We start from the raw sequence: 115,343 nt of genomic DNA on the forward strand, positions 1-115,343 counted from the left end.
TCTTCGGTTTCGGCGCTGCACGGGCCGGATATCAGGAGGGCTTTCTTGTGAATGTTAGCCGTTTTCGGGGCAAGCTCGGTCTGGTTCATATGAGGAGTTGATGAGGTTACGAAGTGGTGAAGTATAGGCCTGAGTAAGGTCGTCATGCTGAGCTTGCCGAAGCATCTCTACCGCCAAACTATTCTTGACGTGAGGGCGAAGCGGTAGAGATGCTTCGGCAAGCTCAGCATGACGTACCGCGCGGCTGAAGTTCTAGGAAATGATTTTGCGAATGTGGTTGGCTTGCTCGATGGAGTTGCGCAGGCCGTCGTAGTCTTCGTCGGCCAGCAGGCGGCGCAGCTCCTGCAATTGGCGCAGGTGTTCGTCGAGCACATCAAGGACGTTGGTGCGGTTCTGGCGGAAGATGGGCACCCACATGGCCGGCGAGCTTTTGGCCAGTCGCACCGTCGATTCAAAACCGCCGCTGGCTAAGTCGAAGATGCGCTGTTCTTCCTTTTCTTTCTCCAACACCGTGAGAGCCAGCGCAAACGAGGTGATGTGCGAAATGTGCGATACGTAGGCCGCGTGCAAGTCGTGGTCGGCGGCATCGAGGTAGAGCAGGCGCATAGGCAGGGCCCGGAACAGGTTTTCCACGGTTTGCACGGCATCGGGGTCGGAGCGGTGCGCGTCGCACACCACCAGGGTTTTGCCGGCAAACAGGTGCTGCACCGCCGCCTCCGGGCCCGAGTACTCGGTGCCCGCCATTGGGTGGATGGCCACGAACCGGCCCCGGTTGGGGTGGTCGGCCACGGCGGCCAGCAACTGCCCTTTGGTGGAGCCCACGTCCACCACTACCTGGCGGGCCGTGGCGGCATCGAGTACCTGCGGCAGCACGGCCAGCATGGCATCCATCGGCACGGCTACTATCACCAGGTCGGCGGCGGCCACGGCGGCGGGCAGATCGGTTTCAATACGGTCAACCAGCCCTAACTCCAAAGCCCGGCGGGCGTTTTCCGGGTTGGCTTCCACCCCTACAAAGCGGGTAGCCAGGCCTTGTTGCCGCAAGCTCAGCGCCAGGGAGCCCCCAATCAACCCAATTCCAATTACAACTACTGTGTTCATGGCAAGCAACAATGATTCAAATAGAAAGACCGTCATGCTGAGCAGCGCGAAGCATCTCGCGTGCTGAAGTCAGATTACTATTCTTGTGTCAGCACGCGAGATGCTTCGCGCTGCTCAGCATGACGTGCTTTTACACTGGATGCCATTATCCGCTCCGTGGCCTTGCGCAGCAAGGCTTCCGGCTGGCACAAGCTCACGCGGATGTAGCCGTTGCCGTTGCTGCCGAAGATGCCGCCGGGCGTAATGAACACGCGGGCTTCGTGCAGCAATTCGTCGCTGAGGGCGTAACCGTCAGAGTACCCGGCAGGCACGGCGGCCCACACAAACAGACCGGTTTGGCTGGGGTCGGGCTGGCAGCCCAGTGCGTGTAGCAATTCAAACACCACGGCTCGGCGCGCCTGGTAGGTGGCATTCAGCTCACTGAACCACTCGGGGCCGAGGGCCAGGGCCGCCACGGCCGCCTGCTGCACCGGCAGGAACATTCCCGAATCCATGTTGCTCTTGAAGCGCAGCACTTCCTTCAGCCAGTCGGCGCGGCCGGCCAGCAACCCCACGCGCCACCCGGCCATGTTGTGCGACTTACTGAGCGAGTTCAGTTCCAAGGCCACTTCGCGCGCACCCGGCACGGAGAGTAGGCTGGTGGGGTTGTCGTTGAGGATGAAGCTGTACGGGTTGTCGTGGACCAGCATAATCTGGTGCTCTTGCGCAAAGGCCACCAAGCGGGTCAGGAACGCCACGTCGGCGCGGGTGCCGGTAGGCATGTGCGGGTAGTTAACCAGCATCATCTTCACGCCCTGCAAGTCCGACTCGGCCAAGGCTTCCAGGTCGGGCAGCCAGCCGCCGGCTTCGGTGAGGTTGTACTCCCGGATGGTGGCCCCGCAGATTTCGGCCACGGCGCGGTAGGTCGGGTAGCCGGGGTTTGGAATCAGCACCGTGTCGCCGGCTTCCAAAAACGTCATACCAATGTGCATCAGCCCTTCCTTGGAGCCCAGCAGCGGCAGTATTTCCGTGGCGGGGTCCAGGGTCACACCGTAAGCGCGGCCGTACCACTCGGCAATGGCTGCCCGCAGCGCCGGAATGCCCTGGTAGCTTTGGTAGCCGTGCGCGGAAGGCAAAGCCGCCGAGGTTGTGAGGGCCGCCGTTACGGTAGGGTGCGGGGGCAAATCGGGGCTACCAATACCCAGGCTGATGATGTCGGCGCCCGCCTGGTTGAGGGCGGCAATTTCGCGCAGCTTTTGCGAGAAGTAGTATTCGCCGGTATTGGCTAAGCGCTGAGCAGTGGAAACGTTCATTTTATTCGCTTTTCGTTGTTGGCTTTTTGTTTTTCGCTGTCTGGGTTTCTGTTTGAATGTGCCGTGCTGGTACTCTCGTCGAAAAACGAAAAACCAACAACGAAAAACGAAATCAATAGTACTCTCCCCGTTGGTAGGCGCCCAGTACTTGCAGGTCGTCGGTGAGCAGGGTGAGTTCTTGCAGCAGCGCCGGGAGCTGGCCGGCTTCCTCGAACTCCACATCGGCGTGGAAGTAGTACTGCCAGGTGCGGCCCGGCCGGGGGCAGGATTGGAGCTTGGAGAGGTTGAAGCCGTGGCCGGCAATGCAGGTCAGCACCCGGGCCAGGCTGCCGCGCTGGTGGTCGGTGTGAAAGTAGAGCGAGGCTTTGGTGGCCGGGCCGGTAGGCCGCTCGGGGTCTTGGCGCTCCAGCACCAGAAAGCGGGTGTAGTTTTCGGGGTCGGCGTGGATGTTGGGGGCCAGCACTTCCAGGTTGTAGAGTTGGGCCGCCGCTTCGCCAGCTACGGCCGCAATGCCGTGCTGGGCCCGCTCGCGCAGGTGCCGGGCACTCAGGGCCGTATCCACCGTCTCGACTAGCTGCCAGGGGTGCAAGGCCAGAAAATCAGCGCATTGCAACAAGGCCACCGGGTGCGAGTGCACCTCCCGAATATCAGTTAACGCCTGCCCCGGTAGGGCCAGCAAGTGCTGCCGGATGTGCAAATACACCTCACCGGTTACCTGCACGGCCGAGCGTTGCAGCAGGCTGTAGTTCGGCAGGATGCTACCGGCAATGGAATTCTCGATGGCCATCAATCCTGCTCCGGCCGTTCCGTTGGTTACTTGCCGTACCACGTCTCCAAAGGTTGCGCAGGGCACAATGGCCGGCTCGGAACCGAAGTAGTGGCGGGCGGCTAGCTCATGAAAGCTGCCCGCGTAACCCTGAATGGCAATAGAGGAAGGAAGCATGGGTACTGGCAAGTGAGAAGTGAAATGGTACTGGATGGCAATAAAAAAGGCCTCCGGAGTGCGGGGGCCTGGGTTTGCGGAGTGCGGAGCGGTTGGTCAGCAGCGGCAAAAACGGGCCCGGTTCTTTAGATAAAAGAACGGGTAATAGAAAAAAGTAAAAAAGAAGCTGAAGGAGCGCATGAGGGTAAAGACGTAAAAAAAGCGCCTCTCGGGGTCGAGAGGCGCTGGAGTTTTCAAGTTGAAAAGGCTACACGGCGGCTACTCGACTACGCGGCGGCGTAGAAGTAATAAAAGCCAAAAAAGTAGCGGTGCTGGTGCATGGGTTGGTGCCTTAACGCTGGCAAGGTGGGGAAAGATTTTCGGAATGTCAATAAAAACAGCTTCTACTTGCGCAAACTAGTACCACCCAGCCCGCCGTATACAACCCTACCTATGCTCCAACGTCGTCTCCTTTTTCTGCTTCTGCCGCTGAGTTTGTCGCTGCCCGCTCTGGCCCAAACCAAACCTGCCGCCCCCAAACCCGCTGCTACCAAAGCTGCCCCCAGCAAGAGCGCTGGCACCAAGCCCACCACCAAAAAAACCACGGCCAGCAAGCCCGTTCCGGCCAAGCCCCTCACCGAGGCGCAGGTGTTGCAGCAGGCCTCAGACCTGATGCTGGAGCGCAAATACGAGTCGGCTTTCAAGCTGCTCAACCAGTTCGACCCCAGGCACCGCCGGCCGGCCATTGCCCTCAAACAAACCGAACTGGCGCTGAACTACTATCTGCGCAGCCGAGAGCTGGAAGGCTTCGGTTTCCGCGACTTGGCACCAATGGAACGCCTAGATTCGTTGCGCGCCAAGTACACCCGGGCCGCTATTCCCTATCCGTTTGCAGTGGAGCCCATTCTGCTGAATCTGAAAAAGCGCTACCCCACCAACTACAAGCTCGACCGGGCCTTGGCCGATTATTATTACCAGGTGTTGCAGTGCGAATGCGCCGAAGCTGAAAAGTCGCCGAAGGCGCTGATGGCGCTGATTAGCCGCTACTACACCACTGCGCACAAGCACGGCCTCGGCGACTTCCTCTCCTATTACGCTATGGGCTACGTGCGCATGAGCCAGGGCCGTTTCGCTGAGAGTGTGCCGCTGTTCAAACGCTCGATTGCGCTGCGTTCCACCTACCCATTGGCGCATTTCAACCTGGCGTACAGCTACAACGAGCTCAAGAAATTGCCCGAGGCTCGGGAAGAGGTGCTCACGGCAGCCAAACTGTTTGCCGACGAAAACTCGCCGCTGAAAGACGACGCCGAATTTATGGTGCAAGACATTGACCGGCGGCTTGGCGCGGTAACGGTTCCCAATAAGTCGGAGGTAAAACAATAGCCGTATCGTAGCCCCTAGAGCGGTTTTGGCGGTGGGGGCTGGCCCCCGCCCATCATCGAACGGACTCGGTGAAATGGCGCCAGCGTAGGGGCGGGGGCCAGCCCCGCCCCTACTGCGTGCAACCTGTACGGAAACCGCGCTAGGGGCTTTGGCTGACGAAGTTTAAAAGTTTGGCACGGTTTTGTAATTACCCTTTGCAACACCGGCTGCCCCACGTTGCGCATCGTGGCCCGGCCCCCAAACTCAACACTTTTTCAGCTATGAATACGAAGCGACTTTTCGGCCGCCTGGCCGCGGCTACCCTTTTGTTTTCTGCGTTTTCTCTCTCGGCCGAAGCCCAGGTGCAAACCCACCGGGTACCCGCCTACAGCGGCCGGCCCCAGGCCCGCCCCGTGTATTCCACCCGGTCCACTAGCCCGGCGCTAACCCCCAAAATTGGTATTCGGGCCGGCGTAAACGTGTCGGACTGGTCGGGGGATGCGGTGCAGAGCGTGATGGATGTAGCCAGCTTCGCCAACGGCGCCGTGACCAAGGAAATGAAGCCTGGTTTCCACGTGGGCATGTACGCCACGCTGCCTATTAGCGCCGGTTTTGCCATCGAGCCCGGCATCAGCTACTCCGAAAAAGGCGCGAAACTGGTGGGTACCGTGCCCTTTCCAGCTCTCGACTTCCTAAATGCCCGCGTGACGGCCACTTCGCGCATGGCTTACATTGATGTGCCTGTACTAGCGAAGGCCTACCTCACGCCTGGTTTCTACATCTACGCCGGCCCGCAGGCTTCGTTCCTGGTGAGCAACAAGGCCCGTGTAGAGGCGGGTGCCCTCGGCTTCTCGGCCTACAAGCATGATTTCGACGTCAAAAACCAGTTCCGCACCGTCGATTTCGGCGTGGTGGGCGGCCTGGGCTACCAGTTTGATAGCGGCTTCGGCCTCAGCGCCGGCTACGACTACGGCCTCTCGTCGCTGGATAAAAACAACCGTTTCGATGCGCAAAACCGCGTGATTAAAGCCTCCTTGAACTACTCGTTCTAAGCGCCCTGCACTTTTCGTTTAGTGTAAACCAAGAAAGCCCCACCGACTTCGGTGGGGCCTTCTTTTTTGGTACCAAAGGTCAGGCTGGGTACAACGGGTAACGCTGTATCGGACGGTCTGCAACCCGCCGGCACGCCCGCTGCAATAGGTGAGTGAAGCCCCAGCCTGACCAACAACCTAACGCTCTCTTAACGAGAGCCATATGTACCTGCCGGAGGTTGCAAGCCCTCCGCTGCTTTCATCAACCGCACTAACTCGGCCCGGTACCCCTCGGGGTCTTTGCCACGAGCTTCTTCGGCCAGCTTCGCCGTAGCCGCCCACGTGGCGTCGCCGCGGTATTCGGAAGCGCGCAACAACATGCCAAACTGGGCCACAGCAGCTGCGAAACGCAGGTTTTCAGAAGCGCGTTCCAACGAAACGGCCGACCCGCGCAATGTGCGCTCAAACAGTTTGCTGGTTTTGTCCTGGGGCTCTTTGTAGCGCAGCTTCACGGTCATCAGGTCGGCGGAGGCGGGGGCAGGGGTTTCGGCGGGGTTCTGCTGGTACTTCAGCTTGTCGATGGCGGCGGGGGCACCCACGGGCACCACTTCGTAGAGGGCCGTTACGGTGTGGCCGGCGCCCATTTCGCCGGCGTCTTTGCGGTCATTGTTGAAGTCTTCGGCGGCTAGGGTGCGGTTTTCGTAGCCAATGAGGCGGTACTCGCGCACCCGCGCTGGGTTGAACTCCACTTGCAGCTTCACGTCTTTGGCCAGCGTGAAGAGGGTGCCCCCGAACTGCCGCACCAGCACCCGCCGGGCCTCATCAAGGTTGTCGAGGTAGGCGTAGTTGCCATTGCCTTTATCCGCTAGCAGCTCCATTTTCTTGTCTTGGTAATTACCCTGGCCCACGCCCAGCACCGTCAGAAACACCCCCGATTCCCGTTCCTGTACAATCAGATGTTCTATGGCATCGTCGCTTTGCTCGCCCACATTGAAGTCGCCGTCGGTAGCCAGAATTACGCGGTTGTTGCCGTCTTTCTGAAAATTGTCGCGCGCCACTTGGTAAGCCAGCCGCAAACCCGCCCCGCCAGCCGTAGAGCCCCCAGCCCGTAGGTTGTCGATGGCGCGCATAATCTCGCTGCGTTTATTGCCGGCGGTAGGCGGCAGCACCAGCCCGGCCGCGCCGGCGTACACCACCAGCGCCACCTTGTCTTGTGGGCGCAACTCCTTCACCAGCAGCCGCAAGCCAGCCTGCACCAGCGGCAGCCGGTCGTCGCCCATCATCGAGCCCGACACGTCTACGAGGAATACCAGATTGGCCGGCGGCAGCTTGTCGGTGGCAACGGTTTTGCCTTGCAAACCCACGTTCACCAGTTGGTGCGTTGGGTTCCAGGGGCAGGCAGCCAGCTCGGTCGTAACGGAAAACGGCTCGGGACCAGTGGGCTGGGGGTAGTCGTACTGGAAGTAGTTCAGCATTTCCTCGATGCGCACGGCATCGGGTGGCGGGAGTTGGCCCTGATTGAGGAAGCGGCGCACGTTGGAGTAGCTGGCCGCATCCACATCAATGCTGAACGTGCTCAGCGGGTCTTTGGTAGCACTCCGAAAACCACCTTCCTGAGTGTGGGCATAGGTTTCGCCGACGCCGGGGGCGGGGCGCGGGGCAGCAACGTAGTCATTGCCCGACCACCCACTGACTTTACTCTTGCGGGCGGGTGCAGCGGCGTCTCGAGCCTCGCCCCGGCCTGTGATTTGCACACCGGCTGCCTTTCCAGCCAACCCATCAGTAACTACTACCTCGTTCAGTGTTCTGGAGTCGGGTTGCAGTGCAACGTTCAGCACTCGGTACTCCTTGCTGATTGTATGCTCTTGTGTCACATAGCCTACAGAACTGATAATCAGCACCCGATGACCGGTAGGCATTACCAGCCGGTACCCACCGTCAGGAGCAGTGGAAACTCCAGTAGTGGTACCTTTCACTAGCACCGTTACGCCCGGAAGCCCTTGCCCAGTGGTACGGTCGGTGATGCGCCCACGCACCGTGAGCGTGTCGGGAGTGGGCGCGAGGCGGAACGTGGCGGCTAGCTTGGCGGGGCTACTTGTAGTGGCAGCTCCGACGGCCAAACTGCCCGCGGCAACCAGGAGCGGCAGAAGCAGAAAGTTTTTCATAACAGGCGGGGGTTAGTGAACCGGATACCTGTCTGATGCTCACGCCTTCTGGATTCCACACCGCTTGGAAAAAGTTTTTGCCGCCCCCGCAAACAGCTACTAGCCGGAGTCGGCGGCTCTGCCTGAGTTGGGTGCTTACAAGCAGCTTGGCAGTTCCCGGCGGTGCGTGTACCTTTGAACCTATGGAAACGCAAGCCCCGACCCTCGCCCAAGACACTGCCATCTTCAACCTGATTCAGCGCGAAAAAGAGCGGCAAACGCACGGTATTGAACTGATTGCCTCCGAGAACTACGTTTCGGAGCAAGTGATGCGGGCGCAGGGCTCCATCCTGACCAACAAATACGCCGAGGGCCTGCCCGGCAAGCGCTACTACGGTGGCTGCGAAATCGTGGACCAGATCGAGCAGCTAGCCATTGACCGGGCCAAGGAGCTGTTTGGGGTGGAATGGGTGAACGTGCAGCCGCACTCCGGCGCGCAGGCCAACGCCGCCGTGATGCTGGCTGTTCTCAACCCCGGCGACAAAATTCTGGGCTTCGACCTCAGCCACGGTGGGCACCTCACCCACGGTTCGCCGGTGAACTTCTCGGGCAAGCTCTACAAGCCCACGTTCTATGGCGTGGAGCCTGAAACCGGCCTCATCGACTGGGAAAAGGTGAAGGCTACGGCTCGCCAGGAGCAGCCCAAGCTCATCATTTGCGGGGCCTCGGCCTACTCCCGCGACTGGGACTACAAAGCCCTGCGCGAAGCCGCCGACGAAGTAGGCGCCCTGCTGCTGGCCGATATTTCGCACCCCAGCGGCCTGATTGCCAAAGGCTTGTTGAACAACCCGTTCGATTATTGCCACATCGTTACCACGACCACGCACAAGACTTTGCGCGGTCCGCGTGGTGGCCTCATCATGCTGGGCAAAGACTTTGAAAACCCCTTTGGGCTGAAGACGCCGAAAGGCGAGCTGCGCATGATGTCGGCGCTGCTGGACTCGGGCGTATTCCCTGGCACTCAGGGCGGCCCGCTGGAGCACGTTATTGGTGCGAAGGCCGTGGCGTTTGGTGAGGCCCTGAGCGACACGTACACCGAATACACGCAGCAGGTAATCCGCAACGCGCAGGCGCTGGCCAAGGGCTTCACCGACCGGGGCTACCAGATTATTTCGGGCGGCACCGACAACCACCTCATGCTGATTGACTTGCGCAGCAAGGGCCTCAGCGGTAAGCTCGCCGAAAACACCCTCATCAAGGCCGACATCACCATCAACAAGAACATGGTGCCCTTTGATGACAAGTCGCCCTTCGTGACCAGCGGCATGCGCATCGGCTCGGCGGCCGTTACCACCCGCGGCCTGCGCGAAACCGACATGGCCCGCATCGTGGACCTGATTGACGACGTGCTGATGCACAACGACGACGACGCCTACCTGCTGCGCGTGCGCGGCCAGGTAAACGAGTGGATGCAGCAGTTTCCGCTCTTCGCTTAATTAACGAGTAACTGAGTAGCGGAGTAACTGAGTATTCGTGCTTGTATGTTGACGGCAACATCTTATTAGCCGCCAATTTCGTTTGTGCTTTACTTCTCTTGCCTTTCGGCTTACTCAGTTACTCCGCTACTCAGTTACTCTCCCCCGTGGATCAACAACACCTTTCTTCCGGGCACCCCGTAACGGGGCAACAGCCGGAAATGTCTTTTATCGACCACCTGGAGGCGTTGCGGTGGCACATCATCCGCTCAGCCATTGCCATTGTCGTCTTTACCACCGCCGCATTTCTGGCCAAGGATTTCCTGTTTCACGACCTGATTCTGGGGCCTTCCCGGGGTGACTTCTGGACTTACCGCGCCTTTTGCAAGTTCGGTGAGTGGATTCACGCCGAGGGCTTGTGTATCGGGGAGCCCACGTTTGATTTGCAGAACCGCCAGATGAGCGGGCAGCTGACCATGCACATCAGCTCGTCGTTTGTGGTGGGGCTGGCCCTGGCGTTTCCGTACACGTTCTGGGAAATCTGGCGCTTTATTAAGCCGGGGCTTTACCCGCACGAGCAAGCCAACTCGCGCGGTGCGGTGTTTTTCGTGTCGGTGCTGTTTATTATCGGGTTGCTGTTCGGGTACTTCATTGCCGCGCCGCTTAGTATCAACTTCCTGGCGTCGTATCAGCTGGATTCGACCATCGAAAACCAGATTGACTTGCAGAGCTACATCAGCACGCTAACCACCATGAGCTTGTCGTGCGCCGGGGTGTTTGAGCTGCCCATGATTGTGTTCTTCCTGGCCAAGGCCGGCATCGTGACGCCCGAAATCATGCGCCTGTACCGCAAGCACGCCATTGTGGTTATCCTGGTTATTGCGGCCGTTATTACCCCACCCGACATTTCAGCCCAAATCATCGTCACGATTCCAATTGTGCTGCTCTATGAGCTGAGTATCAACATTGCCCGTGTGGTAACCCGCAACCGCACCAAGATGCTCAACGACCGGCTGGCTGAAAACGGCGGCGTTTCCTGATATGCTGATTGATAAGCTGTTTACGAAACCGTTTATCCTATTTCAGTAACCCAACAGAAAGCAGCGCTTCAACCAGTAGCACCTTGTCAATCAGTATATTACTTCATGAGTACACCAACTAACCAAGCCATTGCCATCGGCTCCGACCACGCCGGCTTCGAATACAAGCAGATGCTGGCCCACTGGCTGCGCGACAACGGCTACGAAGTGCGCGACTTCGGCACTCACTCCCCCGACTCAGTGGATTACCCCGACTTTGTGCACCCGCTGGCCGAGGCCATTACGGGTGGCGAGTTGGAGCGGGGAATTTTGGTTTGCGGCTCAGCCAACGGCGTATGCATCACCGCCAACAAGCACCGGGGTATTCGGGCCGCCATTGCCTGGGAGCCGGAGCTGGCCGAGTTGGCCCGCCAGCACAACGATGCCAACATTATCTGCGTGCCGGCTCGTTTTATCAGCGAGGAAAACGCCCGCGCCATTGTAAGCCAGTTTCTGAACACCGCCTTTGAGGGGGGCCGCCACCAAACTCGGGTAAACAAGATTAATTGCTAATTGCTGAAGGGCTGCTTGTTGAATTGTTGGCGATACTTCGAGTATTGTGCCTAACCATTTAACAAGCAGCCCTTCAGCAATTAACACTTAACCCTCATTTCAACTCATACACCCGCGGAGTAGCGGTTGGCTGGTAACGTCCGAAGATGGCGGGCACTTTGTATTGCAATTCAGTCCAGCGGTTGGTTTGGTCGATTACCATGGTAGGCGGGACGGTGGAGAGGTTGCGGGAAAGCCGATAGACGCCGGCATATTCACTGAGGTGGCCAAAGTCGGCCTGCGCCAGCCGCCAATCCAGGTAAGGCGACCCCACAGAATTGTTGAGGTAGGGCCGCATATCATCGCCAAGTACCAGCAGGCGTTGGCCTTGCACTTTGGCGTAGCGGGCGCTGGGCTGCACGGCGTAGCGCGCTTCGGCAGGGAAACGCAATAGGCCTTCCAGGTGTAGCACCTCACGGTAGCGCACACTTACCACGCACCCGAGCACCGCCAGAAACAGCATTTCCATTACCCACATCCGGGGAGCCTTCTGCCACAGATACAGGCTGAAATACGTAATGGGAGGCAGCAGCAACCCCACGGAGCCCGGTGCCGTGCCCCGGCCAACGGCCATCATCAGCACTGCCACCAGCAGCCATACCAGCATCAGTTGTTGGAACTTCACCTGGAAAACCAGCCCTAGCGCGGTAGTGAACGAGCGGGCCAGCGCCAGCAGCAGCACCGCTCCCGGTAGCACCAGCAGCTTCCATTGCAGCGGCAGCGGCAGGCCGTCGGCCCCCATTACCAGACCACTCAGTGTGGGAGCCAAGTGAAACTGCCGGAAAGCTGGTATTGCGTCGCTATACAGAAAGAACGTGGCAGCCACCGCATACGGGAACCCGAAGCCGCACAGCAGCAGCAAAAAGCTCCGGAACGAATTGGCAGCGAATACAATAACGGCAAACAAGCCCACCAGCAGAAACAGCGCCAGCGGCAGGTAGCACAGCGCCGCCACGCCCACCAGAAACCCCGCCCGAAACAGCCGGCGGTTGTCGTAGCCCTCCCGCGAGGTAGGCAACATGGCGCTGAGCCCCAGGATAATAAACGTGTGCCCCAGCAGCAGCGGCGACAAAGTGTCGAGGTCGGTGGTGGCGCTGGCAAGTACCAGGTAGGTGAGGGCAGCTACGTAACCCCGCTCGGGGTGTACGTCGGCGCGGTTGAGCACGAAGTTGAGGCGCAACGCCTGAACGAGCAGCAGCGCAAAGGCTAGCACGCGGTACAGCCACAGCGGGCGGGAGGCCACCACATCCAGGGCGGCAAACAGCACGGCCGCCAACGGGGCAGTGGCATCGTACAGGTCGCGGTAGGGCAGCGCGCCGGCGTGCAGCCGCTCACCTACCAGCATGGCTCGCAGCTCAGCCATGGTAAGTGGTACCCCCAGCCACAGCAGCGGCAGGCGCACGGCCAATACCACCAATAACAGCACAATCAGGCGCGTGGGTAGCGGACTCTTAAAAAATTGAAGCAAGTGAAGGCAGGTGGCTTAGGATCTGGAGGAAGCTTGGAAAGGCGGGGCCTTTGCTGGGTAAAGGTACGTTCAACAGGGTAGTGGTTTCCAGTGGGCCAGCCGGCACCAGGTGCACTTCCTAGTTACCGGCCCAGTTGTGAGCTGCAAAAAACCACGTACCCAAGACCCTAAGCCCCTAAGTTCCTATCTTTGTCAACTCTTATGGAAAGCAAACGACAGCAAAAAGTATCGAGCCTGTTACAGCAGGAACTGGCCACCGTGTTTCAGCGCGACCTGCCGCACCTGTTTCCGGGCCTTGCACCAGGTATTGTGGGCGTGCGGGTTTCGCCCGACCTGGGCGTGGCCCGCGTGTACCTGAGCCAGCTGCTGATGCGTGAAGGTAGCGGCCAGGAAATGCTGGACATGGTGCACGACAACCAGAAACTCATCCGGCAGGCCCTCGCCAAGCGCGTCCGCCAGACCCTGCGTATCGTGCCGGATCTGGTGTTCTTCCTCGACGATTCGGCGGCATATGCGGCCAAGATGGATGAGGTATTTGGCAAGCTCGACATTCCGAACGCCGAGCCCGACGCCAACGAACAGCCCGACGCCGAAGCCCCCAAACGCCCCCGGCTTTTCAAAGACGATAGTGAGTCGTGAGATAGTGAAATGGTGAAATAGTGAGCTTTCGTGCTGACTATTACGCCATCAGAACATCCAACTCACCATTTCACCATTTCACTAGTTCACCTCCTTGCATTACGACCCGATAAAACGCTCTTTGGGCGAGGTCTTCAACCGCACCCCGCTGCTGCGGCGCCTGTTCTATCACCTGCTCGACTTGCTGCTGCTGCGCACCTGGCACGTACACCGGGAGCTGCGCCAATGGGCCAAGGGCCGCACCAATGAGCCGCTGAACATTCTGGATGCTGGTTCCGGCTACGGGCAGTACACCTACTGGCTGTCGGGGCTGAGTGAGAAGTGGCACATTCTGGCCGTGGATGTGAAAGACGAGCAGATTGCCGATTCCAATAAGTTCTTCCGCGAAATCGGACGGACCAACGTGCAGTTTGCCGTGCAAGACCTGGTGCTGTATCAGGAGCCCAACACCTTTGATATGGCCTTGTCGGTGGACGTAATGGAGCACATTCTGGAAGACGTGGAAGTGTTCCGCAACGTGCACGCCTCCCTCAAGGACGGCGGTATGCTGCTCATTTCCACCCCCTCCGACCAAGGCGGCTCCGACGTGCATTCCGACGGGGAAACCAGCTTTATCGAAGAGCACGTGCGCGACGGCTACAACATTCACGAGATTCAGCAGAAGCTGCGCACCGCCGGCTTCGAGCGGATTGAGGCGCAGTACAGCTACGGCGAGCCGGGCCAGATTTCGTGGCGCCTGAGCATGAAGTACCCGATTCTGATGCTCGGTAAGTCGAAGCTGTTTTTCCTGCTGCTGCCGTTCTATTACCTCATCACGTTCCCGTTCTGCTTGCTACTAAACTGGCTCGACGCCAACACCAAGCACGACTCCGGCACCGGCCTGATTGTGAAAGCCTGGAAGTAGACCTTTTGCGCCCGGCGGCGTATCTTGGAGCAATTCGTGCTGTTTTCAATCCTCTTACTCTCCCTGTTTTCTGTGCAATGGCGGACAAGAACGATTTTTCGGAATTATTAGCAGAGATGCTGATTCGGATGGATCGGCAGCAAGAGGAAATCCACCAGACCAATACCATCCTGCGCACTGTAGCCGACGTGCAAACGCGGATGCTCACCCAGATGGAGCTGATTTACACCAATCAGCAGCAGTCCAACGACCGACAAGAGCAGTTCAATGAGCGCCAGGAAAAGCTGAACACCGAGGTGCTTGCCGAACTGCGCGAAATCAAAACTGATTTACGCGAGATAAAAGAGGTGATTCTCAACAACCATGAGGAGCGCCTGCGCCGGCTGGAAGAATTTATGCGTCGCGCCAGCTAGAATAGTATTCTCTCACAACCAATCTGTTAAGCCCACCCCGCACGCCCCGCATGGACGTACCCTTGCTCATTGCCCGGCGTTATTTTCTCTCGAAGAAGAAGCGCAACATCATCAGCATCATTTCCAACATCTCCATGATTGGCGTGGCGGTGGGAACGATGGCGCTGGTTATTGTGCTGTCGGTTTTCAACGGGCTCGAAGACTTGGTGCGCACCCTCTACGGCAAGTCGGACCCCGATTTGCTGGTGACGGCCGTGGAAGGCAAATCCTTCCCGGTGAACACGCTGATGCTCGATGGCTTGCGCCGCCTGCAAGGCGTGGGGCTACTCACCGAGGTAATTGAAGACAACGCCCTGCTGCAATACCACGACCGCCAGATGGTGGTGAAGATGAAGGGCGTGTCGGAAAACTACTACACCCAAAGCCGTATCGACTCGGCCATTGTGGAAGGCGACCATCGGCTGCTGCGCGGCGGCAACGAGCCGTACGCGCTGCTGGGGGCCGGGGTGCAGCATGAGTTGAGCATTGCCCTCAACAACCGCTTTGCGCCGCTGCACCTGCTGTATCCGCGCAACACCGGCCGTAAAACGCTGTCGATGAACCCCGAAACGGCCTTTAATGAGCAGAGCATTCTGGCGGGCGGCGTGTTTCTGATTGAGCAGCACATGGACGACAGCTACGTGTTTGTGCCGCTGGAATTTGCTGAAAGCCTGCTCAACTACGGCAACCGCCGCACCGCGCTGGAGGTGAACGTAGGCGACGAGCACGACATTCAGGAAGTGAAAGCTGCCGTGAAAAAGCAGCTCGGCGCCAAGTTCAAAGTCCTCGACTCCGACGAACAGCACGTTAGCTTGCTCAAGGCCATCAAGGTGGAGAAGATGTTCGTGTTTATCACCTTCGCTTTTATTCTGCTGATTGCCTCGCTCAACATTTTCTTCTCCTTGTCGATGCTGGTTATCGACAAGCGCAAGGACGTGGCTATCCTGCTGGCTATGGGAGCCACGCCGCGCAACATCCGGCGCATTTTCCTGCTCGAAGGAGCTATTGTGGCCTTTGTGGGGGCCTTTACGGGGCTGGCCTTGGGCATTGCCATCTGCTGGGCTCAGCAAACCTTCCACATCGTGAGCATGGGCATGGCCACTAGCGTAGTGGATTCATACCCGGTGAAAATGCAGTTCTCCGACATTGTGCTGACGGGGCTGGCCATCATCGTCATCACGCTTATCGTGTCCGTCCGGCCTGCTCTCAACGCGGCCACCATCGACGTGCGCGAGAACCTCTAGAACCTCTTCTGACACAACAATAAGCACTCCTGCTTGGGCAGGGGCGCAAACCTGTATCTTCTTTTCACCGAAATAGTTATATCATTTCGGCATTTGATTTTATTCCTGACTTTAAACCATAATATTTAGTAGCAGTACTTACTTTTAACGTTTGAATTGAGTCTATCTGAGTTTTTATGAAGGTTTCTACTTCTCAGCCTTTCCAGATTGTTTATTCGCTGCTGGAGCACGAGTACTTAGGCTATCTGTTTGAATCATACGTAGTTCAGCGCAATGCCAAGGGCCAGCTGACGCTTCAGCACCAAACGGTTTCCGTCAAAAATGCTCCGGAATTTGCCGACGGCCTCGATACCACCGACTTCGAGCTGATTACCCTTACCGACCAGATCCAGCAGGACGCGGTTATCAAGGAGTTTTCGGCCAAGAAAACTACACCCGCTGATTTCTTCTTTAAGACCTACGACCCCGACAAGGGCGACAAAGGATTGCAGGACGAAATCTGCCGCTACGTGCAGGAGCGCATGGGCCAGATTTTGAGCCGGTTGCATGGCAAGCAGGTATTCATCATGGGCAAAGACGGGGAGCCCACCTGGCACGAAATCGGGCTGGCCACCGAAGCCGCGTCCATCCTGTTCCACTTCCGGCGCAACGACGATAATACCCACTATTTCCCCACTATCCAGTATCAGGGCCAGAAGCTCGACTTTCAGTACAAAAACGCGGTAATTGTGTGCGAGCAACCCGCTTGGCTGCTCCTCAACGACGTGCTGTACTACTTCCGGCACGATGTAGACGGCAAGAAGCTGCGGCCGTTTCTCAACAAGAAGTTCATTGTGATTCCGCGGCAGGTAGAGGAAAGCTACTTCCAGCGCTTTGTGGCGCCGCTTGTGGAATCGTTTGATGTGCATGCCCGCGGCTTCGATATCCGCTCGGAGCGCTACGTGGCCCGGCCCCAGCTTACCTTCTCTGATGCGCCTACTGCAACGGTGGTAGTAGAGGAAGAGCGCCGCCGCCCCACGCCGGGCCGGCCCCGCACCACGGCTGCAGTAGGCGCGGCCGTGGCTACCCTACCCGCCATATCCGACCACATTCACTTCGACCTCTCGTTCCGCTACGGCAACTACACCGTGCACAACGGCCACGACAAGCGCGTGTGGGTGCAGCTGGAAAAGAAGGAAGACAACTACATTTTTCACCGGCTGGTGCGCAACCTCGACCGGGAGCAGGAAATCATTCGGGAGCTGGCCGACCGGGCGCTGGAAGTGCGCAACGGCCGCGCCGTGCTGGAAAAAGCCACCGCCTTCCGCTGGCTGCACCACCACTCCGACGAGCTGGCTCGGCTGGGTTTTACGGTGCAGCAGGGCAGTACCTCGGGCAAAGACTACTTTATTGGCGCGGTAACCGTGCAGGTAGGCATTTCGGAAGCCAACGACTGGTTTGACGTGCGCGGCACCGTTCGTTTCGGCGAGTTCGAAATTCCGTTCATCAAGCTACGGCCCTATATCCTGCAGCGCCGCCACGAGTACCGCCTGCCCAATGGCCAGATTGCCATCATTCCGGAGGAGTGGTTCACGCAGTACCTCGAGCTGTTTGCCTTTGCCGAGGAGCACGAGCAGGAGCTGAAGCTGCGCAAACACCACTTAGCGCTGGTTTCAGACCTGCAAAACGGCAACCTGGCTACGGTGGTGATGAGCCATAAGCTGGAAAAGCTGCGCGGTTTCGAGACGGTGGAGGACCAGCCGATGCCGGCCGGATTCCGGGGTGAATTGCGGCCCTACCAGAAGGCTGGCTACAACTGGCTGCACTTTGTGAAGGACTACCATTTCGGGGGCTGCCTCGCCGACGACATGGGCCTGGGCAAGACGATTCAGACGCTGGCGCTGCTGCTGCACCGCAAGGAAAGCGGCGAAGCCGGCGGCGCGGCCTCGTTGCTGGCTATGCCTACCTCCCTGGTTTATAACTGGTTGAGTGAGGCCCAGAAGTTCACACCGGGCTTGCGCATCCTCACGTACACGGGCACCTACCGCGACAAAAACGTAGAGCAGTTTGCCGACTACGATGTGATTCTGACCAGCTACGGGATTGTGCGGCTTGATGCCGAGCTGCTGAAAACCTACAAGTTCGACTACGTGATTCTGGACGAGTCGCAGGCCATCAAGAACCCCAGTTCCACCACCTCGCACGCGGTGCGGGGGCTGGTTTCGCGCTACCGCCTCATCCTGACGGGTACGCCGGTGGAGAATAGCACTATGGATTTATGGTCGCAGATGTCGTTCATAAATCCGGGGCTTTTGGGTACGCAGGCGTTTTTCCGCAAGGAGTTCCTCAAGCCAATTGAGAAAGGCAAGGATGAAGGCAAAACTCGCAAGCTACACGCCCTCATCAAGCCATTCATTCTGCGCCGCCACAAGGCCCAGGTTGCTCGTGAGCTGCCCGACAAAATCGAGCATCTCAGCTACTGCCCCATGACCGAGGAGCAACAGCAGTGCTACGAGGAAACCAAGAGCTACTACCGCAACAAGATTCTGCAAAACATCGAAGAGCACGGTACGGCCAGCACCCAGTTTATGCTGCTGCAAGGCCTCACCAAGCTCCGTCAGATTGCCAACCACCCGCGCATGGCCCACGAGGACTATGAGCATGAGTCGGGCAAGCTGCGCGAGATAATCCGGATGATTAAGAGCGTGGTATCCGAAGGACACAAGGTATTGGTATTCAGTCAGTTTGTAAAGCACCTGGACATCGTGCGGGCCTCCCTGGATGAGCGGCAGATTGAGTACGCCTACCTCGACGGCAACACCCGTGACCGGCACAAAGTGGTGAGCCACTTTCAGGAAACCGAGGACTTGCGGGTGTTCCTCATCAGCCTGAAAGCCGGGGGCGTGGGCCTCAACCTCACCGCCGCCGACTACGTGTTCATTCTGGACCCGTGGTGGAACCCGGCCGTGGAAGCCCAAGCCGTTGACCGCGCCCACCGCATCGGGCAGGAGCGTACGGTGTTCACCTACAAGTTCATCACGAAAGGCACCGTGGAAGAGAAAATTCTGGCGCTACAGCACAAGAAAATTCAGCTCGTCACCGACCTCATTACCACCGACGAAGCCATCATCAAGAGCCTCACCAAGGAGGATATTGAGGAGCTGCTAAAGTAAGCTGTATCTATTTTATCGTCCGCCGCTCCGGTAGACGAACAACACTTCCTATTCATGGGTTTATTTGACGCGCCAGAGCCTGTCAACGTAGAAGTGAAGGGTAACATCTTGCAGTGCCTGGTATGCCGCCATCAGAAATTCTGGCGGCGTGAGGCCCAGCTACACACTGCGACGGCTACGTTCTTCCAGATGGAATGGACCAACCCGACGGCCCTCTGCTACGTGTGCGACAACTGCGGCTACCTGCACTGGTTTTTGCCTCAGTAGCGCTTCAATACCTCGTAATTTACAGCGGCAGTTGCATCACAAACTCGGTGTATTCACCCTCTTTGGTTTCAAATGTGAGCGTGCCACCGTGCCCTTGCGTTACGATATCATAGCTGATAGACAGGCCCAAGCCGGTGCCTTCGCCGGTAGGCTTGGTGGTGAAGAAGGGCTGGTATACTTTTTCCTGAGCCAGCACCGGAATGCCAATGCCGTTGTCCCACACCCGTAGCTCAAATTGCTGGCTGCTTAGCTTAGTTGTAACCCGTAACTCCGGCTGATAGCCCGCCAGCTGTTGCTGCTGTTTTTTTTGCAGCGCATAAAACGCATTGTTGAAGAGGTTGAGTAACACCCGCCCGATGTCCTGCGTGGCAATATTGACAAGGCCCAGATGGGGAGCAAAGTGTGTGGTAATGGTTGTGTTGAACTCTTTATTGCTTGCCCGAACACCTTGGTAAGACAGGCGTAGATATTGATCCACCAGGGCGTTTAAATCGGTAGGCTGCCGCTCACTGGTGGTATTGCGCGCATGTAGCAGCATCCCGGTCACGATAGAGCCAGCCCGACGGCCGTGTTGCAGTATTCTTTCCAGGTTTTCTTCAAGGCTGTCCAGCAGTTCGGTGGCGGCGGCCTTTTCTGCTTCCGGAAAAACACTGAGCACCTCCTCTTTCACTTCCTGCACCAGCTCTACGCTGACCTCGGAAAAATTCATGACGAAGTTGAGCGGATTCTGAATTTCGTGCGCCACCCCGGCCGTTAACTCGCCCAATGAAGCCAACTTCTCTCTCTGAATCAGCTGCCGCTGCGTAGCCTGCAAGCGTAGCAACGACTGTTGCAGGTCGGTGGTGCGCTCTTTCACCTGCTGCTCCAGCAACTCGTTCTGCTGGGCAAGTAATTCGTGCTTTTCCCGCTCTTGGTGTAGCCGCCGCCGCTGTTCCCGCACCAGAATAATGATGATACCCGCCACTAGCAGTAACACAACAGGACCAATCAGCAGGAACGGCAGCAGAGCGTTAGGCATGTGAGAGGGAGCTACCGAATATTAAGCAACGGTCAGGTGGTGAAGCGCAATCGAACTATGGCCCAGCACCTTATAGGAGCGATGATGCCACCGGCTGTAATGCAGCCAGCGTGGCAATGCCTGCAACGGGTTGATGCTTAGTGGAAAGAAGCTGAACATCCAGGCCAGTAAGCCCATATGAACGGCGTAAAGAACAGCATCAGGGGCGCTGATAATTCTATCGAACCTGATTCTGGTTACCGAATCATATCCTGAATTATAGATGACGTTGGTAGCTACGTAGGTAACTATAGCATAAGAAAAGTAAATCAAAACAGACATACTGAAAAAGAATTCTGGTTGTTTCAGTATGTCTATACTAGTACGACTTATTTGAACAATGTGTAATAATGCCAATGATACCAGTAAAATACTCCCGAAAGCTTGAGAATAACTATTGAGGTCGACGAATATACCGTTGATAAAAACCGCGTCTAGAAAAGCAGTAAACAAGAATAATAGAGTTGCAGACAGTATAAGTTTTGATGATTTTCTTGAATGAAAGAACTTTAAATAAACCTTAATTAGCAATAATACTGCAAATACAGTTGATAAATGAAAGAGGTATATATCATTTCTAAACAGCAGCCTGCTAGGTAATTTAAGGATATATAAAAGCAACTCCACTATTATGTAGTAGTATATGGGCCTAAACTTCACTGGCAGCCGGCATTTGCATACCCACAGAAGAATGAATGGAAGTAATGGCGCAACTTCCAATATCCTACTGTTAAGATGAAGAAGTTCGGCCCAGTCTTTCATTGCCCCACGCACTACTTTCCCGTTAGCAACATTTGTTATTTCTAACTTCAGTCTTCAACCGTAGGATCATAAAGGCCGCTTGTTTTATCACAGTTGTCAGGACATCTGTCGTAGCTTGCAAAAGCTTTGGCAGCTGCCAAGGTTGATTTATCTTTCGTAATATCTTTATTATCTTGTCCCACTCCAACAATTATAATCCCTATTTTTCCTACTTCCTCAAATCCTCCATCTTGGTTTATTGAACCATATATTCTAATCCCTTTACAATCTGAACCAAGTGAATTTATAAATTCTGTTAACTTATTCTTATCAATATACACTGCACGATTTTTATTCTTTTTAAATTCTTTTTGATATTTTTTTGCTCCATTTTTTGTATTGTCCTCTACAGTAATTTCTTTACCTCCAGGATTTTTCACCTTTCCACTAGGCAGGTACAGGTTTTTTTCGTTGCAACTAGTCACGACACTTAACACGCTTGCTAAAAGCAGGAAAGCAGGAAGAGAATACTTATTGCGTTTCATAGTGTGGTTTGATTTGGCAGTTGCTGGCAGTATCCATCGTGAGGTCATCATGCAGTAGACCCACAGGAACCAAAGCATATTACAAAAATTTATACGAAAATTAAAAATATAGTATTCATAATCTACAGCTGGAATACTTGCGTTGTTGCGCTGCTAAATAGGGCCTGAATGGTTGAGCAGAACCGAACAAACCTTATCAGCAAATGGTAGTAGAAGTATGCACCTCTACCTCCGTACGCACGTAGCCGCTTCGCCCGCCCAAGTATCCGCCGGCTTCACGCGGGAGCTATTTCTGGCCCTGGCACCACCGTTTCCACCGTTTCAGCTGCTGCGGTTTGATGGCTGCCAGCGCGGCGACGAGGTGCACATTCAGATGGGAGTGGGGCCGCTAAGCACCCGCTGGAACTCGCTTATCACCGACCATGGCATTACCGCCGACGGCACATATTACTTTGTGGATGAGGGCCAGCTACTGCCCGCACCGCTGCGCTACTGGCAGCACCGCCACCTGATGCAGCCTGCGCCTGATGGAGGCTGTTACATTGTGGAAGACATTGAATACCGCACCGCATCCACCGTGTTGGACCGGCTGTTGTGGCCCGTTATGTGGGCGCAGTTTGTGTGGCGGCGGCCTATTTACCAACGCTGGTTTGGTACGGCGGCAGCGCAATAACTGGTTAGGACGAAGCTGTTGGGCAGCGCGAAGCCAGTGACTCTCGTATATGCCCGCAACAAGCCTGTATCTTGCCGCCTCTCCCTGGTTCTGCCCATGCGTATTTCGCCTGCTCCTGTCCGCCTGCTGCGGCATCTCACCCGCCTTTCGCTTGCTGCAATGGTCCTGCTGCTGGCCGCTAGTTGCCATAGCACCCAGGTAGCCTACCAGTTTCGGCCGGCAACCTCGCCCGCCGCGGCCACTATGGCTTCTACCGATTCGGTGCAGGTAGTGGCCCCGGTAGTGGCAACAGCGGCTACTCCGGCAGTACTAGCAGCGGTTCCTGCTAAGGCGGCTCGACCAGCGCTGCGGCCAGCCCGCCAGATGCGGCAGTTGCGCCGCGTGGTGGCACAGGCCTTGGCGCAGCAGCGCGTAAAACCCACTACCCATTATGGCGCCGCTCAAAGCATTCGGCACGTAGCCCGTCGTCCTCATCAAACGGCGGAAGTTGGGTTAGGAACTACTGTATTTGGCGTGCTGGGCCTGATTGTACTGCCTATTTCCCTGCTTGGCTTGTTGATTTGGGGCGGACCAGTCTGGGCGATACTGGCCGGCCTGGCGGCGCTGGCTATCCTCATTGCTTATCTCGACCCATTCGGTTAAGCAATACGCTGGCTTGTGTGGCTACGAAGCGTGTGGTTGGCAAACGACTGCAATGCATTGCAGCTTAACCCCGTACTTAGCAGACACTTGCTACAGGTCAAGCATCATTTTCACGTCGGTACGCTGGTAGGGGCTGGCGGGGACTGGCACGTGCCGAAAGCCCAACTTGTGATACAGTGCCAGCGCCGGCTCCAAGCGAGAATTCGACAGCAGCTCTAGCTGATGGGCGCCAAGTTGCCGGGCTTTGCTGATGGCAGCCTGCCCCAGCGCAAAGCCGATACCCAGCCCCTGCGCTTTCGGCGACACGGCCATTTTAGCCAGCTCGAACACTCCGTGGCCTTCGGGCAGCAGGGCACAAGTGCCAACTAGTTGGCCCTGATATTCGGCCATGAGAATAGCGCCGCCGGGCTCCAGAATGTACCGCTCTGGCTCATCAAGCATTTGATAATCGGGCGCTTCCATCACAAAATACTGCGTTATCCACTCTTCATTGAGCGCGCGAAAGACCGGTTGATGGGCCGGCGTATAGTCGAGGATGCGGGTAACGGACATGGGGCAATTAGTAAGCTCGTACTGATTGTAAGCCAAGCACAGCAACCGTGCGGCTGGCAATGCAAAGGAAACACACCCGCCGGTACCGTGCGGTTGAACAAGGAAAACCGGAAGTGGAAGCCTGCCAAATGGCTATGCCGTACCTTTGCGCTTTCTTGTTTCGTTTGAATTTTCGCTGCTATGAGTTCCGCCACCATCACGCTTAAACCCGGTAAAGACCAGTCCCTTCGTCGTCGTCACCCGTGGGTGTTTTCGGGGGCCATTGCCCGGATGCAGGGCGAAGTGGTAGAGGGGGAAGTGGTGATGGTGCAGGCCGCCAACGGCGAGGTGCTGGGCATGGGCCACTACGCTCCCGGTTCCATTGCCGTGCGCATGCTCGATTTTGGCCCCGTCGTACAGCTACCAGACGCTAGCTTCTGGGAAAGCCGCCTGCGCAACGCCTACCAGCTCCGGCAGGGCCTGGGCCTGACCGGCACGGGCAGCACCAATGTGTACCGTCTCACGCACGCCGAAGGCGACGGTTTGCCCGGCCTCATTATCGACGTGTACGGCGACGTGGCCGTGGTGCAGGCCCACAGTGCCGGCATGTACAAAGCCCGCCCACTAATTGCCGCCGCCTTGCAAGCCGTAGTTCCCGGTTTGCGCGCCATCTATGATAAAAGCGCCGAAACGGTACCTGCCAAAGCTGCGCCGGGCGCTCAAAACGGCTACCTGTTCGGGGAAAGCAGTGGCCAGGAGCACATTGTGCAGGAAAACGGCCACCCGTTTGCCGTGGATTGGGAAACGGGCCAGAAAACCGGCTTCTTCATCGACCAGCGCGACAACCGCAGCCTGCTGGCCCGGTACGCGCCCGGCCGCCGGGTGCTCAACACGTTCTGCTACACCGGCGGCTTCAGCTCCTACGCTCTGCAAGCCGGCGCCGAGCTGGTGCATTCCGTTGATTCCAGCAAGAAGGCCATTGAGCTAACCGAGCGCAACGCCGCCCTCACCGGCCTGGAAAGCAAGCACGCCGCCTACGCCGAAGACGTGTTCAGCTTCTTCAAGTCCAGCCAGGAGCAGTACGACCTGATTGTGCTCGACCCACCGGCGTTTGCCAAACACCTCTCGGCCCGCCACAATGCTCTGATGGGCTACAAGCGCCTGAACGCCGCCGGCATCAAGCAGATTGCGCCGGGCGGGTTGCTGTTCACGTTCAGCTGCTCCCAGGTAGTATCGGCCGAGCTATTTGAAGGCGCAGTGCTGGCGGCAGCCATTGAAGCCGGCCGGCCGGCCCGCATCCTGCACCGCCTCACCCAGCCCGCCGACCACCCCGTCAGCCTGTTCCACCCCGAAGGCGAGTACCTGAAAGGCCTAGTGCTGGCGGTGGAGTAACGCCAAGCCCGAGTTTGGCTTACTTCCCGGCACCCGGCGCGGGCATCTGCATCAGGAACTGGCTGCCGCCGGCACCCGAGGTATAGGTGGGCACGTTGCTGCCGCCTTTCTCCCAGGCCTCAATCCAGCGCATCTGCACCAGCAGCGGCGTGAGCGACTGTTGTTGTTTTTCGTTGGCGTAGGCCTGGGCATCAGCGGCAATGCGGATGGCCTTGGCCCGGCCCTCGGCTTCGGCAATGTTGATGCGGGCCTGGGCTTCGGCCTGCCGGATGCGGTTTTCGGTTTGCAGGCCGGTTTGCACGGCGGTATTCTTGGCGTCGATGGCGGCTTTGAGGCTGGCCGGCGGCTCCAGCTTGGTGGTAATCTGCTGCACCACGAAGCCCATGGCTTGCAGCTGGGTTACGAGGTTGGCTTTCACCCGCGCCTCGTAGCTGCCACGGTTGCTGATGAGGCTGTCGGCGGTGTAGCGGTTGGTGGCCACGCGGTAGGCTTCGTATACGGCGGTTTTCAGGAAGCCGTCTTCAATGGCGGCCAGCGGGCGGCGGTACTGCCGGAAGATGTCGTCGACCTTGTCGGACTGCACGTAGTAGTTGAGGCTGGGGGCTACCCCGAAGCTGGAACCATCCCGACTCTGCACCTCAAACTCCTCGTACTCTTTGTGTTGGGTATACACCGGAAACTCATACACGGCCGTACTCAGGGGGCTATAGAACACCCAGCCGGTGGCGTACGTAATGTCATCAACACCGCGGCCCGCACCGGCCAGGTTCACCTTGATACCTACGTTGCCAGCATCAATGCGCTCCACCTTAATGAGGCTGCACCCGGCCACCAGCGCCAGTAGCAGCAAGCCAACGAAGATGATGGGTTTCAGCCAACTACGATCCGGATTTAGTTGATATTGGGCCATTTAGAGTTGGAAGAGGAAGGAGAGGAAGTGGAATGCAGGAAGTAAGCGGTAAGAGCCCGGCCGGCCTGATACAACGACAAGGCCACGCCCGCTGCCAAGGCCAGAAAGCCCAGAATACCGCAGCTCAGCCACCAATTGGAGGAGCGGCTCAACCAGTCGAGGCAGGCGGGCACGGCATACGGCAGCCCTACAGCGTAGAACAGCAGCCAGAAAACGAGGCGCAGGTAGAAGGTGCGTTGAGTGGCCATAAGCAAGTAGTCAAATCTACTATATCTAAACGGCAGCATGTACATCGGAGAACATCAGTTACTGCTACGTCCTCATGAATCGTGAAAACGTGCCGGGCATTACAGGCAAACCCCTATTTATGCTGAAAATTTACGGTAGCCTCATCATTGGCTGTTGGTGTGGCCAAAAGCAGGGCGTAGCTTCGTTTTCTCGTCTACTTCAGCGGTATCTACCTCCTAACCATGCAGAACCACTCACTGACACCATGGAACTTTGTAAACGATGAACAACAGCTGTACTCGCCAGACGCGTCACAGTCACTTAAATATGAAAGCTTGCAGGAAATGAATCAGGGCGGTCCTCTACACGGTTCCTGCTTTTGGGTTACTTCTGGCAATAAGCAGTACAGGTTACCGGGCACCTATGGCGGCCCCCCCGTTTGGGATGCAAAAAGTCGTTGTGTGGCGCTACCTCTCTGGCAGACAGCTTTAATTAGTAGCACTGGCCAACGCATTGCCCTATTGAATACGCGCTTACGCAAGCTGGTAGTATTTCAGCAGAAATTTCGCGTTCTGCATCTGCAAGCCCTTGAAGGATGGGTTGTTACTGGCCTCGACAGTCCCATCTATACCCCAAGTCCACTGTTTTTTAATTTTGAAACGGCAGCCATAAAGCACGTTTTCGAGTTATAGCTACCGGCATACCTTTTTGCTTGATCTGTGGCGCGCAATCAACCTTACGTTTCTCCTGCTTCTCAACCCGTGGCCGTTGTAGGAGCCGGTATTGGCGGTATTGCCACGGCCGTGCGGCTGGCCGTACGTGGGCACCGCGTCACGGTATTTGAGGCGCAGGAAAGCTTCGGGGGCAAGATGCACCAGCTAGAGTTGCCGGGCGGCTACCGGTTCGATGGGGGCCCGTCGTTGTTTACGCTGCCGCACCTCGTGGACGAGTTGTTCGAGCTGGCTGGCCGCAACCCCCACGACTACTTCCGCTACCAGCGCCTCGACCCCATTACGCAATACTTCTTCGCTGATGGTACCCGCCTCACCGCCTGGGCCGACGAGGCAAAGTTTGCCGCCGAAGTGGAAGCCAAGCTGCGCGTACCGGCCGCCGATGTGCTGGCCTTTCTACAACGCAGTGGCCGCGCCTACTCCGCCACCGCCGATACGTTCCTGCAAAAGTCGCTGCACAAAGCCCGCACTTACCTCAGTGCCGACGTGCTGAAAGCCGTGGCCGCCACGCCGCAGCTGGGCTTGCTGGAAACCATGCACCAGCGCCACCAAGCCGCCTTCCCCGATGATGAGCGCCTAGTACAACTCTTCGACCGGTTTGCCACCTACAACGGCTCCGACCCCTATCAGGCCCCGGCCACGCTCAGCATGATTCCGCACCTGGAGCACGGCCTGGGCGCTTTTTACCCCGAAGGCGGCATTTATGCCATTGCGCAAAGCCTGGTACGGCTGGCCGAAGAGCTGGGCGTAGAGTTTCGCTACCAGGAGCCGGTACTGGAAATCCTGACGGCAGCGGGCCAGGTAACCGGCGTACGAACGGCGCAGGATGTGTACGACTTCGGGCTGGTAGTCAGCAACATGGACGTGGTGCCCACCTACCGCAAGCTACTGCCCAGCCAGCCCGCGCCGGAACGTACGCTCAGCCAGCCCCGCTCGTCGTCGGCCCTAATTTTCTATTGGGGGGTGGCTCACCGGTTTTCGGAGTTGGGCGTGCACAACATCTTCTTCTCCCAGGACTACAAGCAGGAGTTCGAGGCCATTTTCCAGCAGAAAACCATCAGCCCCGACCCCACGGTGTACGTCAACATCACCAGCGGCCACACGCCCACCGATGCCCCCGCTGGCCACGAAAACTGGTTTGTAATGGTGAACGTGCCCCACGACCAAGGCCAGGACTGGCCGGCCCTCATCAACCAAACCCGCGCCGCCGTGCTGGCGCGCGTAAGCAAGGCACTGGGGCAGGATGTGGCGCCGCTCATCCGGGCCGAGCACGTGTGGGACCCGCCGGGCATTGCCGCGCGCACCTCGTCGTTTGGGGGCGCGCTGTACGGCAGCTCCAGCAACAACATGCTGGCGGCTTTTCTGCGGCACCCAAATTTTTCGCGGAAGCTGGAAGGACTGTACTTTTGCGGTGGTTCGGTGCATCCCGGCGGCGGTATTCCGCTTTGCCTGCTCTCCGCCCGCATCGTGTCCGGTTTAATCAATTAAAAATCTAGAATTAAAAATTAAAAGAGTGAGACCTACATCACAATGGCTTAAGCCCCGCATACGGTCTTTTCATTCTTAATTTTTAATTTTTAATTCCTCTCCATGCCCGATCCAACTCAACAATATTCGGCTCCGGCAACGGAGCAGGCAGCTGCACAAAAAAAGCGGCTGCGCATTGCGCAGGGCATTCTGCTGCTGTTTCATGTGACGGGTTTCGTGGGCTTAGGCTTTGCCGAAGACCCCAGTTTCTATCTGCAATTCGTGCCGCTGAATCTGTTGCTCACGGTTGGGCTGTTGCTGTCTTTTCAGAAGGAACGGACGCCTAGCTTTGTGTGGTTTTGCCTGGTCACAATGGCAGTAGGATTCTTCGTAGAGGTAATCGGGGTCAGAACTGGGTTATTGTTCGGATTCTACAAATACGGACCCACGCTGGGCGTACAGTGGCTGGGCGTACCTCTGATGATTGGGGTGAATTGGCTGATGCTAACGTACACTACCGGCGTCTTAGCGCAGTACCTGCCAATTCCCAATTTCGGACGAGCGTTGGTTGCCGCGCTGCTCATGGTCGGGCTCGATGCGTGCTTGGAACCGATGGCGGTACGCTATGATTTTTGGCAATGGCGCTTCGATGTTATTCCTTTTCAGAACTTTAAGGGTTGGTTTATAGTGTCGCTGATTCTGCAAGTGTTCTTTAACCGCTCCGATTTTGTGAAGCGCAACGACCTAGCGCCGTTCGTGTACATGCTCCAACTTATTTTCTTTTTTGGACTTGGACTTCTCCGCTAAAAAATAATGCTATTCCGGAATACTATTTGCTAGGGATATTAGCGTTGTATGCACGATCTTTTCTTTACCAAACTGCCCTATTCTTATGGAGCAAGTCTTACTCCATCAACTACTTGATAAAGCCAATTTACTGTTCCGTTCCGTTGGGATTGGGATAGTGCACGAAGAGCAGCTAGCCGCAGCTCTCGACCTAAGCAATTATGAGTTCCGTAATCAGTTCGGTTCCAAGCAAGAGTTGGTAGTGCAGGTAATTCGCCGCAACCTAACCCGGCAAAAACACGAGCATGCCGAGCTGTTTGCCAACCTGGGCACTCCTATTGAGTGCTTGCTGGCCTTGCTACACCATAGCCTGCACGAGCTACGCCGCTCTCCGCACTACGATTACCACGTGATGCGCGAGCAGTATGCGCAGGCCTGGAATGCCATGCAGGAGTACCTAGAACAGTACTCGTATCCGCTGCTCACGCGCCTGTTGCAGGAAGGTATCATTGAGGGGCAGCTTCGGGCCGACCTCAATGCGCCGTTCATTGCCCGTATCATACTGGCCCAGTTCAGCCTTATTCTCAACGAAGAAATGTTTCCGCCTGATTACACCAACCAGGCCGACGTGTACCGCAACATCTTCTTCTACTACGTGCGCGGCCTCTGCACCGAGGAAGGTGCCCGGATAGCAACCAGCCACTTCGCCCGCATGTAAGCAACTGGCTATCTGACAGTTCAAATAACAACTACGGGCCTGGCTTCCTTGCGAAGTCAGGCCCGTAGTTGTTGCTGTGAACAGATAAAAACAGGAACCAGCTATGCTTTCTGGCCGTTTGCTTCAGTAAGTAATGCCTGACTGTTTGTAGTGTGCAGGTGTTTCCTATGCCGGCTTTGCACCGCTTCACTTCCAGTAATTCGGGCTTATAATCGTCTTACTGAGGAAGTTCTTTGGCCGTTGCTCCCACGCTGGCTTTTCCACCGTTTTCCTCTGTAATGCAGAACATTCTCTTTTTTGGTGACAGCCTCACGGCCGGCTACCAGTTGCCCGCTAGTGCGGCGTTTCCCTCGTTGCTTCAGCAGCGCATCGACGCGCTTAACCTACCCTACAAGACCTTCAACTACGGCGTGAGTGGCGAAACCAGTGCCGGCGGCCGGCTCCGGCTAGCCAGCGTGCTGAACCGCCAACCCGTGGACGTATTTGTGCTGGCCCTAGGCGCCAACGACGGTCTGCGCGGCATACCGGTCCGGGAAACCACCCAGAACTTGCAAGACATTATCAACCAAGTGAAACTGAAACACCCGGCGGCCCGCCTGGTGCTGGTGGGTTTGGAGTTTCCGTTTGACTTAGGCCCATTAGGCGGGCACCAGATGGCCCGCTACGCCCAGGACTTCAAGGCCCTATTCCGCGACCTGGCCGACCGCAACAGCGTGCCTTTCGTACCCTTCCTGCTGCAAGGTGTACTGGGCCAGCGCCACCTCAACCTCCCCGACGGCGTGCACCCCAACGCCGCCGGCCAAAAGCTGCTAGCCGATAACGTGTGGGCGGTGCTGGAAGGCGTACTCGCGGTTAAAAGCTAAAAAGAGCGAGTTCCCCTCCTTTTTCAAGGAGGGGTGCCCGAAGGGTGGGGTGGTTAACTAGAACTAGAAAACTAGAGCTAGTTGTCGTTCAATTAAACAACGACTTTACCACCCCGGCCTGCGGCCACCCCTCCTTAAAAAAAGGAGGGGAACTCGCTCATTTTAGCTTTTAACTGCCTATTTGGCGTTGTAGAGGTTCTGGTAGTACTCGGTGGCCATGCGGTGCGACTCGAACTCGGGCTCGACTTCGCGCATGGCGGCTTTCACCACTTCCAGGTACTTGTCCGGCTGGTCGTAGTACAGCGGCACGATTTCGTTTTCAAGCACATCGAGCAGGCTGGTAGCCTCGATGTCGTCTTTCACGTTGTCGGGCTGGTAGGGGTCGGTGTGCGGGATGATGAAGCTGTTCTCGCCGGGCCGGGCAAACTCGGGCACCCAACCATCGGCGATGCTCAGGCTGACGGAGCCGTTCATGGCGGCTGTCATGCCGCTGGTACCGGAAGCTTCGCGCGGGTAGCGGGGCGTGTTCAACCAAATATCGGAGCCGCGCTTCATGTAGCCCGACAACGACAGCTCGTAGCCCGTTAGTACGGCGCAGTTGCTAAGCGGCTTCACCTTCCGGATGATGTCGTTGAAGAGGCCGATGGCACCGTAGTCTTTCGGGTAGGGCTTGCCGGCCCAGATAACCTGCACGGGCCGCTCGGAGTTGTTGATGATGCTCAGGAACCGCTCGAAGTGGCGTAGAATCAGGTCGGCGCGCTTGTAGCCGGCGAAACGGCGGGCCCACACCACGGTTAGCACCTCGGGGTCGAGGAGGGTACCCGTCTGATCAGCCACGATGTCGAAGAGTTGCTTCTTCAGCTTACGCTTGCGCGCCAGCAGTGCCTTGTCGTCGTTGGCTTCGAGGGCAGCGTGCAACTGCTGGTCGCGCCAGTAAGTGCCGTTTTGGGCGTTGGTAATGGCAATAATGGGGCAGATGCCTTTGTTGCTACCCCACATTTCGTTGGCCACGGTGCCGTGCACCTTGCTCACGCCGTTGGAGAGGCGCGCGAAGCGCAAGGCCGTGAGTGTGTAGTTCATTCGGTCGTTTTCCACACCGGCCACTCGCGTAATTTCCTCGGCCGGCACCTTCCCGAAGAACGACATCTTGGCAAGCAGGTCCATGGGGTGCTCCTCGTTGCCGGCCAGCTCAGGCGTATGGGTGGTGAATACCAGGCGCTTGCGTACTTCTTCCAGCTGACGGCCGTGCTTTTCGTAGAGGTAAAACGCCAGTGGCAGGCCGTGGCCTTCGTTGAGGTGATACACATCTACGGGCACGTTCAGCAAATCGAGCAGCTTGCCGCCACCCACGCCCAGCAGGATGCTTTGCGCCACGCGGGCCGCCGTGTCGGCGTCGTAGAGGTGGTGCGAGATGGTGCGCGAAATGAAGTCGTTTTCGGGAATGTCGGTGGTCAGGAAGAACATCGGGGCCGTGCCGAACGTGTTGGGGGCCAGGTACAGGGCCTTCACGTACACGTTGGCATCGTGGATGGTGATGGGGAAAACCAGGCCGGTGTCTTCGAGGAAGGAATAGGTTTTCTGGGTGAATTCGGCGCGCATGGTCTGGTCCTCGTTGCGGCCCTGGTCGTAGTAGCCGAAGCTCCACAGGATGCCGATGCCCAGCAGGTTTTGCTTCAGCTCGTAGGCCGAGCGCATGTGCGAGCCGGCCAGGAAGCCGAGGCCGCCGGAGTAGGTTTTAAGCGCCTGATCCAGCGCAAATTCCATGGAGAAGTAAGCCGCCTGCGTCGTGAATTCGGCGGCGGGAGTGTAGGGTTTGAACTCGAAAGCCATAGAAAGGATAAGTCAGAGAAAAAGGCAGCCCAATCAGGCTACCTACCGCCCGGCATACGGCCTGCCAGGCAATACGTTCGGGGCAAGTGCCGGCCAAGGTGCCAACATTTCGGGGCAAAACCAAAGTATGGCTCTGCTTGAATGCTTCCCCCATTACAAGCCAGAAGCATCTGTCCTTCCGACGCCAGAGGAATCCGGGTGAAGTCGTGCAACCGTTTCCCTCAGATTCCTCCGGCGTTGGAAGGACACCCTACAGACAGCCGCACCCCAGCGCCATAAGTTGACATAACCGTAACTTACCCGTTGCGGTAACCGCCTGACCGGCTGGTTATTTTTGCATTTCTGTTCTTTTCCAACCCAACCACAACCAACCTTTCTATGAAATTCAACTTCGTTTTCGCCGGTGCCCTGCTGGCATTGTCGGCGGCCTGCACCAAGCTGGAGCCTACGCCCAGTGCCACTCCGGCGGCCACTAGCAGCACAGCCGATGTAAGTGCCACCGGCTTTCCCGAAACCTTCGAAACGGGTACCAAAACCGCCTACACCACCGGCTCCGTCACGCTCGGTTCCGGCTCCTGGACCCTTAACGACGCCCTGCTCGGCAACACCACCGCCGACGCTAAAACTGGCAGTCAGTCGGTGCGGGTGCGTAACGTGGGCTCGGTAGGCATGAACTTCAATACCACAGCCGGCGCGGGTGTGGTTACGGTGGGGCACGCCGTATACGGCACCGACGGCAGCTCGCAGTGGGAGCTGTGGGTTAGCCAGAACAGCGGCAGCTCCTACGCGAAAGTGGGCAGCACCATCACCAGCAGCAGCGCCACCCTGAGCACGGCCTCGTTCACAGTGAATTTGAGTGGCACCGTGCGCCTGCAAATCCGCAAAACCAGCGGCGGCACCAACCGCATCAACCTTGATAACGTGACGGTGGAGCAGTACGGCGGCGGTACCACGCCGCCCCCCACCACTGGCGCCAAGAAGTTTCTCTTTGATGGTTCGCACGGAGAGCTGGCCGGCAACGCCGACTGGGTGCTCGACGTGAACAGTGGCGTGGCCTCGCGCTACCCCACGCCGGCGCAAAGCGGCATCACCAGCAGCACTCCGGAAACCTACTGGACCGGCGCTATTTCGGCCTGGGGCGTGGCGCTGGCCAAGCAGGGCCACACGGTGGAGCAGTTGCCGGCCGGCTCAACTATCAGCTACGGCAACACCAGCAACCCGCAGGACTTGAGCTACTACAACGTGTTTGTGGTCGATGAGCCGAACATCATCTTCACGGCGGCCGAGAAAACGGCCATCCTGCAATTCGTGCAGAACGGCGGCGGCCTATTCATGATTTCCGACCACGACATTTCCGACCGTAACAACGACGGCTACGACTCGCCCGACATCTGGAACGACTTGATGCAGAATAACTCGGTGAAAGCCAACCCCTTCGGCTTCTCGGTGAACCTCGACAACATTGTGGAGAACAGCAGCAACGTGCGCACCGGCAGCAACCCCATCCTGAATGGTTCGCAGGGCGCGGTGTCGCAGCTTTCCTTCCACAATGGCGCCACCATGACCCTCAACCCCACCGCCAACAGCACGGTGCAGGGCCTAATCTGGCGCACCTCGGCCACCGCACAGGGCAATAATTTGGCTATGGCCGCCAGCAGCACGTTCGGCTCGGGCCGGGTGGTGATTATCGGTGACTCTTCGCCTGCCGACGACGGTACCGGCTCGCCCGGCAACACCGTGTACGACGGCTGGGGCGAAAACGTAAGCCACCCCCGCCTGCACCTCAACGCCTCGCTCTGGCTAGCCAAGCTGCAATAGGTTTTTAGTGCCTCGTGCTTGGTGCCTAGTGCTTAGGTTCCGTTTGGTTTTCTGGAAGCCTCGCCCTGCGGCGGGGCTTCTTGCGTTTGCACGAATTGCGGATGCCAGCACACTGCGAACCTCTGCGTTTTTCCTCTGCGGACCTCTGCGAGAAACCACGTTTGAGCCGCTAATGGACTATTGAATTGTTACCTTAGCTGCCCCCATTCTAATATTCCCACATTTCCATGAAGCTTTCCCGTTTCCTGCTGCCAGCCCTGGCAACTTGCCTACTGACTGTTCCTACTGTGCAGGTTCACGCGCATCCGTCCGCGGCCACGGCGGCGCCCGCCAAAAAGCCCGCTGGCATCCAGCGCATCGACCCAACGTTTTGGTGGGTGGGCATGAAAAACCCCAAGCTCCAGCTGCTGGTGCACAACCCCGGTATTGCCGACAGCAAGCTGACGATGGCCGCTTACCCCGGCGTAACGCTGGAGGGCACCCAGAAGCTGGAAAGCCCGAACTACCTGCTGGTCAACCTGAACATTGCGCCCGATGCCAAGCCAGGCAAGCTGAAACTGGAATTCGTGGGTGGCAAGAACAAGCTGAAGTACGATTACGAACTGCGCGCCCGAAACACCGACAAAAGCCGGGTACAGGGCATCAACAGTTCCGACTTCATCTACTTTCTGATGCCGGACCGTTTCGCCAACGGTGACCCGAAAAACGACATCATCAAAACTGCCCGCGCCCGCACCGTGGCCCGCGACTCGATGTACGCCCGCCACGGCGGCGACTACAAAGGCATCGAGCAGCATTTCGATTACCTCAAGAGCCTGGGCGTCACGGCCATCTGGCCCACGCCGGTAACCGAAAACGACATGCCCAAAGCGAGCTACCACGGCTACGCCGTAACCGACTACTACAACTCCGACACGCGCTACGGCACCACCGAGGAGTACGCCCAGTTTGTGCAGAAGGCCCACCAGAATGGCCTCAAAGTAATTCACGACGTGGTGCTCAACCACATGGGCAGCTACAACTACCTGTTCATAGACCAACCGGCCAAAGACTGGTTCAACCAGTGGCCCGCCTTCACGCGCAGCAACTACAACTCCCTGGCCCTCAACGACCCCTACGGCTCCGCCCGGGACCGGGACCTGTACAACAAAGGCTGGTTCGACACCACCATGCCCGACGTCAACCAGAGCAACCCGCTGGTATCTACCTACCTGATTCAGAACTTCTTGTGGTGGGTGGAATATACTGGCCTCGACGGCTACCGCATCGACACCTACCCGTATTCCGACCCCAAGTTCCTGATGGACTGGGGCAAAGCGCTACTCGATGAGTACCCGCAGCTGGGCATGTTCGGGGAAGCCTGGGTGGGCAGCACGGCCCAGCAGGCCTTCTTCGCCCGCAACATTCTGCCGCCCGTGGATGGGTTCAAGAGCAACCTGCCCGGCGTGCTCGATTTTCAGTCGCAGAACGCTGCCTGGGACGCGCTAAAGGAAAAGGGCAACGTGTACAAGTTCTACGAAGCCCTGCAAGGCGACTGGCTGTACGAAGACGCTAGCCGCAACGTGGTGTTCCTGGACAACCACGACATGAGCCGGGTGTACTCGGTGATTGGGGAGAGTTTGCCGCGCCTGAAAATGGGCTTTGCCTGGCTGCTGACCACCCGCGGCATTCCGCAGCTCTACTACGGCACCGAAATTCTGATGAAGAACTTCTCCAACCCCGACGGCTTGGTGCGCTCCGACTTCCCCGGCGGCTTCTCGGGCGACAAGCAGAACAAGTTTACGGCCGCCGGCCGCACGCCGCAGGAGCAGGAAGCCTTTGCCTACGTGAGCAAGCTGGGCACGTACCGCAAGTCCCACCCAGTGCTGCAAACCGGTAAGCTGATGCAGTTTATCCCGCAGGATGGCATCTACACCTACTTCCGCTACAACGAGCAGGGCGAAACCGTCATGGTGATGCTCAACTCCAACCAGGAAGAGAAAACCGTGGACGGTTCGCGCTTCTCGGAGCGGCTTAACGGGTTTACTTCCGGTACCGAGGTAGTGTCGGGAGCAGCCGTTACCGATTTGAAATCGTTCAAGGTGCCGGGTTGGTCGGCGCTGGTGGTGGAGCTTAGGAAATAACTATGGTTCTTACGTTTTTAGCCCGCAGAAGACGCTGAGGTTTACGCAGATGACGCAGAAGCACGAGAACGATATATCCTATTTGATCCGGCAAGCGGCTTATGAGATTCATATGACGTTAGGGCCAGGGCTTCTGGAATCGGTGTATGAAACGCTGATGTGTCACGAACTGCGGAAGCGTGGGCTTGCTGTACAGACGCAGGTAGCATTGCCAGTGGTATACGACGGGCTCCGGTTGGAAAATAGCTTCCGTATGGACTTAGTAGTGGAAAACAAAGTAGTGGTTGAGTTGAAGTCGGTGGAAGTGCTGCTTGAAGTTCATCATATGCAGCTACTTACCTACCTGAAGCTTTCCGGTTACAAGCTTGGTTTACTAATTAATTTCAACGTGCCGCTCATTAAAGCCGGTATCTTCCGCAAAGTCAACGGCCTGCCAGAACAATCTGCGTCCTCTGCGCAATCTTCCGCGTCCTCTGCGGGCTAAAAAATACCCGCCCCCGTATGAAGAAACTTCTTTTTCCAGCTCTACTCGCGCTACTCGCCTTCACTGCCGTGCCTGAACCAATCATCCTAGCGGACCCCAATACCACCGACGAGGTGCCTCAGGACAACAAGCTGGTTATCTACCAGTTGATGACGCGCCTGTTTGGCAACAAGACCACCGTCAACAAGCCCTACGGCACCGTGCAGGAAAACGGCACGGGCAAGTTCAACGACATCACCGACAAGGCCCTCCAGGAAATCAAGAAGCTGGGGGCCAGCCACGTATGGTTTACCGGCGTGATTGAGCACGCCACCATGACCGACTTCAGCAAGCAGGGCGGCCCCGGCCCCGACGATGCTGACGTGATAAAAGGCCGCGCTGGCTCGCCCTACGCCATCAAGGACTACTACGACGTGGCCCCCGACCTGGCCGTGAACGTGAAAACCCGCATGCAGGAGTACGAAGCCCTCATCAAGCGCACCCACGCCAATGGCCTGAAGGTGCTCATGGACTTCATTCCGAACCACGTAGCGCGCAGCTATACCTCGGATGCCAAGCCCGGCGGTGTGGTGGATTTGGGGGCTACCGACGACAAAGCCAAGGCCTTCGCGCCCAACAACAACTTCTATTACCTGCCCGGCCAGAGCCTGGTAGTGCCCAAGGCCGGCAACCCGCTGGGCGCAATGATGGGCCCCAAGGAAGACGGCAAATACACCGAAACACCCGCCAAAGCCACCGGCAACGACGTGTTTTCGGCCGCGCCCAGCGTGAACGACTGGTACGAAACCGTGAAGCTCAACTACGGCGTAGACTACCAGCAGAACCGCCAGACCCACTTCGAGCCCATACCCGACACGTGGAAGAAGATGCGCGACATTCTGGTGTTCTGGGCCAAGAAAGACGTGGACGGCTTCCGCTGCGACATGGTGGAAATGGTGCCCGTGGAGTTCTGGGCCTGGGTGATTCCGGAGGTGAAAAAGGTGAAGCCCAACATCATTTTCCTGGCCGAAGCCTACAACCCCAAGGAGTACCGCACCTACCTGGAAAAAGGCCATTTCGATTTCCTCTACGACAAAGTGGGCCTCTACGACGCCCTGCGCCGCCTGATGACCGGTGGCGGCAACACCGAGGAAATAACTAAAGTGTGGAAGGAGGAAAGCCGCGGCTTTGGCTCCAAGATGCTACGCTTCCTGGAAAACCACGATGAGCAACGCATTGCCTCCAAGGACTTTGCCACTGATCCGCGCACGGCCATTCCGGCCATGGTCGTTACGGCCACGCTGGGCTCGGGGCCGGTGATGGTGTACTCGGGGCAGGAGGTGGGCGAACCGGCACGGGGCGCGGAGGGCTTTTCCAGCGAAGACGGCCGCACCACCATTTTCGACTATTGGGGCGTGCCGGAGCACCAGAAATGGATGAACGGCGGCAAGTTCGACGGGGGCAAGCTCTCGGAAAGCCAGAAGCAGCTGCGCGACTTTTACAGCCGCCTGCTCAACCTGACCCGTTCCAGCGAAGCCATCCGCAAAGGCAAGTTCTACGAGCTACAAGACGCCAACAACCTCGGCAAAGACTACGACCAGCAGCGCGTGTACAGCTACCTGCGCTACACCGACCAGCAGCGCCTGCTGGTAGTAGTCAACTTCAGCCGCGACAAAACCAGCAAGCCCACCATCACCATCCCGGCTGAGGTGCGCAAGCAAATGGGCCTCGAACCCGACCGGTTCTGCACCTACACCGACCTGCTCAACAACACGCCCCCCACCGAGTACCTCACGCTCACACTCCCCCCGCTGAGCGCCTACATCTTCGAAATCAAGCCTAAAGGCCAGTAGTGCGTAGTGCTCGGTGCCTAGTGCTTAGGCAGTTCTATATAAATAAGATAATAGAACAACCTAAGCACTAGGCACCAAGCACTACGCACTAATTCCCCGTTCTTCCACCAAAATTCCCACACCAATGGCAATCAGCGCCGCGGCAACGTCCGCCGACACCCGCCACAAACCCCGCCTGAGCTTCTGGCAAATCTGGAACATGAGCTTCGGCTTTTTGGGCATTCAGTTCGGATTTGCACTACAGAACAGCAACATGAGTCGCATTTTCGAGACCATGGGTGCCAAAACCGACGAAATAGCCTTCCTGTGGCTGGCCGCGCCCATTACGGGCCTGCTGGTGCAGCCTATTATCGGCTACTTATCAGACCGAACCTGGCACCCCCGGTTTGGGCGGCGGCGGCCCTTTTTCCTGATAGGCGCTATTCTGGCTTCGCTGTCGTTGATTGTTATGCCCAACGTGACGGCCTTATGGATGGCAGCCGGCATGCTGTGGATTATGGATTCGAGCATCAACATTTCCATGGAGCCGTTTCGGGCGCTGGTGGGCGACTTGCTGCCTTCTGAGCAGCGGACCACGGGGTTCGGGGCGCAGACCTTTTTTATTGGGGTAGGGGCAATTGTAGGCTCGTCGTTGCCGTGGATGTTTGCCAACTGGTTTGGGGTTTCAAACACCCCTGAGCCCGGCCATATTTCGCTCTCGTTGAAATATGCTTTCTACGTGGGCGGGCTGGTATTCTTCCTGGCGGTGCTCTGGACGGTGCTGCGAACCAAAGAATACCCGCCGGAAAATATGGTGGAGTTTGAAGCCGAAAAACAACGTACGGCCGGGTTTGCCAATGGTCTGCGCGAGTCGTTTGAAGGCATTTTTCACATGCCCAAAACCATGCGCCAGCTGGCAGTGGTGCAGTTCTTCTCGTGGTTTGCGCTGTTCTCGATGTGGATTTACACCACCCAGGCCGTAACCAGCCACATCTTCCACACCACCGATACATCGTCGGCGCTCTACAACAAGGGCGGTGATTGGGTGGGCGTGTGTTTTTCGGTGTACAACGGGCTGTCGGCGGTGGTGGCGCTGTTGCTGCCCATCGTGGCCCGCTCCACCAGCCGCCGTTTCACGCATATGCTGTGCTTGGTGCTGGGTGGGCTGGGCCTGATTTCCATCTACTTCATTCAGGATTACCACTATATTCTGCTCTCGATGGTGGGCGTGGGTATTGCGTGGGCCAGCATTCTGTCGGTGCCGTACGCTATGCTGGCTGGGGCGCTGCCTGCCAATAAGATGGGATACTACATGGGGGTTTTCAACTTCTTCATTGTTATTCCGCAGGGTGTAGCCGGCCTGGTATTAGGGCCGCTTACCAAGCACTTTTTCAACGACCAGCCCATCTTTACCCTGGTATTGGGAGGCTGCTCCATGATTCTGTCGGGTTTGCTCACCTTGCGCGTAGATGACGCCGACGACGTGCGGCTGCCCGCCGAGCCAACTGCCCTGGACGGCCCCGCCTACGACACGCCCGTGCAACTCGACCCGCGGGTGTAGCATTGGTGTTCATGGCTATTGCAAAAAGCCCCGGCTACGCAGTGGCAGCCGGGGCTTTTTGCGGAGCTGGTTTTACTTGCTTTGCAGCCAGGTTTGGGCGGCCTGCTCTTCAGTGAATACGCGGATAGCCACGGTATTCACCGAATCGGTAGCCATTTCCTCGGCTAAGCGCTGGTTAAGCAACTCGGCGTGATACGGCAGTACCAAATAGGCTAAGCTGGGGCGCACCCCCGGCAAAGCCGCCGTCAGCTGCTCCCGAAACGAGGTGATAATCCACCGAAAATCAACCGGGTCGGCCAGACCCCGGCTGCGCAGATCAATCAGCCAGCGGCCCACCTTTTCGCGGCGGGCCATTTCCAGAGCCGCCTGGTAGCCCTCCCGGTGTTCCGCTGAAGTAGCGGGCCGAGTCCAACGCAGAAATACCTGACCCAAATCGGGGCGGTGGGAAAGCAACAGATAGTCGAGGTTGGTAACGAGCATGGCAACAGCAAAAGCAAGTAAAGATAAGTGCCAATTCTTTTAGTTAAGCTATTCACGATGCATGTGTTTATCGTGAAGATCCTAAAAAGCACAACCTGGGAATCGTTTTGTTTGGCAGAGTGCAATGGCAAGTGAAGAGTTGCATCCGGCCAGTACTAAAAAGCACGAAAACAATAGCCTATTCGTACTGCTTGCGCCAGAGTGTGCGTCCCTTGCGCACTTGCCAGCGTCTATTAGGTACTTATCTTCACCACGTTTTCCATTCTTTACTCCGTACCTTTTTTATGACGTTGAAATCTATTTGGCTGCTAGGCTTGGGGCTTGCGCTGGCAACCCCCACGGTAGCTCAGCAGAAACCGGCCGCTAAGCCCGCACTGGCTACCACGGCTGGCGGCACCCGCCTCGTGGAAAAAGTAACCCGCAAAGGCTCGGAGCTAGTAATTCCGTACGAGAAGTACGTGCTGCCCAACGGCCTTACGCTTCTCATCCACGAAGACCATTCCGACCCGCTGACCCACGTTGACGTGACCTACCACGTAGGCTCGGCGCGGGAGCAAATCGGCAAGTCGGGCTTTGCGCACTTCTTCGAGCACATGATGTTCCAGGGCTCCGACCACGTTGGCGACGAGCAGCACTTCAAGATTGTGAGTTCAGCGGGTGGTACGCTTAACGGCACCACCAACCGTGACCGGACCAACTACTTCGAGACGGTGCCCAACAACCAGCTGGAAACTGCGCTGTGGCTGGAAGCCGACCGGATGGGCTTCTTGCTGGACGCCGTAACGCAGCAGAAGTTTGAGGTGCAGCGCTCCACCGTGAAAAACGAGCGGGGCCAGAACTACGACAACCGCCCCTACGGCCTGGCTTCCGAAAACGTAGCCAAAACGCTGTACCCCTACGGCCACCCGTATTCGTGGCTGACCATCGGTTACCTCGAAGACCTCGACCGGTCGGATGTGAATGACCTGAAGAACTTCTTTTTGCGCTGGTACGGCCCCAACAACGCCACCCTCACCGTGGGCGGCGACGTGAAGCCGGCCGAAGTGGTGAAGCTGGTAGAGAAGTACTTCGGCCCCATCAACCGCGGGCCGGCCGTGCAGAATATGAAGCTGCCCGCCCCCGTGCTGACCGCCGACCGATACGTAAGCTACGAAGACAATGTGCGCTTCCCGATGCTGCAAATGGTGTTCCCCACCGTGCCGCAGTACCACCCCGACGAGGTAGCCGTGGATGCCTTGGCTGAAATAATTGGCGGGGGCAAAACGTCGTTGCTCTACAAAAACCTGATCAAAACCCAGAAAGCGGTGCAGGCGCAGGCTTACCATCCGACCTCCGAACTGGCTGGCGAACTGACCATTACCAGCTTGAGCTTGCCCGGCAAAGGCCTCGACAGCATGGAAGTGCTGGTGCGCCGCACGCTGGCCGAGTTTGAAAAGCGTGGCGTTACCGACGACGACGTGGCCCGCTTCAAAGCCAGCCGCGAAGCCGACCTCATCAACGGCCTGAGCAGCGTGAGCGGCAAAGTAAGCCAGTTGGCCTCGTTCCAGACCTTCACTGGCAACCCTAACCGGCTGCCGGAAGAACTGCGCCGCGTCCGTTCGCTCACCAAGGCTGATGTGCAGCGCGTATACAACCAGTACGTGAAAGGCAAGCCCGCCGTCATCCTGAGCGTAGTGCCCAAGAACAGCGGTAAGCTGGTAGCCAAAGCCAGCAACTTCACGGCCAGCAAAGCCAACTACAAAGCGCCGAAAGACGAGTACGCTGGGCTGAAATACGTGAAAGCCACCGACAGTTTCGACCGGAGCAAGCAACCGAAAAGCGGTGCCAACCCCGTGGTGCAAGTGCCACCCGTGTGGCGCGAAGACTTCGAGAACGGCCTGCGCGTGATGGGTAGCCGCAACACCGAAATTCCAACCGTAACCATGCTGCTGACCATGCGCGGCGGCCACCGGCTAGAGCAGGCTACACCAAACAAAGCGGGCATTGCTTCCCTCACGGCGGCCATGCTCAACGAAGGCACTCAGAAGTACACCGGCGAGCAGTTTTCGGCGGCCCTCGACCGGCTGGGCAGCACCATCCGGGTGTACGGCGGCGAAGACAACACCACGCTGGTAGTAAGCAGCCTCACCAAAAACCTGCCGGCTACGCTGGCCCTGGCCGAGGAAATGCTGCTGCACCCCCGCTTCGACCAAGCTGATTTCGACCGGCTGAAAAAGCAAACCCTGGAAGGTATTGCCAACCAGAACACGCAGCCGGTAACCATTGCCAACAAAGCCTACGCCCGCCTGCTTTACAGCCCCGGCGACATTATGGGCGTGCCTTCCTCGGGCACCACGGCCACCGTATCGGCCCTGACGCTCGACGACGTGAAGCAATTCTATCAGCAGAGCTACGCGCCCAACGTAAGCTACCTCACGCTGGTAGGCGACGTAGACCAGAAGGACGTGCTGCCGCGCCTGGCGTTCCTGAAAAGCTGGCCCCGCAAAAACGTGGCGCTGCCCGCCGGCGAAACCGCGCAGCAGCCCGACAAAACGCGCATCTACTTCATCAATAAGGATGGCGCGGCACAGTCGGAAATCCGGGTGGGCTACCTCACCAGCCTGCCGTATGACGCTACTGGTGACTATTACCGCGCCTACTTGGCCAACTACATTTTAGGTGGTGCCTTCAACTCGCGCATCAACCTGAACCTGCGCGAAGACAAAGGCTACACGTACGGTGCCCGTTCCGGCTTTCAGAGCACCCGCTACGTGGGTCCTTACACGGCCCAGGCCGGTGTGCGCGCCGATGCTACCGCGGCGTCGGTGAAGGAGTTCATGAACGAAATTAAGAACTACCGCAACGGCGCTACCGATGAGGAGCTGCAATTCCTGCAAGCCTCAGTAGGCCAGCAGGATGCTCTCCGCTACGAAACCGCGCAGCAGAAGGCCGCCTTCCTGGGCCGCCTGTTGGAATACGACCTGCCCAACGACTATGTGCGGCAGCAAAGCGACATTCTGAAAGCCCTGAAGCGCGAAGACCTGCAAGCCAGCGCCCAGAAATACCTGCCCGTCGACAATATGTATGTGGTAGTGGTAGGTGACCGGGCCAAGTCGTTCCCCGGCCTCGGTGAGCTAGGCTACGAAGTGGTAGAGCTCGACTTGGATGGCAACCGGGTATCAGGCCCCGCCGTGGCCACCCCGGCACCCACTGCCACAACCGCTCCGGAAGCATCTACCGCCGAGAAGATGAAGATGGTAACCAAGGATGGTAAAGGCAAAAAGGAGAAGCGCAAGCAGAAAACGTCGGAAGACGGTACCAAAGGCAAGGGCAAGTAATTGCCGCCCGCTAACCATAAAAAAGCCCAGCTCGTTTTCGAGCTGGGCTTTTTTGGTAGCTTCCTACTCAGCTTCGCCACCTACTTTTCTACGCGGCAAACTGTATATCAGACTATTGACTATTGCATGAGTGGTGTAGAGGCGCGGCACTACGCGCCTTGGCGTTGCTGACGCTATTTATAATAGTGCGGTTCCGGTCGTTCAAGGCCGAGACGCGCAGTGCCGCGCCTCTGCACCGTTTAGTAGTTGCCAACCAATATTTTGCGCCCGATGCCCATAAAAAAACCCGCTGGCAATACCAGCGGGCTTTCCTGAATAGGGAGAGATAATTGATTAATTCAGAACAGCAGTTTGAGCTTTCAAAATCTGACGAGCCACGGCCAGATTGGTATCGCGCGAGTTCACAGCCAGATAGATGAATTTGTCACCTTTAGGCGACAATTTGATAACGTGCAGCTGGTCGGTCAGGGTGAGCAGAATGTCCTGTACGGTCTGGTTCAGTTTCAGGGCCTGTACGGCTTTCAGCTTCTGCTTCACCACTTCGGTGTTGTAAGCAGCGGCAGTTTCGATATCGAACTCGGCGATGTTGGAGTGCGACGCCAGGGGCATACCCGTCTCGGTTTCTACAACGGCAACGGCCAACAGGGTGGGCAGTTCGGCCAGGATGTCTTTTACGGCTTGTTTAGCAGAGGTCATGATGTAAAAAGTAAAATGTTTTAAAGGATTTTATTACAGTTGTGCGGTGTGACGACGGAGTATTTCGGTGGCCATCCCAAGATTAGTATCAGCGAATCGGACTGCCAGAAAGCAGTACCACGAACTATTGGGTAACGGCCGTATGATGTGAAGCTGGTCTTCTAGCAGCAGGGTCATTTCTGTTAGAGGGCCTCCTGGAAGTTGTTGAGTAGCGAGGGCAGCATCCGTAGCGCGAAGCAGCTTAGCGTACCGCAGATTGATCTGGTTGGGGTTGAGAGTAGCGGCGGTGGTATAGGAAGCCACCACCCGGCCCGACGGTGCCTCTACCAAGCAAGCCAAGAGCAGTTCCGGCAGTTCGGCGAGTAACCCTTCCATCACGGTCCGGGCCACCCGGCCAGCCTCATCGGATGCCCCGACTGTGACTTTGCGGATGCTGGGCCTATTGAGAAATGGAAATTGCATGCGGAAAAAACTTCAGAAAAACTGGGTACGCTGGTTTGCTGTTCGCTAGTAGCTTATTAGAAAATCCACCAGCGCTTTTTAGCTGCCTTTTCGCGGGGCAGCAGCGTTACGTTCTGGGTGCCACGGCCTTTTAGCTGCACTTCCTCTTCCTGGTAGCCAGCGTAGCCGTATTGCAACAGCGGCGACTGACCCACGCGCACTGGCAGGGAGTAGTTACCGGCAGCATCGGTGCTCACGCCCCGGCCACTGGTTTTGTCGATAACCGTAGCACCAATCAGGGGCTGGCCATTCTCGTTGAGGATGCGGCCCCGTACCGTGGTCATGCGCATAGCCGAAGCCTCAGTGCTGGCGGCGGAAGCAAAAAGCTCAGCGGGCATCTCTGTAGTAGGCACAACGTCAGTTGGCGTGCTGTTATTCGGCAGGTTGGTGCCAGCAAATACGGCGCCACCCAGCAGGGCGCTACCAGCTACCAGCGAAGTAGCACGACGACGAAAACGCTGTGGCTCAGTCCGAATCAGCTCGAATTGGCGCTCCACCCAGCCCATTGGCTTTACAGTGTGGCCCAATTGCTTCATCTCGTAATAGCGGCGCAGGGTAGCGTCACCATGTTTAGAGTTGGCTTTCAGGTAGGCGTCTACGGCCGCCGTGTTTTTGCTTGTAAGGTCTCCCCGCAAATAGGCATCCCGATACGTAGCGAGCAGTTCGCCGGTGGCAGGATGAAAAGGGTGTGCACTTAGTTTCATAAATAGAGCAGTAAGTCGGTGTGTTACTCAGAGTGTGATGCAAATTTATAGAGCATAAACTTGCCTATTTGCACTTAACCTATAGATTTATACTCTGCCCATATCACCTTCTCTTAGATGAATACTGCTCAGTAGCCTACAAACCTTAGCAAAAACACGATGGACATAGTCATACTCAAACAAATTAGTACAATTAAAATTTTTTAAAATACTTTTAAATATCCTATTCTATCGTTTCAATTAAAGAATATTAATCTCATAATGGGAATAAAGTATACTCAACAGTAGTGATTATTAGCCAGATACATTGTTCCCAATCACGCCTATTTATTATATCTCGCAAAATCTTAAAATATTACTTTATGAATAATATTTTGTTTTTAATCACTACTAATTCTGGAGGTAAGCGTATCACCCGTTTCGTTACTACTACACCGACTTGCAAGGAGCCTGAGCATTCCTGAGTATGGGAATGACGGAGGGTAAAACGTAGCGCAAGGCAACAAGTGGCGAGCCTGAAGCTAAAGCCATGATACTCGGAATAAGCATCTGCATAAAAGCTGCTTGGAACGCTCTGCCAGATGCTGTTCTGTGTTGGCATTCACACGGTCGAGCCTGGGCATACGGGCTTTTGCGGTAGCTGCTGCTTCAGTAACACGCAACTTATTACCTTATGCTTACCGGAGGCTCTGAGCAGTGCATACCTGCGTCTCCTTCATTTCCAACATTCATCCACCGTGCAGTCCATCCGCGACCTAGACGACCCCAAGCAGGGTTTTATTCGCCCCGATTACACCAACCTGCAAGATTTGCAGCGCCTCATTGCCGAGGAATAGCCCGCCGGAAGTAACCTATTACGCCAAGCAAACCAGCACATAGGCTCCGCCAACTCATTTGAATGCGCCCAACAAGCCAGTAGGCCCGGCCGCAAGCGGAACCGGCAAGCGGCAAACCCGGTTCTACGGGCGTGGGTGTGCAGCCCGTGCGCTTATTCTGTATCTTTCCCAGGCTGACAACGGCCTTTTGAATAGTTATGCCTGTGCCTCAAGAATCCCTTTCTACTTCATCGGCTTTGCGGGAGGTGCTGGCCCGCCTCGAAGCTTTCAAGCGCAAGTTCTACCTCTCTTTGCTGGTGCGCGGCGCACTGGTGGCCGGGGCGCTGCTGCTTAGTTTGTTTCTGGTGCTGAATACGCTCGAATACTTCCTCTACCTGCCCACTTGGGTGCGGGGGGGCCTGCTGTTTGGGTTTCTGGGGCTGGCGGTGTACGCCTTTATGCGCTGGATTTGGCAGCCGCTGGCGGCCCTCACCAACCTGCGCCGCTTGCTCAGTGACGAGCAAGCCGCCCAGCGGGTAGGGGAGCTGTTTCCCGATATTCAAGACAAGCTGCTGAACGCCTTACAACTCCAGGACAAAGCCCAGGGCAACGCCCTGATTGCCGCCAGCCTGGAGCAGCGCGCCGGGCAGCTGTCGGGGTTTCGGTTCGAGGAAGGCATTGATATTCAGAAGCAAACCCGGCCGCTTTGGAAGTACGTAGCCGTGCCAGCGGGCGTGATTATGCTGGTGCTGCTGGTGTACCCGGCGCTGTTTGTGCAGGGCACCGAGCGGCTGCTCAACTACCGCCAGAAGTACACCCCGCCCGCACCGTTTGCGTTTGTGGTGGAAAATAAAAACCTCACGGCTTTCCAGGGCGAAGATTTCAAGCTGGATGTGCGCGTGGAAGGCGAGGCCCTGCCCAACGAGGTAAGTATAGTGTACGGCGGCCGGGAGCGGCGCCTTACCAAGGAGCGGGGCAACCACTTCACCTACCAGTTCGAGCAGTTGCAGCAGGGTGTGGAGTTCCAACTGACCGCCGCCACCGTTACCTCGGAAGACTACGACCTGACCCTGCGCCAGCGGCCCAACCTGCGCGACTTCAAGGTGCAGGTGACGTATCCGGCCTACATCGGGAAGCCCGCCGAAACCATTCAGAACACCGGCAACCTTACTGTGCCCGAGGGCAGCACCGTGCGCTGGCAGTTTGCCACCCAGGCCACCGACCAGCTGCAACTGCTGTTTAAGAGCCCCGATGAAACCGTAACGGCCCAGGAAAGCGGCGAAGAATTCACGGCCTCGCGCCGGGTGATTCGCACCCAGAACTACGCGTTGCGCCTGCAAAACCCGGCCAGCCTCAACCGGGACCCTATCGAGTACCAGTTGACCGCCATACCCGACCAGGTACCGGAAATCAGCCTGGAAAGCTTCACCGATACGGTGTCGTTGCGCTACCTAGCGCTGGGTGGCTCCGTGCGCGACGACTACGGCCTTTCGCGCTTGCAGCTGCACTACCGCGTGACCAGCAAGGCGCGGCCGAATACAACGTTTCAGGCGCGGGCGCTGCCGCTGGCCAGTGGCCCGGCCCAAACCTATGCGTATCAGTGGGATTTGCGCCCGCTCAAAATGCAGCCCGGCGACCGGCTGGAATACTTCGTGCAGGTGTGGGACAACGACGGCGTGCACGGTGCCAAATCGGCCAGGACGCGGGCGGTGGAGTTCCGGCTCCCGAGCAAGCAGGAGTTGCGCGACCAAATGAACTCGCAGTCGGAATCGGTGCAGAGCCAGCTCAGCAAATCGGCGGAGCAAAGCAAGAAGCTGGAGCGTGAGCTAGCCAAAAGCCAGGACAAGCTCAAGACCAAGCGCGAACTGAACTTCCAGGACAAGAAGCAGCTGCAGGACATGCTCAACCAGAAGCAGCAGATGGACCAGCAGATGGCGGACATGAAGAAGATGTTCGAGCAGCTCACCCAGAAGCAGGACGAGCTGGACCCCAAAAGCCAGGAGTTGGCCGAGAAAGCCAAGGAGCTGCAAAAGCTGATGGAAAGCCTGCTCGACCCCGAAACCAAGAAGCTGTACGAGGAGCTGCAAAAACTGCTGGAACAGCAAAAAGACATGAACCAGCCCGACATGCAGCAACTCCTGCAAAAGCTGGAAAACAAGGAAAACACCTTGCAGAAAGAGCTGGAACGCGCGCTGGAAATGTTCAAGCAGCTACAGTTCGAGCAGAAGCAGGAAGAAACCCTGGACAAGCTGCAAGAGCTGGCCAAGGAGCAAGAGAAACTGGCCGAGGAAACCCAGAAAAACGACAAAGACAACCCCGACAACAAGGACAGCAAACAACAGCAGCAGCAAAAGCAGGAAGACCTGAAAAAGCAGCAGCAAGACAATAAGCAGCAGTTCGATGAGCTGAAGAAAGACCTGCAAGACCTCAAGAAGATGGACCAGCAGCTCGGCAACGAAAACGGCGCCGAGGAAATGAAGCCCGAGCAGCAGCAGGTAGACGAGCAGATGGAAGAAAGTGAGCAGCAGCTCTCCAAAAACCAGAACAAGAAAGCCAGCCAGAGCCAGAGCCAAGCCGCCAGCGGCATGAAGAAAATGGCCCAGAAGATGCAGCAGCAGATGGACCAGGACGAGCAGGACCAGCAGGCCCAGAACATCGACGACCTGCGCGACATCCTGGAAAACCTACTCAAGCTCAGCTTCGATGAGGAAAACCTGATGAAGGATTTCCGTAAGGTGGACCAGAGTGACCCGCGCTTCGTGCAGCTCGGCCAAAACCAGCGCAAGCTCAAAGACGATGCTCGCGTGGTGCAGGATTCCTTGTATGCGTTGGCCAAAAAGGAGCCCAAAATTCAGAGCTTCGTGACCCGGGAAGTGGGCGAGATGAACGGCCGCATGGACGAAAGCCTCGACCACATTCGGCAGCGCAACGTGGGCCGCGCCACCGCCAGCCAGCAGCAAGCCATGACCAGCATGAACAACCTAGCTTTGATGCTGAACTCGGCGCTGCAACAGATGCAGCAGGAGCAGCGCGAAAGCATGATGGGCCAGCCGCAGTCGGGTGATGGCAAGCCCGGCAAAAGCAAGAAGAAAGGCCAGAAGCCAGGCCAAGGCCAAGCTGGCCGCATGGGGAAAATGCAGGAGCAGCTCAACCAGCAGATTCAGCAGCTTCAGCAGAGCGGCAAGCAAGGCCGGGCCCTGAGCGAAGATTTGGCGAAGCTGGCGGCACAGCAGCAGATGCTGCGGCAGGCCTTGCAGGAGCTGGAAAAACAGCAGAAAGGCACCAAACCCGGCAGTAAGCCGGGTGGCCAAGACGGCAAAGGTGACCTAGGCGGTAATGGCACCGGCGAGCTGAAAAAAATGATGGAACAAACCGAAACCGACCTCGTAAACAAGCGCCTGACAGAACAGACAGTCATGCGTCAGCGTCAGATTCTGACCCGGTTACTGGAAGCCGAGAAATCGGCGCGGGAACGGGACCAGGACGACAAGCGCGAGGCGCAGTCTGCTCAGAACCAGCCACCCGTATTTCCGCCTGCCTTCCAACAATACAAACGCCAGAAAGAACGCCAGACCGAGCTGCTTCGTACTGTGCCTACCACCCTTACTCCCTATTATCAACGAGAGGTCAGCGAATATTTTCAGAAAATGAAATAGCGTTCCGCTAAGTTTGCGCCCTGCCGTTCCTCACACCTGTATATGAAGCAAGTTAAAATTCAGATTCCCTCGCTGGTCGAGAACATTCGCGTCGTGGAGAGTTTCATCGACAACTCGAAGGATACCTTCCACATCGAAGATGATATTTATGGCAATATCATGGTAGCAGTGACGGAGGCCGTGAACAACGCCATCCGCCACGGCAACAAGTTCGATAAGGATAAGAATGTGTACCTGTCGCTGTACGTGGACACCGACCGGGTGAAATTTGAAGTGGAAGACGAGGGTCAGGGTTTCGACTACAACAACCTGATTGACCCTACCGCGCCCGAAAACCTGGAAAACCCCGGTGGCCGCGGCATCTTCCTGATTCGCCACTTGGCCGACGAGGTGGAATTCACCAAAGACGGCCGCAACGTGCAGCTCACTTTCCTGCTGTCGGCCCCTTCAGAAACCGCCAGCGCCCAGGAAGACCTTACCTCTAGCAGTTCTCACTAGAAATGAACCAGCACCCGCCCGGTACCGAACACGAAATGAACAGCGGTTTGCCCCAGGATTCGCACGAGTCGCACGGAATTGAGTTTCTGGTCGAGGACGTGCCCTTTGAGCTGGCCGACGCCGAGGCCTTGGGCTCCTGGATTGAGCGGGTGATAGAAGTGCACGAGTACGAGCTGGTGCAGCTCACTTACATTTTCTGCTCCGACGAGTACCTGCACCGCGTGAACGTGGAATACCTCGACCACGACACCTACACCGACGTCATCACTTTCGACAATGCCGATGACGCCGACATCATTGAGGGCGACATTTTTATATCCGTGGAGCGGGTACGGGAAAACGCGCAGCAGCTGGGCATTCCGTTTATCGACGAGCTGCACCGCGTCATGATTCATGGCGTGCTACACTTGCTGGGCTACGCCGACAAGGACTTAATCAGCCAAACCGCCATGCGGGCCAAAGAGGATTACTGCCTGTCATTGCGCACTTTCTAGGGAAACCTACTGTACTTTCACTCATGAAAACGCCCGCCTTCCAGCGGGCGTTTTTTGCGTATTCCTTCTGTCATTCCGACGCAGGAGGAATCTGAGTATAGTCGTTGAACGTCTTCAACTCAGATTCCTCCTGCGTCGGAATGACAGTGCTGGTACACTCAGCTTTACTAGCTTCCTGATTCTTACCTTGCTTTATGTCTGCTAGCTCTTCCTATATGCCGGTTGTTAGTGGCCCCATGCTGGATTATTACCTGGGCCAGGGCTACTACCGCATGGTGCAGGACTTGTTTACCTGCCGGTTTTTGGCCGTGGAAGGCGAGTACCACACGGTGCACTGGCTCCGGCTGCGACTCGCTGACGTGCACTATGGGCCCGAGCAACGGCGGCTGTTGCGCCTCAACGAGCGGTTTTCCACTACCATCCGCCCGCTGCGCATCACGCCCGAGCTGGAAGCCCTCTATGCTTTGTACCGTAGCTCCATCACCTTCGACGCACCCGAAACCGTGGATGCTTTTCTGCTGGGTGGCGCTACGCACAGCATTTTCACCACCGAGATGCTAGAAATCCGGGACGACGGGCAGCTGATTGCCGTCGGTATTTTCGACAGTGGCACCCGCACCCTGGCCGGTATCATGAACTTCTACGACCCTGGCTACCGGAAATACAGCCTGGGCAAGTACCTGATGCTGCTGAAAATCAACCACGCCCGCCACCAGCAGAAAACGTTCTACTACCCTGGCTACCTGGTGCACAACTACCCCAAGTTCGACTACAAGCTATTCCCCAGCCTAGCCGCCACCGAAATGTATAACTGCCTGAACAGTGAGTGGCTGCCGTTTTCGTGGGAAGCTGTAAATGCGCATTCCGCAGCCATAATGGCCGAGCTACTGGACGAGGAACCGGACAACTACGACCCTGAGTAACCGGGCGCTTCCGCGCAACAACCGCAACAACTACCTATCTTTGTACAGGTTTCTAGCTAGTTGCGTCCGGTTTTCAACTTCCGATTTCAACGGAATGCCCGCCGAAGCGCGGGCGTTTTGCGTGTAGTACCAAGCCTTGGCCTGGTAAGTGGCAGTTGATGTTGAACGACCTGCGCGGCAATTGCTGTTAGGACCAACACCCCATATGCCTCGCCAAGCCGGAGCTTGGCGCTACCCTTATGTTTCAGCAAGAAGAATACGACGTTATTGTAGTAGGAGCGGGGCACGCGGGCTGCGAAGCTGCTGCCGCCGCTGCCAACCTGGGCTCCAAAGTCCTGCTCGTAACGATGAACATGAACACCATCGCGCAGATGTCGTGCAACCCGGCAATGGGCGGCGTGGCCAAGGGCCAGATTGTGCGCGAAGTGGACGCCCTCGGCGGCCAATCGGGCATCATCACCGACAAAACGATGATTCAGTTTCGGATGCTGAACCGCTCGAAAGGCCCCGCCATGTGGAGCCCCCGGGCGCAGTCTGATAGGATGCGCTTTGCCGAGGAGTGGCGCAACACCCTGGAACAAACGCTGAACGTGGATTTCTGGCAAGAGGCCGTCATGGGCCTGCTAGTGGAAAACGACACCGTAGTAGGCGTGAAAACTCAGTTGGGCATCGAGTTCCGCAGCAAAGCCGTGGTGCTGACCAACGGCACGTTCCTCAACGGTCTGATTCATATTGGCGAGAAAAATTTCGGTGGTGGCCGCGCCGCGGAGCGCGGTAGCACTGGTATTACTGAGCAGCTTAAGGAGCTAGGCTTCGAGGCGGGCCGCATGAAAACCGGCACCCCGCCCCGCGTGGACGGCCGCAGCCTCGACTACTCGAAAATGGAGGAGCAGCCCGGCGACGAGGTAGCCAGCAAATTCAGCTACCTGCCCACCCCGCCGCTGGTGAAGCAACGCCCGTGCTACATCACCTACACCAACGCCGAGGTGCACGAGATTCTGCGCGAGGGTTTCGAGAAGTCGCCGATGTTCCAGGGCCGCATCAAGGGGCTGGGGCCGCGCTATTGCCCGTCGGTAGAAGACAAAATCAACCGCTTCGCTGATAAGGACCGGCACCAGATTTTTGTGGAACCCGAGGGGTGGAGCACGGTGGAAGTGTACGTGAACGGCTTTTCGAGCAGCCTGCCCGAGGACGTGCAGTACCGCGCCCTGCGCAAAATTGCCGGTTTCGAGAAAGCCAAGATGTTCCGCCCCGGCTACGCCATCGAGTACGACTTCTTCCCGCCGACCCAGCTCAACCTCACCCTAGAAACCAAGCAGGTGCGCAACCTCTACTTCGCGGGCCAGATCAACGGCACCACGGGCTACGAGGAAGCCGCTTGCCAGGGCCTCATGGCCGGCATCAACGCCCACAACCGGGTGCACGGCAAAGAGCCTTTCATCCTGAAGCGGAGCGAGGCCTACATCGGCGTGCTCATCGACGACCTCGTGAACAAAGGCACCGACGAGCCCTACCGCATGTTCACGAGCCGCGCCGAGCACCGCATTCTGCTGCGCCAGGACAACGCCGACTTGCGCCTCACGCCGCTGGGTTACGCGCTGGGCTTGGCCTCGGAAGAACGGATGGAATTGGTGCGCGAGAAAGAGCGGCAGACCGCCGACGTGCTGGAAACGCTGAAGACGTTTGCCATCGAGCCCGCCGAAATCAACGGGTTCCTGGCGGAACTGGGGTCGGCTACCATCACCGAAAAAACCCGCGCCATCAACCTGTTGCGCCGGCCTAACATCGAGCTACCCAACCTGACCAGCGTGCTGCCCGGCCTCACGCTGGCCTTGGCACCGTACGGCCCCGAGGCGCTGGAACAGGCCGTGATTCTGGTGAAGTACGAAACCTACATCGAGAAGGAAAATCAGCAGGCCATCCGGGCCGCCGAGCTGGAAAACTTCGTGATTCAGGGCCGCCTCGACTACAAGGCCATGCCGGCCCTCTCGCACGAAGCCCGCGAAAAGCTGCTCAAGGTGCAGCCCGAAACCATCGGGCAGGCCGCCCGCATCAGCGGCGTTTCGCCCGCCGATATTTCGGTGCTCATGGTGTACCTTGGCCGATGATTCAGTTATGAATTGTGAGTTATGAGTTATGAGTTGGCTTGCTCGACATTAGACGCCATTCGCAACTCATAACTTATAACTCATAACTCATAACTTGAAATACAGTGTCTTACGAACGATTGGAGAAGTGCCCGGTTTGCGGCAAAACGGAGTTTCGCAACAAGCTGGTAGTGGAAGACAAATCGGTGAGCAAGGAAAGCTTTGCTATTCAGCAGTGCGAGGCGTGCAGCTTCCAGTTCACCAACCCCCGGCCCGACGCCGCCCATATTGGCCGCTACTACGAGTCCGACGATTATGTGTCGCACAACAGCGGGGCGGCGGGCGTAATCAACCAGGCGTACAAAGTGGCGCGGTTTTTCACGATGCGCCGCAAGGTGGGCCTCATCAACAAGCTGGCCCCGCGCAAAGGCCGGCTGCTTGACTATGGGTGCGGCACGGGCCACTTTCTGGCCGCGGCCAAAACCGACGGGTGGCAGATTGCCGGCTGGGAGCCCAACGCCCGCGCCCAGCAGGAAGCCTCGGCACGGGCCGGCCAACCCATCGGCACCGAAAGCCTGACCTCGTTTGAAAAAGGCAGCTTCGATGCCATTACGCTCTGGCACGTGCTGGAGCATGTGCACGAACTCAACGAAACGCTCCAGCAGCTCATCAGCCTACTGAAGCCCGACGGCGTGCTGCTTATTGCCGTACCCAACGTGGACAGCCTCGATGCTCAGCATTACCGGCAGGACTGGGCCGCCTACGACGTGCCGCGGCACCTGTACCACTTCAATTTGAAAACCATGACCCAGCTGCTCAAAAAGCACAAGCTGACGGTTTTGAAAACGCTGCCCATGGCCCTGGACGCTTACTACGTCAGCATGCTCAGCGAGAAGCACCGCGCCGAGCGGGGCGGCGGGATTGTATCGGTGTTGAAGGCCGGCTTTGCGTCCAACCAATACGCCGCCCGGCACGAGGGCCAGTATTCCAGTTTGATTTACGTGGCCGCTAAACGCTGAGTAGCTATGCCCGCACCGGTTGTTTTCGCCCTTGGACTACTGCTGGCTGTGTGGGCAGTTCCGGGGCGGGCCGGGGCGGGAAAACGAGTTGCTCTGCTACCTCTCTCAACCACCTTGCATACGGTTCGGGCGGTGGCGAGCGTTGCTAGCGTAGAGCTACCGGATACCACCCGCCGGCCGGTGCCCCCCGACACCACCCAGCGCCCGGCTCTCGTGCCCGATACTACGCCGGTAGAAGAGGCTGAAGCTAAACCAACCCGCAAAACCACTTTGTTGACAGTGCTGGCTATTGCCGTGCTGACTGTTTCCACGCTGCTGCTGTATAATGTCCGTTCGCGCTAATCTTTTTGTGTTGCTTGCTGCCGGCGCCGGCTTGGCAGGCTGTGCTTCCATCAGCTCACCTACCGGCGGCGAAAAGGACATTATACCGCCCAAGCTGGTTAGCTCCATCCCCGCCGACGGTACCCGCAACTACAAGGGCCAGGTGGTGCGGCTGGTGTTTTCCGAGTCGGTGCAGCTCAAGGACCTGACCAAAAACCTCATCATTTCGCCGGCGCTGCCCGAAGACAACCCGTACAAGCTGCGCGAAGACCGGACTTCCATTTCGCTGCTGTTTGATAAGCCGCTGGAAGCTAATACCACCTACTCGTTCAACTTCGGCAACGCCGTAACCGACATCACCGAAAGCAACCCGGCTGCCAACGTAGCGGTGAGTTTCAGTACGGGCGCGGTGCTCGACTCGGGCGCCGTGCGCGGTACCGTGCGCGACCTGCTCAGCAACAAACCCGCCGAAACGGCCCCGGTCCTGCTCTACCCCGAAGCCGATACGGCCGGCGTGCGCCGCGGCAAACCCTACTACCTGGCCCGCACCGAAAAAGACGGCAGCTACAGCCTGCGCAACCTGAAAGCCGGGCGCTACCGCATCTACGCGCTGGCCGACAAAAACAACAACACCCGCTACGACGAAGGCGAGAAAATAGCCTACCTGCCCGATTTTATTACCATCGACCCGCGGCCTGATTCGGTGAACCTGGTGCTGGTGCGGCCCGACTTGCGGCGGCCCACGGCCAGCAGCCGGCAGGGCTCGTTCAGTCAGTTCCGCATCAGCTACGGCGAGGGACTGCAAACGGCGGCACTCACGCCGCTGGGTGCCCCCGCCACTCCGCAGCTCAACGAGGCCGTGCAGCTCACCGAGCAAGGCCGCACCGTGGTGCTTTACCGCACGCCGGTGCTGGGTGAAGGCCGCTACCTGCTGGCCGCCACCGACAGCGCCGGCAACACCAGCCGTGATACGCTGAACGTAAAATTCCCCGGTACCGCCCCTACCCGTCGCCCGCCGGTGTACACGGTGGAAGGCGCGCCGCGCGAAGTGTACCGGCAGGGCGAGGTGAAGTTTTCGTTTACGGAACCGGTGCGGGTAGCGCCCGGCAAGCCGTTTGCCACGTTGCAGGAAGACTCCACCTCGGCCCGCCGCCCCCTGGTGCTGCCCGCCAACGGCACCCTCAGCCCCGACCGGACCCTGCTAACCGTGCTGCTGGATACCAAAGCCAAACAAACCGTTACGCTCCGCCTCGATACCCTGAACCTGACCACTGTAACCGGCCAGCGGCTGGGCGCCCGGCCCCTGCGGCTGCGCGTCACGGACCAGGCTACTTACGGCAGTTTGGCCGGTACCATTACCACCAAGTATAAGCGCTACGAACTTCAGCTGCTTGACCAGCAAAACAAAGTGGTAGCCACCCTCGACAGCCCCAAAAACACCTTCCGCTTCGATAGGCTGCCCCCGGCCACCTACACGTTCCGGGTGCTAATTGATGCCGACGGCGACGGCAAGTGGCGCGGCGGCGACCCAAACCTGCTGCTGCCCGCCGAGCCCGTGTTCCTGCAACCCAAGTCTGAGCAAGTGCGCGCGGGCTTTGAAATCGAGGAAATTCGGTTGGCTTTCTAAAACGCAAAAAAGTAGCGCGGAAGCCACAGGAAATCTGTTCCGCGACGAGCAACGCGAGTATGCGGTTTCGCGCTACCGCGTAGGAACTCGCTTCACTCGTCGCGGAACAGATTTCCTGTGGCTTCCGCGTTACGATTAGCCGCCGTTTTCGCCTTTCTTCTGGTCGTCGTTGCGGATGCTTTTGCGCTGGCGGGCGGGGGTATCGGTGGTGGAGCCGAACTGGTAGTTGAAGCTTACCCGTACCGACCGGTTGTAGGCGTAGGTGTCGCTGCGCAGGTTGTAGCTGTCGGGGGCTGCTATGTCGGCGCGGAAAAGCATGGTGCGGTTGAAGGGGTTTTCGAGGTTGAGCGTGAGGCTGCCTTTCTTGTCGAACAGGTCTTTCTTCACCGATAGGGAGTGAGTGTAGAACCCGCTGGCGTTGCCCTGCAACAGAATCCGGCGCGAGTTGACGTACACCGAGCCTTGCAGGCTGTAGCCGTGGTCCAGCGTCCGGCCCGCCGAGAAGTTGCCGTTATACATCAGACCCTGGTTGCGCAAGCCCAGCGCCGGGCTTGCCACGTTCAGATAGAAGGCATTCACCGTGGCATTAAGAGTCCAGGCCGGAGTGGGCTTGGCCGAACCCGTTACGCTCAGGCCATAGGTGGCGCGGCGGCCCACGTTTTCAAACGTGTTATAAAGCACGTTGGAGTTGGTGGTGTCATCGGGGAAAATACTACGAGCCGGCACCCGCGACCAGACCTGCTGAATGGCGTTGTTGGTTTGCCGCCAGTACCCCGACACATTGAGCGTGCTGGCGTTGTGGCTGGTGCTGTACCCCAGCTCGTAGGCGTCGGTCAGCTCGGCGCGCAGAGTGGGGTTGCCCGACGAGGCCTGCCGGCCGTTGTTCACGTTCAGGTAGGGGTTGAGCAGCCAGATGTCGGGGCGCTGAATGCGGCGGGTGTAGCCCAGCTTGATTTTCTGCGCCTTGTCGGCCCCAAAGTCCCGAGTTACCAGCACGTTCGGAATAACGTTGGTGTACTGCTGGCGCACCGTGGTAGTGGTGTTGGCAAAGTCGCCGAACACGCGGGTGTGCTCTACGCGGGTACCGGCCTTGAAGCTGTACACCTTGTTCAGCGTGAAGCCGTAGGACAGGTAGCCGGCGTACACGTTCTGCTGGTAGTTGAACTCGTTGGAGCGGGCGGGCACCAGCACCAGGCCGCGGCCGTTGAGGCTGTCGGCGGCAATGGTGTAGTCGCTGCCGGCGCGGCGCAGAATGGTTTTCGCTCCCATTTCCAGCAGCCCGGTGCTGTCGGTGGGCTGGGCGTAGTCCACCTGAAACGTTAGCTCCCGGTTGCCACTCACGTTGACGTTGGTTTCGCGGTAGTCCAGCCCTTCGCCCCGGGTTTGGTTGAGGTCATACGCCTGCCGGCCCGAACTGGTACTTAGCAGGCCCAGTACGCTTAGCTCCTGGCGCGGCCGACGGCCGGTGTGGGTGTAGCCGGCATTCACATCGAGGCTGGGAAAGTGGTTGGAAAACGGCCAGTTGATTTGGCGGCGGTACACATCGTCGGGGAGGGTAGGGGCGAGGTAGCTGGAGCTGATGCTGCGGGTGCTGTGGTAGCGGAACAGCTCGGTATTGGCGCCCAGCGTAAGGGCATCCTGCTTGGTGAGGTCGTAGTCGAAGCTCAGGCGGCCGGTCAGGCCCTGGTTGTAGTTGCGGGTGGCGGTGCGCTGGTTTAGTTCGGCCAGCTCGCCGGGGGCCAGCACATCGGTCCGGCGTATCACGCTGCGGTAACGGTTGTAGTAGGCTGCCACGCCCAGCTCCGAAGCCACCATCAGCTTGCCGCTTTGCCTGTTGACGCTGGCATTCACACTGTTGTTCATGTTGCCCGCCGTGGCACTCACCGAGCCGGTGGTACCCAGCGCGGCATTCTTTTTCAGGATGATGTTGATGACCCCGCCCGAGCCTTCGGCGTCGTATTTGGCCGAGGGGCTGGTAATAACTTCCACCGACTTTATTTGGTCGGCGGGCAGGCGGCGCAGGGCATCGGCGAGGTTGTTGGCCAGCATGCCGCTGGGCTTCCCGTTCACGAGCACCCGCACGCTGGTGGAGCCGCGTAGCTCGGGGTTGCCATCGGGGTCGAGGCTGAGCATAGGTACTTTCTTGAGCACATCGGCGGCGGTACCGCCGGTGTTGCTCTGGTCTTTCTCGGCGTTGTACACCAGCCGGTCGGCCTGGTTTTCAATCAACTCCCGCTGCCCCGTCACTTTCACTTCGCCTAGCTGCTGGGCGGCGGGCACCAGGGTTACGACTTGGCTGGGCGTGGTGGCGCTTACCAGCACATGCTCCAGAGTTTTCGTCTCGAAGCCCACAAAACTTACGCTCAGCTTGTAGTCCCCAGCTGGCACTTTCAACAGGGCAAACTCGCCTTTCATGTCGCACACACCACTTGCTACCAGCTTGCCAGTGCCCGGTTCCAGCAAGCTTACGGTAGCAAACTCAACGGGATGCTTGGTGGTAGCGTGCACCACCGAGCCGGTTAGGCGGCCCGGGGCCGTAGCGGCGGCCCCAGCGGCAGGGGAGGGGAGTTGGGCAGCTACCGGCTGATACAGCCCGAGTAATACGGAAATAGCGAGTACAGATTTCATAGTGCGTGGGCGTAGAAAACAGGCTGCGTAAGGCACGCAAAGGAGTAGCCGCCAGCAAAGCCGGCAGTGAGCAGGGGAGGGCAACAAGTGGAAGGAGACGAGGCTCGGGGCGTTATGGCACGGTAGCCTAATCAGGCCAGCCGGCTTGCGTGTAAATAGGTAGTAACTCCAGTGACGCCTGACGAGCCGCCGGCGGTTTTGCGAAGATTTGAACGGAATACCGTCGCTTCTTCTGAACGTTACAGTTGCCCGCTATTTTTTTTCTGTCCTACCCCCAGAACCGCTGCCAGAAGCTTCAGCCACCCAAGACAGAGCATGGGAAGTAACTTCCAGTAACTAAAAACGCGGTTTGCAGGCTGTGAGAGTAGTTTTCAGTTGTTGGCGGCTTTGCCGTGGTGAATAGCTTACCCTCTTGTTTGGCGGAAATCAGGGCTGTTTGGCCCGTTGGCGGGCAGGTTTCCACATTGCTGATAGTCGTTTCCAGTTACTGAGGCCATTTTCAAGCGCTTATCCACACCAAATCCACAGGTTTATCCACTATCCGGGGCTTGTTGGGCGTAACCTGTGGATAATACGGGGGAAACCTGGGGATAACGCGTGCAGAAATAAAGGATAAGTTTTTTTGCGCGTCTGCTGGCCGTAGCAGCACACGTTATGCACGGCCCGGTGGTGGATAAGGGTGGATAACTTCCCCGGCTTTTACACCTAATCCACACCGGCAAATTGTGTGGATTGTGGATACGTGGACAAGCTGTGTGGATAGTGAACAAACCTGTTAATTACTTGATATACAGGTTAATGATATGCACACACCCTGTTGATAGACGGTGTATAACTCCCGAGCTATACACAAGTTATCCGCGGTGTGGATTACTTGAAATTGTTGTCCACTTATAAACACCCCTAACGACAGGGATAAAAAAGATTTCTTAAAATTTCTTCTTTTAAAAAGTTATTAACTGTGTGGACAAGTTGGCCGGCCCCAAAAAAAAGCGGGACGGTTTCGCCGGGCAGTTCGGGTCAAGGCACAGGCCGGGCCACCAGCGGCCGGAGCGGGGTTGAAACCAGCGGGGCCGGCCACCACCCAATTCAGCAGGGCCACGTATATAGCATCCTTCCGCCAGCCGCCCGTTATGCCGTTTGATTACACCCTCGATTTCCGCACCGTAGACTTTCGGGAGCACCCCGAATTCTACCGCGTGGGCAAAGGCGAGCAGGGCGTGCTGCTGGTGCAGCCGTATAAAGGCGAGATTCTGCCCCACTGGCGCTTCCGCACCCCTGCGGTGGCACGGGAGTCGGCCGATACCATCTACGGCTTGTTTGAGGCCTATTTAAAAGCCAACGACTTTGTGGGCGCCGACATGGCCCGCAAGTTTTTGCAAATGGGTTTCACCAGGGCCCGGCGCTACGCCAACCACCGCGGCGGCAAAAAGTACGACGGCCCCGTGCCCGACGACAAAAAAGGCCAGAGCGGTGCCCACGGCCGCCCCGAACTGCCCCGCGCCCCCGAAGACCCCGAAAAAGCCGAAGCCGCTGCTATTTTCAAACGGAAGTGGGACCAGGCTAAAGAGAACCCCGACTACGTGCGCCAACGCACCGATTTCCAGGCCCGCTACGGGAAATGATTACTTGATGTGTTGATAAGCTGATGTTTGAGGTGCTGATGAATAGCTGGGCTGCGGCTTGGAATTTTGGTCTTTACAGCACATCAGCACCTCAAACAATCAACCATCAGCAATCAGCATATCAACCAGTACCTTTACCACTCCACCACCACAACCACTGCCTCTATGAGCACCAATCAACAACCTTCCAGCACCGAAGAAAACGAAATCATCCTGGGCACGGGCATGGGCCCGTTGCGCTTCGGCGCCACCATGGATGAAGTGCGCGCCCTGATGGGTGAGCCCGAAGAAATAGAAGAATCAGAAGAGGAAGACGAGTTCGAGCACCAGGCCTGGAACTACCTCGAAGAAGGCTACTCGCTGTACTTCGACCGAGAGGATGATTACCGCCTGAGCTGCATCGAGACGGACCACCCCGGTATGCGCTTGTACGGGGAGCTGATTCATGGCCAGTCGCCGGAGCAAATTCAGGAGCTGATGCGCAAGCACGGCCTCGAAGCCAGCGAAGTGGAAAAGATGGATACCGGCGAAACCCGCGTGTCGTACGAAAAGGAAATGATTGACCTTTACTTTGATGAAGACGAGCTTCAGTTTGTGAACTTCGGCGTCTTCATTTCGGAAGACCTAGACGTGCAGTGGCCTGCTTAATTTAGAGTTATCCACAAAACAGCCGATTTTGCCTGTGGATAAGTGGATAACTACCGTATTTATTAAGTATTTACCTTTAAATATGTGTAGTGTAGCTCACTTGCTTACGCCTTAGTCTCTTGGTTTGAGAATCAGACAAATAGAAAAAGCCGCTCCTAACAGGAGCGGCTTTTGCATTTAACTACGGTAGGTACCGAAACCCGCCTAACCAGCAATGGCGCGGAACAGCAGGAACAACCCGCCCGACAGCACCATGGTAACCGGCAACGTGAGCACCCAGGCCAGCGCAATGTTGCGCACCATCTGAGGGTTCAGGTTCTTGATGCCACGGTTGGCTACCATGGAGCCTGCAATGGCCGACGACAGCACGTGCGTGGTGCTGGTAGGCAACCCAAAGCCAGTGGAAACCCCAATCATGGTGGCTGCTACCAGCTCAGAAGAGGCGCCTTGTGCATAGGTCAGGTGCTCCTTACCAATTCGCTCCCCAATGGTTTTTACAATGCGCTTCCAGCCCACCATGGTGCCAATCCCCAGCGACAAGGCCACCATAAACGATACTTCCCACGGCGCGTAGTCGGTGAAGGTGCGCAGCTCGGTGATGCTCTCCTCGTAAGTTTTGCGGTCAACCGTGCTCAGCGGCACCTTCTCGCTGGCGGTAAATTTTTTGGCTTTGCTGTTGAGCAGCAGGATGGCTTTGCGAATCTCGAAGCGGGCTTGCTCGGGCAGCTGCTTCACGTCGGTTTTGCCGGCGAATATTTGGTCGAGGGTGGTGGTTTGCGCTTTGATTTCAGTTAGCAGCTTGCTGTCGGCGGCGCTGAGCGTGGAGGGGTCTACCTTGCCCATTACGGTTTCCACCTTGGCCAGCGAGCTGCGCATGTCCAGCGGGTTCAGCTTCTGGTTGAGGGCAAAATGAATGGGCACGATACCAATCAGAATCAGCATAATCAGGCCCACGCCCTTCTGGCCGTCGTTGGAGCCGTGGAAGTAGCTGACCAGCGTACAGGTAGCCACCAGAATCAACCGAATCCAGATGGGTGGTGGCTTGCGCTTGTGGGGCTCCTTGAAGATGGCCTTGTTGGGCACGAAGCGCTTCAGCAGGAACATCATAATAATGGTGAGCGAGAAGCCGAACAGCGGGCTAATTAGCAAGGCCAAACCGGTTTCGCCGGCCTTGCCCCAGTTAACAGCCGCGCCCTGCCCATCGGAAAGCAAACTGAACGCAATACCCACCCCCAGGATGGAGCCAATCAGCGCGTGCGACGACGACGAGGGCAGCCCGTAGTACCAGGTGCCCACGTTCCAGATGATGGCCGCCACAATGAGGGCGCCCACCATGGCAATACCGTGGTACACGTTCTGGTCGACGAGGCTTTCCACGGGCAGCAGGTACACAATGCCCATAGCCACGCCGATACCCCCGGTCAGGACCCCAATAAAATTCCAGAACCCCGACCAGATAACGGCCACCCAGGGCCGCAACGCATTGGTGTAGATAACCGTGGCCACGGCATTGGCCGTGTCGTGGAAACCATTGACAAATTCAAACGCGCAGGCCGCCACCAGACAGGCCAGCAGCAGCAGCAGCACATGAGGCTCTAAGCCAAACATACAAGTGGGATTAATGGAAATTCAGTTTTCAACAATCAAAGGTAGAGTTACCCGTAAGGGTGGCAAGATTATGAAATTGTTAAGTAAGAATGCCTGACGGCCTCTGCCGAGCCGCTAAACGCAGGATCAGAACGGAGGTTGAGTGAAGGTGCTTGAGTGGCAGGCAAATGCAGAATGCCGGTTTGGGAGCCAACATTTATATAGCCCGGAAATGCAGGAAGCTTCGCCACCTACGTAGCTTCCACTACTTTTGCCGGGAAGCATTGGATGGTGAGCACCGCGTATTCCGTATTCCTGGGGTCGCGCTGGCCGCAGGCGCCCACTCAGTACCCAATACTACCTACTAACTACTGATAGCATGAGCAACGCCCCGCAGAAAGCGGCCACTACCACCGAGGGTACCCTGGCCGAAATCGTTTCGCACGCCAAAGAGTACGGTTTCGTTTTTCCGTCCAGTGAAATCTACGACGGCCTGGCCGCCGTGTACGACTACGGCCCGATGGGCGTGGAGCTGAAAAACAACCTCAAGCAGCTCTGGTGGCAGGCCATGACCCAGCTCAACCAGAACGTGGTGGGTATTGACGCAGCCATCTTCATGCACCCGCTCACCTGGAAAGCCTCCGGCCACGTGGATGGTTTCTCGGACCCCATGATTGATAACCTCGACAGCAAGAAGCGCTACCGCGCCGACGTACTGCTCGAAGACAAAGCCGCCGAATACGAAAACGCCGGCGACAAGCCCCGCGCCGATGCTCTGCTGGCGGAAATGGGCCGCTTGCTCACCGCCGAAGACTTGGCCGGCGTCAAGCAGCTCATCATCGACGAGAAAATTCTGTGCCCGGTTTCCAAAACCGGCAACTGGACCGACGTGCGCCAGTTCAACCTGATGTTCAGCACCCAGGTAGGCGCCGTAGCCGACGATTCCAGCAAGATTTATCTGCGGCCCGAAACCGCGCAGGGCATCTTTGTAAACTTCCTGAACGTGTATAAGTCGGCTCGTAAGAGTGTTCCGTTCGGTATTGCGCAAATCGGCAAGGCGTTCCGCAACGAAATCGTGGCCCGGCAGTTCATTTTCCGCATGCGAGAGTTCGAGCAGATGGAAATGCAATTCTTCATCCGGCCTGGCACCGAGGACGAATGGTATCAGCACTGGAAAGCCACCCGCCGCGCCTGGCACGAGGCCATGGGCCTACCGGCCAACAAGCTCCGCTTCCACGACCACGACAAGCTGGCCTTCTATGCCAAAGCCGCGGTGGACATCGAATACGAGTTTCCGTTCGGCTTCAAAGAAATTGAAGGTATCCATTCGCGGACTGACTATGACCTGACGCAACATCAGAACCTGAGCCGCAAAAAGCAGAACTACTTCGACAACGATATCAACCCCGAAACCGGCAAAGCATACGGCAACTACGTGCCGTTCGTGGTGGAAACCTCGGTTGGTGCCGACCGGCTGTTTTTGGCCACGCTCTGCCAAGCGTTTCAGGAAGAAACCATTACCGAGGGTGAAGGCGACGAGCAGAAAACCAAAACCCGCAAGTTCCTGAAGCTGCACCCCGCTGTAGCGCCCATCAAGGCCGCCATCTTCCCGCTGGTGCGCAAGGACGGAATGCCCGAAAAAGCCACCGAAATCTTCAACGCCCTGCGCCACGACTTCCGGCTGGTGCTCGAGGAAAAGGATGCCATCGGTAAGCGCTACACCCGCCAGGACCTCATCGGGACGCCCTTCTGCATAGTAGTAGATGGCCAGACCCTGGAAGATAACACCGTTACCGTCCGGCACCGCGACTCGCGCGAGCAAACCCGCATGCCCATCTCCGAGCTGCACGCCTACATCGGGCAGGCCGTGAGCTTCGCCCGCATCTTCGAGAAGCTATAAGCTCCTCCGTCTATAAATTGTATAATCGGATATCGTAATTCTCCGGTTTCGGTAAGATTCTTGCTTACTGGAGCCGGAGAATTTTTTGCGCTTAGTAATTACCCTGACTAGCTGGTATCCATCCACGCCAACTAGTTGATTATTAATAGTTTCTTTTCACTTTATCACCCATTTATGCCCAATTTTACCTTGTTGAAACAGCAGCGTAACGCGTTGCTGTTGAGTGCCTCAGCACTCGTATTAGCAGCCACCACCCCCGTTCTGGCTGACGCTGGCCCCGGAAAAGTGGCCGCCCCTACCCCCACTCGGCAGCTACAGTTTGTGGCTAACCGCAACCAGTGGGAGAAGCCCGTGCTGTTTGCCACCGACGTGCCCGGGGGCCGGCTGTATTTAGAGCAAGGCCGCCTCATGCAGGCCCTCTACGACACCAAAGCCGTAGAGGAATTGCACCACCACAAGCCCGATGGCCGCAACCACCGTATCAAGGCCCATGCGTACTCGGTTACGTTTGTGGGGGCCAACCAGCAAGCCCTGGTAAAGGGCACCGAACAAACCGGGGAGGTCAGCAACTATTTCCTGGGCAAAGACCAAAGCAAGTGGGCCAGCAATGTGCCTTCGTTTGGCGAGGTGCGTTACCAAAGGCTATACCCCGGCACCGATTTGCGCTTCTATACCAGCAAAGACCACCTAGAGTACGACTTCGAGTTGGCTGCCGGGGCTGATGCCAAGCAGATTAAGCTGCGCTACGAAGGCCCGCAGAAAATGAGTATTGTGAAGGGGGCTTTGCACATTGCCACTTCGGTAGGCGAAGTAGTAGAGCAGAGCCCTGTGGCGTACCAGGTGGTAGGCGACAAGAAGGTGCCCGTGGCGTGCCGCTACGTGCTGAGCGCCAACAACACCTTGTCGTTTGCTTTCCCCAACGATTACAACCATGCCCTGCCGCTGGTTATCGACCCCATTCTGGTGTACTCGTCGTACACGGGCTCCAGCGCCAGTAACTACGGCTACACCGCTACCTACGACGCGCAAGGCAACCTCTACGCCGGGGGCGTGGTGTTTTCGTCGGGCTACCCTACTACTACCGGGGCGTACGATGTAAGCTTTGCCGGCAGCCAGGACTATGGCATCATGAAGTTCGACCCCACGGCCGGTACCCGGCAGGGCTCCCGCATCTATGCCACCTACGTGGGCGGTGCTTCCGACGACCATCCGCACAGTATGGTAGTGGACCCGGCCGGCAACCTCGTGATTTTGGGTTCCACCAGCTCCTCTGATTTTCCTACCACTACCGGCGCCTACGACCCAACCTACAACAGCGGGTCCGACATTGTGGTATCCAAGCTGAACCCCACGGGTACGCAGCTGCTGGCTTCTACCTTCCTGGGCGGCAGCGCCGACGATGGCCAGGTGAACGGTACGCTCGACAAAAACTACAACGACACCTACCGCGGCGACGTGACAACCGACCCGCAGGGCAACATCTACCTGGCTACGCTCACGTCTTCCACCAACTTTCCGTCGATGGGCGGGTTTCAGGCCGCTAAAAGCGGTGGTTCTGATGCGGCCATCGTGAAGTTCAACCCCACGCTTACCGGTTTGGTATGGAGTTCTTTCCTGGGTGGCTCCGGTGATGATGCGGCATATTCCGTGCAGGTTGATAGCACCGGCACCGTGTTTGTGAGTGGCGGTACTACCAGCACCAACTTCCCTGGTACCCTTGGTGGCTTGAACCGGAACTATTTGGGCGGCAGCAGCGACGGATTTGTAGCGCGCATTGTGGCCGCCGGCAACGACTTGTTCCAGGCTTCCTACGTCGGCACCAGTGGCTACGACCAAGCTTATTTCCTGCAACTCGACCGGCAAGGAGAAGTATATCTGTTCGGGCAAACCGACGGGGCTTATCCGGTATCGGCCGGGGTGTACTCCAACCCAAACAGCCTACAGTTTATTCACAAGCTGGACCGGCTGCTAACCACTACTCGCTTCTCGACGGTGATAGGCAATGGCGCTGGTAATTCCACTAATATTTCGCCAACGGCTTTTCTGGTGGATAACTGCGGCCAGATTTTGCTGTCGGGTTTCGGTGGGGATATTGCCAACATGCCCATTACTGGCAATGCCATTCAAAGTAATGCCTCTGGTACGTCGGGCAACTTCGGTTACTTCTACATCATGCAGCTGTCGGCTAATGCCAGCGGCTTGGTGTATGGTACGTATTTTGGCAACGGGAGCTGCCACGTAGACGGCGGCACCTCCCGCTTCGATAAGAAGGGTATCATCTACCAGTCGATGTGCGTTGGCAGCGGTTCGGTTACTTTGCCAACCACGGCCAATGCATGGTCGGCCAGCAACAGTTCCAGCTGGAATAATGCCGCCTTCAAAATAGACGTGTTGCAGCTTGATGCCACGTTCACGCCTTCCAACGTGCCGGGTGGAAGTCGTTTGCGGACGGGTTGCGCACCGTTTACCGTGTTCTTCACCCGGCCATCGGTGAGCGGTACTACCACTTCCTGGAACTTCGGCAACGGCCAGACTTCCAGTGCGGCTACGCCATTCGTGAGCACCACGTACACCAACCCCGGCCGTTACGTGGTACGCCTCACCATCACCGATCCTTCTAACTGCATTCAGAGTGCCACTGCTACCGATACTATCCAGGTATTTGGCTTGCCCCGCGCTGCTATTGGCCCCGATAAGGTGGTGTGCGAAGGTGGCTCGGTAACGCTGAGCGTGCCCGATGCCGGACCCGGCGTAACGTACTCATGGTTCCCGCCGCTGGGCCTCAACACCACCACCGGCCGTACGGTAGTGGCTTCCCCTACGGGTACTACCTTCTACATCCTAACGGCTACCACGCCCAATAACTGCATTGGCAAAGACACGGTGGTGGTAAGCATTGCGCCACGTCCGCAGGTAACCGTTGCGGCCAGCGCTACGCAGGAGTTTACGGGCACGCCAGTGGCGTTCAGCGCCACTATCGGCTCTACTGGTGCGGGCACGCCCACCAGCTACCTCTGGAACTTCGGCGACGGTTCTACCAGCACCGAGCAGAACCCAAGCCACACGTATGCCACCGCCGAGCCCAACGGTACTAATTACCGGGTAACCCTGACCACCAAGTACGGTCCGGGTGGGGCCTGTGAAGTGGTAAGCAACCTAACCGTATTTGTGCGGGAAGCTCAACGGCCCAACGTTATTACGCCCAACGGCGACGGCAAGAACGACACGTTCCGGCCCTTCCTCACCTTCCAGCCGGTTGACATGAAAATCTTCAACCGCTGGGGCCGCAAAGTGTACGAGCAAAGCAACTACACCGATGGTTGGGGTACCGACAACGTACCGGCCGGTGTGTACTACTACCAATTGACCAGCGCCACCGGCGAATCGTGGAAGGGCTGGGTGGAAGTGGTACGCTAACTGTACGGTTGAGTGAAACTTGCTTGTTAACTCCCAAACAAAAAGGGCCCCGGATAACTCCGGGGCCCTTTTTGCTTTCAGTATTGACAGAATAGTATCTACTGGCTACTCAGCCAGTCGGTGGCTTCGTGGCGCGACGTGAAGTAGTTGAATTCCACCTGATCCGACGGCAGGGCCATGGCCGAAGCCGTGAGCATGTTGCCGACCTGGTACTCATATTGGCTTTCCGAAACCACTGCCGCCACAAACAACGAGCGGTGCGGGTGTGCCAGCAGCGCTTCGGTCAGAGGCCGCAGAATCTTGTCGGTATCGTCGGTGGGTGGGGCGTTGCGTTTCAGGTCCAGCAGCAGCTTATCCACATTGTTTTGCACCATCTTGTCCAGGGCCTGCTGGTAAGCAGCCTTGAACGAAGCCGAGAGCCGAGCGGCGCTGTAGCTCAGGTGCAACATATCGGAAGCCGGGTGATAAGCAAGCAACGCTTCCGGCGTTTGAAACAAGGTCATCAAGAATAAGTGGTACGTTTCCATTAACAAAATGCAATATGATGCATCTGCAATGTGCTGAAATAACGCGTTTTACGGTTTTATAGTGTCAAAAAGTTGCTCTCAGTTCAAAAATATTTTTCAGATTAGGCAAACTCGCTGACCTCAAGCGTAGTGCGTGCGGCAAAGTGTACCGCATAACGAGTCCGGCAAGCTGCTGTTGGTTGCGTACCTTTGCTGCATTTTAGCAGCCTATGTGGAGCAAACTAGCCCTATTCGTCATCAAGAACCGGCGGATTCTGATTTTGCTGCTGGCCGCCCTGACGGTGTTCATGGGCTGGCAAGCACGCAAAGTGGAAATGACTTACGACTTTGCCCAGGTGGTCAGCCCCGACGACCCGGACATGGTGTATTTCCAGCAGTTCAAACGCACCTTCGGTGAAGACGGTAACGTGCTCGTGCTGGGCATGCAGGATAGCAGCGTGTACAAGCTCGGCAACTTCAACGAGCTGCGCGCCCTCACCGACACTCTGAGCAAGGTGGAAGGCGTGAGCGGCGTGCTGAGCGTGACGCGCCTGCCCAAGCTGGAAAAAGACACCGCCACCAGCACCTTCCGGGCGCTGCCCATCTTCCGGCGCGCGCCCCAAAGCCAGCAGGAACTCGATTCCTTGATGCGGGTGGTGAATGCGCAGGAGTTCTACAAAGGGCAGCTCATCAGCCCCGTCACCGGCGCCACCCTGCTGGCTCTCACCATGGACCCCAAGTTCCTGAACTCCAGCAAGCGGGAGGGGGTGATGCAGGAAATCCTGGGCCACGCCGACCGGTTCCAGCAGAAAACCGGCATCAAGATGCACTACGCCGGCCTGCCCTACGTGCGCGCCACCATGACCACCAAAGTAGCCGCCGAAATGAAGCTCTTTGTGGGCCTCACGGTGCTGATGATGGCCGTCACGCTGTTCATGTTCTTCCGCACGTGGTCGGCGGTGGTGTTTCCGCTGCTGATTGTGCTGGTGGTGGTGGTGTGGTGCCTGGGTACGATGGTGCTCATGGGCTACAAAATCAACCTGCTTACTGGCCTGATTCCGAGCATTATCATCGTTATCGGCATCCCGAACTGCACCTATCTACTCAGCCGCTACCACTACGACTACCGCAAATCCGGCAACCAGGTGCTGGCTATGGCGCGGGTGGTGCGCAAAATCGGCCTCGTGACCCTGATGAACAACACCACCACGGCCATCGGCTTCGTGGTGTTCTGCTTCACCAACATTGCCATCCTGTTTCAGTTTGGGGCGGTGGCCACCATCAACATCTTCGTGGCGTTTGCCATGTCGTTTATCTTGATGCCGATTGTGTTCACCTACCTGCCGCCGCCCACGCCTGGGCAGCTCAAGCACCTGGAGGCCAAGCCGCTTACCAAGCTGCTGGAGTTCTTCGATTACCTGGTATTGGAGCGCCGCCAGACGGTGTATATCACGGCCGCCGTGCTGCTAGTGCTGGCCTCGTTCGGGGTGAGTAAGGTGCAGTCGGTGTCGTTTATGGTGGACGATTTGCCCAAGGATTCGTCGGTGAATTCCGACCTCAAGTTCTTCGAGCAGCACTTCAACGGGGTGATGCCGCTGGAAATGGTGGTAGATACCGGCAAGCCCAAGGGCATTCTGAAGCTGAAAAACCTGGAGAAGATTGACCGGCTGGAGAAGTTCCTGCGCACCCAGCCCGAACTCACCACGCCCGTCAGCATCGTCACGGCTCTGAAAGCCAGCACCCAGGCCTTCTACAACGGCAACCCCGACTACTACCGCCTGCCCGACAACTCCGAGAAAAACTACGTGCTCAGCTACCTGGCCCGTTCCCAGTCGGCCAACGAGGGCGGGGGCGGCCAGATGATGCAGAAGCTGCTGCGCTCCTTCACTGACTCCACCGGCCAGCGGGCCCGCATTTCCCTGAAAATTGCCGACATCGGCTCCTACAACCTGGATACCCTGCTGGCCAAGAAAATCCAGCCGGAAATCAAGCAGATTTTCAACGGCACGGGCATGGATGTGAAGCTGACCGGCACCACCATCCTGTTCACCAAAGGCAACGAATACCTGATTGGCATGCTCAAGGAAAGCCTGCTGATTGCCTTCGGGCTGGTGGGGTTGGTGGTGCTGATTTTGTTTCGCAGTGTCCGGGCGGTGTTCTTTACGCTGCTGCCCAACTTCTTCACGCTGCTGCTTACCGGTGGCATTATGGGCTACTTCGGTATCCCGCTCAAGCCCAGCACGGCCCTCATTTTCAGTATTGCGCTGGGCATTGATGGCGACAACAGCATCCACCTGCTGGCCAAGTTCCGGCAGGAAATGGCCATCAACGGACAGCGGGTGCAGGCGGCCATCAGCACCACGCTTTCGGAGGCCGGCACCAGCATGATTTACACCAGCATTGTGCTGTTTCTGGGCTTTTCGGTGTTTGCCTTTTCGGAGTTTGGCGGCACCAAGGCCTTAGGGCTGTTGATGTCGGCCAGCTTGCTGATAACCAACTTCTCGAACCTGATTCTGCTGCCCGCGTTGCTGGTTACCTTCGAGCACGGCAAAGACGAAACCATCGACCAGTCCTCCATTCGCCACTACGACGATGAATACCACGAGGAAGACGACGATTTCGAGCTGAACCTCAACCGGATGCAAGTGCAGCCACGTGAGCTTCCGTCGTAGCCTCTAGTTCGCCTCACCCCTAGCCCCTCTCCGAAAAGGAGAGGGGAACTAGCTCTAAAACATTCAAAACTTAGTTCTACTAGCTCTATCTGGTTTCTATTTCTAGTCCCCCTCTCCTTTTCGGAGAGGGGCTAGGGGTGAGGCCACTAAAGGCTAAGAATCAACCAACAATGAACTACCCCGAATACAAGCAGCCGCTCAACTACGGCCAGGTTGGCACCGATATCCTGGCGTGGTGGAAGCAGAACGGCATTTTTGAGAAGAGCGTGAGTTCCCGCGAAGGGCAGCCCACGTTCGTGTTTTATGAAGGCCCGCCCTCAGCCAACGGCGCCCCCGGCATTCACCACGTAATGGCCCGGACGGTGAAGGACATCTTCTGCCGCTACCAGACGCTGCTGGGCAAGCAGGTGAACCGCAAAGGCGGCTGGGATACCCACGGCCTGCCTATTGAGCTGCAGGTAGAAAAGGAGTTGGGTATCACCAAGGAGGATATCGGCAAGAAAATCAGCATTGAGGAGTACAACCAGCGCTGCCGCGAAACCGTGATGCGCTTCAAGGCCCAGTGGGACGACCTCACCGAGAAAATGGGCTACTGGGTGGACCTCGACGACCCATACATCACCTTCGAGCCCGAGTACATTGAGAGCTGCTGGGCCCTGCTCAAGAAGCTCTACGACAAAGGCTACCTCTACAAAGGCTACACCATCCAGCCCTACTCCCCGGCCGCCGGCACTGGCCTCAGCTCCCACGAGCTGAACCAGCCCGGCACATACAAGGACGTGAAGGACACGACCGTGGTGGCGCAGTTCAAGGTGAAGCGAGATGAGAAATCGGAGAAGCTATTTGCTGGCACTGATGAGGTTCCTACATATATCTTAGCCTGGACGACTACTCCTTGGACCTTGCCGGCCAACACCGGTTTGGCCGTGGGCAAGAACATCAGCTATGTGCTGGTACGCACCTTTAACCCCTACACCTACGCGCCCATTCGGGTGGTGCTGGCGGAGGCGTTAGTTGGCAAGTACTTTTCGGAAAAAGGAAAAGATGCTTCGCTGGACGACTTTAAAGCTGGCGACAAAGTGCTGCCTTGGCGTATCGAAAGCACCTTCAAAGGCGCTGACCTCGTCGGCATCAACTACGAGCGGCTGTTCGGCCAGGACAAAGGTTTCCCGGCCTTTGAAGGGGAGGAGCGCGCCTTCCGCGTGATTCCCGGCGACTTTGTAACCACCGAAGACGGTACCGGCATCGTGCATATCTCGCCTACCTTCGGCGCCGACGACTTCCGGGCCGCCCAGCTGGCCGACGTGCCTGCGCTGCTGGTGCCCGATAAGGACGACCCCAACAAGAAAGTCCCCATCGTGGACCGGACGGGCCGCTACGTGGCCGAAATGGGTGAGTTTGGTGGCCGTTGGGTGAAGAACTACGACGGCCACGACCAGAGCGGTGCCGACTACAAAACCCTCGACGAAAGCATTGCCATCCGCATGAAAGGCGACGGCACGGCCTTCAAAGTGGAGAAGTACGAGCACACCTACCCGCACTGCTGGCGCACCGACAAGCCCGTGCTCTACTACCCCCTCGACTCCTGGTTTATCAAGACCACAGCGGTGAAAGACCGGCTCATCGAACTCAACAAAACCATCAACTGGCAGCCCGCCAGCACCGGCACCGGCCGCTTCGGCAACTGGCTGGAAAACCTGGTGGACTGGAACCTGAGCCGCTCGCGCTACTGGGGCACGCCCCTGCCCATCTGGCGCACCCAGGATGGCACCGAGGAAATCTGCATCGGCAGCATTGCCGAGCTGAGCGCCGAAATCGACAAGGCCGTAGCCGCCGAGGTGATGACGCACAACCCGTATTCCGTTGCCAGTTCCGAGTTGCCAGTTACCAGTGAAGGCGACCAGCAGAACAACACTGGCAACTCGCAACTCGGAACTCGCAACTCAAAAATCGACCTGCACCGTCCCTACGTGGACGACGTGTTCCTGGTGTCGCCCAGCGGCCAGCCCATGTACCGCGAAACCGACCTCATCGACGTGTGGTTCGACAGCGGCGCTATGCCCTACGCGCAGTGGCACTACCCGCTGGAAAACCAGGCGCAGTTCGAGAAGAACTTCCCGGCTGATTTCATTGCCGAAGGCGTGGACCAGACCCGGGGCTGGTTCTTCACGCTGCACGCTTTGGCGGTGATGCTGGAAGACTCGGTGGCCTACAAAAACGTAATGGCCAACGGCCTGGTGCTCGATAAGAACGGCAATAAGATGAGCAAGCGCCTCGGCAACGCCATCGACCCGTTCCAGACCATCAGCCAGTTCGGCCCCGACGCCACGCGCTGGTACATGATTGCCAACGCTCAGCCCTGGGACAACCTAAAATTCGACCTCAACGGCATCACGGAGGTGCAGCGCCGCTTCTTCGGCACGCTCTTCAACACCTACTCGTTCTACGCCCTCTACGCCAACCTCGACAACTTCCAGGCGCGTGAGTTCGACCGGGTGCCGCACGCCGAGTTAAGCGAGCTGGACCGCTGGATTCTCAGCAAGCTTCAGTCGTTGATTCAGGAAGTGCGTGGCTATTATGATGCATACGACCCCACCAAAGCCGCCCGCGCCATCCAGGATTTCGTGACGGATCAGCTGTCCAACTGGCACGTGCGCCTCTCGCGCCGCCGCTTCTGGAAGGGCGAACTGACCACCGATAAAAAGGCCGCCTACGAAACCCTGCAGGAATGCCTGGTGGTAGTGGCGCAGCTCATGGCCCCCATTGCGCCCTTCTTCGGCGAGTGGCTCTACCAGAACATGACGGGCGGCATGCGCCAGGAAGCCGTAGCCAAGAACACGCCTTTGGCCCCCGAATCGGTGCACCTCACGCTGCTCGTAGAAGCCGACGAAACTCGCATCGACAAGGCCTTGGAAGAGCGGATGGAACTGGCGCAGCGCATTTCCTCGCTTACGCACTCCATGCGCAAAAAGTCGGTGCTGAAGGTGCGCCAGCCCTTGCAGCGCATCCTGGTGCCGGTGTTCAACGACACCACGCGGGAGCAGGTAGGCAAGGTGGAAGACCTGATTTGCGCCGAGGTGAACGTGAAGCACGTGGAGTTCCTCGACGATACCAGCGGCGTGCTGGTGAAGTCGGTGAAGCCCAACTTCAAGCGCCTCGGCCAGCAGTACGGCGCCAAGCTGAAAGCCGTAGGAGCCCGCATCCAGCAGATGACTTCAGAGGAAATCAGCACCCTTGAAAAGACCGGTCAACTGGCCGTGGAAATCGAAGGGGAAGCCTACACCCTCATGCCCGACGACGTGGAAATCCGCACCCAGGACCTACCCGGCTGGCTGGTGGCCACCGACGGCCCCCTCACCGTGGCCCTCGACGTGACCCTGACCGACGAGCTGCGCCAGGAAGGCGTGGCCCGCGAATTGGTGAACCGCCTCCAGAACCTGCGCAAAGACAGCGGCCTGGAAGTGCAGGACAAAATCCGGGTGACGCTGCAGCAGCAGCCCGAGCTGGAAGCCGCTGTGCAGTCGTTTGGGAGCTACATCCGCGAGGAAGTGCAGGCCCTGGCCCTGAATTTCGCGCCGGAAATCAGCGGCGGTTCAGTGCTCGAATTTGATGAGTACAACGTGCCCGTGCAGCTGGAAGTCGCAACTAGCTAAAGGTCAAGTGCCAACCGTTGCCCTGAAAACGACGGTTGGCACACCAACGCACAAAGCGCAATTCACCTCTCGGAAATCAGCTTAAAACGGCACAAAGTCCGCTTGAAATAAATACCAACGGCATACAAGAAAGGCAAAGCTCTTGGGCAGTGAAGTTTAAAATTATGCGTCACTTTGTACCCAGAGAGGGGAGAGGTTCCGGTGCTGACACTACGTCAGGGCGAAGTCTCACTTCTCACTTCTAACCTCTCACTTCTCATAAAATGAAGTACTGGAAATACTACTTGGTGGCGCTGCTGGTCATCTTTATTGATCAGCTCTCGAAGTGGGCCGTGCACCACTATATGCAGCCCGGCATGGGGGGCGAAATTCCCGTGTTCGGCGACTGGTTCAAGCTGCACTACACCACCAACCCCGGCATGGCGTTCGGCTTCGAGCTGCCCCCGCCGTACGGTAAAATCGTGCTTACGGTGTTCCGGTTGATAGCCGTGAGTGGTATCAGCTACTACATTTATCGGCTGTGGAAACAGCGGGCTCCGGCCGGTTTGTTGGTGTGCATTGCCCTGATTCTGGGCGGCGCTATCGGCAACCTGGTCGATTCCATTTTCTACGGCGTGGTGTACGGGCCGGCCCTCACGGTGTACGGCGCGCCTACGCCCTGGCTGCACGGGCAGGTGATTGACATGCTGTTTGTGGACTTTCCCGACGGTTTTTTCCCGACTTCCTGGCCGCTGGTTGGCGGGAATCCTATTCCTGATTTTCCCATCTTCAACATTGCCGATTCATCTATTTTCATCGGCGTGGTGCTGATTCTGCTCAACCAGACTCGTTTCTACGGCCACCACTACCAGGAGCAGGAAGCTCAGCCTTTGGCTGCCGAAGACGAAGCCGCCGCCCAGGCCCGCCACGACGCCGAAGCCCGGGAAGTGGTGTAAACGCATCAGCCTTGAAAGCCCAAACGGCCCGTTGGAGCAATCCAGCGGGCCGTTTTTGTGAGCACCCGCACGTGTAGAGACGCGTATTCGCGTCGCGTCGTTGAACGACTGGAACTAGGCCGCATCAAACAACGTCAGCAACGCCAAGACGCGAGTACGCGTCTCTACATCGTGCAGGTGGTTGGCGTATCTTTAGCCACCTTACTCGACACGCTATTATGCCTCAGCCCATTCTCTCCGTCCGTAATCTGACCATCGACTTCGCCAGCCACCGCGGCAACACGCGGGCCGTATCGGACGTGTCGTTTGATTTGCACCGGGGCGAAACGCTGGCCATTGTGGGCGAATCGGGCTCGGGTAAATCGGTAACGTCGTTGGCCTTGATGGGGCTGATTCCGCTGCCGCCGGGCCAGATTACTGCCGGGAAAACCCGCTTCCACTCGGAAGCCTTGGGCGAAGTAGACCTGCTGAAGCTAACCGACAAAGAGCTGCAACAGGTCCGCGGCAACGACATCAGCATGATCTTCCAGGAGCCCATGACCTCCCTGAACCCGGTGTACACCTGCGGCAGCCAGGTGGTGGAAGCCCTGCTCCTGCACACCAACTTAGATGCCAGGCAGGCCGAAGCCCGTACCGTGGAGCTGTTCACGATGGCGCAGCTGCCCCGGCCCGAAAAAATCTTCAAGAGCTACCCCCACGAAATCAGTGGCGGCCAGAAGCAGCGCGTGATGATTGCCATGGCCATGGCCTGCAACCCCGCCATCCTCATTGCCGACGAGCCCACCACCGCCCTCGATGTAACGGTGCAGGCGCGCATGCTGAAACTAATCGACCAGCTCCGTCGCCAGCACGATACCGCCGTGCTCTTCATCACCCACGACCTAGGCGTGGTAGCCGAAATAGCCGACCGTATCATGGTCATGTACCGGGGCCGGGTGGTGGAGCAGGGGCCCGTCCTCGACATCTTCACCAATCCGCAGCACCCCTATACCAAAGGCCTGTTAGCCTGCCGTCCAAAATTATCGGTAGGACGAAAAAAACTGCCCGTAGTGGCCGATTTCATGCGTGAAACAGCCGATGGCGGCTTTATTGCCCTTAATGGCGGCCCAGCGCAACTGCTTGCTGCTGAAAACGATGAACTAGCAGCTGATTCCCCTAAAAACGGAATTGAAACCACCAAAACGTTCCCCGTGGAACATCAGAATGTTCCACACCCGGGCGGGCCTGCTTTCGGGGTAGAATCGGCCCCCATGCTGGAATCAGGCCAGCCATTGCCAAGCTCCAACAGTGTTTTAAGCGCCCAAGAACTTCCGCATACTGCTCCCCAACCGAACGTATCAGCACCTGCCGATGCACCTGCTAGCGGCCAGCCAACAACCAACAACCAACAACCAATAACCAACAAGGCTCCGCTGCTACAAGTGGAAAACCTGAACGTGCACTTCCCCATTCGCAAGGGTTTCTTCAACCGCAAGCCGGAAGTGGTGCGGGCCGTAGATGGGGTCAGCTTCGACATTTACCCGGGCGAAACTGTCGGGTTGGTAGGGGAGTCGGGCTGTGGCAAAACCACGCTGGGCCGGGCCTTGCTCCGGCTGGTGGAGCCCACCTCGGGCAGCATCCTGTTCGAAGGTGTAGACCTGGCCAAGCTGCCCGCCGGGGAGTTGCGCCGCCGCCGCCGCGAGTTTCAGATGGTGTTTCAAGACCCCTACGCCGCCCTCAACCCAGTGATGACCGTGGGCGAAGCCATCCTGGAGCCGATGCAGGTGCACAACGTCGGGGGTACCAAACAGCAGCAGAAGGCCCGCGTGGTGGAGCTGCTTGAAACCGTCGGCCTCACCGAAGCGCAGTACCAGCGCTACCCCCACGAGTTCAGCGGCGGCCAGCGCCAGCGCATCTGCATTGCCCGCGCCCTGGCCCTGCAACCCAAGTGCATCATCTGCGACGAGTCGGTTTCGGCCCTCGACGTGTCGGTGCAGGCGCAGGTGCTCAACCTGCTCAACGACCTCAAGCGCGAGTTCAACATCACCTACCTCTTCATCACCCACGACCTGTCGGTGGCCCGCTTCATGTCGGACCGCCTGCTGGTGATGCGCCAGGGCCAGATAGTGGAAAGTGGCCCCGCCGCCGGCCTCTACGCCCACCCCCAGCACGAGTATACTCGCCAGCTGCTGGCCGCCATTCCCAAAGACGAGCCCGCCGACATCCGCGCCGCCGTAGCCAGCCGAGCGTAGGGATAGGAGGGCCAGTGTTATCAAATTGACTGTCCTGCTGAGCTTGTCGAAGCATCTCTACCGCTTCGTTGAACAAGTGTAGCGACGCGACACTTCGCGTCTCTTCGTTGCTAAGGTTGTTATCCCGTGTCGTCCGAGCGGCGCAGACCCTGAGACGCGAAGTGTCGCGTCGCTACATGACGGATGCAGAATAGGTAGTGCATCCAGATTTAAAAGAGTGGGATGTAACTGATTTCGTGGAATCGGTGTTAAAGAGGTTGGCTATAGCAAATCCGTAATCTGGCATTTGCCGCCGGAAATAGATATTCGCTGATATATTTCGTATCATCTGCCTGAAGCCCGGCCAAGCGGCCGGCACCGCCCGCATCGGGCTACCTACATTCAACCCGGGATGCCGCTGCCAAAGCCGGCTTTCCCTGCTATCAATCCCGCCGCCTGAGAAAAAGACAACCCCTGGCGGCTCTCATTTTCCAATGAAAAGAAAAGAAGACTCTGCCGCCCCCCGCGCCCCTCGCGCGAAGGCTGCCAGCGGCGACCAGGCCGCCCCCGCAACGATAACCAAAGAACAGGTGCTGCGCGTATTCAGCGACAAGCCCACCGACGTTATTGCCTACCGCCAACTCTCGCGCCGCCTGGGCGTGACCACCAAAGAGCAGCGCGAAGAGGTGTTCGAGCATTTGCGCGCCCTCAAGAAATCAGGCGTGCTCACGCTCATCACCAACGACGAGTACCGCCTGACCGACCCCACGGCTATGCTGGCCGCCACGGCCCCCCCCAGCAGCAAGAAGCGCCGCCCCGACGACAACACTCCGGTGCCCGCCAAGCCCAGCCGCTCGGTGCAAGCCGAGTTCGGCAACGACCCCGTAGTGCACCGCCGCCGCGGCGCCGGTTTTGATTTTCCGTCCGATGAGCTGCGGCCCGAAACCCGGCGCCGCCAGGACAGCGGCGGCGACACCATCACGGGTACCGTAGCCCTGGCCACCGACAAGTTTGCCTTCGTCGTCAGCGAGGAAAGTGAGAGCGACGTGCGCGTGTTCACCGACCGGCTGAAGTTTGCCATGCACGGCGACACGGTGCGTTTGCGCCTGCGCGGCTCCCGCGACGGCCGCCCCGTTGGCGACGTGGTGGAAGTGCTGAAACGGGTCCGGCCCGAAGTGGTAGGGCGCTTGCAAGTGCAGGGTGGCATCGGCTTCGTGAAGCCCGACAACCGCAAGATGTACTTCGATGTGTTCGTGCCGTTCGAGAATCTGCACGGTGCCAACCACGGCGAAAAAGTGCTGGTGCGCATCACCGAGTTTCCTGAGAATGATGCCGGCCGCTCACCCGTGGGTGAGGTGGTTCGTAGCTTCGGACAGGCCGGCGCCAACGAGGCCGAGATAAACGCCATCATGGCGGAGTTCGGGTTGCCGTTCGAGTTTCCGCATGAAGTGGAGGTGGAATCGGAGGCCATATCCGACCGAATTTCCGAGGACGAAATCAGCCGCCGCCGCGACTTCCGCCACATCACCACCTTCACCATCGACCCCGCCGATGCCAAGGACTTCGACGATGCCCTGAGCATCCAGAAGCTGGAAAACGGCAACTGGGAAATCGGGGTGCACATTGCCGACGTAACCCATTACGTGAAGCCGGGTACCGAGCTGGAACGGGAGGCCAAGCACCGCGCCACCTCGGTTTACTTGGTGGACCGCGTGATTCCAATGCTGCCCGAGCGCCTCTCCAACGGCCTCTGTTCGCTCCGTCCCAACGAAGACAAGCTCACGTTTTCGGCCGTGTTTGAGCTGGATGAGAACGGCAAGCTGTACGAGTCGTGGTTCGGTAAAACCATCATTCACTCCGACCGGCGCTTTGCCTACGAAGAAGCGCAGGAGCGGATTGAAGGCCTGGAAGCCGACTACACCGCCGAAATTCAGCTGATGAACAACATTGCCAAAAAGCTGTGCGCAAAGCGCTTCAAGCAGGGCGCTATCAGCTTCGAAACGCAGGAGGTAAAGTTCAAGCTCGATGCCGAAGGCAAGCCGCTGGGCGTGTACGTGAAGGAGCGTAAAGACGCCCACAAGATGATTGAGGAGTTCATGCTGTTGGCCAACCGCAAGGTGGCTGAGTTTGTGTTCCGCCTCAAAAGCCGCAAGCCACGTTTCACGATGGTGTACCGCGTGCACGAAGCGCCCGACCCCGACCGGCTTCAAACCTTCGCGTTGTTCGCCAAGAAATTCGGCCACGACCTCGACCTGAGCAACCCCAAAAAACTCAGCACCGAGCTCAACGACTTATCGACGGAAGTAATCGGCCGGCCCGAGCAGAACGTGATTCAAACGCTGGCCGTGCGCACCATGAGCAAGGCCATTTACACCACCGAGCCGCTGGGCCACTTCGGCCTGGCCTTCGACCACTATTCGCACTTCACCTCGCCCATCCGGCGCTACCCCGATATGATGGCGCACCGCCTGCTGGAGCACTACCTGGAGGGCGGCAAGAACGTGGAAGTAGCTCCCGTGGAAGAAGAGTGCAAGCACTCCTCGGAGCGCGAAAAACTAGCGGCTTCCGCTGAGCGGGCCAGCATCAAATACAAGCAGGTGGAGTTCATGTCGGAGGTTATCGGCGAGACGTTCACCGGCGTGGTATCGGGCCTGACAGAGCGCGGCATGTACGTGGAAATCGAGGAGAACAAGTGCGAAGGCATGGTGCGCCTGAGCGAGATTCCCGGCGACTTCTTCGAGCTGGATAAAGACAACTATCGCATCGTCGGGCAGCGGACCAAGCGCATCATTCAGTTCGGCGACGAACTGCAAGTGGTAGTGAAAGCCGCCAACCTGCTCGACCGTACCATCGACTTCGAACTGGTGGACAACCGCCCCGATTCGGTGAAGCAGCGCGAGCAGCAGCAGCGCCGGGAGAACAGCAAGCCCCGCGGCTACCGCCCCGAGCGGAGCGGCGGCCGGCCCGGTGGTGGTGACAAAGGCAAGCGCCGCCGGTAAACGTTGTGCTGTCGGCAGCGCCCTTCTAAGCGTCTGTCATCCTGAGCTGGCGAAGGACCTTATCAAGCTAAAACGACTATCGTATTCACGACTCGTCCTCTCTGATAAGGTCCTTCGCCAGCTCAGGATGACAGACGTTTTTGGTTGCTCCTGTGGCGGCTGACTTAGCTTCTTGGTTACTCCTCCGTACCTTTCCCCTTGAACCGTACCCGCTTTTCCGTGGACCTTTCTTACTTCAGCAACAAGCTCACCACTGGCCTCGATAGTCTGCACTACGGCGACCAGCCCACGGCGCTCTACGAGCCCATCCGCTACATCATGGCCCTCGGGGGCAAACGCATCCGGCCGCTGCTGGCCCTGCTCGGCGCCCACATCTTCACCGACAACCTCGACCCCGTACTCAAGCCAGCGCTGGGCGTGGAAGTCTTCCACAACTTCACTTTGCTTCACGACGACATTATGGACCAGGCTCCGCTACGGCGCGGCCAGCCTACGGTGCACGAGAAGTGGAATGCCAACGTGGCCATCCTGAGCGGCGACGTAATGCTGGTGCGGGCTTATGAGCTGTTCTTTGACGTGCCGGCGCACCTGCTGCCCACCATCCTACGCCGCTTCAGTGAGACAGCCGCCGAGGTGTGCGAAGGGCAGCAGTGGGACATGAACTTTGAAACCGAAACCGAAGTCAGCATCGCCCAATACCTGGATATGATTCGGTTGAAAACGGCCGTGCTGCTAGGCTTCGCGCTGGAACTGGGCGCCCTGCTCGGCGGCGCCTCGGCCACCGACGCCGACCACCTGCGGCAGTTCGGCGTGGGCATCGGCTTGGCCTTTCAGCTCCGCGACGATTTGCTGGACGTGTACGGCGACGCCGCCACTTTCGGCAAGCGCGTCGGCGGCGACATCGTGAGCGACAAAAAGACCTTCCTGCTGCTCACCGCGCAGGCTCAAGCCAACGCCAACCAGCAAGCTGTACTAGCTCGCCACATTGGCCAGCCGGTGCTTAGCGCCGAAGTGAAGGTGCACGCCATCCGTACGCTCTACGATGAGCTTGAAATTCGCCCCCAGACCGAAGCGCTTATCAACAGCTACTTCCAGGACGCCTTGCAGCATTTAAAGCGCGTAGAGGCCCCCGAAACGCGCAAAGAGCCGTTGCTGCAACTCGCCTTGCAGCTCATGGACCGGGAACAATAGCAAAAGAGTTTAGAATGGAGCCAGGAGAGCCGAGAGGTGGAAAAGCATTGCAGCTGTTTCCTCTTAGCTCTCCTGGTTCGGTTCTAAGCTCTCGGTTCTTACCTCTACTATCTCAGCTAATGCCTTTTCTTAATCCTGCCTTGATTCTGATTGCCCTGACGGCGGGCATATCCATGTATGCCTGGTCGAACCGGGAACTGATGGAGAAGTGGATTTTCAGTCCCTATCTCGTGGCACGGCGCAACGAGTGGTACCGGTTCCTCACCTCCGGTTTCCTCCACGCCGACTTCGTGCACCTGGGCTTTAACCTCTTTGCTTTCTACTCGTTCAGCCCGGCCGTGCTGAGCGAGTTTGCTGGTACGTATGGCGTGCGCGGCGGTATTGCGGCCTTCCTGCTGCTCTACATCGGCGGCATCATCGTGTCGGATATTCCCACCTATTTCCGTCACCGCGACGACCCCGGCTACCGGAGTCTAGGCGCCTCGGGCGGGGTATCGTCGGTGTTATTTGCCAGTATCCTGTTTTATCCGGTAGCAGCCGGTGGCGGTGGCATTATCATCTTTCCATTGCCCATTCCTATCCAGCCCTTCCTGTTCGGGTTTCTATACTTGGCGTATTCCTACTACCAAGGGCGCCGGCGGGGCGACAATATCAACCATGATGCTCATTTCTACGGCGCGTTATTCGGCGTAGTGGTGGCGTTGGTGCTTGTGCCGCAGGCTGGGCTGGCTTTTATTTCTCAAGTTCGACTTTATTTATATAACTCACTGTAAATCAGTAACTTGTATCTATAATAGTTGATATTTTATATCTATTCCAAAAGATGTGCGTAGAAAACCCACAGAATCAACTCACTCCCTACGCTCATGAACAAACTTCAAACTCTTGCCAACCGCCTGCCGGCTAATATGCTGTCGTTGGCTTTGGCTTTCTCGCTTCTATTAAGCAGCTGCAGCGGCCGTCGGGCCGATGGCTCCCTCACCATATTTGGCGTCGCCTACCTGATTTTAGCGGTGCTGGCTTTCCTCAGCCTCATCAAGCAAGACTGGTCGGCTGGCAAGAAAATCATCTGGGGCCTCATCATTTGGTTCTTCCCTTTCGGTGGTTCCATCATCTACTTCCTGTTCTCCGGCCGCCGATAGCCCGAGCAAACTAAAAGCAAAAGCCCTGACGCCACGTGGTGTCAGGGCTTTTGCTTTTAAGGGTAATCTATGGCAAGACTTACTTCAGTAGGCGTTGCTTTTCCAGTCGAGCCACATGCTTGAGCAGGTCGCCGGTGTTGGTGATTTCCGTTACCTGCCAATGGTCGCCGCGGTTGAGCATCTTTAGCTCTACTACCATGGTGGTGTCGTATTTCGGCTGCGTGAATTCCAGGCCGACCAGGGCCTGCTCGCCTTCTTCGTTCACGTATTTCACGTCCTTGAATTTGCTGTCGGCACTGGCCACTTTGCCCACCAGCCCGGCCAGCGAAATGTTCATCACACCCTTTGAGCGGGCCGCATCGGCGGCGCCCTGCAACGAGCCGGTTTCAATGTATTGCTGTACCTCTTTGCGGGCCACCTGCGCCAGCTGCGGCTTCAGCATCCGCAAGGCGCCTTTAAAGGCAAATCCTCCTGGGTTCAATAGGCCCAATGCTGAACCTTGACTGGTTACCTGATCTACCAAGCTCCCCGTTACGCTGCTCACGTCAACGTACCGCTCGAACGTGGCCATGTCGTGGGTGCGGGCGGCATTGGCAGCCTGCACCAAGGCGTACTTCGGCCCGGCTTTCAAGCTCTGGTAATAGAAATAGCCTCCCGCGGTTACTGCCACCAGCAGAAGCAGCAAAATGATTCGTTTCATTGTAATGGATGAAGATTGAAAGGTTAGTGCCACTAAAATACCGGTTCCTTATATCCCTTACTTGCTTGACCACCCACATTTGCGCAACGCGGTTCGGGTAGCTGCTTTGTATTGAGGTTAAGAACCATTTGCACGCTGCCGAGCGTGACTACCGGCGCGGCTACGCGGCGGAAACGTGCAAGCATTTCATTAACCAACTGCTAGTGCGAAGCCGAGCGAAGGCGCTAACAGGTAGCTAAAAGCCTGTGGCGGATTCCAAAAATCAGTAAGGTAGTAGGGCGTCTGCCATAAGCTTAATGGCGGGTATATGGCAGCTGTACTTGTCCGTATGTAGCACAGCGTCGGCACTAGATGGCTGATGGTTGTGCACTAGCCACTACGAAACAGGCTGCACTCACACAACGCCACCAGCTCCTCTACCGCAATTTTCTCAGCTGAATTTTCGCACTTCGGAGCCATCGGAATGGCAGGTGTAAATCGTTCAATGAGGTGCCGCTTGTGTGTTTAGAATACCCTGCTTGGCTCACAACGGATGCTAGTTCCTTGGTGTCTATCAGAGCGGCACTTATGCTTGGTGACATACAGTAGCAATACACGCATGCCTCCTGTAATACCGGTGGTTCTGGCCCAGTCGCTTGGCTAGGCTACGCTTAGGTTACCTGGTTGCTGCTCCTAGCTTATAGTGTACGGCTAACGGTGTATCAAAAACCTGGTTTTTGACTCTGTAGCGGCTGTCTGATACATTATACAGTGTATTTTGTTACAAGTGTCCGTGTAATTGTAATCCGAGTTTGCACTGTAAAGCATGTAACATGTGTATCACGATACTTATACACTGTATAATATTACATTGTGTTATTTACAGTATTTGTTTTGATGTTCCGTACATAAGTGTCATATTTACATCATCGTTTACACCTACTCATTTATGCCGCATCAGGGTCAAATACTGCAAGAAGCCATCAAAAACAGCGGTATTTCCATTACTCGGATTGTAGACGAGTTAGGTATTACACGTCCAACCATATATCGTAAATTCAAGGATGAGACACTTGATTACGCATTTGTAACTAAGATAGGAGAAATAATCGGACATGATTTTTCTCACGACTTTACTGCGTTACAACAATCTGTTATCCCGTTTGTAACATCAAATGTTGCCCCTGTCTCTTTACATACTGTAACATCCAAAAGTGTAACACCGCAACCTGCTGACCAAGATTACGCTAAGCAACTCATGGCGCTCCAGACTAAGTATATTGCTCTGTTGGAAGCCTATAATGAATTGCTGTTAAAAGTGTACGGACCCAAGTAACAGATATGTTCCACGTGAAACATATCTGTTAGGCTCGGCAGTGAAAGTGCTACAAAACAACCTCTCATCTGGCAGCTATGCTGTAATACAAAGCCTCCTCTAGTGCATTTAATTGGCAGTATAGAGGAGGCTTTTGACTTGAATAGGCTACTGCTTTGGCCTGGGAATTAGGTGGCCAAAAGAAGACTGAATCTAGGTTCGGTAGGTTATCCGGCACCGCTCTTTCTCTAGCAGCGGAAGCTGATGTTCGACTGCCAACGAGGTAAGCGCGTTGTCGAATTCCCGACGATGTTCGGCATTGAACTCACGCCGTTTGATAGCCTCCAAAAATCGGCGCGCATCTTCAGGGGTATCTAGCTGGAGTCCTGGTACTGGGGTGGGCTTGCCATCGTCGTCCTTTGCCACCATCGTGAAGTAAGAAGTGTTGGTGTGTTTGACGGTGCCCGTGCGCACGTCTTCGGCAATGACCTTGATGCCGACTAGCAGGGAAGTGCGACCCACGTAATTGACGGAGGCTAACAAGGACACCAGTTCACCCACTTCTACTGGCTGTAGAAAATTCACGCCATCAACACTGACTGTGACGCAATAAGTGCCGGCATGTTTGGAAGCCGCAGCATAGGCAACCTTATCCATCAAGGAAAGTAAGATGCCGCCATGAATCTTGCCACCAAAGTTGGCGTACGACGGTATCATCAGTTCAGTGAGCGTGACGCGTGAGTACGACACCGGCCGGAAGTCGGGTAGGGGAGAGGAGGTCATAAGAATATATGTGTCGAAGAAGGAAAACAGAACAGTTGCTCTGCTTCGGCAATATGGCACAGCCCGGCAACCATCCTGCTATAGCTGGGCATACATACCTAGGGCAGTATAACAGACTTACCTCAGCAAAGGAAAATCGATTCTGGAGCGAGCTTATAGAAAAACTATTCAGAATGCCAGTAGCAAGAATTCCTCCTTTTGCTTGCTGCGTAATTCTGATAGGGTTGAAATAGCTAATTGGTGCGCTACCACTTCCGAATTAGAATCGAGACAAGTGGGCTGACTTGGCACGCTACTAGGCTATAACAAGTAGGGCGGGGCAGAGGAGGTGGCAATTCGGGTTGTCGATAGGGCGCTTGCCAAATATGCCATACCCACCGACAACTACTAGCGTGCTATCTACTGAGCAGCACTTACTGCTGCAAGCGAAATTACCCTTATATACAAGTAACGTGATGCCCTGAATTTGCGGTAGCCAAGCGTGACTATAAAAAGGAGTTGGCGGGCAGATATTATAAGAATACCACCTCTTTAATAACTGCCTCGCCAACTTCAGAATTGATGAGCTCCATGACCCGCGTTTTGGCCATTACCAGTTCGTGCTTGAGGGGCGCTGACGTTAGGCGTACGAATAGCTTGTTGTTGCTCACATACACCTCCTTGGTCTTCAGTGCTACAGCCTTGCCCATCACTTTCTCCCAGCTGGCCACTACTGTCACTTCATTGAGCTTGCCCTGCAACCGGTATGCTTTCAGCAATGCCGTAATACTGTCCTTCAAGGACACAATATCGCCCTGACGTGAGTTTGCGGAAGTGCTAGGTTTTTTCAAGGCAAAACGGTAAAATAACGCGCGAGCTAACAGCAAAATAGGCGTGTTAGCAGTACGCACAAAGATACCCCCTACAGCGCCACTACCGTTCCTTTTTCCACCCGGAAACGACTGACCTGTTCCGACAAATCTGCCAAAGCCCGGTCGGTGCGGTCCAAGTGAGTGTCGGTGAGGAATACCTGCCCGAACGTGTGGTCTGCTACTAATTGGAGCAGCCGCGTAATACGCTTCTCATCCAACCGGTCAAAGATGTCGTCAAGCAGCAGCAGGGGCTTGTGTTGATTGCGGGTGGCCAGTATCTCAAACTGCGCCAGCTTCAACGAAATTACGTAGGACTTCTGTTGCCCCTGCGAGCCGTAGCTCTTAACGGGCAAGCCATCCATCAGAAAAACGAAATCGTCTTTGTGCGGGCCAACCGTAGTACGCTGCAAGGTTAGGTCCTTCCGCTCATTCACTCGCAAGAGCTTCGCGAAGTCGGCTTCCAGTAGCTGCGTCTTATAATCGAGCGTGACCAGCTCCCGGCTATCGGCTAGCTGCTGGTAGTGGCGCTGAAACACCGGCGTAAACTCTTCCAGAAACTGCTGGCGTGCTTCCACAATCTTCTGCCCGGCGGGTACTAACTGCTCATCCAGCACTAATAAGTAGTCCCGGTCGTAGCCGCCTTGGCGCTCGGCTGCCAGCTTCAGCAAGGAGTTGCGCTGCCGCAGTACGTGGTTGTACGCAATAAGTAATTCCAGATACTCGTGGTCGAGCTGCGAAATCAGGCTGTCGAAATACCGCCGTCGCTCCTCACTGCCCTGCCGGATCAGGTCAGTATCATAAGGAGAGATGAGCACGGCCGGGTAACGGCCAATGTGGTCGGATATTCGCTCATAAGCTTGCTTGTCGTGGGTCACCGCTTTCTTCTGCCCAGCCCGCAAGCTCACCTGAATGACCTCGGAGGTAACGGCTGGCTCGGTTTGCTCTGACCCAGTAGCCTCCTGTTTGAAGCGGCCCTTCACGACGAAGAATTCTTCCTCTTGCTTGATGCTTTGCGCATCAGAAACAGTAAAAGCACTCTTCGTGAGTGAGAGGTAATGGATGGCATCCAGTAGATTAGTCTTACCACTGCCATTGTCGCCTACAAAGCAATTGATGCGCGGCGACAGGCGCAGGTTCGCCTCGCTATAGTTTTTGAAGAACAATAAATGCAAGGTTTCTAGAATCATGCGAGGTTCGTAATTGAAATCCTTTTACGTACTTTCGCATCCCAAACGCGAACAACTGAAAGTAAGATGGCGGAGACGAAAGTAAAGGCTGCCCCTAAGGCTTCCAATTCGGCGAAGAAATCGTCGACTACGAAGGCCGCATCCAAGCCCAAAGAAGCTGCGGCCGAGCCGGTACGGCAGCCCGATTCTATGTTGCCCCCTTCCAACCCCGAGGCCAAAGAAGCCACCGGGGCCCCGAAGGCCAGCAGCCCAGCCCAGCCGGAGTTTCCGAAGGAGACCTATATGACTTGGTATGAGCAAATGCAGCTCATGCGTAAGTTCGAGGAAAAGGCTGGTCAGCTGTACGGTCAGCAGAAGATTAAAGGTTTCTGTCACCTCTACATTGGGCAGGAAGCCTGCGTAGCCGGTGCTGTGTCGGCCCTTCAGAAAGGCGACAAGTACATCACCGCGTACCGCGACCATGCGCACCCACTGGCCCTCGGTACGTCGCCTAACGCCATCATGGCTGAGCTGTTCGCTAAGGCTACTGGCTGCTCGAAAGGCAAAGGTGGCTCAATGCACATCTTCGATAAGGAAGTGAACTTCGTAGGTGGCCACGGTATTGTAGGCGGGCAGGTGCCAATGGGTGCCGGCCTGGCGTTTGCCGAGAAGTACAACAAGACCGGCAACCTCTGCATCTGCTACATGGGCGACGGAGCTGTTCGTCAGGGCGCTTTGCACGAAGCCTTCAACATGGCCATGCTCTGGAAGCTGCCTGTCATCTTCGTAGTGGAGAACAACGGCTACGCCATGGGTACCTCGGTGCAGCGTACCTCCAACGTAACGGAACTCTACACCATGGGCGAGTCGTACGACATGCCTTCGGAGCCGGTGAATGCCATGAATGTAGAGGACGTACACTACGCTGTGGCACGCGCTGCCGAACGTGCCCGTGCTGGCGAAGGTCCAACGTTCCTGGAGTTCAAAACCTACCGCTACAAGGGCCACTCGATGAGCGACCCGGCCAAGTACCGCACCAAGGAAGAACTGGAAGACTACCGCTCGCGCGACTCCATCGAAGCGGTACGGCACACCATCCTCACCCACAACATGGCCACCGAGGAGGAGTTGAATGCCATCGACGAAAAGATCAAGGCGCAGGTGCAAGAGTCGGTTGATTTCGCCGAGTCTTCCCCGTATCCCACGGCCGACGAGCTGTACAAAGACGTTTACGTACAGCAGGATTATCCTTACATCCGCGACTAGCTTTATTCCTGCCGCAATCCTTATCCGGTTTCGGCTGCTGATTTCCCAGAAAGTACATCATGTCAAAGATTCCATACACGGGCAAAACCCCTGGCGCCCGTCAGCCTCAACAACCTGTTTCGGCCGACCCGCTACAAGCCACTGAAAGCTACAGCCCAGAGCATCCGTTGCTGGAAGACCCCGATGCGCTGGCTACCCGCCTAGTGGAGACGGAGGATTTCATACGCCGCAAGAAGGGTATTCTGCTGGGCTTGCTGGCCGTAGTGGTAGCCGCCATTGTAGGAGCTTTTGCTTTCTACACGTGGCGTTCTTCGCAGGACGAGAAAGCCCAGGCTGCCATGTTTCAGGCAGTAAACTACTGGGAAGCCGACTCTCTGAAGAAAGCCATGAAGGGCGACGGGCAGTACGTAGGTCTGGAATCAATTGCCAGTGAGTACAGCGGCACGAAAGCCGGCAACCTAGCCAACTTTTATGCCGGAGTAGCCGCCCTTAAGGAAGGCCAGTACAAAGCTGCCGCCGACTACTTGGAAGATTTCTCCTCGGATGATTTGCTGGTGCAGGCCCGGGCGTATGCGCTGCTCGGAGATGCTAACCTCGAGCAAAACAAATACAAGGAAGCTGCCGAGTTCTACGCCAAAGCCGCCGACCACAACGCCAACGAGCAGTTCACGCCCGGTTACCTGATGAAGCAAGCCACAGCACTCGAACTGAGCAAAGATTACGACGGGGCCGTGAAAGCCTACGACCGAATTATAAACGATTACCCCAATTCTTTTGAATCAGGGGAGGCGCGCCAGTACAAGTCGCGCGCTGAAGGAATGACAGCTAGCAAGTAAATGCTGTTTTCATTGCAACAAGTGGCACTCTCCTAAGTAGGGGAGTGCCGCTTGTTTTTATGGGCGTTGGCAGAAAGTTGCCCGCACCCGTTATTGTCTCTCAACTCATCAGTACCAACCTATATGGCAACTTCCCTCAAAAACCTGAGCGACTACACCTCCGACCAGTTCATTGACATTTCTGAAAAGCGCTTTGGGCTAGTGGTAGCCGAGTGGAACCGCGAGATAACTGATACCCTAGCTAAGGGCGCCTACGACACGCTGCTCAAACACGGCGCCAAGGAAGAGAACATCTTCCGCAACACAGTACCCGGCAGCTTTGAGCTAACCTTAGGAGCACAGTTGCTGGCTCAGCACGAGGAAATAGATGCCGTAATCTGCCTCGGGGTTGTTATCAAAGGCGAAACCAAACACGACGACTACATCTGCAACGCTGTAGCCAACGGTATTACCAATGTGGGTCTGAAGTTCAATAAACCAGTCATCTTTGGGCTGGTTACCACCAACACGCTGGAGCAGGCCTGGGACCGGGCCGGTGGCAAGCATGGCAACAAGGGGGTGGAAGGCGCAGTAGCTGCCATTCAAATGCTTGGTTTTTAAAGTTCAACCTTGGCGTGAGGTGCATTATGCTTGCAGGCCAAGCAGATAATTCTCGCGAAAAGCGTAGCTTTGCGCCCGGAAAAGCCGCGCCAATTAGGTCGGGTTTGGATGAAAGGGGGTTACTACAGCTGAGAGGCCTAAACTAATTCGGCCGGATTGCTGTTGAGGCCTCATCCTGAAGAATCTGATGGGCCATGCCGGCAGCCTCTTCTCTATTAATCCAAGTTTACTTTTTCTTACCCGACATGAGTGACGAAACCATACGCTATTCCAGGGAAGATTTGGCTGAGTTCGAGCAAATCATCCAGGACAAGCTGACTGCCGCCCGCAAAGAAGTGGCTTTCATTAAAGAGACGCTGAGCCGCAAAAATGATTCTGGTACCGATAACACGGCTTCGTCGTCGAAGGTGCTAGAAGATGGTGCTGATACCGCCGAGAAGGAAAGCCTGAACCAATTGGCCTCGCGCCAAATGAAGTTCATCCAGCAGCTCGAAAACGCGCTAGTCCGCATCAAGAACAGCACCTACGGCGTGTGCATTGGCACCGGCAAGCTGATTCCGAAGGAGCGTCTACGGGCCGTGCCGCACACCCAGCACTCCATCGAAGCCAAAATGGCGCGCCGCGACTAACACCTAACACCACACACGATGCCCGGACTACCGGCCGGCTTCTCCACCAGTGGAGGACGGGCTGCTAGTCCGGGCACTGTTTTCTGGTGCTGTTTGTTGGGCCCAATTACCAGTAATTCTGAATTTCAACCTGTACCGTAGCGATACGGCACGCATCCTTGCAACCATGGGCAAGAAGCATAACTCCGGCGATACGCCAGGCCGCAAAGGCCGCACCGAACGTCCTTCCAGCGCCAGCGGATCGGGCTTTTATCAAAAGTTCAACACCCCCCGGCCTACTACCGACCGGGGTGGCCGCGACGAAGCGCCGCGTTTTGGTGGTGGCAATAGCCGCGAAGCAGGTTCGGCACCGCGCCCAGGCTTTGGCCGCAGCACCGGCGACCGGCCAACCAGTTTTGGTGGTCCAAAGAAGTTTGGCGCCAGCTCGGGTGGTTTCAGTAAGCCCGCTGGCAGCGGCTTCAACCGGGGCGGCGGCAGCGGCTTTGGTGGTGGCTACCGCAACCGTGACAACGACAGCAACAGCCGGCCTTATGGCAACCGCCAGGGGGAGGGCAGCCGCTCATTCGACCGCGCCGCACCGCGCCGCGACGATGACCGCCGCTCCGGCGGCTTCAACTCACGCGGCAACGATGCGCGTCCGGCTCGTCCGTTTGAGCCCAAGAAAACCTGGGACGGTCAGCCGTACCGCCAGGAAGGCAAGCCCGCCGTGCCACGTGGCGGGGCCGGAGAGCGGAACCGGAAGTTTGTGAAAACGGACCCGAATTTCAAGGAGACGCCCGCGCCGCAACCATACAGCGCCCCCGCACCTCGTGACGACGAAAACCTGGGACCAGACCGCGCTATTCGGCCAGCTCGTCCGTTTGATTTTCGGGGCCGCCCCGAGGGTTTCAATGAAGAAACCAGCCCGCGTCCGGCACGGCGTGAAGACGACCGATCCGAACGGCCGCGCAGCAACTACGGTGAGCGGCGCGACGCAGGCTTTGGCAGTAGCGCCGGCGAACGGAGCAGCTTTGGTAACCGCAGTTTCGGTGAGCGTCGGGAAGGTAGCTTTGGCGGCAACCGCCCTGGTGGTGGTTCGCAGGAGCGTAGCTTCGGCAGCCGCCCCGCCCCCCGCCCGTATGGTGAACGGGAAGAGCGTCCTGCTAGCCCGTACGGCGACCGGCCGGAGCGCAACGAGCGTACCCTGCGCCCCGATACGCGCAAGGGGCGAGACGCTTCTACCCCAAACCGGGCTGATAAGCTGAAGCGTGGCGAAGTGGCCGGCCAGGCGCCCGATTACAAAAACCTCAAGCACTACGAAGCCGACAAAACCCGCGGTAACAAGCGCCGCCGGGAAGAGGACGAGGATGCTGGCGGCGAAGTACGCTTGAACCGCTACATCGCCAACGCGGGCATCTGCTCGCGCCGAGATGCCGATGCGCTGATTGCTGCCGGCGAAATCAAGGTGAACGGCCAGGTGGTGACGGAAATGGGCTACAAAGTGCAGCCCAACGACACGGTGCAGTATGGCAAAACCAACCTCAACCGCGAGAAGCTGGTATACGTGCTGCTCAACAAGCCCAAGGACTTCATCACGACAACCGACGACCCGGAAGGCCGTCGCACGGTGATGGAACTCATCAAGGAAGCATCGAAGGAGCGGGTGTTCCCAGTGGGCCGCCTCGACCGGAATACCACCGGCTTGCTGTTGTTCACCAACGACGGCGAAGTGGCGCAGAAACTCTCGCACCCCTCGCACCGCAACAAGAAAATCTACCAGGTAGAGCTGGACAAGCCGCTGACGGAAGAGCACCTCAAGCAGATTGCCGCCGGCCTTGACTTGGAAGATGGCAAAGCCGAAGTGGACGACGTGGCGGTAGTAGCCGGCAACGCGCACTTCGTGGGCATTGAAATTCACATTGGCCGCAACCGGATTGTGCGCCGCATTTTCGAGCACTTAGGCTACGATGTGGTGTCGCTGGACCGGGTGCAGTATGCAGGCCTCACCAAGAAGGATTTGCCGCGCGGCAAGTGGCGCTTCCTCAATGAGAAGGAAGTGATTCGCCTGAAGTATTTCATGTAGACGCAACCTTATCTACCGGAACGTCATCCTACCTGCAAGACACCGCAGGCGGGATGACGTTCTGGTTTATCCACTTTCGTCACCGGCCAACTTACTTTCATTCCGCTTGTGCGTACGCTCGCTCTTGATATTGGCAACACGGCTGTGAAGTATGGCTGTTTCGAGGACAGCGAATTGCTGGAAGCCGATTCGGTGAATACGCCGGATGAGCTACTTGCCGTGGTGCGCCGGCTGAAGCTTCAGCACGCCATTGTGGCTTCGGTGATAGTAGCTACCGATGCGTGGCTGGTGGCATTGCAGTTGGCAGTGCCAGGGCTGGTGCTGGAATTTAAGGCTGCCACCACGCCCCTGCCAATCCAGAATACCTACGCTACCCCACACACCCTGGGTGCCGACCGGCTGGCTGCCGCTGTGGGAGCGGCCTGGCAACGGCCCAACCAGGATACCCTGATTGTGGATGCCGGTACTGCCATCAAGTGCGACTTGGTGGAAGGCGGGCACACCTTCCGCGGCGGTAGTATTGCGCCGGGGCTGCGGCTGCGGTTTCAGGCGCTGCATACGTTTACGGGGCGCCTGCCGTTGGTGGAGTTGCCTGCCAATTTGGAAGCCACCATACCGCTCACCGGCGACAGTACCCAGACCGCCATTCAAAGCGGCGTGCTGAATGGCGCGGCCGCCGAAGTGAACGGCTTGATTGACAGATACCGGGAGCAATTTCCGGAACTAGGAGTGGTACTAGCCGGTGGCGACGCCGCGTTTTTCCAACCCCGGTTGAAAGGCCCTATCTTTGCCATTCCGGAACTCGTCTTATTAGGGCTCCACCGCATATTAGCCTACAATGTTGAACTCTAAATACGCCGGGCTGCTGGGGCTGACACTGCTGAGCCTCGGGGCCGCTACCCATAGCCAAGCGCAACGACTCGGCAACTCGCCCTATTCCCGGCTGGGCCTCGGCGACACGTACTCGAATACAGGCGGCATCCGGCAGTCGGGTATGGGCGGCACTGGCGTGGCTGCGCCCAACGGGGTGCAAGTGAACGACCTGAACCCCGCGTTGCTGTACTACATGAACCGCACCACGTGGGAGGTAGCCGTAAACGGGCAGTACAAAACGGTGCAGAACAACGTTCAGTCGCAGAAAACCGGTAGCGCAACGTTGGGCTACTTCGCGCTGGCTGTGCCGCTTTCCACTCGTTGGGGAGCCGCCATCGGCCTGAAACCCTACAGCGCCGTCGATTTTGAATCGGTGCAGATGGGCACGGTGGAAAACGATCCTACCACTTCGGTGCAAAGCCGCTACCAGGGACAGGGCGACTTGTCGGAAGCTTATTTTGCGCAGGGGCTCCGGCTAGCTAAAGGGTTGTCGGTGGGTCTTACGGCGTCCTACATCTTCGGCAGCAATGATCTGACTACCAGTACGCAGGTTGGGTCAACCACTGCCAACCAGGTAGTAAGCCTCGACCATATTCACTATTCTGATTTTAAATTCCGGACCGGCATTCACTACCGGGGTAAGTTCAGCGACAAGCTGAACTACAACATTGGCGGGGTGTACGGTTTCCAAACCAAGCTGAATGGCGAACGGCTGCTAACCCAGGAAACGCAGCAGGCTAACGGCAGCGTACTAGCCGGAACCGTAGGCGACACGCTGGCCGATGAAACCGGCTACGCGGTGGTACCCTCATTGGCGCAGGTAGGTATCAGTATTGATAACAACCGCAACTGGTCGTTCAACGTGGATGCCTCGCAGCAGCAATGGTCGAAGTTCCAGTCGTTTAGTGAGCGGGGTGGGCTAATAGGCGTGCCGTTGAGCAATACGCTTCGCATGTCGGCGGGTGGTGAGTTTGTGCCCGATCCTACCTCGGTTGACAATTACTTCAAGCGGGTAAGCTACCGGGCTGGGGTAGCTGTAGCCCAAATGCCCTACCGCCCCGGTGGCCAAGCCCTCTACGACCGGTCGGTGAGCTGGGGCTTCTCGTTGCCGGTGTCGGCTTCGCCGCTGGAGTCGTCAACCGTTAACCTATCATTCACTTACGGGCAGCGTGGCAACACCGATGTGCGCACAACCAGCACCAGCACCGAGCGCAACATCAAGGAAGAATACATCCGGGCGCAGTTGGGAATTTCGCTTAACAACCGGTGGTTTATCAAGCGCCGCATCGAGTAAGCGGCTGTGCCTATCATGAAGTCTATTTCGTTATTACCCTTCTTGCCCGCCCGTACCACGTTTTTGTGGCTGCTGGCGGGCACGTTGGCTTTCAGTTGCAAAAAATCGGCACCCGAAGCAGCCAAACCCGTGCAGTACAAAGGGCCGCTGCTGGAAACCACCAACGTGCTGACCTTGTACAGCGACTCGGCCAAGCTACAAATCAGGTACACGGCCCCGCTGGAACAGCAGTTTGAAAACGGCGACCAGCTGTACTCGAAAGGCGTGAAGGTGGAGTTCTACGACAAGAGCGGCAAGCAGGTGGTGAACACGCTAACCGGCAAATATGCCCGGTTCGATAAGGTGAAGAACCTCTACACCATGCGCGGCGACGTGCGGGTGCGCAACGTGGAAAAGCAGCAGCGCATGTACACCGAGGAGCTGTTCTATGACAAGCAGCGGAGTATTGTTTATACCGATTCGGCTATGTTTGCGCAGCTCGTAACGCCCACCGACTCATTGACGGGCTACGGCCTGAACTACAATATGACGACCGGCCACTACAAGTTTATGAAGCCCACCGGCGTCTTTATCGTTGAAAAGTCAGTTGGTACGCCGTAATGAAGGTACACTTCGATAAGTCCCTGTTTCGTACCATTCTGTTTTCCCTGGCCGTGGTATCCTTCGTGATTGGGGCCTATGAAACGGTACTGCAAAACGACAAAAACGCTCTGCTTGACCATTATTGGCTGTTCATGATTTCGTTTGTGTGCGTGCTGCTGTTTCGGTACCTCAAGCCGGAAGAGGAAGTGAAGCCCGCTCCTAAACCTAAGCAGCCTGCAAGCAACGCCAAGCCCGTGCCCCGCAACAAGCGCCGCGGATAAGTGAGCTGGTGAAATAGTGAAATGGTGAGTTTGCGTTCTGCCGGTGCTTTTACGTGACGCAAGCCGAACATCAAACTCACCATTTCACTATTTCACCATTTCACTACTGCCACTGCCTCACTTTTTCTGATTATTTTGCGACTCTTTACGAATTACCTACTGAGCTTTTTTTCAAGTAAATGGCATTAATCAACACGATTCGGGAAAAATCAGGCTGGGCCGTGGGCACCGTGGCCATCGGCATGCTGCTCTTTATCGTGGGCGGCGACCTGATAGGAGGGAAGAACAAGCTCTTCGGCGGCAACGAGAATGTGGTGGGGGAAGTGGCTGGCCAGAAGATCGAGCTGAACGATTTCAACGCCGCACTGGAGCAGGCCAAGCAGGGCTTCATCCAGCAGCAGGGCCGCCAGCCCGACGAGCAGGCTATGGGCTATCTGCGCGACCAGGCCTGGAACCAGACCATCTACAAAATTGCCTTTCAGAAGGAGTTCGATAAGTTGGGCCTGACTGTTTCGGAAGACGAGCTGACCGACATGGTGCAGGGCAAGAACATTCACCCCAGCATCCGGCAGGCCTTCACCGATCAGCAAACCGGCCAGTTCGACCGGAGCAAGATCATTCAATATCTGCAAGGTCTCGACAAGCTGCCACCCGATGCCCAGGCGGCTTGGTTGAACTTCGAAGCCAACCTCGGCCCCGAGCGGGCGGGCCAGAAGTACAACAACCTCATCAAGCTCAGCACCTACGTAACCACCGCCGAAGCCAAGCGCTTCGACGAGGACCAGAACACCAAGGCCAGCCTGCGCTACCTGTTCATTCCGTACTTCTCCATCTCCGATTCGGCGGTGAAAGTAACCGACGACCAGCTGCAGGCTTACCTCGATAAGAACAAGAGCCGCTACAAAGTGGAAGATGGCCGATCCATTGAGTACGTAACTGTGCCAGTGGTAGCGTCCAAAGAAGACAGCGCCGCCGTGCGTCAGAACGTAGCGCAGCTGGCCGTGCAATTTGCGTCGGCGCCCAACGACTCGCTGTTCGTGAAACTCAATTCCGACCAGCCCTACAACGGCGCCTACCTGTCGCCGGCTGATATGCCCGAGAAACTGCGCCAGCAGCTGCCCCTCACGGTAGGGAAAGTGTACGGCCCGTACGCCGAGAATGGCACGACCAGCCTGTTCAAAGTAACCGGCCAGAAAGCTGGTACCGCCTATGCTGCCCGCGCCAGCCACATCCTCATCAAGCCCGAAGGCACCACGCCCGAGGCAGATGCCGCCGCTAAAGCTAAGGCTACCGAGGTTCTCAATAAAATCAAAGGGGGTGCCGACTTTGCCGCTATGGCTCGCCAGTACGGCACCGACGGTACGGTAAGCACCGGCGGCGACTTGGGCTGGTTCCAGCAGGGCCGCATGGTACCGGAGTTCGAAAAGGCCATCTTCGGCGCTTCGGCTACCGGTTTGCTGCCCGCTCCCGTGAAAACGTCATTCGGCTACCACATCATCAAAATCACGGCTCCTAAAACCAACCAGACCTACCAGCTGGCTGCCGTGCAGAAGAAAATTGAGCCTTCCGATGCCACTCGGGACGCGGCTTATGCCAAGGCGCAGGAACTGAAAGGCCAAATAACTGATCTGGAGTCGTTGCGCAAAGTGGTAGCGAAAGACAAGACGCTGCAAAAGCAAGAAGCCCGTGGCCTCGGCCGCGGCGACCAAGCCGTGAACAACCTGCAAGGTGCCCGCGAAGTTGTGCGCTGGGCGTATGGTACGGGCGGTAAAACCACCAAAGTAGGCGACGTGTCGGAGGTATTCGACGTGAACGACCAGTACGTGGTAGCCGTGCTGACCGGCGAGCGGAGCAAAGGCGTAGCCGATGTGGCCGGCCTCAAGCCCGAACTCACTGCGGCTGTGCGCAACGAGGAAAAAGCCAAGCAGATTATGGCCAAGCTAAACGGCAAAAACGGTACGCTAGAGCAACTGGCTGCCGGATACGGTGCTGCCGCTCAAGTGAAAACCGCTGACGGCGTAGTGCTGGGTACCGGCGCCATTCCAGGCCTGGGCACCGAGCCGCTGGCCGTTGGCAAAGCCTTCGGGTTGAAGCCCGGCCAGAAGTCGGCCCCAATCCAGGGCGAGCAGGGCGTGCTGATTGTAGAGCCGGTAAGTGTGCAGAAGCCAACTACGCCAACCGACATAGCCGCCGTGCGCAAGCAACTGACTACTCAGCGTACCGGCCGCGCCGATGGCCTGATCTACGAAGCCGTGAAAACCAACGCCAACGTGAAAGACGAGCGAAACAAGTTCTTCTAAGAGCAAGTGTAGCTGAACAGAAAGCCGCTCCCGAAGGAGCGGCTTTTTTTATGCCAGTAAGGTTCTGCTGCCTCACACCTGCTATTCTGCGCAAACTCAGCCGACAAGTGCTCCAGCCAGATTTCCGGGCCCCCGGATTTCTTGCTTATCTTGAAATGAATCTGGTGGCAGCGCCGTTTGCGTTGTTACACCTACTTGTGCGGTTGATGAGCTGTCCTTGCCATGAGCAGCCAACAATCAGCTAACAACAATCAAGCAATCATCTGCTATGCGCTACGTTCGTCCGCTGCTGTTTTCTTTTCTGCTGCTCTCGGCTGCTCCTCTTCAGGCGCAGCAGGAGGTCGGCAACGTGACCCTGGCCAAGGAGTACACGCGCAAGGGCGAACATGAAAAGGCGGCGTTTCTGTTCAGCAAGCTCTCTGCCGATGCGCAAACGGCCCCCAACATCCTGCCCGACTATCTAGCGTCGTTGCAGGGCTTGAAGCGCTACAAAGACGCTGAAAAGCTGATGAAGCGGGCCATCAAGCAGCACCCCGAGGAAGCTGGCTACGGGGTGGCGCTGGGTAGCCTTTACACCACCGCCGGCGACCAGGCCGCCGCCACCAAGCAGTACGACAAAGTGCTGAGCCAGCTTACTACGGCGCAAGTGCTGCCCGTAGCCGCCGAGTTCAGTGGCCGCAACCTGCCCGAGTGGGCCGAGAAAACGTATTTGCGGGGCCGAGTGCTGTCGAAAAACGAAACCGACTTCAGTCCGCAGCTGGTGCAGCTTTACACCCAGAGCGGCAACACCGAGAGGCTGCTGGCCGAAACCCTGCGTTTGGTAGAAGACGAGCAGCAACTCCCTTTCGTGCGCAACATGCTGCAAAACAGCCTGCACGACGAGAAGGACTTTGACACGCTGGAGCGCCAGCTGCTCACCAACGTGCAGAAATACCCGGAGCGCGGCGTGTACAGCGAGCTGCTGCTGTGGCTGCAAGTGCAACGCCGCGACTTTACGGGGGCACTGGTGCAAGCCAAGGCGCTGGATAGGCGCGGCCGCACCGAAGGCAGCCGGGTAATGGACATTGCCGGTATTGCGCAGTACAACAAAGACTACGAAAGCGCCATCAGCGGCTACGAGTACATCTTGCGCGAGTATAAGGGCGGCCCGTTCTACGCGGCGGCCCGGCAGCGGCTGGTGCAAACCCGTGAGGCGCAAGTGCGCGAAACCTATCCCGTTGACCCCAATAAAATCCGGGGCCTCATCACCGAATATCAGCAGGTGCTAACCGAGCTGGGCACCACGCCTCAGACGGCTTCCATCCTGCGCAACATGGCCGTGCTACATGCTTTCCAGCTCGATGAAAAGCCCCAGGCCATGACGCTGCTTCAGCAGGTGATTGATATGCCCCGCGCCAGCCTCGACGTAGTAGACGAAGCCAAAATCAACCTGGCCGATATTTATCTGTTGCGCGGGGAGCCTTGGGAAGCTACGCTGCTGTACTCGCAGGTGGAAAAGTCGCACAAAGACTCGCCGCTGGGCTACGAGGCCAAGCTGCGCAACGCCCGCCTGAGCTACTTTGCCGGTGACTTCAAGCTGGCCAAAAGCCACCTGGATATTCTGAAGGAAGCCACCACCCGCGAAATTGCCAACGATGCCATGCAGCTCAGCTTGTTGATAACCGACAACACGGCCATGGACACCGCCGGCGTGGCTTTGCGCGAATACGCTACCGTGGAGCAGCTGGTATTCCAGAACAAGCTGCCCGAAGCGTTGAAAGGCCTTGATGCGCTGCTGCAAAAGTACCCTGGCCACGCGCTGCAAGACGATGCCTGGTACCTGAAAGCCCAACTCCAGCGCCGCACCGCCGACTACCGCGGGGCCGTAACCACGCTCGAGAAAATCACCAGCAACCCCAAATACGACGTGCTCAGCGACGATGCTATGTTCTTGCTGGCCAGTATTCAGGAGGAAAACCTGCAAGACAAAGAACAAGCAAAAGCACTCTACAACCAGTTCCTAGTGAAATACCCCGGCAGCATCTACGTGGCGGAAGCCCGCAAGCGGTTCCGCAAGCTCCGCGGCGACAGTTTATAACGCCAAACGGTAAGTGAAAAAGCCCGTCATGCTGAACTGGGCGAAGCATCTTGCCAGTGCGACAGAAGTAAGTAGCTGCTTCGGCTAGCTTAGCATGACGTTTTGGTTCGACGCTACAGTAGGTAAGGCAACCTACCGGAAGAACAAGAACATCAGCCCCAGCACCACGATGAAAACCAGGTACATCAGGCCATCGGAAACAATGTACTGGCCGTATTTGCGCAGAAATTCACGTAAAGAATGCATGCAGTAAACCTACGCATTTCAAGGCGGGGCCAGTGAAAAACGGCTGGGCGAGCAGGCTTTTCTTCGTACTTTTGAAGGTACAGCTGACCCGCCTCTGGCTATAGTTATGGAAAAACGATGGATTCGCAAGCCTGCGCCCGACCCTGAAAAAGTCCGGCTTTTAGCCGATGCGCTGCGTGTAAAAGAAACCATCGTGGCGTTGCTCTGCCAGCGTGACGTGTGCACCTTCGAGGAGGCCCGTGCGTACTTCCGGCCCAGCTTGAGCGAGCTGCCCAATCCGCTGCTGATGCTCGACATGGACCGCGCCGTGGCTCGCCTCACGCAGGCGCTACACGCCGGCCAGAAAGTGCTGGTATTCGGCGACTATGACGTGGACGGTACCACCTCCGTAGCCGTGGTGTACAGCTACCTGCGCCGCTTTTTCGGGGAGGAACGCATCGACTACTACATTCCGGACCGCTACAAGGAAGGCTACGGCGTATCGGAAGCCGGTATCGACTTCGCGGTGGATAACGGCTTTGCCCTTATTATCGCCCTCGACTGCGGCGTGAAATCGGTGGATAAAGTGCAGTACGCCAACGAGCGGGGCGTTGATTTCATCATCTGTGACCACCACTTACCCGGCACCGAGCTACCCGCCGCCGTGGCCGTGCTCGACCCCAAACGCGCCGACTGCCCCTACCCGTTCAAGGAGCTGAGTGGCTGCGGCGTGGGCTTCAAGCTGATGCAGGCCTTCACCGAAGACCAGGGCCTCGACGAAGCGCCGCTCTACGATTTGCTGGATTTGGTGGCCGTGAGCATTGCCGCCGACATCGTGCCCATCATGGGCGAGAACCGGACGCTGGCTTACCACGGCCTGCGCCTGCTCAACGACCCTACTCGGCCCCAGCGCGCCGGCATTGTGGCCTTGCGGGAGTTGGCTGGCCTGCAAACCACGGAGTTGAATATTAGCAGCTTGGTGTTTGGTTTCTCGCCGCGCATCAACGCCGCCGGCCGTATGGGCGACGCCAAACGCTCGGTGGCCATGCTGCTGGCCGCCACCAAGGAAGAAGCCTTCGAAAAGGCCTCGGTAGTGGATAAAACCAACCAGGAGCGCCGCGGCTTCGATACCAGCATCACCAAGGAAGCCCTCGACATGATTGAGGCCGATGCGCTGTTTCAGGATGCGCATACCACGGTGCTCTACAAAGAGGACTGGCACAAGGGCGTAGTGGGCATTGTAGCCTCGCGCTGCCTCGACAAGTACTACCGCCCCACCATCATCCTGACGCACAGCAACGGCAAGGCCACCGGCTCGGCCCGGTCGGTGGCGGGCTTCGATGTGCACCAGGCCATTGAGGAGTGCGCCGATTTGCTGGACCAGTACGGCGGCCATATGTACGCGGCGGGCCTCACGCTGCCCGTTGAGAACCTACCGGCGTTTCGGGCGAAGTTCGAGCGGGTGGTGGCCGGCCGCATCTTGCCCGAGCAGATGATTCCGCCGGTGGATATTGATACCGAGTTGAGCTTGAGCGACATCACCAACGGCTTCTACAACTTGCTTCGCCAGATGGAGCCGTTTGGGCCCGGCAATGCCAACCCCACCTTCATGGCCCGCAACGTGTACGCGGCACCCAACTCGGCGCGGGTGGTCGGCCAGTCGCACCTCAAGTTGGCCCTCACCCAGGACGGCCACCATGTGCTCGATGCTATTGGCTTTGGGCTGGGTGAGCACCTGCCCCAGATTCAGCAGGGCCAGCCGTTCAGCGTGTGCTACACCGTGGAGATAAACGAGTACCGCGGCGTAAAAACCTTGCAGCTGCGCGTGAAGGACATCCGCTGGGAGTAAAGGTGAGGTGGTGAGGTGGTGAAGTGGTGAGTTTGATGTTCTACCCGCGCCCCTTGCGCAAGTGGCACAAATCCGCGCCGTTAAAACGTCCAACTCACCACTTCACCACTTCACCACCTCACCTTCTGGCGCTCCACCATACCCAGGCCATCAGGACCGCCTGCAATGGCAGCCGGAGCCACAGCGCCCACTGTGGCACTGCCAGTCCTGCGCCGTGGGTTTGCAGCATATACACGTTGGCCGGAAACACCGCTAGCAGCAGCAGAACAAGCCCCCAGCCGGCTAGTTGCCGCGTGGCCGGAATCAGCAACCCCACGCCGCCGGCAATTTCAGCGGCACCGCTCACGTATACCAGTAACAGCGGCGCGGGCAAGTACGGCGGCATGATGCGCAAATACGTTGCAGGCGCTACAAAATGCAGCACCCCAGCCCCAATAAAGAGCAAGGCGAGTACGCCGCGGCTAAAGCTGCGAAGTGAGAGCATAACGGAAAAAAAGTAACAAGCGAAATTCGTTGCTTCACCGCTGGATAATGCATTACTGCAGCAGTTGTAAGTAGGCAGTATGCTGCTAACGTAGATTAGCAGCATAGTGAAATGAAAAGGCAGATAACGCGTTATACAGCACATTGGCTGCGGCAGTCTATTTGCTCGGCCTGTAGGCTACCTGCATACCATCCCCGCCCGTTCCGTTACCTTTGCGCCGTATGATACTGAGAGCCGATAATCTGGTTAAAAAGTACAAAGCCCGCACCGTGGTCAACGACATGTCCTTGACGGTGGAGCAGGGCGAGATTGTGGGGCTGCTGGGGCCGAACGGCGCCGGCAAAACCACCTCGTTCTACATGACCGTGGGCATGGTGAAGCCCGACGGGGGCCGCGTGTACCTCGACGACCGGGAAATCACCAAGATGCCCATCTACCAGCGCGCCCGCCTCGGTATCGGGTATCTGGCGCAGGAAGCCAGCGTGTTCCGCGACCTGAGCGTGGAGGAAAACATTCTGGCGGTGTTGGAAATGACCGACATGCCCAAGCAAGTGCAACTCGACAAAGTAGAGGAATTACTCAACGAGTTCAGCCTCACCCACGTGCGCAAAAACCTGGGCCGGGTGCTGAGCGGCGGGGAGCGGCGGCGCACCGAAATTGCCCGCGCCCTGGCTGTCGACCCCAAGTTTGTGCTGCTCGATGAGCCGTTTGCGGGCGTTGACCCCATTGCCACCGAAGAAATCCAGGGTATCGTGGCCAAGCTCAAGCACAAGAACATCGGCATCCTCATCACCGACCACGACGTAAACTCCACCCTGGCCATTGTGGACCGCGCCTATCTGCTCTTTGAGGGCAAGCTGCTGAAAGCCGGCACCGCCGAAGAGCTGGCCGCCGACGAAATGGTGCGCCGCGTGTACCTGGGCAAGAACTTCGAGCTGAAACGGAAGCTGTAAGGAGCGGAGCCAAACGCTGAGAGGTGGCAGCAAGAAGCAGAAAGCCAGCAACTCATAAGATAAATAGGGTTGCTGTCTTCCTCCAGAAAGGCCGATGCAGGCAATGCTACACTGCTCTTGACGGCCAAGTGCGCGGGGTACTAGGAGAGACAAGCCAGAATTCTGGCTGCTAGCTCTTCACTTCTCTATCCGTAACTTTTATAAGTTGCCGCCGGTAAAAAAAGCCGCGTATCCATTTCGCCTTTCTGCTCTCATAATTTCCTGCCTCTGTGCTTGACAGTATTCTTACGTGGGCCGTACAGCGGCGTCTGGCTTCCATCGAGCACTTTCGGCAGCATCCGCATGAGGTGCAGCACGGCTTGCACCAAAGCTTGCTGCACACGGCCCGCAACACCGAGGTAGGACGGCAGTACGGGTTTGCCGATAAGCTTTCCGGCCGCGAGTTTGCCGAGCGGGTGCCCGTAAGCAGCTACGAAGAACTATACCCACTGCTAGAGCGAGTGCTGCGCGGCGAGGCCGATGTGCTGTGGCCGGGGAAGGTGCAGTGGTTTGCCAAAAGCAGCGGCACCACCAACGCCCGCAGCAAATTCATTCCGGTTACGCGCGAATCGTTGCACGACGGCCACTACCGCGCCGGCCGCGACATGACGGCCCTGGCCACGCTGCACTACCCCGAGGTGCAGATACTGGGTGGCAAAACCCTGTCGTTGGGCGGCACGCATGGCCCCAACCCGTTGCGGCCCCACGATGCGGCCTCCCGCGTTGGCGACGTGTCGGCGGTTATCATGCAGAACCTGCCCACCTGGGCCGAGTACGTACGAACCCCGCCGCTGGAGCTGGCCCTGCTAGACGAATGGGAAGAAAAGATTAAGCGCATTGCCGGCCACGTCCTGCACGCCGATGTGCGCGTGCTGGCCGGCGTACCCACTTGGATGATTGTGTTGCTGCGCCGCGTGATGGAGCTAGCCGGCACCAACAATATTCTGGACGTGTGGCCCCGGCTGGGTTTGTTTCTGCACGGAGCAGTAGCGTTTGGGCCGTACCGGGCGCTGTTCCGGCAGCTGATACCGTCGGGGCAGATGCACTACCAAGAGGTATACAACGCTTCCGAAGGCTACCTGGCCCTTCAGGACGAGCCCAATTCCGAAGACTTGCTGCTGCTGCTCGACCACGGCATCTATTACGAGTTTCTGCCCGCCGATCAGTGGGATGAACCCATACCGCGCGCCATACCGCTCGAAGCGGTGGAGCTGAGTAAGCGCTACGCCGTAGTTATCAGCACCAATGCCGGGCTGTGGCGCTACAAAATCGGGGATACGGTGCGCTTCACTAGCTTGGCGCCCTACCGCATCCGGATTACGGGCCGCACCAAGCATTTTCTCAATGCCTTTGGCGAAGAAGTGGTGGTTGAAAACGCCGAAGCTGCCGTATCCGCCGCCTGCCAGGCCACCAATACCACCGTCCGCGACTTCACGGCCGCCCCCATTTACTTTGCCGGAGCCGCCGACGGCTCGCGGGGCGGGCACCAGTGGCTGATTGAGTTCACCCAGCCTCCGCAGGACACCATGCGCTTTGCCGCAGTGCTCGACAGCACCCTACGCCAGCTCAATTCCGACTACGATGCCAAGCGCCACCGCGACCTAGCCCTGCTGCCGCCCGTGCTAACAGTGGCCACCCCAGGGCAGTTTGAGCGGTGGTTGGCGCAACGTGGCAAGCTGGGCGGTCAGCACAAGGTACCCCGGCTCAGCAACTCGCGCGACATATTGGATGAGATACTAGCCATTGCGTAACTATAAGAATTTTGGATAGGATAATTTTCTGAAAAATCCAGTGAAATTTAAATGATATTGGAAAGTTAATTTTTATATTGGAGGATTGTTTGACGCTCAGCCGCCCCCTCCGTGCCTCCTATTGCTCCTTCTTCTCGCCCCTACGTTTCTCGTCGGAAACGCCGCCTATTCGCCACCGATTTTGCCCTCACCAACCGCTCCGTATTTGCCCTGATTGGGTTGTTGGTAGTGGCGCTGGTAGTGAGTCTGGGCGTTATTGCTACTCAGCTGTTTGGCAATGAGCCCACGGCGTTGGCCAATACATCGGCGCCGCCAGTTATAACCCAAACACAAGTGAATCAATAACGCCCGTAAACCCCACCGCTCACGGGCATATGTGCCGGTAGCCACGGTGCGTTATAGCCGGAAAAGACGTAGCCTAGACCTTCCGCAACGGAAAATCTAGGCTATGTTACCTTGTGCTATTTCGGTAGCACGTAATCCAGCTTATCCTCCTATCCCCATGCGCCTTGCTCTATGCTTGCCCATTTGGTTGGTGTTGGCTAGCTGCACCACTGCCAAGCACGGGCCCATTGGTTTCTGGTCCGATAAGCGCTACGACCAACAGTTGCGCCAGCACGGACCGTGGCCAACCTATTACGACGACGCCAAAACCCAGCCGATGGCCCTCGGGCGCTACCGGCACGGCCGCTACGCCGGCCGCTGGCGGTACTACGCGCCCAACGGCACCCTGGAACGCACCGAACGATTTGCCCGGTGCCCGTATGGCCTCATCACCATGACCGAATACCAGGCCGGCGGTAAAAAGAAGCGCCAAGGCCAGGCGCGCATAGTAGATGAGCCCCACGAAATCCACTTTTATTGGTTTGGCGACTGGCAGGTGTTTGACGCACAAGGCCGGCCAGTAGCGGTGGAGCACTACGAGAATGGCGTTTTGCGCGGCACCGAGCTTATAAAAGTCAACCTCACCAACCGGTAAAGGGCGCTTTCACTAAGCTGACACCTGCGCAGCGTACAGCTTACTCGTCGAAGAGGCCACCGGCCAGCTTGCCCAGCACGCTGCCGCTTTCCTTGCTGGCGTTGCCGCCCGTAGGCGCCAGCGCCTGAATCAGCTTTTTCACCGGCATCGACTGAAGCCATACCCGGCCGGTACCGCGTAGCGTAGCCAGCAGCAAGCCTTCCCCGCCGAAAATCATGGATTTGAGGCCGCCTGCCCGCGCAATACTGAAATCAATACCCGGCTCGAAAGCCACTACGCAGCCAGTATCCACCCGCAGCAGCTCGTTGTTGAGGCGCTTCTCGATAACGGTGCCGCCGGCATGAATAAAGGCTTTGCCGTCGCCGGTTAGCTTTTGCAGAATGAAGCCTTCACCACCAAAAAAGCCGGCGCCTAGCTTCTGGTTGAAATGAATGCTGATTTTGGTGCCGCGGGCTGCCGCCAGAAAACCGTCTTTCTGCACAATCAGGCCATTGGGCAGCACGCCCAAATCAAGCGGGATGATGGTGCCCGGATACGGCGCCGAAAACGCCACCCGGCTTTTGCCATAGCCGCCGCGGTGCGTGAAGTGCGTCATAAACAACGACTCGCCCGTAATCAGCCGGGTGCCCGCCGAAAACAGCTTGCCCATTATACTTTGGTCGGGCTCCGAGCCGTCGCCCATCTTGGTTTCAAACGCAATGGCTTCGTCCATGTATACCATGGCGCCGGCTTCGGCAATAACGGTTTCGTTGGGGTCTAGCTCTACCTCCAACACCTGAATATCATTGCCGAGAATTTTGTAATCAACGTCGTGGGACTGCATGCGCTTGCGGAGTAAGAGTGAATGGCCCCCAAGTATAGCAAAAGCCTGGATATTGCCCCGGCACAAGCGGACGATACGCGGCAGTTGGGTTTACTGAGCCACCAAACGCAGCAAGTCCCTGATGCTTGAGCACCAGGGACTTGTATGGAGTAAGAAGAGAAGCCTGTCGCCTTTCCTTCCGATGCAGGAGGAACTTGGCTTACATCACCAAACGGTTAGGCACCCAGATTCCTCCTGCGTCGGAAGGACAGGCTGGCTAGTTCTCATCGGGCAATTCGGCGCGGGTGTCGGCGGCTTCAGAAGCGGCGTCGGGGTCGTTGGCCTTGGTGCCCTTCTTCTTGGTTTCACGGCTGGTGCGGCGCATGAAATCCTCGTCGGACTCTTCGGGCTCCTGCGCGCCTTCTTCCAGCGGGAAATCCTCGTCGTCTTTCTCGCCAAACTGTCCGTCGCGGTTCACCAGTTTCTTGTCGCGCACGTGGCGGTTCAGGAAGGTGTTGATGTCCTCAATGGAATAGTTGGAGGTGATTTCGCCCAACGGATTCACTTTTATTTCAAACCCTTCCAGCTCCTTATGCACGCGGGCTTTCTTTTCGGGGTCGTTCTTCTTCTTTGGATTAACGGGTTTCTTCGCCATGATCTAACTACTAAGGCCGGATAGAAGCGGGAGCCGCGCAAGGCACCCGTAGCCCCGTAGTACGAAGCGGCGGTACAGGGGGTTAGCATAGTACGGTGCCACTACCCCGAAAAACCGGATAACCGTTTCGAGGATGCCCCCGAGCTATAAAAGTAAAGCGCCCGGTACCAGTACCGGGCGCTTCGCTGAAAGCAAGTACACTACGGCCACCGCCGTTACGCTACAGCCAGTTTGCCAATGGCTACTTCAATGCGCTCCGCCGTTTCCTGCGGGCCCAGAATGCTCATGATGGCCATCAGGTCGGGGCCGGCGGCGGCACCGGTTACGGCTACGCGCAAGGCCTGCAGCACCTGCCCCAGCTTGATACCCTGCTGCTCCATTACGCGGGTCAGCAGCGCCTTAATGCCATCGGGGGTAACATCCGAAGCAGTAGGTAATTCCTGCGCAAAAGCCGCCAGGCCGGTAGCTACCTGCGCGTTCCATTTCTTGCTGATTACCTGCTCATCGTAAGAGGTGGGGCGCTCGAAGAACAGCTGGGCTTCCTTGGCCAAATCGGCGGGGAAGGTGGCACGCTCTTTCACTAGGCCGGCAATCTGCTCGGCTTTGTCGGCGGGCACCTCCAAGCCTTGGGCTTGCAGGTCGTGGATGAGGTACTGCGCCAGCTCGGCGTCGGGCTTGGCGCGCAAGTATTGCTCGTTGTACCAGCGTACCTTGTTTTGGTCGAAGCGGGCCGGCGACTTGCTTACCCGCTCAATCGAGAAGTGCTCAATCAACTCGTCCATCGTGAACAGCTCCTGCTGGGTGCCAGGGTTCCAGCCCAGGAACGCCAGGAAGTTGATGAACGCCTCGGGCAGGTAGCCACTTTCGCGGTAGCCGCTGCTCACGGTCGGCTGGCCGGTTTCGGCATCGGTACCGTGGAATTCCAGCGGGAACACCGGGAAACCGAGCTTGTCGCCGTCGCGCTTGCTGAGCTTGCCGGTACCATCGGGCTTGAGCAGCAAGGGCAAGTGGGCAAACTGCGGCATAGTGCTTTCCCAGCCCAAATAGCGGTACAGCAGCACGTGCAACGGCGCCGACGGCAGCCACTCCTCACCCCGAATCACGTGGGTGATTTCCATGAGGTGGTCGTCCACGATGTTGGCCAGGTGGTAGGTCGGCATGCCATCCGACTTCATCAGCACCTTATCATCCACGGCCGAAGAATGCACCACCACCCAACCTCGAATCAGGTCGTTGAAGCGGATTTCCTCTTTGCGGGGCACTTTCAGCCGGATAACGTAGGGCGCGCCGCTGTCCAGCAGCTGCTTCACCTCGTCTTCGGGCAGCGTGAGCGAGTTGCGCATCTGGGCGCGGGTGATGCTGTTGTACTGCGGGTTGGGCACCTTGGCCGCCTGCAAACGGGCGCGCATGGCGTCCAGCTCTTCGGGGGTGTCGAAGGCGTAGTAGGCGTGGCCGCTGTCGATGAGCTGCTGGGCATACTGGCGGTACATGGGCTTCCGCTCGCTCTGCCGATACGGCGCGTGTGGGCCGCCCTGCTCAATACCTTCGTCGATGACAATGCCGCACCAGCGTAACGAATCCATGATGTACTGCTCGGCACCGGGCACAAAGCGGTTCTGGTCGGTGTCTTCGATGCGGAGCAGCATTTTGCCACCCAACTTGCGGGCCAGCAGATAGTTATACAGCGCAGTGCGCACGCCGCCGATGTGCAGCGGCCCCGTGGGGCTGGGCGCAAAACGCACCCGTACTTCTCTTTCCATAAGTCAGTCGGTTCGCAGCGCCTTTCAGAAGGGAAAAACGCGCCGCAAAGATACGAAAGGTGAGATGGTGAACTTGTGAAATGGTGAGTTGATGTACTGATGGCGCAGGTGGCACCATTGGAACATCAAACTCACCATTTCACAAGTTCACCATCTCACTCTATAATCAGGTTGTACTTGGTGAGCAGGCCGGGCAGGCTTTCTTTGGTGAAGCGGGCGTGTTGCAGCTCGTTTAGCTCGGGGTCTAGCTCCACACCTTGGGCCGTGGTGAAGTCGGCGCCCACGAGGCGGGTGTCGGCAAACAGCGCTCTGGTGAGGTTGCAGTCCTCGAAAACAGCGGCCGTGAGGTCGGCTTGCCGGAAATCAACTTCTTGCAACGAGCAGCCCACAAAGCGGGTGTTAGGCATCCGGCGGCCCGAGAAGGACGCATAATCCAGCTGACACCGGTCAAAGTGCACGTCGAACAGCATGTCGCGGCAGGAATAGAACTGGAGCCCCAGCAGCTTGCAGCCCTCGAAGGCCACGTTCTGCAACGCCGCGTTCTGAATGGTAGCCCCAGCCAGGTTGCAGTTCTCAAACAGACACTCGCGGAACACGCGGCCCGTTAAGTTGGCCTGGGTCAGGTCGAAGTTGCGGAAGTGGTAGTTCTCGAATTCCAGCTGCCCAACCAGGGTAGGGGGCAGGGCACGTTCCAGCACGTTTTCCGCCGGGAAATACGTGGGTTTGGGCAGGGCTTTGGGCGGCTTGCGGGCAGCGGCAGTAGGTCGGCGCATCTAGTCTCGGTTACGGAAACTCAGCCAGAGCACCAGCCCCAGTAACGTAATACCCCCCCGAATCAGCCACGCCACCGTAGGGCCCCACTGGTCAATCCAGGTCAGCAGCATCGATTTCATGCCCACAAAAGGCAGCACCAACGATAAGAGCCCGAGTATAAATAGGCCGAGTCCAAGTTCTTTCATAAAGTGAAATGGTGAGATAGTGAAATGGTGAATTTGATGTGCTGGCGGTGCAAACCGCGCAAGTAGAACGTAAAACTCACTATTTCACTATATCACCACCTCACTATTTTACAGCAATGCAGGAAATTTCCACCTGCACATCCTTGGGGAGGCGGCTGACCTCTACTGTCTCGCGGGCGGGAGCGTAGTCGGCGGTGAAGTAACTGCCGTAGATGTCGTTGATAACGCCGAAGTTGCCGAGGTCCTTCACGAAGATGCTGCACTTCACCACGTCGCGTAGGGTGAGGCCAGCGGCTTGCAGTACCGCTTGCAGGTTGCGCATTACCTGGTGGGTTTCCTGCGCCACGTCGCCGCCGCCGACGAGTTGGCCGGTCTCAGAGTCAAGGGCAATCTGGCCGGAAACGTACACGGTATTGCCGGCCTGCACGGCTTGGCTGTAGGGGCCGATAGGAGCGGGTGCCTGGGCAGAATAAACAACGGAATTGGGCATACAAGAAGAGCGGAAAGTGAGCAGTAAATCTATCTTTAGGCTAAAGTAAGCGGAATTTATGCACTTGCTCATCGTTGAAGGCGCCCACGTAGAAACCGAATTGCGCCGCAAATTCGGCCCCGCCCACACCTACGACTTCTGTGCCGCCACGGCCCCCGACCTGCGCCTGCGCCTCGGAGCCGCCGATGTTGCCTTCGACCTGCGCACCTGGCCCGAGCTACACTACGAGCAGCCTCGCCAGCCTTTGTTCTATGATGTTACTTGCACATCGTTGGCGGCCCTGTTCCACAACGAAGCCCCGCCGTTGGGTCCCGTATTCGGTATAGCTGCTTGGCCTACTCTGCTGGAACGAGAGGTGCTGGAAGTAAGCCTTAACCGCTCTGAAGATGCTACTGCTCTGGCTACCCTATGTGCCGCGCTGGGCACCGCGTACGGTGTTGTGCCAGACCGTACGGGCCTGGTAACGCCGCGCCTGCTATGCGTGCTGATCAACGAGGCCTGCTACGCGTTGCAGGAAGGCAACGCGGCAATATAGACGCTGGAAGTCACTTTGCGGCTGAGCCCCCAGCACGCCTACGGGCCGTTCGGATGGGCCAACCAAATCGGAATTGTGCGTGTCTACGAAACGCTGGAAGCCTCATGGCAGGACACACACGAGGCGCGCTATAAGGCTTGTCCGTTGTTGAAAACCATGTATTTGTGCGGGCAACAATTCACGGTATAAGCGGATTACGCTTGCCGGATTTCCTGAAAAGCTGAGGTGCTATTCGTCCGGCCAGCTGTGTTAGCCAAACGGTGCCAGTCAGCAATGCCAGCGGATACACTACAATGAAGTAGCGTGCTTCCACGTACCGAAGTACCACCACGAATAGCAGAATTACAAAAATAGGGGGTAACCGGACTAGCAACCAGCCAGCTGAACGCGGGCGTGGCCACCAGCAATAACTACACAAAGCCGCTCCCATTAGTAGCCAATGTGTGCAGGTGAATAACAGACGGATGGCCTTTTGCCAGAGCGCCAACTCACCGAATGGCCAAGCAAAAATAGAGTTTCCACCGCCGGTCAACACCAAATAATACGTCAGGCGCAGTGGCGCTACCACGTAATACAGCCAGGGCTTTTCCTGTACTACTGCATCATGAAAGCGCCGCAACGCTGCTGCTGCCTGTGAGTCGCCGTTATTCTGTGTAGCCGTTAGAAGCCCTGCGCTGGGCCGGGCAAGTTGTAACCGCTGCCGAACCCACCGCAACGAGTCGTAGGTGCCCTGCTGCGTGAGCTGCCACGGCTGGGGGGCCGCTTGTGGCGCAGGAGCCGGCCGAATCAGCCACGACATTAAAGAAGTGGAATTCCATTCTACGGGGTCTTCGCCCAAAGCCGCTACGAAACGCCGGGCAGCTAAATAATCTTCGGGAAAAGGAGTGCCGGCATAAGCCGTTTGGAGAGGAATGAACTGCTGGCTAACCACCCAGTTACGGGCGGTCCAGGCACCATCGACCAGCAGAAAAGGCAGAATTAGCAGGACAACCGGTTGCAGCAACTTGCGCCAAGCCTGCTGCCGGTAGTTTTGATAGATATACACAGCCGGCCATACCCCTAGCAGCGGCGCCATATACGGCCTCAAAAACACAAGCCAAGCCAACCAGCTTCCAGCCATCAGAAGATTCCGCGGTCTGGAAGTTGTAAAGCTCAGCAGGCAGTAATAAGTCCCAATAAGCAAGGCACTAGCTGCAAAGCTTTCAGTCAGCAGAAATAAATCGGCTTGTGCTCCATACGGGCTGACGGCGTGTAGTAGCACTACCAGGTAAGCTATTTTTCGCTGTTTAGTTAGGTGGTAAGTAAGTTGTGCCAGGTAATACAAGGATATGAGGGCCAGCGCCATTTGGGCTAGTACTACCGCATCGTAGGCCAGAACAGGAGTCAGGAACAGTCGAAACAAACCGTACACAGCCCCATAGCCCGGCATTCGGCCCGCATAGGCTGGCAGATAGTGCAGAATGTGTGTGTAGTGTCCGTGCGTTAGTAGGTTTTCAATGGCTTGAAAATAGGCCGCTGTGTCGCCGCCGCGTTTGCCGATCAGACCACTGCCACTCACTGCAATACCCATCGAGAAATGCAGAAACACATATACCCCCACCCGGAGTACCATTGCAAGCCAAACAACACGACGATTAAGCATGGGCCTTTATTGGCAAATAAATAACTGGCCCGGTTACTAAGAGGGCTATACCAAGCATGAATTCAAAGGAACAAAACGGCCTAAACGAAAAGAAGCGCCATGACCTGCATGGCGCTTCTCACAAGCTATAGTCTGTACACTATAAGCCAGGTGTTTACTCCACTGTCACCGACTTTGCCAGGTTGCGGGGCTGATCCACGTTGCAGCCGCGTAGTACGGCAATGTGGTACGAAAGCAGCTGCAATGGTACTACTGATACCAGTGGCACCAATACTTCCGAGGTAGCCGGTACTTCAATTACAAACTCGGCCATTTGCGGAATCACCGTGTCGCCTTCGGTTACTACGGCAATAATGCGGCCTTTGCGGGCCTTCACTTCT

Annotated in this window: 95 protein-coding genes (1 of these 95 running past the window's edge); 63 read left to right on the forward strand and 32 right to left on the reverse strand. The window is 57.4% G+C overall.

What is annotated here, in order from left to right; genetic code table 11:
- Positions 1 to 252: 252 nt before the first annotated feature.
- From J0X19_RS17025 to J0X19_RS17035, 3 genes are all read right to left on the reverse strand, one after another.
- Positions 253 to 1,101: a prephenate dehydrogenase gene (locus tag J0X19_RS17025; protein WP_206985631.1), complete on the reverse strand. Its 849-nt coding sequence runs from the start codon at positions 1,099 to 1,101 to the stop codon at positions 253 to 255.
- Positions 1,102 to 1,178: 77 nt separating this feature from the next.
- Complete coding sequence (locus J0X19_RS17030) at positions 1,179 to 2,393, reverse strand: pyridoxal phosphate-dependent aminotransferase (RefSeq protein ID WP_206985632.1); 1,215 nt, start codon at positions 2,391 to 2,393, stop codon at positions 1,179 to 1,181.
- A 112-nt stretch (positions 2,394 to 2,505) separates the two neighbouring features.
- On the reverse strand, positions 2,506 to 3,336 hold the full coding sequence (locus tag J0X19_RS17035) for a prephenate dehydratase (protein WP_206985633.1): 831 nt from the start codon (positions 3,334 to 3,336) through the stop codon (positions 2,506 to 2,508).
- Positions 3,337 to 3,768: 432 nt separating this feature from the next.
- Between J0X19_RS17035 and J0X19_RS17040 the strand changes: the two genes are divergently transcribed.
- Positions 3,769 to 4,698: a tetratricopeptide repeat protein gene (locus J0X19_RS17040; RefSeq protein WP_206985634.1), complete on the forward strand. Its 930-nt coding sequence runs from the start codon at positions 3,769 to 3,771 to the stop codon at positions 4,696 to 4,698.
- Positions 4,699 to 4,958: 260 nt separating this feature from the next.
- Positions 4,959 to 5,729: a porin family protein gene (locus J0X19_RS17045; protein ID WP_206985635.1), complete on the forward strand. Its 771-nt coding sequence runs from the start codon at positions 4,959 to 4,961 to the stop codon at positions 5,727 to 5,729.
- Positions 5,730 to 5,917: 188 nt separating this feature from the next.
- On the opposite strand, the gene J0X19_RS17050 is transcribed toward J0X19_RS17045, so the two are convergent.
- On the reverse strand, positions 5,918 to 7,873 hold the full coding sequence (locus tag J0X19_RS17050; protein WP_206985636.1) for a vWA domain-containing protein: 1,956 nt from the start codon (positions 7,871 to 7,873) through the stop codon (positions 5,918 to 5,920).
- A gap of 182 nt (positions 7,874 to 8,055) precedes the next feature.
- Here J0X19_RS17050 and J0X19_RS17055 point away from each other — a divergent pair, with 182 nt between their 5' ends.
- From J0X19_RS17055 to rpiB, 3 genes are all read left to right on the forward strand, one after another.
- Complete coding sequence (locus J0X19_RS17055) at positions 8,056 to 9,348, forward strand: serine hydroxymethyltransferase (RefSeq protein WP_206985637.1); 1,293 nt, start codon at positions 8,056 to 8,058, stop codon at positions 9,346 to 9,348.
- 146 nt (positions 9,349 to 9,494) lie between these two features.
- A complete protein-coding gene (gene tatC, locus J0X19_RS17060) occupies positions 9,495 to 10,367 on the forward strand; it encodes a twin-arginine translocase subunit TatC (RefSeq protein ID WP_317194787.1) in 873 nt (290 codons plus the stop codon).
- A gap of 105 nt (positions 10,368 to 10,472) precedes the next feature.
- Entirely contained in the window at positions 10,473 to 10,919 is a 447-nt protein-coding gene (gene rpiB, locus J0X19_RS17065) for a ribose 5-phosphate isomerase B (protein ID WP_206985638.1), read from the forward strand.
- 94 nt (positions 10,920 to 11,013) lie between these two features.
- Here the strand turns inward: rpiB and J0X19_RS17070 are convergent, their stop codons facing one another.
- Positions 11,014 to 12,426, reverse strand: coding sequence for a hypothetical protein (locus tag J0X19_RS17070; RefSeq protein ID WP_206985639.1), 1,413 nt, complete (start codon positions 12,424 to 12,426; stop codon positions 11,014 to 11,016).
- A gap of 201 nt (positions 12,427 to 12,627) precedes the next feature.
- Between J0X19_RS17070 and rbfA the strand changes: the two genes are divergently transcribed.
- The 6 genes from rbfA (at position 12,628) to J0X19_RS17100 (ending at position 19,084) form a co-directional block, all read left to right on the forward strand.
- Positions 12,628 to 13,065, forward strand: coding sequence for a 30S ribosome-binding factor RbfA (rbfA, locus tag J0X19_RS17075; protein WP_206985640.1), 438 nt, complete (start codon positions 12,628 to 12,630; stop codon positions 13,063 to 13,065).
- Between the two features lie 94 nt (positions 13,066 to 13,159).
- Positions 13,160 to 13,969, forward strand: coding sequence for a class I SAM-dependent methyltransferase (locus tag J0X19_RS17080; protein ID WP_206985641.1), 810 nt, complete (start codon positions 13,160 to 13,162; stop codon positions 13,967 to 13,969).
- Positions 13,970 to 14,046: 77 nt separating this feature from the next.
- The gene (locus J0X19_RS17085) at positions 14,047 to 14,382 is read left to right on the forward strand and encodes a hypothetical protein (RefSeq protein WP_206985642.1); all 336 of its coding nucleotides are present in this window, start codon (positions 14,047 to 14,049) and stop codon (positions 14,380 to 14,382) included.
- Between the two features lie 50 nt (positions 14,383 to 14,432).
- A complete protein-coding gene (locus J0X19_RS17090) occupies positions 14,433 to 15,665 on the forward strand; it encodes an FtsX-like permease family protein (RefSeq protein ID WP_206985643.1) in 1,233 nt (410 codons plus the stop codon).
- Between the two features lie 176 nt (positions 15,666 to 15,841).
- Positions 15,842 to 18,817 (forward strand): DEAD/DEAH box helicase, encoded by a 2,976-nt coding sequence (locus J0X19_RS17095; RefSeq protein WP_206985644.1) that lies wholly within the window; start codon positions 15,842 to 15,844, stop codon positions 18,815 to 18,817.
- Positions 18,818 to 18,871: 54 nt separating this feature from the next.
- Positions 18,872 to 19,084 (forward strand): hypothetical protein, encoded by a 213-nt coding sequence (locus J0X19_RS17100; RefSeq protein WP_206985645.1) that lies wholly within the window; start codon positions 18,872 to 18,874, stop codon positions 19,082 to 19,084.
- 19 nt (positions 19,085 to 19,103) lie between these two features.
- On the opposite strand, the gene J0X19_RS17105 is transcribed toward J0X19_RS17100, so the two are convergent.
- The 3 genes from J0X19_RS17105 to J0X19_RS17115 all read right to left on the reverse strand — a co-directional run bounded on the left by J0X19_RS17105 (position 19,104) and on the right by J0X19_RS17115 (position 21,427).
- A complete protein-coding gene (locus tag J0X19_RS17105) occupies positions 19,104 to 20,102 on the reverse strand; it encodes a sensor histidine kinase (RefSeq protein ID WP_206985646.1) in 999 nt (332 codons plus the stop codon).
- Positions 20,103 to 20,123: 21 nt separating this feature from the next.
- Positions 20,124 to 20,594 carry a hypothetical protein gene (locus tag J0X19_RS17110; protein ID WP_206985647.1) on the reverse strand — a complete coding sequence of 157 codons (471 nt, stop codon included), beginning with the start codon at positions 20,592 to 20,594 and terminating at the stop codon, positions 20,124 to 20,126.
- Between the two features lie 356 nt (positions 20,595 to 20,950).
- The gene (locus J0X19_RS17115) at positions 20,951 to 21,427 is read right to left on the reverse strand and encodes a hypothetical protein (protein ID WP_206985648.1); all 477 of its coding nucleotides are present in this window, start codon (positions 21,425 to 21,427) and stop codon (positions 20,951 to 20,953) included.
- A gap of 217 nt (positions 21,428 to 21,644) precedes the next feature.
- Between J0X19_RS17115 and J0X19_RS17120 the strand changes: the two genes are divergently transcribed.
- Positions 21,645 to 22,100, forward strand: a complete 456-nt coding sequence (locus J0X19_RS17120; protein WP_206985649.1) for an SRPBCC family protein — start codon at positions 21,645 to 21,647, stop codon at positions 22,098 to 22,100.
- A gap of 96 nt (positions 22,101 to 22,196) precedes the next feature.
- Positions 22,197 to 22,742, forward strand: a complete 546-nt coding sequence (locus J0X19_RS17125; RefSeq protein ID WP_206985650.1) for a hypothetical protein — start codon at positions 22,197 to 22,199, stop codon at positions 22,740 to 22,742.
- A 90-nt stretch (positions 22,743 to 22,832) separates the two neighbouring features.
- Here J0X19_RS17125 and J0X19_RS17130 read toward each other — a convergent pair whose 3' ends face one another.
- Positions 22,833 to 23,294, reverse strand: a complete 462-nt coding sequence (locus tag J0X19_RS17130) for a GNAT family N-acetyltransferase (protein ID WP_206985651.1) — start codon at positions 23,292 to 23,294, stop codon at positions 22,833 to 22,835.
- Between the two features lie 180 nt (positions 23,295 to 23,474).
- On the opposite strand from J0X19_RS17130, the gene J0X19_RS17135 reads away from it, so the two are divergent.
- A complete protein-coding gene (locus tag J0X19_RS17135; protein WP_206985652.1) occupies positions 23,475 to 24,665 on the forward strand; it encodes a class I SAM-dependent rRNA methyltransferase in 1,191 nt (396 codons plus the stop codon).
- 19 nt (positions 24,666 to 24,684) lie between these two features.
- On the opposite strand, the gene J0X19_RS17140 is transcribed toward J0X19_RS17135, so the two are convergent.
- Complete coding sequence (locus J0X19_RS17140; protein ID WP_206985653.1) at positions 24,685 to 25,575, reverse strand: prohibitin family protein; 891 nt, start codon at positions 25,573 to 25,575, stop codon at positions 24,685 to 24,687.
- Complete coding sequence (locus tag J0X19_RS17145) at positions 25,557 to 25,823, reverse strand: hypothetical protein (RefSeq protein WP_206985654.1); 267 nt, start codon at positions 25,821 to 25,823, stop codon at positions 25,557 to 25,559. Before J0X19_RS17145 ends, J0X19_RS17140 begins: the two co-directional genes overlap by 19 nt.
- Before the next feature lie 222 nt (positions 25,824 to 26,045).
- On the opposite strand from J0X19_RS17145, the gene J0X19_RS17150 reads away from it, so the two are divergent.
- The 5 genes from J0X19_RS17150 (at position 26,046) to J0X19_RS17170 (ending at position 30,368) form a co-directional block, all read left to right on the forward strand.
- The gene (locus J0X19_RS17150; RefSeq protein WP_206985655.1) at positions 26,046 to 26,495 is read left to right on the forward strand and encodes a hypothetical protein; all 450 of its coding nucleotides are present in this window, start codon (positions 26,046 to 26,048) and stop codon (positions 26,493 to 26,495) included.
- A gap of 69 nt (positions 26,496 to 26,564) precedes the next feature.
- Positions 26,565 to 28,022 (forward strand): 1-hydroxycarotenoid 3,4-desaturase CrtD, encoded by a 1,458-nt coding sequence (gene crtD / locus J0X19_RS17155; protein ID WP_206985656.1) that lies wholly within the window; start codon positions 26,565 to 26,567, stop codon positions 28,020 to 28,022.
- 102 nt (positions 28,023 to 28,124) lie between these two features.
- Complete coding sequence (locus J0X19_RS17160) at positions 28,125 to 28,808, forward strand: carotenoid biosynthesis protein (RefSeq protein ID WP_206985657.1); 684 nt, start codon at positions 28,125 to 28,127, stop codon at positions 28,806 to 28,808.
- Positions 28,809 to 28,893: 85 nt separating this feature from the next.
- Complete coding sequence (locus tag J0X19_RS17165; RefSeq protein ID WP_206985658.1) at positions 28,894 to 29,505, forward strand: TetR/AcrR family transcriptional regulator; 612 nt, start codon at positions 28,894 to 28,896, stop codon at positions 29,503 to 29,505.
- Between the two features lie 278 nt (positions 29,506 to 29,783).
- Positions 29,784 to 30,368 carry an arylesterase gene (locus J0X19_RS17170; protein ID WP_206985659.1) on the forward strand — a complete coding sequence of 195 codons (585 nt, stop codon included), beginning with the start codon at positions 29,784 to 29,786 and terminating at the stop codon, positions 30,366 to 30,368.
- A 177-nt stretch (positions 30,369 to 30,545) separates the two neighbouring features.
- Here J0X19_RS17170 and glgP read toward each other — a convergent pair whose 3' ends face one another.
- The gene (gene glgP, locus J0X19_RS17175) at positions 30,546 to 32,198 is read right to left on the reverse strand and encodes an alpha-glucan family phosphorylase (protein ID WP_206985660.1); all 1,653 of its coding nucleotides are present in this window, start codon (positions 32,196 to 32,198) and stop codon (positions 30,546 to 30,548) included.
- Between the two features lie 378 nt (positions 32,199 to 32,576).
- Between glgP and J0X19_RS17180 the strand changes: the two genes are divergently transcribed.
- The 5 genes from J0X19_RS17180 (at position 32,577) to J0X19_RS17200 (ending at position 39,995) form a co-directional block, all read left to right on the forward strand.
- Positions 32,577 to 34,016, forward strand: coding sequence for a hydrolase (locus J0X19_RS17180; RefSeq protein ID WP_206985661.1), 1,440 nt, complete (start codon positions 32,577 to 32,579; stop codon positions 34,014 to 34,016).
- Between the two features lie 227 nt (positions 34,017 to 34,243).
- Positions 34,244 to 36,139 carry a glycoside hydrolase family 13 protein gene (locus J0X19_RS17185; RefSeq protein WP_206985662.1) on the forward strand — a complete coding sequence of 632 codons (1,896 nt, stop codon included), beginning with the start codon at positions 34,244 to 34,246 and terminating at the stop codon, positions 36,137 to 36,139.
- Between the two features lie 49 nt (positions 36,140 to 36,188).
- Positions 36,189 to 36,623 (forward strand): GxxExxY protein, encoded by a 435-nt coding sequence (locus tag J0X19_RS17190; protein WP_206985663.1) that lies wholly within the window; start codon positions 36,189 to 36,191, stop codon positions 36,621 to 36,623.
- 17 nt (positions 36,624 to 36,640) lie between these two features.
- Complete coding sequence (locus tag J0X19_RS17195) at positions 36,641 to 38,455, forward strand: alpha-amylase family glycosyl hydrolase (RefSeq protein WP_206985664.1); 1,815 nt, start codon at positions 36,641 to 36,643, stop codon at positions 38,453 to 38,455.
- 124 nt (positions 38,456 to 38,579) lie between these two features.
- Positions 38,580 to 39,995, forward strand: a complete 1,416-nt coding sequence (locus J0X19_RS17200) for an MFS transporter (protein ID WP_206985665.1) — start codon at positions 38,580 to 38,582, stop codon at positions 39,993 to 39,995.
- A gap of 72 nt (positions 39,996 to 40,067) precedes the next feature.
- Here the strand turns inward: J0X19_RS17200 and J0X19_RS17205 are convergent, their stop codons facing one another.
- Positions 40,068 to 40,475, reverse strand: coding sequence for a hypothetical protein (locus J0X19_RS17205; RefSeq protein WP_206985666.1), 408 nt, complete (start codon positions 40,473 to 40,475; stop codon positions 40,068 to 40,070).
- A 284-nt stretch (positions 40,476 to 40,759) separates the two neighbouring features.
- On the opposite strand from J0X19_RS17205, the gene J0X19_RS17210 reads away from it, so the two are divergent.
- Positions 40,760 to 43,792, forward strand: a complete 3,033-nt coding sequence (locus J0X19_RS17210) for a M16 family metallopeptidase (RefSeq protein WP_206985667.1) — start codon at positions 40,760 to 40,762, stop codon at positions 43,790 to 43,792.
- Between the two features lie 333 nt (positions 43,793 to 44,125).
- Here the strand turns inward: J0X19_RS17210 and J0X19_RS17215 are convergent, their stop codons facing one another.
- Genes J0X19_RS17215 through J0X19_RS17225 form a run of 3 tightly spaced genes read right to left on the reverse strand, consistent with a single transcriptional unit; the run spans position 44,126 to position 45,693 of the window.
- Positions 44,126 to 44,488, reverse strand: coding sequence for a hypothetical protein (locus J0X19_RS17215; RefSeq protein ID WP_206985668.1), 363 nt, complete (start codon positions 44,486 to 44,488; stop codon positions 44,126 to 44,128).
- Positions 44,489 to 44,521: 33 nt separating this feature from the next.
- Positions 44,522 to 44,950, reverse strand: coding sequence for a hypothetical protein (locus tag J0X19_RS17220; RefSeq protein ID WP_206985669.1), 429 nt, complete (start codon positions 44,948 to 44,950; stop codon positions 44,522 to 44,524).
- Between the two features lie 56 nt (positions 44,951 to 45,006).
- Positions 45,007 to 45,693, reverse strand: a complete 687-nt coding sequence (locus J0X19_RS17225; protein ID WP_206985670.1) for a carboxypeptidase-like regulatory domain-containing protein — start codon at positions 45,691 to 45,693, stop codon at positions 45,007 to 45,009.
- A 1,039-nt stretch (positions 45,694 to 46,732) separates the two neighbouring features.
- On the opposite strand from J0X19_RS17225, the gene J0X19_RS17230 reads away from it, so the two are divergent.
- The 8 genes from J0X19_RS17230 to J0X19_RS17265 all read left to right on the forward strand — a co-directional run bounded on the left by J0X19_RS17230 (position 46,733) and on the right by J0X19_RS17265 (position 57,133).
- Complete coding sequence (locus tag J0X19_RS17230) at positions 46,733 to 50,164, forward strand: DUF4175 family protein (protein ID WP_394369122.1); 3,432 nt, start codon at positions 46,733 to 46,735, stop codon at positions 50,162 to 50,164.
- Positions 50,165 to 50,206: 42 nt separating this feature from the next.
- A complete protein-coding gene (locus J0X19_RS17235) occupies positions 50,207 to 50,662 on the forward strand; it encodes an ATP-binding protein (RefSeq protein WP_206985672.1) in 456 nt (151 codons plus the stop codon).
- Between the two features lie 2 nt (positions 50,663 to 50,664).
- Positions 50,665 to 51,156 carry an rRNA maturation RNase YbeY gene (gene ybeY / locus J0X19_RS17240; protein ID WP_206985673.1) on the forward strand — a complete coding sequence of 164 codons (492 nt, stop codon included), beginning with the start codon at positions 50,665 to 50,667 and terminating at the stop codon, positions 51,154 to 51,156.
- 194 nt (positions 51,157 to 51,350) lie between these two features.
- Positions 51,351 to 52,079 (forward strand): GNAT family N-acetyltransferase, encoded by a 729-nt coding sequence (locus J0X19_RS17245; protein WP_206985674.1) that lies wholly within the window; start codon positions 51,351 to 51,353, stop codon positions 52,077 to 52,079.
- Positions 52,080 to 52,318: 239 nt separating this feature from the next.
- Entirely contained in the window at positions 52,319 to 54,187 is a 1,869-nt protein-coding gene (mnmG, locus tag J0X19_RS17250) for a tRNA uridine-5-carboxymethylaminomethyl(34) synthesis enzyme MnmG (RefSeq protein WP_206985675.1), read from the forward strand.
- Between the two features lie 104 nt (positions 54,188 to 54,291).
- Positions 54,292 to 55,185, forward strand: coding sequence for a class I SAM-dependent methyltransferase (locus tag J0X19_RS17255; protein WP_206985676.1), 894 nt, complete (start codon positions 54,292 to 54,294; stop codon positions 55,183 to 55,185).
- A gap of 6 nt (positions 55,186 to 55,191) precedes the next feature.
- Positions 55,192 to 55,527, forward strand: coding sequence for a hypothetical protein (locus tag J0X19_RS17260; protein WP_206985677.1), 336 nt, complete (start codon positions 55,192 to 55,194; stop codon positions 55,525 to 55,527).
- Positions 55,511 to 57,133 (forward strand): Ig-like domain-containing domain, encoded by a 1,623-nt coding sequence (locus J0X19_RS17265; RefSeq protein WP_206985678.1) that lies wholly within the window; start codon positions 55,511 to 55,513, stop codon positions 57,131 to 57,133. Before J0X19_RS17260 ends, J0X19_RS17265 begins: the two co-directional genes overlap by 17 nt.
- Positions 57,134 to 57,268: 135 nt before the next feature.
- Here the strand turns inward: J0X19_RS17265 and J0X19_RS17270 are convergent, their stop codons facing one another.
- Positions 57,269 to 59,761 carry an outer membrane beta-barrel family protein gene (locus J0X19_RS17270; protein ID WP_206985679.1) on the reverse strand — a complete coding sequence of 831 codons (2,493 nt, stop codon included), beginning with the start codon at positions 59,759 to 59,761 and terminating at the stop codon, positions 57,269 to 57,271.
- A gap of 1,133 nt (positions 59,762 to 60,894) precedes the next feature.
- Between J0X19_RS17270 and J0X19_RS17275 the strand changes: the two genes are divergently transcribed.
- Positions 60,895 to 61,386 (forward strand): DUF4385 domain-containing protein, encoded by a 492-nt coding sequence (locus J0X19_RS17275; RefSeq protein ID WP_206985680.1) that lies wholly within the window; start codon positions 60,895 to 60,897, stop codon positions 61,384 to 61,386.
- A 165-nt stretch (positions 61,387 to 61,551) separates the two neighbouring features.
- Complete coding sequence (locus J0X19_RS17280; RefSeq protein ID WP_206985681.1) at positions 61,552 to 62,034, forward strand: hypothetical protein; 483 nt, start codon at positions 61,552 to 61,554, stop codon at positions 62,032 to 62,034.
- A gap of 204 nt (positions 62,035 to 62,238) precedes the next feature.
- Here J0X19_RS17280 and J0X19_RS17285 read toward each other — a convergent pair whose 3' ends face one another.
- A complete protein-coding gene (locus tag J0X19_RS17285; RefSeq protein WP_206985682.1) occupies positions 62,239 to 63,642 on the reverse strand; it encodes an inorganic phosphate transporter in 1,404 nt (467 codons plus the stop codon).
- Between the two features lie 358 nt (positions 63,643 to 64,000).
- Between J0X19_RS17285 and J0X19_RS17290 the strand changes: the two genes are divergently transcribed.
- Entirely contained in the window at positions 64,001 to 65,521 is a 1,521-nt protein-coding gene (locus J0X19_RS17290; RefSeq protein WP_206985683.1) for a glycine--tRNA ligase, read from the forward strand.
- 174 nt (positions 65,522 to 65,695) lie between these two features.
- Positions 65,696 to 68,938 (forward strand): DUF7948 domain-containing protein, encoded by a 3,243-nt coding sequence (locus tag J0X19_RS17295; RefSeq protein WP_206985684.1) that lies wholly within the window; start codon positions 65,696 to 65,698, stop codon positions 68,936 to 68,938.
- 98 nt (positions 68,939 to 69,036) lie between these two features.
- Here the strand turns inward: J0X19_RS17295 and J0X19_RS17300 are convergent, their stop codons facing one another.
- Positions 69,037 to 69,441: a hypothetical protein gene (locus tag J0X19_RS17300; protein ID WP_206985685.1), complete on the reverse strand. Its 405-nt coding sequence runs from the start codon at positions 69,439 to 69,441 to the stop codon at positions 69,037 to 69,039.
- Positions 69,442 to 69,674: 233 nt separating this feature from the next.
- Here J0X19_RS17300 and J0X19_RS17305 point away from each other — a divergent pair, with 233 nt between their 5' ends.
- The 8 genes from J0X19_RS17305 to J0X19_RS17340 all read left to right on the forward strand — a co-directional run bounded on the left by J0X19_RS17305 (position 69,675) and on the right by J0X19_RS17340 (position 84,246).
- The gene (locus tag J0X19_RS17305) at positions 69,675 to 72,116 is read left to right on the forward strand and encodes an efflux RND transporter permease subunit (protein WP_206985686.1); all 2,442 of its coding nucleotides are present in this window, start codon (positions 69,675 to 69,677) and stop codon (positions 72,114 to 72,116) included.
- Positions 72,117 to 72,286: 170 nt separating this feature from the next.
- Positions 72,287 to 75,769: an isoleucine--tRNA ligase gene (ileS, locus tag J0X19_RS17310; protein WP_206985687.1), complete on the forward strand. Its 3,483-nt coding sequence runs from the start codon at positions 72,287 to 72,289 to the stop codon at positions 75,767 to 75,769.
- 263 nt (positions 75,770 to 76,032) lie between these two features.
- Positions 76,033 to 76,704: a lipoprotein signal peptidase gene (locus tag J0X19_RS17315; RefSeq protein WP_206985688.1), complete on the forward strand. Its 672-nt coding sequence runs from the start codon at positions 76,033 to 76,035 to the stop codon at positions 76,702 to 76,704.
- 218 nt (positions 76,705 to 76,922) lie between these two features.
- Positions 76,923 to 78,935: an ABC transporter ATP-binding protein gene (locus J0X19_RS17320; protein ID WP_206985689.1), complete on the forward strand. Its 2,013-nt coding sequence runs from the start codon at positions 76,923 to 76,925 to the stop codon at positions 78,933 to 78,935.
- Positions 78,936 to 79,408: 473 nt separating this feature from the next.
- Positions 79,409 to 81,913, forward strand: coding sequence for a ribonuclease R (gene rnr, locus J0X19_RS17325; RefSeq protein WP_206985690.1), 2,505 nt, complete (start codon positions 79,409 to 79,411; stop codon positions 81,911 to 81,913).
- Positions 81,914 to 82,132: 219 nt separating this feature from the next.
- Positions 82,133 to 83,104 (forward strand): polyprenyl synthetase family protein, encoded by a 972-nt coding sequence (locus J0X19_RS17330; protein ID WP_206985691.1) that lies wholly within the window; start codon positions 82,133 to 82,135, stop codon positions 83,102 to 83,104.
- A gap of 119 nt (positions 83,105 to 83,223) precedes the next feature.
- On the forward strand, positions 83,224 to 83,877 hold the full coding sequence (locus tag J0X19_RS17335; protein WP_206985692.1) for a rhomboid family intramembrane serine protease: 654 nt from the start codon (positions 83,224 to 83,226) through the stop codon (positions 83,875 to 83,877).
- Positions 83,878 to 83,970: 93 nt separating this feature from the next.
- Complete coding sequence (locus J0X19_RS17340) at positions 83,971 to 84,246, forward strand: PLD nuclease N-terminal domain-containing protein (protein ID WP_206985693.1); 276 nt, start codon at positions 83,971 to 83,973, stop codon at positions 84,244 to 84,246.
- A 79-nt stretch (positions 84,247 to 84,325) separates the two neighbouring features.
- On the opposite strand, the gene J0X19_RS17345 is transcribed toward J0X19_RS17340, so the two are convergent.
- On the reverse strand, positions 84,326 to 84,946 hold the full coding sequence (locus J0X19_RS17345) for a DUF2939 domain-containing protein (protein WP_206985694.1): 621 nt from the start codon (positions 84,944 to 84,946) through the stop codon (positions 84,326 to 84,328).
- A gap of 928 nt (positions 84,947 to 85,874) precedes the next feature.
- Here J0X19_RS17345 and J0X19_RS17350 point away from each other — a divergent pair.
- Positions 85,875 to 86,261, forward strand: a complete 387-nt coding sequence (locus J0X19_RS17350) for a helix-turn-helix domain-containing protein (protein WP_206985695.1) — start codon at positions 85,875 to 85,877, stop codon at positions 86,259 to 86,261.
- Between the two features lie 192 nt (positions 86,262 to 86,453).
- Here J0X19_RS17350 and J0X19_RS17355 read toward each other — a convergent pair whose 3' ends face one another.
- From J0X19_RS17355 to recF, 3 genes are all read right to left on the reverse strand, one after another.
- On the reverse strand, positions 86,454 to 87,023 hold the full coding sequence (locus J0X19_RS17355; protein WP_206985696.1) for an acyl-CoA thioesterase: 570 nt from the start codon (positions 87,021 to 87,023) through the stop codon (positions 86,454 to 86,456).
- Positions 87,024 to 87,535: 512 nt separating this feature from the next.
- Positions 87,536 to 87,913 carry a DUF721 domain-containing protein gene (locus tag J0X19_RS17360; protein ID WP_317194788.1) on the reverse strand — a complete coding sequence of 126 codons (378 nt, stop codon included), beginning with the start codon at positions 87,911 to 87,913 and terminating at the stop codon, positions 87,536 to 87,538.
- An 11-nt stretch (positions 87,914 to 87,924) separates the two neighbouring features.
- Positions 87,925 to 89,061 (reverse strand): DNA replication/repair protein RecF, encoded by a 1,137-nt coding sequence (gene recF / locus J0X19_RS17365; protein ID WP_206985697.1) that lies wholly within the window; start codon positions 89,059 to 89,061, stop codon positions 87,925 to 87,927.
- 282 nt (positions 89,062 to 89,343) lie between these two features.
- On the opposite strand from recF, the gene pdhA reads away from it, so the two are divergent.
- The 12 genes from pdhA to recJ all read left to right on the forward strand — a co-directional run bounded on the left by pdhA (position 89,344) and on the right by recJ (position 103,914).
- Positions 89,344 to 90,306, forward strand: a complete 963-nt coding sequence (gene pdhA / locus J0X19_RS17370; RefSeq protein WP_242582890.1) for a pyruvate dehydrogenase (acetyl-transferring) E1 component subunit alpha — start codon at positions 89,344 to 89,346, stop codon at positions 90,304 to 90,306.
- Between the two features lie 59 nt (positions 90,307 to 90,365).
- The gene (locus J0X19_RS17375; RefSeq protein WP_206985699.1) at positions 90,366 to 91,142 is read left to right on the forward strand and encodes a tetratricopeptide repeat protein; all 777 of its coding nucleotides are present in this window, start codon (positions 90,366 to 90,368) and stop codon (positions 91,140 to 91,142) included.
- A gap of 123 nt (positions 91,143 to 91,265) precedes the next feature.
- Positions 91,266 to 91,742 carry a 6,7-dimethyl-8-ribityllumazine synthase gene (gene ribH, locus J0X19_RS17380; protein ID WP_022825573.1) on the forward strand — a complete coding sequence of 159 codons (477 nt, stop codon included), beginning with the start codon at positions 91,266 to 91,268 and terminating at the stop codon, positions 91,740 to 91,742.
- Positions 91,743 to 91,987: 245 nt separating this feature from the next.
- A complete protein-coding gene (locus tag J0X19_RS17385; protein ID WP_026880443.1) occupies positions 91,988 to 92,371 on the forward strand; it encodes a TraR/DksA family transcriptional regulator in 384 nt (127 codons plus the stop codon).
- 166 nt (positions 92,372 to 92,537) lie between these two features.
- Entirely contained in the window at positions 92,538 to 94,433 is a 1,896-nt protein-coding gene (locus tag J0X19_RS17390) for a pseudouridine synthase (protein WP_206985700.1), read from the forward strand.
- A gap of 108 nt (positions 94,434 to 94,541) precedes the next feature.
- Entirely contained in the window at positions 94,542 to 95,285 is a 744-nt protein-coding gene (locus J0X19_RS17395; RefSeq protein ID WP_206985701.1) for a type III pantothenate kinase, read from the forward strand.
- Complete coding sequence (locus tag J0X19_RS17400; protein WP_206985702.1) at positions 95,272 to 96,600, forward strand: hypothetical protein; 1,329 nt, start codon at positions 95,272 to 95,274, stop codon at positions 96,598 to 96,600. Before J0X19_RS17395 ends, J0X19_RS17400 begins: the two co-directional genes overlap by 14 nt.
- A gap of 15 nt (positions 96,601 to 96,615) precedes the next feature.
- Positions 96,616 to 97,200, forward strand: coding sequence for an LPS export ABC transporter periplasmic protein LptC (lptC, locus tag J0X19_RS17405; protein ID WP_206985703.1), 585 nt, complete (start codon positions 96,616 to 96,618; stop codon positions 97,198 to 97,200).
- Positions 97,200 to 97,463: a hypothetical protein gene (locus J0X19_RS17410; RefSeq protein ID WP_206985704.1), complete on the forward strand. Its 264-nt coding sequence runs from the start codon at positions 97,200 to 97,202 to the stop codon at positions 97,461 to 97,463. The genes lptC and J0X19_RS17410 overlap by 1 nt, the downstream gene beginning before the upstream one ends.
- 179 nt (positions 97,464 to 97,642) lie before the next feature.
- Positions 97,643 to 99,763, forward strand: a complete 2,121-nt coding sequence (locus J0X19_RS17415) for a peptidylprolyl isomerase (RefSeq protein ID WP_206985705.1) — start codon at positions 97,643 to 97,645, stop codon at positions 99,761 to 99,763.
- 268 nt (positions 99,764 to 100,031) lie between these two features.
- A complete protein-coding gene (locus J0X19_RS17420; protein ID WP_206985706.1) occupies positions 100,032 to 101,840 on the forward strand; it encodes a tetratricopeptide repeat protein in 1,809 nt (602 codons plus the stop codon).
- Between the two features lie 352 nt (positions 101,841 to 102,192).
- Complete coding sequence (gene recJ / locus J0X19_RS17425) at positions 102,193 to 103,914, forward strand: single-stranded-DNA-specific exonuclease RecJ (RefSeq protein WP_206985707.1); 1,722 nt, start codon at positions 102,193 to 102,195, stop codon at positions 103,912 to 103,914.
- Between the two features lie 118 nt (positions 103,915 to 104,032).
- Here the strand turns inward: recJ and J0X19_RS17430 are convergent, their stop codons facing one another.
- Positions 104,033 to 104,398, reverse strand: coding sequence for a DoxX family protein (locus tag J0X19_RS17430; protein ID WP_206985708.1), 366 nt, complete (start codon positions 104,396 to 104,398; stop codon positions 104,033 to 104,035).
- A gap of 221 nt (positions 104,399 to 104,619) precedes the next feature.
- On the opposite strand from J0X19_RS17430, the gene lptB reads away from it, so the two are divergent.
- The 4 genes from lptB (at position 104,620) to J0X19_RS17450 (ending at position 108,120) form a co-directional block, all read left to right on the forward strand.
- The gene (gene lptB / locus J0X19_RS17435) at positions 104,620 to 105,351 is read left to right on the forward strand and encodes an LPS export ABC transporter ATP-binding protein (RefSeq protein ID WP_206985709.1); all 732 of its coding nucleotides are present in this window, start codon (positions 104,620 to 104,622) and stop codon (positions 105,349 to 105,351) included.
- 269 nt (positions 105,352 to 105,620) lie between these two features.
- Complete coding sequence (locus J0X19_RS17440; RefSeq protein ID WP_206985710.1) at positions 105,621 to 107,141, forward strand: GH3 auxin-responsive promoter family protein; 1,521 nt, start codon at positions 105,621 to 105,623, stop codon at positions 107,139 to 107,141.
- A gap of 111 nt (positions 107,142 to 107,252) precedes the next feature.
- Positions 107,253 to 107,486 (forward strand): hypothetical protein, encoded by a 234-nt coding sequence (locus J0X19_RS17445; protein ID WP_206985711.1) that lies wholly within the window; start codon positions 107,253 to 107,255, stop codon positions 107,484 to 107,486.
- 157 nt (positions 107,487 to 107,643) lie between these two features.
- Positions 107,644 to 108,120 carry a toxin-antitoxin system YwqK family antitoxin gene (locus tag J0X19_RS17450; protein WP_206985712.1) on the forward strand — a complete coding sequence of 159 codons (477 nt, stop codon included), beginning with the start codon at positions 107,644 to 107,646 and terminating at the stop codon, positions 108,118 to 108,120.
- Positions 108,121 to 108,160: 40 nt separating this feature from the next.
- Here J0X19_RS17450 and J0X19_RS17455 read toward each other — a convergent pair whose 3' ends face one another.
- From J0X19_RS17455 to J0X19_RS17480, 6 genes are all read right to left on the reverse strand, one after another.
- Positions 108,161 to 108,943 carry a TIGR00266 family protein gene (locus tag J0X19_RS17455; RefSeq protein WP_206985713.1) on the reverse strand — a complete coding sequence of 261 codons (783 nt, stop codon included), beginning with the start codon at positions 108,941 to 108,943 and terminating at the stop codon, positions 108,161 to 108,163.
- Between the two features lie 256 nt (positions 108,944 to 109,199).
- Positions 109,200 to 109,577, reverse strand: a complete 378-nt coding sequence (locus tag J0X19_RS17460; RefSeq protein ID WP_206985714.1) for a hypothetical protein — start codon at positions 109,575 to 109,577, stop codon at positions 109,200 to 109,202.
- A 215-nt stretch (positions 109,578 to 109,792) separates the two neighbouring features.
- A complete protein-coding gene (gltX, locus tag J0X19_RS17465; RefSeq protein WP_206985715.1) occupies positions 109,793 to 111,337 on the reverse strand; it encodes a glutamate--tRNA ligase in 1,545 nt (514 codons plus the stop codon).
- A gap of 155 nt (positions 111,338 to 111,492) precedes the next feature.
- A complete protein-coding gene (locus J0X19_RS17470; protein ID WP_206985716.1) occupies positions 111,493 to 112,110 on the reverse strand; it encodes a pentapeptide repeat-containing protein in 618 nt (205 codons plus the stop codon).
- Positions 112,111 to 112,296, reverse strand: coding sequence for a hypothetical protein (locus tag J0X19_RS17475; protein ID WP_206985717.1), 186 nt, complete (start codon positions 112,294 to 112,296; stop codon positions 112,111 to 112,113). It lies immediately after the preceding gene.
- A 103-nt stretch (positions 112,297 to 112,399) separates the two neighbouring features.
- Positions 112,400 to 112,786, reverse strand: a complete 387-nt coding sequence (locus J0X19_RS17480) for a RidA family protein (protein WP_206985718.1) — start codon at positions 112,784 to 112,786, stop codon at positions 112,400 to 112,402.
- Positions 112,787 to 112,844: 58 nt separating this feature from the next.
- Here J0X19_RS17480 and J0X19_RS17485 point away from each other — a divergent pair, with 58 nt between their 5' ends.
- Positions 112,845 to 113,321: a 3-hydroxyacyl-CoA dehydrogenase gene (locus tag J0X19_RS17485; RefSeq protein ID WP_206985719.1), complete on the forward strand. Its 477-nt coding sequence runs from the start codon at positions 112,845 to 112,847 to the stop codon at positions 113,319 to 113,321.
- A gap of 178 nt (positions 113,322 to 113,499) precedes the next feature.
- On the opposite strand, the gene J0X19_RS17490 is transcribed toward J0X19_RS17485, so the two are convergent.
- Together J0X19_RS17490 and glmS are read right to left on the reverse strand one after the other, a co-directional pair.
- Positions 113,500 to 114,396 (reverse strand): hypothetical protein, encoded by an 897-nt coding sequence (locus J0X19_RS17490; RefSeq protein WP_206985720.1) that lies wholly within the window; start codon positions 114,394 to 114,396, stop codon positions 113,500 to 113,502.
- Between the two features lie 721 nt (positions 114,397 to 115,117).
- Positions 115,118 to 115,343: the end of a glutamine--fructose-6-phosphate transaminase (isomerizing) gene (gene glmS, locus J0X19_RS17495; RefSeq protein ID WP_206985721.1), read on the reverse strand. 1,610 nt of this gene lie beyond the right edge of the window; the window shows 226 of its 1,836 coding nt (coding positions 1,611-1,836); its start codon lies beyond the right edge, outside the window; the stop codon is at positions 115,118 to 115,120.

The organism is Hymenobacter telluris (genome assembly GCF_017313265.1).
GTDB classification, from domain to species: domain Bacteria; phylum Bacteroidota; class Bacteroidia; order Cytophagales; family Hymenobacteraceae; genus Hymenobacter; species Hymenobacter telluris.

Bases quoted from the DNA above. Each gene is read 5' to 3' on its own strand.
- J0X19_RS17025 (WP_206985631.1), bottom strand. From the start codon at position 1,101: ATGAACACAGTAGTTGTAATTGGAATTGGGTTGATTGGGGGCTCCCTG.
- J0X19_RS17030 (WP_206985632.1), bottom strand. From the start codon at position 2,393: ATGAACGTTTCCACTGCTCAGCGCTTAGCCAATACCGGCGAATACTAC.
- J0X19_RS17035 (WP_206985633.1), bottom strand. From the start codon at position 3,336: ATGCTTCCTTCCTCTATTGCCATTCAGGGTTACGCGGGCAGCTTTCAT.
- J0X19_RS17040 (WP_206985634.1), top strand. From the start codon at position 3,769: ATGCTCCAACGTCGTCTCCTTTTTCTGCTTCTGCCGCTGAGTTTGTCG.
- J0X19_RS17045 (WP_206985635.1), top strand. From the start codon at position 4,959: ATGAATACGAAGCGACTTTTCGGCCGCCTGGCCGCGGCTACCCTTTTG.
- J0X19_RS17050 (WP_206985636.1), bottom strand. From the start codon at position 7,873: ATGAAAAACTTTCTGCTTCTGCCGCTCCTGGTTGCCGCGGGCAGTTTG.
- J0X19_RS17055 (WP_206985637.1), top strand. From the start codon at position 8,056: ATGGAAACGCAAGCCCCGACCCTCGCCCAAGACACTGCCATCTTCAAC.
- rpiB (WP_206985638.1), top strand. From the start codon at position 10,473: ATGAGTACACCAACTAACCAAGCCATTGCCATCGGCTCCGACCACGCC.
- rbfA (WP_206985640.1), top strand. From the start codon at position 12,628: ATGGAAAGCAAACGACAGCAAAAAGTATCGAGCCTGTTACAGCAGGAA.
- J0X19_RS17085 (WP_206985642.1), top strand. From the start codon at position 14,047: ATGGCGGACAAGAACGATTTTTCGGAATTATTAGCAGAGATGCTGATT.
- J0X19_RS17090 (WP_206985643.1), top strand. From the start codon at position 14,433: ATGGACGTACCCTTGCTCATTGCCCGGCGTTATTTTCTCTCGAAGAAG.
- J0X19_RS17095 (WP_206985644.1), top strand. From the start codon at position 15,842: ATGAAGGTTTCTACTTCTCAGCCTTTCCAGATTGTTTATTCGCTGCTG.
- J0X19_RS17100 (WP_206985645.1), top strand. From the start codon at position 18,872: ATGGGTTTATTTGACGCGCCAGAGCCTGTCAACGTAGAAGTGAAGGGT.
- J0X19_RS17105 (WP_206985646.1), bottom strand. From the start codon at position 20,102: ATGCCTAACGCTCTGCTGCCGTTCCTGCTGATTGGTCCTGTTGTGTTA.
- J0X19_RS17115 (WP_206985648.1), bottom strand. From the start codon at position 21,427: ATGAAACGCAATAAGTATTCTCTTCCTGCTTTCCTGCTTTTAGCAAGC.
- J0X19_RS17120 (WP_206985649.1), top strand. From the start codon at position 21,645: ATGCACCTCTACCTCCGTACGCACGTAGCCGCTTCGCCCGCCCAAGTA.
- J0X19_RS17125 (WP_206985650.1), top strand. From the start codon at position 22,197: ATGCGTATTTCGCCTGCTCCTGTCCGCCTGCTGCGGCATCTCACCCGC.
- J0X19_RS17130 (WP_206985651.1), bottom strand. From the start codon at position 23,294: ATGTCCGTTACCCGCATCCTCGACTATACGCCGGCCCATCAACCGGTC.
- J0X19_RS17135 (WP_206985652.1), top strand. From the start codon at position 23,475: ATGAGTTCCGCCACCATCACGCTTAAACCCGGTAAAGACCAGTCCCTT.
- J0X19_RS17140 (WP_206985653.1), bottom strand. From the start codon at position 25,575: ATGGCCCAATATCAACTAAATCCGGATCGTAGTTGGCTGAAACCCATC.
- J0X19_RS17145 (WP_206985654.1), bottom strand. From the start codon at position 25,823: ATGGCCACTCAACGCACCTTCTACCTGCGCCTCGTTTTCTGGCTGCTG.
- J0X19_RS17150 (WP_206985655.1), top strand. From the start codon at position 26,046: ATGCAGAACCACTCACTGACACCATGGAACTTTGTAAACGATGAACAA.
- J0X19_RS17160 (WP_206985657.1), top strand. From the start codon at position 28,125: ATGCCCGATCCAACTCAACAATATTCGGCTCCGGCAACGGAGCAGGCA.
- J0X19_RS17165 (WP_206985658.1), top strand. From the start codon at position 28,894: ATGGAGCAAGTCTTACTCCATCAACTACTTGATAAAGCCAATTTACTG.
- J0X19_RS17170 (WP_206985659.1), top strand. From the start codon at position 29,784: ATGCAGAACATTCTCTTTTTTGGTGACAGCCTCACGGCCGGCTACCAG.
- glgP (WP_206985660.1), bottom strand. From the start codon at position 32,198: ATGGCTTTCGAGTTCAAACCCTACACTCCCGCCGCCGAATTCACGACG.
- J0X19_RS17180 (WP_206985661.1), top strand. From the start codon at position 32,577: ATGAAATTCAACTTCGTTTTCGCCGGTGCCCTGCTGGCATTGTCGGCG.
- J0X19_RS17185 (WP_206985662.1), top strand. From the start codon at position 34,244: ATGAAGCTTTCCCGTTTCCTGCTGCCAGCCCTGGCAACTTGCCTACTG.
- J0X19_RS17190 (WP_206985663.1), top strand. From the start codon at position 36,189: ATGACGCAGAAGCACGAGAACGATATATCCTATTTGATCCGGCAAGCG.
- J0X19_RS17195 (WP_206985664.1), top strand. From the start codon at position 36,641: ATGAAGAAACTTCTTTTTCCAGCTCTACTCGCGCTACTCGCCTTCACT.
- J0X19_RS17200 (WP_206985665.1), top strand. From the start codon at position 38,580: ATGGCAATCAGCGCCGCGGCAACGTCCGCCGACACCCGCCACAAACCC.
- J0X19_RS17205 (WP_206985666.1), bottom strand. From the start codon at position 40,475: ATGCTCGTTACCAACCTCGACTATCTGTTGCTTTCCCACCGCCCCGAT.
- J0X19_RS17210 (WP_206985667.1), top strand. From the start codon at position 40,760: ATGACGTTGAAATCTATTTGGCTGCTAGGCTTGGGGCTTGCGCTGGCA.
- J0X19_RS17215 (WP_206985668.1), bottom strand. From the start codon at position 44,488: ATGACCTCTGCTAAACAAGCCGTAAAAGACATCCTGGCCGAACTGCCC.
- J0X19_RS17220 (WP_206985669.1), bottom strand. From the start codon at position 44,950: ATGCAATTTCCATTTCTCAATAGGCCCAGCATCCGCAAAGTCACAGTC.
- J0X19_RS17225 (WP_206985670.1), bottom strand. From the start codon at position 45,693: ATGAAACTAAGTGCACACCCTTTTCATCCTGCCACCGGCGAACTGCTC.
- J0X19_RS17235 (WP_206985672.1), top strand. From the start codon at position 50,207: ATGAAGCAAGTTAAAATTCAGATTCCCTCGCTGGTCGAGAACATTCGC.
- ybeY (WP_206985673.1), top strand. From the start codon at position 50,665: ATGAACCAGCACCCGCCCGGTACCGAACACGAAATGAACAGCGGTTTG.
- J0X19_RS17245 (WP_206985674.1), top strand. From the start codon at position 51,351: ATGTCTGCTAGCTCTTCCTATATGCCGGTTGTTAGTGGCCCCATGCTG.
- mnmG (WP_206985675.1), top strand. From the start codon at position 52,319: ATGTTTCAGCAAGAAGAATACGACGTTATTGTAGTAGGAGCGGGGCAC.
- J0X19_RS17260 (WP_206985677.1), top strand. From the start codon at position 55,192: ATGCCCGCACCGGTTGTTTTCGCCCTTGGACTACTGCTGGCTGTGTGG.
- J0X19_RS17265 (WP_206985678.1), top strand. From the start codon at position 55,511: ATGTCCGTTCGCGCTAATCTTTTTGTGTTGCTTGCTGCCGGCGCCGGC.
- J0X19_RS17270 (WP_206985679.1), bottom strand. From the start codon at position 59,761: ATGAAATCTGTACTCGCTATTTCCGTATTACTCGGGCTGTATCAGCCG.
- J0X19_RS17275 (WP_206985680.1), top strand. From the start codon at position 60,895: ATGCCGTTTGATTACACCCTCGATTTCCGCACCGTAGACTTTCGGGAG.
- J0X19_RS17280 (WP_206985681.1), top strand. From the start codon at position 61,552: ATGAGCACCAATCAACAACCTTCCAGCACCGAAGAAAACGAAATCATC.
- J0X19_RS17285 (WP_206985682.1), bottom strand. From the start codon at position 63,642: ATGTTTGGCTTAGAGCCTCATGTGCTGCTGCTGCTGCTGGCCTGTCTG.
- J0X19_RS17290 (WP_206985683.1), top strand. From the start codon at position 64,001: ATGAGCAACGCCCCGCAGAAAGCGGCCACTACCACCGAGGGTACCCTG.
- J0X19_RS17295 (WP_206985684.1), top strand. From the start codon at position 65,696: ATGCCCAATTTTACCTTGTTGAAACAGCAGCGTAACGCGTTGCTGTTG.
- J0X19_RS17300 (WP_206985685.1), bottom strand. From the start codon at position 69,441: ATGACCTTGTTTCAAACGCCGGAAGCGTTGCTTGCTTATCACCCGGCT.
- J0X19_RS17305 (WP_206985686.1), top strand. From the start codon at position 69,675: ATGTGGAGCAAACTAGCCCTATTCGTCATCAAGAACCGGCGGATTCTG.
- ileS (WP_206985687.1), top strand. From the start codon at position 72,287: ATGAACTACCCCGAATACAAGCAGCCGCTCAACTACGGCCAGGTTGGC.
- J0X19_RS17315 (WP_206985688.1), top strand. From the start codon at position 76,033: ATGAAGTACTGGAAATACTACTTGGTGGCGCTGCTGGTCATCTTTATT.
- J0X19_RS17320 (WP_206985689.1), top strand. From the start codon at position 76,923: ATGCCTCAGCCCATTCTCTCCGTCCGTAATCTGACCATCGACTTCGCC.
- rnr (WP_206985690.1), top strand. From the start codon at position 79,409: ATGAAAAGAAAAGAAGACTCTGCCGCCCCCCGCGCCCCTCGCGCGAAG.
- J0X19_RS17335 (WP_206985692.1), top strand. From the start codon at position 83,224: ATGCCTTTTCTTAATCCTGCCTTGATTCTGATTGCCCTGACGGCGGGC.
- J0X19_RS17340 (WP_206985693.1), top strand. From the start codon at position 83,971: ATGAACAAACTTCAAACTCTTGCCAACCGCCTGCCGGCTAATATGCTG.
- J0X19_RS17345 (WP_206985694.1), bottom strand. From the start codon at position 84,946: ATGAAACGAATCATTTTGCTGCTTCTGCTGGTGGCAGTAACCGCGGGA.
- J0X19_RS17350 (WP_206985695.1), top strand. From the start codon at position 85,875: ATGCCGCATCAGGGTCAAATACTGCAAGAAGCCATCAAAAACAGCGGT.
- J0X19_RS17355 (WP_206985696.1), bottom strand. From the start codon at position 87,023: ATGACCTCCTCTCCCCTACCCGACTTCCGGCCGGTGTCGTACTCACGC.
- recF (WP_206985697.1), bottom strand. From the start codon at position 89,061: ATGATTCTAGAAACCTTGCATTTATTGTTCTTCAAAAACTATAGCGAG.
- pdhA (WP_242582890.1), top strand. From the start codon at position 89,344: ATGACTTGGTATGAGCAAATGCAGCTCATGCGTAAGTTCGAGGAAAAG.
- J0X19_RS17375 (WP_206985699.1), top strand. From the start codon at position 90,366: ATGTCAAAGATTCCATACACGGGCAAAACCCCTGGCGCCCGTCAGCCT.
- ribH (WP_022825573.1), top strand. From the start codon at position 91,266: ATGGCAACTTCCCTCAAAAACCTGAGCGACTACACCTCCGACCAGTTC.
- J0X19_RS17385 (WP_026880443.1), top strand. From the start codon at position 91,988: ATGAGTGACGAAACCATACGCTATTCCAGGGAAGATTTGGCTGAGTTC.
- J0X19_RS17390 (WP_206985700.1), top strand. From the start codon at position 92,538: ATGGGCAAGAAGCATAACTCCGGCGATACGCCAGGCCGCAAAGGCCGC.
- J0X19_RS17400 (WP_206985702.1), top strand. From the start codon at position 95,272: ATGTTGAACTCTAAATACGCCGGGCTGCTGGGGCTGACACTGCTGAGC.
- lptC (WP_206985703.1), top strand. From the start codon at position 96,616: ATGAAGTCTATTTCGTTATTACCCTTCTTGCCCGCCCGTACCACGTTT.
- J0X19_RS17410 (WP_206985704.1), top strand. From the start codon at position 97,200: ATGAAGGTACACTTCGATAAGTCCCTGTTTCGTACCATTCTGTTTTCC.
- J0X19_RS17415 (WP_206985705.1), top strand. From the start codon at position 97,643: ATGGCATTAATCAACACGATTCGGGAAAAATCAGGCTGGGCCGTGGGC.
- J0X19_RS17420 (WP_206985706.1), top strand. From the start codon at position 100,032: ATGCGCTACGTTCGTCCGCTGCTGTTTTCTTTTCTGCTGCTCTCGGCT.
- recJ (WP_206985707.1), top strand. From the start codon at position 102,193: ATGGAAAAACGATGGATTCGCAAGCCTGCGCCCGACCCTGAAAAAGTC.
- J0X19_RS17430 (WP_206985708.1), bottom strand. From the start codon at position 104,398: ATGCTCTCACTTCGCAGCTTTAGCCGCGGCGTACTCGCCTTGCTCTTT.
- lptB (WP_206985709.1), top strand. From the start codon at position 104,620: ATGATACTGAGAGCCGATAATCTGGTTAAAAAGTACAAAGCCCGCACC.
- J0X19_RS17450 (WP_206985712.1), top strand. From the start codon at position 107,644: ATGCGCCTTGCTCTATGCTTGCCCATTTGGTTGGTGTTGGCTAGCTGC.
- J0X19_RS17455 (WP_206985713.1), bottom strand. From the start codon at position 108,943: ATGCAGTCCCACGACGTTGATTACAAAATTCTCGGCAATGATATTCAG.
- J0X19_RS17460 (WP_206985714.1), bottom strand. From the start codon at position 109,577: ATGGCGAAGAAACCCGTTAATCCAAAGAAGAAGAACGACCCCGAAAAG.
- gltX (WP_206985715.1), bottom strand. From the start codon at position 111,337: ATGGAAAGAGAAGTACGGGTGCGTTTTGCGCCCAGCCCCACGGGGCCG.
- J0X19_RS17470 (WP_206985716.1), bottom strand. From the start codon at position 112,110: ATGCGCCGACCTACTGCCGCTGCCCGCAAGCCGCCCAAAGCCCTGCCC.
- J0X19_RS17475 (WP_206985717.1), bottom strand. From the start codon at position 112,296: ATGAAAGAACTTGGACTCGGCCTATTTATACTCGGGCTCTTATCGTTG.
- J0X19_RS17480 (WP_206985718.1), bottom strand. From the start codon at position 112,786: ATGCCCAATTCCGTTGTTTATTCTGCCCAGGCACCCGCTCCTATCGGC.
- J0X19_RS17485 (WP_206985719.1), top strand. From the start codon at position 112,845: ATGCACTTGCTCATCGTTGAAGGCGCCCACGTAGAAACCGAATTGCGC.
- J0X19_RS17490 (WP_206985720.1), bottom strand. From the start codon at position 114,396: ATGGCGCCGCTGCTAGGGGTATGGCCGGCTGTGTATATCTATCAAAAC.